This is a genomic window from Arthrobacter sp. alpha11c (assembly GCF_054149985.1).
This window is the reverse complement of record NZ_CP196747.1, coordinates 287259-402601: the sequence shown is the minus strand read 5'-3', so window position 1 is coordinate 402601 and position 115343 is coordinate 287259. Positions and strand designations below refer to the sequence as shown.

The window sequence follows — 115343 nt, the reverse complement described above, 5'->3', positions numbered from 1 at the left end:
CGCTGATAGTAGTCACTCATCACCCTCATATCGCCGACCTTGAGCATGACGGTGCCCATGGTGAGTTCGGCAGGAAGGAGATCCTGGTTGGATGTCGTCGTCATGTGAAGCTCCCGATTCATAGATGGCCGCCCTTCGGCACGTTCTACTTATGCAAATTACTTGAAGCTTCAATTTATTCCGAGTTAGAAATTTATTCCGAGTTAGACCAGTTTCCCGCGCAGGACTACATGGTTCAGGCTCGCCACAGTTGCGAGGTTCTTCCTCGGATCATCCCGGCAAAGCACGACGTCGGCGCTTGCCCCTTCGCTGATGCCCTCGGCTCCCAGCCACTTCCGTGCGCCCCACGTAGCGGCGCCCAGGACGGCAGTGGACGGCAGGCCGGCGTCGTGAAGCTCCTTCATTTCGTCAGCGATCCTGCCGTGCTTGATTACGCTTCCTGCATCCGTTCCTGTGTAGATGCCGACACCTGCTTCAAAGGCCTCGAGCACCCGTTCGCGGCGTCGCTCCCAAAGCCGGGTCATGTGGTCCGCGTACACCGGAAACTTAGGTGCGGCCTGGGCCGCGATATCCGGAAAAGTCGCGATGTTAACCAACGTAGGAACAATCGGGACAGACTGCTCCACGAGACGGGGAATGTGACGGGGCAAAAGGCCAGTGGCGTGCTCAATGCAGTCAATCCCGGCGTCGAGCATGTCATCAACGGTGTCTTCAGCGAAGCAGTGGGCAGTCACCCTGGCCCCTTCGTCGTGGGCGGCCGCAATGGCATCCCGCACGACGTCCCTAGGGAAGGAAACCGTCAGGTCACCGGCACCGCGATCGATCCAATCGCCTACGAGTTTGACCCAACCGTCCCCGTCCCGGGCTTCCTTACGGACTGTCTCCACGAGCTCGCCCGGCTCCACTTCGTGACCCAGGCCACGCAGGTAACGCCGGCTCCGGGCGATGTGGCGTCCGGCACGAAGCAGCCGTGGGAGATCCTCCCGCCGCTGAACCCAACGTGTATCGCTTGGCGAGCCGGCGTCACGGATCAACAACGTGCCGGCTTCTAGGTCGGCCTGCGCCTGGGCAAGAGTTGTCTGCTCATCAACTGCCCGCCGACGCCAAGGCCGATGTGGCAATGGGCGTCCACAAAACCAGGGAGGACCCATCCCTCCAGTATGGAATCGGGTGCGGCAACGGGACGTTCGAACGTCAGTTTGCCATCAACGGACCACAGCCCATGCCGTTGATCGTCTCCTGCCACAAGCACAGGACCAGTGAATTCGATGATGTTGGCCATGGCAAAAGCCTAATCCGCCGCCATGCCACAGACCTCCCATATGGGTACGGCTGCGGTACCGCTGCGGGGTATGACTGGGCCCCGGATCAGAGCTGTGGTAGCTTCGTCTACGACCACACGGGGGCCCCTGCAGGGGCTGAGATCGGACTGAAGCAGTCTGCGACCGTTGAACCTGTCCGGGTAATGCCGGCGAAGGAAGTGAGTAATCCTTTGAGCACCACCGAAACACAGCACAGCTCTGCCCAAGACCAGACCAATACCAGCGAAAAGGCGGCGGAAACCGTCACCCAGTCACTGAAGTCCCATTCGCTGGCCTGGCTGGAAGACCCGGCAAATGGTATCCGGGTCCCCGTTACGGAGATTGCTTTGGAGCCCTCCCCCAACGGTGAAGCCAATGAGCCACTGCAGGTATACCGAACTGCCGGACCGGGCAGTGACCCCGTGGTGGGCCTGGAGCCGTTCCGCACCGGATGGATCGAAGCCCGAGGAGATACCGAGGCATATTCCGGGCGGGAGAGGAACCTGCTCGACGACGGCAAATCAGCGGTACGCCGCGGCGCGGCGTCCCAGGAGTGGAAGGGGGCGCAACCGGTGCCCCGCCGCGCCGTCGAAGGCAAAACCGTCACCCAGATGCACTATGCCAGGCAAGGCATCGTCACGCCGGAAATGCAGTTTGTGGCGCTGCGGGAGAACTGCGACGTTGAGGTGGTTCGCAGCGAAGTGGCTGCCGGGCGCGCTATCATCCCCAACAACATCAACCACCCCGAGTCCGAGCCCATGATCATTGGCAAGGCCTTCCTGGTCAAAATCAACGCCAACATCGGAAACTCCGCCGTCACCAGTTCCATCGCCGAGGAAGTTGACAAGCTGCAATGGGCAACCCAGTGGGGTGCCGATACTGTCATGGACCTGTCCACGGGAGACGACATCCACACCACCCGCGAGTGGATCATCCGCAATTCCCCCGTTCCGATCGGCACAGTACCCATCTACCAGGCCCTGGAGAAGGTCAACGGCGAGGCCAACAAACTCACGTGGGAAATTTTCCGGGATACGGTCATCGAGCAATGCGAGCAGGGCGTTGACTACATGACAATCCACGCCGGAGTGCTCCTGAGGTACGTGCCCTTGACGGCAAACCGGGTGACAGGCATCGTCTCCCGCGGCGGCTCGATCATGGCCGGATGGTGCTTGGCGCACCACGAGGAAAACTTCCTCTACACGCATTTTGATGAGCTCTGCGAAATCTTCGCCAAGTACGACGTCGCATTCTCCCTGGGCGACGGATTGCGCCCCGGCGCCACAGCCGATGCCAACGACGCCGCGCAGTTCGCCGAGCTCGATACGCTTGCCGAGCTGACCCAGCGGGCTTGGGAATTTGATGTGCAGGTGATGGTTGAAGGACCCGGGCATATTCCCTTCCACTTGGTCCGCGAGAACGTGGAGCGCCAACAGGAACTCTGTAAAGGTGCCCCCTTCTACACCTTGGGACCGCTGGTCACGGACGTTGCTCCTGGCTATGACCACATCACCTCGGCAATCGGCGCAACGGAAATTGCGCGCTATGGCACGGCCATGCTGTGCTACGTGACGCCCAAAGAACACCTGGGACTGCCAAACAAGGACGATGTGAAGACCGGTGTGATCACGTACAAGATCGCCGCGCACGCGGCGGACCTCGCCAAGGGACACCCGGGCGCAAACGAACGCGACGACGCTTTGTCCAAGGCCAGGTTCGAGTTCCGTTGGCGGGACCAGTTCGCACTGTCCCTGGACCCGGTCACCGCCGAAGCCTTCCACGACGAAACGCTTCCACCGAACCTGCCAAGACCGCGCACTTCTGCTCGATGTGCGGGCCCAAATTCTGCTCGATGCGCATCAGCCAGGACATCAGGGACGAGTTCGGTTCGGCCGAGGCGCAGGCCGCCATTGCGGGGATATACGACGGCATGCGGGAAAAGAGCGAAGAATTCCTGGCGTCAGGTGGCAAGGTGTACCTGCCTGAGCTGCAGCTTCCCTCTACCCAGATGTCCTCCACCAACACGGCAGCGTCAGGAAACCTTAACTGACCTCGTCCGGACAACGTCGGCTACAAAAGAGCGAATAATCCGGTCTCCATCCACCGAGTCCTGGGGCCGGTGCCCTCCAGCTGCTACGCGGCGGAGGGCACCGGTGTCCTCCAGGTACGCGGCAATTTCTTCGTACAGTGGCTCCCACCCGCCCGTTAGGACAAGGGTAGGAACGCCAGGAACGATGTGCAGGGGCGCTTCCCAAGGAGGCGCCTGCAGCCGGAGGCGACGTGCCGAACGGCGCGCCTCGGGCGTGTCCAGCCCACTGGCTTCGGCTGAAAATGCACGCCTGAAGTACTCGCGTTCGTAGTCGGCGTCCTTAAGCTGCTTCCGCACGTCAAACAGCGGTTCCATGAGCGAACGATGGAATGTCGTGGCAGGAAGCTCGGCCGTCAAGGATAAACAAGCCGGTTCAACCAGTGTCAGTGAGTGCACCAGGTCCGGGCGTTCAATTGCTGCGAGCATGGCAGAGATTGCACCTTGCTCATGCGCCACCACATGGCCCCCACCAGAATCCACCAGCGAAGCAACCACGATGCCGATATCCGCAGCGACGTCGGATTCCACCGGTTCAGCCACGGGATCAAAGCCGTGCCGGCGGAGGAACAGTGCGTCATATGACAGGGCCATGCCGTGCTGCTTGGGCCATGCCGAGGCGCCAAAGCTCCCCAGTCCGTGGACGAAGACTACGCGCTGCTTGTGCATGGATTCACCCTAGTCCAGAGCCCTGACATCCCCGCCAAAAAGCAGTTGGCGCCGTTATGGGCATTCACAACGGCGCCAGCTGTCACAGTGTTGAGTCTGAGATTCCGGCTACTTACCCAGGAACTTCTCGAAGCCCTTGGGGAGGTTCAGCGTGGACGGATCGAAGTCCGCAGCGCCCTGGCCGAACGCCGCTCCCGTAGGAGCTGCCGAGGCCGCGTTGGCACGTTTGGCCTCGGCGTCGCGCAGTTCCTGGGCTGCCTTTGCCGGGTTGCCGGAGCGCGCCTTCTTCTTGGGAGCGTTCTTGCCACCCTTGCGGGCGCCGCCGGGGCCACCCATTCCAGGCATGCCCGGCATACCGGGCATGCCGCCCTGGGCCATCTTCTTCATCATTTTCTGGGCTTGGGCGAAGCGCTCCAGGAGGCCGTTGACCTCGGAGACGTGCACACCTGAACCCTTTGCAATGCGGGCCCTGCGGGAGCCGTTGATGATTTTGGGAGCTACGCGCTCGTGCGGCGTCATGGACCTGACGATCGCCTCAACGCGATCGATTTCGCGTTCGTCGAAGTTCTCCAGTTGCTGCCGGATGTTTTGGGCACCCGGCATCATCATGAGCATCTTCTTCATGGAACCCATGTTGCGGATCTGCTGCATCTGGGCAAGGAAGTCGTCCAGGGTGAAGTCTTCCTGGTCGGCGAACTTCTTCGCCATCCGGGCAGCTTCGTCCTTGTCCCAGGCCTTCTCAGCCTGTTCGATCAAGGTCAGGACGTCACCCATGTCCAGGATGCGCGACGCCATACGGTCCGGGTGGAAGAGCTCGAAGTCGTCCAGGCCTTCACCGGTGGACGCAAACATGACCGGCTTGCCTGTGACGGACGCAACCGAGAGCGCGGCACCACCGCGGGCATCGCCGTCGAGCTTGGACAGCACGATGCCGGTGAAGTTCACGCCTTCGTCAAACGCCATGGCCGTGTTGACGGCGTCCTGGCCGATCATGGAGTCAATGACGAAGAGGACTTCGTTCGGGATGATCGCCTGACGGATCCGGCGTGCCTGGTCCATCATCTCGGCATCCACGCCGAGGCGGCCGGCGGTGTCAACGATCACGACGTCGTGCAGCTTCTGGCGCGCTTCTTCCACACCGGCACTGGCGACAGCCACGGGGTCACCGGCCGGGTGATCCAGCTCCGAGGTGGCTCCCGGGTGCGGCGCGAAGACAGGAACGCCTGCGCGCTGGCCGACAACCTGAAGCTGCGTTACGGCGTTGGGCCGCTGGAGGTCGCAGGCAACCAGCATGGGGCTGTGGCCCTGCGCCTTCAGCCATTTTGACAGCTTGCCAGCGAGGGTGGTCTTGCCTGCACCCTGGAGGCCGGCCAGCATGATGATGGTGGGGCCGGTCTTGGCCAAGCGGATGCGCCGGGTTTCGCCGCCGAGGATCTCCACGAGTTCCTCGTTGACGATCTTGACGATCTGCTGGCTCGGATTCAACGCACCGGAAACCTCGGCACCAAGAGCCCGCTCACGAATGCGGGACGTGAATTCGCGGACCACCGAAACGGCAACATCCGCGTCCAAAAGGGCACGGCGGATCTCCCGGACGGTGGCATCGACATCAGCCTCGGTGAGGCGGCCCTTGCCACGGAGGTTCTTGAAGGTTGCTGTCAACCGGTCAGAGAGTGAATTGAACACGCGCCGTGCACTTCTTTCGATGGTCTGCGATTGGCGGCCAGTGCGGCACGCCAGAGTCTTGACTTGTTCTTGCCCCAAACAAATTTGTCTCAACCCCAACAAATCTGCGTCAACCAAGGGACTCGACTATCTAGGGTACCAAGTCGCACCTGCAAGATGGCATGCTGGCACAGTGACCAGCAAAACAACTGTGAAAACGTTGCTCATCCTCGGCGCGTCCGGGGACCTGACAGGCAGGCTGCTCCTGCCCGGACTTGCCGGACTCCTGGCTTCCGGCCGGGCACCGGGGCTTCGACTGGTGGGGGCAGGTTCTGACCCTTGGTCCCCTGAACAGTGGCAGGAACGCGTCCATGGCGCTTTTGCGGCGGCGTCGGATGCAGCCGATGCAGAAGGCCGCGCTGCTCTGGCTGCTGTAGCCGCAGTAACCGAATACCATCAGCTGGATGTCACGGCAGACGGGCCTTTGGCGGAGCTGCTGGCCAGGTTGGAAGGCCCGGTTGCCATCTACTTCGCCCTGCCGCCGCACATCAGCCAGAAGGCCTGTGAGGTTCTCCACAGGGATCAGCTGCCCGCGGGAACACGCTTGGTGATGGAGAAGCCATTCGGTTCAGGAACGGAATCTGCGCATGAGTTGAACAAGACGCTCGCCGCACTGGTGCCCGAGGACCACATCCACCGCGTGGACCACTTCCTGGGCAAAGCCACGGTGTTGAACATCCTGGGCCTTCGTTTCGCCAACCGGTTCCTGGAACCGGTATGGAACCGCGATCACATCGAAAAAGTAGAGGTCATCTTTGACGAGGATCTGGCACTTGAGGGCCGCGCCCGGTACTACGACACCGCCGGGGCGCTCCGCGACATGATCCAAAGCCACCTCCTGCACATCATGGCCTTCCTGGCCATCGACGCCCCGGCCACCATCGAGGAAAGGGACCTCCGCGACGCCGTGGCCACTGTCCTGCGGGCCAGCAGCGTCAAAGCCCCATACACCGATTCCACACGCCGCGCCCGCTACACCGCAGGCACCCTCGGAGAACGAGCAGTGCCGGATTACGCTGCCGAGGACGGCGTGGACCCGGCCCGCAATACTGAAACCCTTGCCGAGGTCCGGGTGGACATCGACAACTGGCGTTGGAAGGGCGTGCCGTTCATCCTCCGCTCAGGAAAGGCCATGGGACGCCGGCGCAAGGAGGCCGTGATCACCTTCCATCCGGTCCCCCACCTTCCCAAGGGATTTTCGGGCGTGGACTCCCCCAACCAGCTTCGGATCGGCTTCGGTCCGGACGTGCTCCAACTCGACGTCGACGTGAACGGCCCAGGCGATATCTTCACTCTTGACCGCGCTAGTTTGGTGACCCAGCTCAATGCGGCCGGAATGCTGCCCTATGGAGAAGTGCTGGAAGGCATCCTCAACGGCGACCCTTTGTTGTCCGTTCGAGGCGATACAGCCGAGGATTGCTGGCGGATCATCGAGCCTGTTCTTCGCGCCTGGGAGGGCGGCGACGTCCCGTTGGAGGAGTACGACGCCGGTGGCGCCGGGCCGGCGGACTGGCCCACCGCCGTCGTGAAACAAGACAGCTGAGTCAATTAGGCCGGACACGGGTCGGCAAGCCGACAACGCAGAAAGCGGGCCGGGTACCTTTGCTGGTACCCGGCCCGCTTTCGTGTCAGGAGTGTGATTTCAGGACCTAGATTGCGGCAGCGCCGCGCTCCCCGGTCCTCACTCGAACTGCTTCGTAGACATCCACGGTCCAGACTTTGCCGTCTCCGGCCCGGCCGGTATTCGAGCTTGCGATCAGGACATCCAGGATGTCATCTGCTTGCTCGTCCGTGGCAAGAACCTCAATGCGAATCTTTGGCAACAGGTCCACGTTGTATTCAGCTCCGCGGTACACCTCGGTGTAGCCACGCTGCCGGCCGTAGCCGCTTGCTGCGCTGACCGTCAAGCCTTGGACGCCGTACGCTTCCAAGCCTTCCCGGACTGCTTCAAGCTTTTCCGGGCGGACAATCGCTGTGATGAGCTTCATGCCTGGACACTCTCCTTGCCTTCTGCGGGCGTCTTGGCTGCTGCGGACTCGGACTTTCCGATCATGGCCTCGTGCAGGGGCTGGAAGCTGCCACCGTGGCCATTGACACCGAACTCGTAGGCCGTTTCGGCGTGGAGGCTGAGGTCAACACCCACGTTCTCCTGCTCGGTGGAGACCCGGAAGCCCATGGTCTTGTGAATGGCGAAGGCGATGATGGCCGTCATGATTGCCGAGAAGGCAATTGCGACTCCTGCAGCTGCGAGCTGGGCCCACATCTGGGTCATGCCGCCACCGTAGAAGAGGCCGCCGGCGGTGACGCCTTCGCTTGGGGTGGCGATGAAGCCCAGCGCCACGGTGCCGATGATGCCCGACACGAGGTGGACGCCGACAACATCCAGGGAGTCATCGAAGCCCCAGCGGAACTTCAGGCCGACTGCCAGGGCCGAAGCGACACCGGCTACAACACCGAGTCCAAGGGCGCCCACCGGGCTGACATTGGCGCAAGCGGGAGTGATGGCAACCAGGCCCGCAACTACACCGGAAGCTGCACCCAATGAAGTCGGGTGCCCATCGCGGATGCGTTCGGTGACGAGCCAGGCGATCATGGCTGCAGCGGGGGCCGCCAGCGTGTTGATCCAGATGAGGCCGGCCTGTTCAGCAGTGGCTGCTGCACCGCCGTTGAAGCCGAACCAACCGAACCAGAGGATGGCTGCACCGAGCATGACGAACGGAATGTTGTGCGGGCGGTGGTTCGGGTCCTTGCCGAAGCCGCGGCGGTTACCAATGATCAGAACGAGGACCAGTGCTGCAACACCTGCGTTGATGTGCACCACGGTGCCGCCTGCGAAGTCAATGGCCGGGCCGAGGGCTTTGCCGATGGCTCCTTCAGGGCCGAACAAGCCGCCACCCCACACCATGTACGCCAGCGGCGCGTAGACCAGGGTGACCCACACTGGAACGAAGAGGCTCCAGGCGCCAAACTTGGCACGGTCTGCGATGGCACCGCTGATAAGGGCTACCGTGATGATGGCGAAGGTGGCTGCATAGCCGACCTTGATCAAACCATCGGGAGTGCTGATGCCTTCAAGGCCGAAGGTGGCAAACGGATTGCCCACGATCTCCATGAAGCCTTCACCTGAGCTCATCGACGAACCCCACAGCACCCAGACAACACCCACGATACCGATGGAGATGAAGCTCATCATCATCATGTTCAGTGCTGCCTTGGCGCGGGTCATGCCGCCGTAGAAGAATGCCAAACCGGGAGTCATGAACAGCACGAGTGCCGCCGCCACCATGACCCATACGTGACCTGCGGTAAGTTCCATGGTGCACGTTCCTCTCTTGCTAGATCTGCGGTTCAACCGCGGTCTGACGCCGTTTTGCGTCCTGCTTAAGATTTTTGTGCCACCGTGTTTCGCCTGCGCGGGTTTTACATTGCAGGCTCGTTACAACAACCTCCCCAACGTAAATGGTGCATATCACCGTTGTTACGGATATGTTTCATCCGTCACACTTCACCGCAAATACACAGAATTGAAGGACCCGCACCGCATGAGTGAGTCGCCCAGATCCGTTGAAGATCCAAGGGTCCGGCGGGAAAAGGAACCGCTGCCCCGCGACATCAAGGTGATGTTGGCAGCGGCGTTCTTGATTGCGCTGGGCTTCGGGCTGGTAGCACCGGTGCTCCCCCAATTCGCCACCTCTTTCGACGTTGGCGCCACCGCTGCCGCCGTCATTGTCAGCATCTTCGCTTTCATGCGGTTGGTTTTCGCCCCGGCAGGGGGCTCGCTCATCGGTCGCTTCGGCGAGCGGAACGTGTATGTGTCCGGCCTATTGATCGTTGCCGTTTCCACTGCCGCCTGCGCTTTCGCCCAGAATTACTGGCAGCTGCTGATATTCCGGGGCCTCGGCGGAGCGGGTTCCGTCATGTTCACAGTCGCCGCCATGGGGCTGCTCATCCGTTTGGCACCGCCGGAGCGAAGGGGCCGTGTTTCGGGCGCGTATGCCTCGGCCTTTCTGATTGGCAGTGTCCTGGGCCCTGTTGTTGGTGGCCTGCTGGCCGGCTTCGGCCTCCGGGTACCGTTTCTTGCCTACGCGGCGGCCTTGCTTATTGCGGCGCTGGTGGTCCGCACAATGCTCAGCGGCGAGGGTACCCCCGGTCAGGATGCCAGCCCCGCTCCGCCCATGACGTTGAAGGAGGCGCTGGCCGATTCAGCGTACCGGGCGGCTGTGTTTTCCAGCTTCGGTAATGGCTGGGTGACTTTTGGTGTGCGGATGGCCACGATTCCGCTCTTTGCCGTCGCGGCACTTCAGTCGCGGCCGGAGACAGCTGCGTGGGCGTTGGCCGTTTTTGCCGTAGGCAATGCTGTCGCTTTGACATTCTCCGGGCGTCTCGCCGATGCCTGGGGAAGGAAGCCCCTGCTCATTCCGGGTCTTGTCATCACTGGCGTCGCCACCGGTGTCATCGGGTTAACCACGGACCTTCCGGCATTCTTCGCTGCTTCCGCTGTGGCAGGCTTCGGTTCCGGCTTGCTGGGGCCAGCGCAGCAGGCTGCTGTCGCCGATGTCATTGGCCGGGGTCGCTCCGGTGGCAAGGTGCTGGCGGTCTTCCAGATGGCCGCAGACACCGGGGCCATCATCGGCCCCGTCGTGGCTGGTATTCTCGCCGATCGCTTCGGCTACGGACTTGCATTTGCTGTCACCGGCGGAGTGCTGCTGCTCACCGCCGCCGGCTGGCTGTTGGCGCGCGAACCCCTTAAAACCAAAAACTGACTGGCAGTAGTGGTTGCTTTGAGTACTGAAAACAACCGCTATTGCCAGTCAGTTGGGCGACTGTGCTAACTAAGGAGACTGCGCTAGTTAAGCAGGGCGTCCACAAAGCCCTCGGCTTCGAACGGTGCGAGGTCGTCCGGACCTTCGCCGAGACCGATGAGCTTGACGGGCACACCCAGCGACTTCTGGATAGCGACCACAATGCCGCCCTTGGCTGTGCCATCCAATTTGGTCAGCACAATACCTGTGATGTTGACCACCTCGGCAAAGACGCGTGCTTGGTTCAGGCCGTTCTGACCCGTGGTGGCGTCAAGGACCAGCAGGACCTCGTCCACTTCAGCCAGTTTCTCGATGACACGCTTGACCTTGCCGAGTTCGTCCATCAGGCCGGTCTTGTTCTGCAGGCGCCCAGCGGTATCCACCATGACGACGTCGACCTCCTGGTCGATGCCCGCTTTGACGGCTTCGTAGGCAACGGAGGCGGGGTCGGCGCCGTCGATGTCGGACTTGACGGTGGCTACGCCAACACGCTGGCCCCATGTGGCCAACTGCTCAGCAGCTGCGGCGCGGAAAGTGTCCGCAGCACCGAGCAGCACGTCCTTGTCCTCGGCCACGAGCACGCGCGCCAGTTTGCCGACGGTTGTGGTCTTGCCCACGCCGTTGACACCAACAACAAGCACGACGGCGGGTCGGTCACCCTTGCGCTCGACGTTGAGGGAACGGTCCATGGTGGGATCCACGAGCTTGATGAGTTCTTCACGGAGCATGGCTTTGACGTGCTCGGGACTGCGGGTGCCCAGCACCTTGACGCGTTCCCGGAGGGCATCGACCAACTGCATGGTGGGCTCGGTGCCGAGATCGGCAAGAAGCAGTGTCTCCTCAACCTCGTCCCACACGTTCTCGTCGATTTTGTCCCCGGACAGCAGAGCCAGCAGACCCTTGCCCAGAATGTTGTTCGATTTCACCAAACGGGCGCGGAGGCGGGTCAGGCGGCCTTCGACAGGCGCCGGCGTCTCTACAGCGATGGTCTCCAACCCGGCGGCATCATCCGGAACATCAGCACCTTCGACTGTTCCGTCGAAGGTTGGGGCAGGAGCTGCTGTTACGGCATCCGGCCGGTCCTCCACAAGGGTTCCGCTGCCTGCAGCCGATGACTGAACGGGGTCATTGGCGTCCCGCGTTCCAGGGTATTTGGCGCCGGACTTCCGGGCCTTCATCAGTACCGGCACCAGCCCGCCGACCACGACGAGCGCGGCGAGAATGGACAGAATTATGGGTAGGAAATCGTTCACTCCCCTACCTTCTCATAAAGCTATGCCCCGGCACCGAGCCGTTGGCTGATGACGGTGGACACCCCGTCGCCACGCATCGTGACGCCGTAGAGGGCATCGGCGACTTCCATGGTGCGCTTCTGGTGCGTGATGACGATCAACTGGCTGGACTCCCGAAGCTCTTCGAAGATCGTGATGAGCCGGCCAAGGTTGGTGTCGTCCAAGGCCGCTTCCACTTCGTCCATGACGTAAAACGGCGACGGCCTGGCTTTGAAGATCGCCACCAGCAGTGCCACAGCGGTGAGTGACCGTTCGCCGCCGGAGAGCAGGGACAACCTCTTGATCTTCTTACCAGCCGGCCTGGCTTCCACCTCGATGCCAGTGGTCAACATGTCGTTTGGATCCGTCAGGACCAGCCTGCCCTCGCCTCCTGGGAAGAGCCGTGCGAAGACGCGGTCAAACTGCGCTGAAGTATCGGCGAAGGCTTCGGTGAAGACCTGCTGGACGCGGTTATCCACTTCTTTGATGATGTCCAGCAAGTCCTTCCGGCTGGACTTGAGGTCCTCCAGTTGCGAACTGAGGAACTGGTGGCGCTCCTCAAGGGCGGCGAACTCTTCCAGGGCCAGAGGGTTGACCTTTCCCAGTGCCGCCAGTTCCCGCTCAGCCTTTTTGAGCCTTTTCTCCTGCTCCGCCCGGTCGAAGGGAATTCCTTCAACGAGCGGTGCACCCGTTTCATCCACAGGCGCACGGAGTTCCGCCCATTTGTCCGTGGTTGCGCCAGCCGGTTGTGGGACAGGTTGATCGGGGCCGTAATCTGCAACGAGCTGTTCGGCCGATAGTCCGAGTTCCTCGATGGAACGGGCCTCCAACGCCTCGATTCGAAGACGCTGTTGGGTCCTGGCCATCTCGTCCTTGTGCACAGAGTCGGTAAGTTCGGCGAGTTCCTTTGCCAGCGAATCGTTTCCGGAACGCACGCCGGACAGTTCCTTCTCCAGTTGCTCACGCGCTTGCTCGGCAAGGTCGCGTTCATGTCCGGCGAGATCCACTGATATATCGATGAAGCGAAGCGCCTGCTCAACGGCCACCACCACTGCACCAGCGCGTTGGGCTTGGGCGCGCCGCCTCTGCGCCCGGCGGGCGGCCTCTTCACGGGCCCGCCGCTCCGTAGCTGCTGCGCGTTCCAGGGAGGACGCCCTGCCAGCGATGGCCCCCAATTGTTCTTCGGCCGTGCGCAGGGCAAGCCTGGCTTCCATTTCGTTGGAACGGGCCAACCGCGCCTGCGCCGCGAGTTCATCGCGCTGATCCGTGGATGGTTCCTCGTCCGGAGCTTCCTGGGCGGCGGCGAGCCGCTCAGCCGCGACTTCAAGGTCCAACCGGGCTTCTGCAATGTTCGCTTCCGCACGCGCCAGGGAAGCCTCCAGACGTTCGCTTTCACCCACCGCACTACGAAGAAGTGAGTTCAAGTGCCCCAGGCGCTCTGCCACGGCAGCAAGGCGGGCATCGGATTCATGCAGCCTTTCCAATGCCGCATCGGACCGGTCCTGGGCTTCGGCGCGACGAGCTTCGGCGCCGGCCAGGGCGAACCGTCCCCGCTCCAAGCGTGCCGTAACCTCCTGAAGCCCGGCCACGGCGTCGTCCACTGCTGCCTGGATCTCCAGCAGGGAGGGCGCCGTGGCTGAACCGCCCTGGGCGGTCAGCGACGTGAAGACGTCGCCTGCACGGGTAACCACCTTGAGTTCCGGGTGCCCATCAATCAGCGCTGCCGCCGCTGCCGGATCATCGACGACGGCGATCCCGGCCAGCAGGGCCAAGGCACCTTGGGCAGCTGGTTCCGTGACCTTGAGGACGTCCACGGCCCATCTGCTGCCAGCCGGCAGCTCCGAGGGGGATGCCGCTTCACCAGCCCCGTGGTGGACGTCAGCCAAGAGCAACGCGGCCCTGCCGGCGTCGTCCTCTTTCAACAGTTGGATCGCGGCGACGGCGACAGCGGAGTCCCCGACCACGAGCGCGTCCGAGGCAGAGCCGAGCGCCGCTGCTATCGCGGCCTCATAGCCGGGCTCAATGGCAAGCATCCCGGCAAGCGGGCCCAGAATGCCCTGGACATCGCCAGAGAGCAGACGCTCCGAGCCGTCCTTGCGGTTCAGCCCCAAAAGAAGTGCATCGCGGCGGGCGGTCAGGGCATCCCGCTGGCGAAGTGCTTCCCGTTCTGCGGATTTCAGCTCTTCGATTTCCGCCAGCACGGCGTCCAGGGCCTCAGTTGCATTCTCGTACTCGGCGTCAAGGCTCTCTTCGCCGTCTTCAACCCCTGCAACCTGGGATTCGAGTGCTGCGAATTCGCTCTGGGCGTGACGGCGTCGCTCGTTGCCCGCGGCCAATGATTCGCGAAGGCGACCACGCTCGGCCTCCGCCGCTTCTGCCCTGGAGCGTGCGGCCGCGACCTGGCCCGCGAGCCTGGCGAGTCCTTCGCGACGGTCGGCTGCTGCCCTTAACATGGCGGTCAGCCGTTTGTCCTCGGCGGCTGCGAGCGCCTCCGCAGAATCCTTCGCCACTGTTGCTTCCAGGAGGGCGGCCTGCTTGGCCAGGATGTCGTGTTCCAAGGCGGCCTGTTCCCCGCGGACCTTCGCCGCTTGGCGCTCCAGCTGTTCGGGGTCCCGACCGGAGTCCGGCACAGGTTCCGAGGAGCCCAGCAGCCGGCGACGCTCGGCTGCCAGGGAACCCAGCGAGCGGAGCCGCTCACGGCCTGCCGACAGCTGGTACCAGTTCTCCCGTGCTGCGTTGAGCCGGGGGGTTGCTTCCGCTGCCTGCTGTTCCAATGCGGCCTGGCGTCGCCGCCCGTTGCCCAGTTCTGTCTCGACCACCTGGCGGCGTTCCTTGAGGGCGGCTTCGTCTGCGACGTCCTGTTCAAGGCTCGATGTCAGTGCAACGAGGTCGTCGGCGAGGAGCCGGGCGCGGGCATCCCTGACATCGAACTGGACTGTTTGTGCACGCCTGGCGATTTCTGCCTGCTTGCCCAAGGGGGTGAGTTGGCGGCGGATCTCTGCGGTGAGGTCGCCAAGCCGGGCAAGGTTGGCCTGCATGGCTTCGAGCTTACGGACGGTTTTTTCCTTGCGGCGCCGGTGCTTGAGGATACCTGCGGCTTCCTCGATGAAACCGCGGCGGTCTTCAGGCGTCGCGTGCAGTACGCGGTCCAGCTGGCCTTGGCCCACTATCACGTGCATCTCGCGTCCCAGTCCGGAATCAGACAAAAGCTCCTGGATGTCCAGGAGCCGGCAAGGCGCACCGTTGATGGCGTATTCGGAGCCTCCCGTCCGGAACAGTGTCCGGGAAATCGTGACTTCGCTGTACTCAATGGGAAGAGCGTTGTCCGCGTTGTCGATGGTCAGGGAAACGTGGGCGCGTCCCAAAGGAGGCCTGCCGGACGTGCCGGCAAAGATGACATCTTCCATCTTTCCACCGCGCAGCGTCTTGGCGCCTTGCTCCCCCATGACCCACGCCAAGGCATCCACGACGTTGGACTTACCCGAGCCGTTCGGACCGACGACTGCGGTGACGCCGGGCTCGAAGTCGAACGTCGTGGCCGACGCAAACGACTTGAATCCGCGGACAGTCAGACTTTTCAAATGCAAGGCGGTTCGGTTCTCCTGGGTGGCCTGTTGTCAGCCCTTGGGGGCGGCTTTATCTCCCTAAATCTACTGCCGTTTGGCCGAAATCCATGGATCTGTAACGGGAAAGCCTTGCGGCAGGGATGCCGCGCCCCTACACTCCTGCCAAGGGTTACTTGGCGGATTCGCTCCGGTGATCCGGCTTTGACCTGAAGGTCCCTCGGGTAAAGGCTGGATACGGTCCAAATATTCGGAAACGATCATCCAAGTGCAGAACCCGTATTCCATAACTGAAGATCTTGGTTTGACCCTGGCTGGGGAGCGGCAAGCAGGGACCGTGCGCTAGACGCGGACCCATATTCGCAATTGGCGTACCACTCCAGGAGTTCTGATGACCGGTCCTTCAGCTACCCGACCACAGCAAGTCCTCAAAGGCTTTCTCCTGCCTTTGGTGATTGCCATGGTTGCAGCTTTGCTGCCTCTTACTGCCCCGGCAGCCGTCGCAGCGGGACCTTGCGATCCCGTGGTGAATCCTGTGGTGTGTGAAAACTCGAAACCCGGAAGTCCACCATCAGAGTGGGACATTGCCGGCGCCGGGGATGCCGGGATACAGGGATTTTCCACGGAGATCAGCGTTAACGCCGGGCAGCCAATCAAGTTTAAGATCGCTACGAACGCCTCCAACTACACCATTGCCATCTATCGCACAGGTTGGTACGGCGGTGACGGAGCCCGCAAGATAGCCAACGTGACGCCGTCGGTACTGCGGCAGAACCAGCCCCAATGCATCAACGATCTGACCACCGAACTCTATGACTGCGGTAACTGGGCCGTTTCCGCTACCTGGCAGGTTCCGTCGACAGCTGTCTCGGGAATTTACATAGCTCTCCTCACGCGGCCTGACAACGGAGACCAGAGCCACATCACGTTCATTGTGCGAAACGATGGCAACCATTCCGACGTCGTCTTCCAGACTGCCGACACCACATGGCAGGCGTACAACGGCTATGGCGGATCCAACTTCTACCAGGGCGCGGCCAACGGAAGGGCCTACAAACTCAGTTACAACCGTCCCATGGATACGCGCGGCGGGATCGGCGGACGCGACTTCTACTTCGCCAACGAATATCCGATGGTGCGCTTCCTGGAGCAAAACGGCTACGACGTCAGCTACATCAGTGGTCTGGATACAGACCGCAACGGAGCCCAGTTGCTGAACCACAAGGTCTTCCTGTCAGTGGGCCACGATGAATACTGGTCCGGTCCGCAACGGGCCGCCGTTACGGCAGCCAGGGACGCCGGGGTAAACCTGCAGTTCCTTTCCGGCAATGAGATGTACTGGCGCACGCGTTTCGAGCCCTCCACCGTTGATGGGGGCGCGGGCCGCACTTTGACCTGCTACAAGGAGACGTGGGCCAACACCAAGAGCGACCCAAGTACCCAATGGACTGGCACGTGGCGTGACCCGCGGTTTGCTTCGCAAAGCGCTGGCGCAGGCTTGCCGGAAAACGGGCTTACCGGGACTCTCTATATGTCCAACTACACCGATCTCCCCGTGACTGTCTCCTCGGAGGAAGGGAAGACAAGGCTGTGGCGTAATACTTCCCTGACTTCGCTGCCTGCAGGTTCCTCGGCGGCTTTGGCCCCCCACACCATTGGATATGAGTCGAATGAGGACCTGGACAATGGCTTCAGGCCAGCGGGCCTGATCCGGCTGTCCACTACAGTCGGGGACGTCGACCAGTACCTGCAGGACTTCGGCAACACGGTCAAGGCGGGCCGCACAACGCACCATCTGACCCTGTACCGCGCCCCCAGTGGTGCCTTGGTGTTCTCTGCCGGCAGCGTCCAATGGACCTGGGGATTGGACCAGGAACATGATGGCGGCGGTGCTGCAGCCGATCCCCGGATGCGGCAGGCCCAAGTCAACCTGCTTGCAGACATGGGCGCTCAACCCGCTACACGGGCAGCGGGCATCGTTGCTGCAACGGCCAGCACGGATCGAACCGGGCCAACAGTCTCCATTGCCGCACCAGCCAACGCTGCCACCATCGCCCACGGAACAAGCGTTACCGTGTCCGGCACTGCCTCAGACAGCGGCGGCGTCGTGGCCGGCGTCGAGGTGTCAACGGACGGCGGCACTACCTGGCACCCGGCCCAGGGCAAGCAGAACTGGACCTACAACTACATCCAGAAAGGCCTCTCAGCGGCCACAGTCCAGGTCCGGGCCATTGATGACAGCGCCAACATTGGTGCCACTTCCACCCGGAATCTCACAATCCCCGGCCCCTACAGCGTCTTTGGCCAGACTGTCCCCGCCATACAGGACTCCGGCGACGCCGGTGCCTATGAACTGGGACTGCGGTTCTCGCCAACTGTAGATGGTTTCGTCACGGGTGTGAGGTTCTTCAAGAGCCAGGCCAATACAGGAACTCACATCGGTTCACTCTGGAGCGGCTCCGGCGAGCGCCTGGCAACAGCCACCTTCACCAACGAAACAACCTCCGGTTGGCAGCAGGTCCTCTTCAGCCAGGCCGTCCCTGTGGCCGCGGGCCAAACTTACACGGTCTCCTACTGGGATCCGAACGGTCACTATGCCAGCAAGGAATACCAGTGGGCCTACAGCGGTTCGACGGAAGCACCGTTAACAGTTGCCGGCGGCTTCGGTGCCCAGCCTGCGGGTGTCTACAGCGGATCGGGATTCCCGATCGCCAGCCACAACGGCGGCCATTACTTCGTGGACGCCCTTTTCAGCACGGTTGACACCACGCCGATGACGGTTTCCGGACAAACGCCTTACCCGTCCTCTTCCAGCGTTTCCGTCAATACCAAGGTCAGTGCCGTGTTCTCCAAGCCGGTCACTGCATCCAGTGTCCAGCTGACGTTGAAGTCCTCCTCCGGGACCGTGGCGGGCACTACCGCGTACGACTCCGCCACGCGTCGGGCGACGTTCACGCCGTCATCTGCCCTGGCTTTCAGCACGACGTACACGGCGACCCTCTCAGGGACCGATTCGATCGGCGGATCAGTAACTGCGGGCGGAACCTGGTCCTTCACGACGGCGGCAACCTTGCCTGTCGCCGGGGATTGCCCGTGCAGTCTCTTCGATGACAGCGTTACGCCTGGAATCGCCGAAATCCGGGACGGAGTTCCACTGACTCTTGGTGTGCGATTCTCCAGCATCAGGGCCGGGGAAGTCACCGGCGTCCGGTTCTATAAGTCGGCCGGCAACACCGGCACCCACAACGGGGCACTGTACACCGCGTCCGGACAACAGTTGGCGACAGTAACCTTCGCCAATGAGAGTGCTTCCGGTTGGCAAACAGCGATCTTCGGCCAGCCTGTCCAGATCGCTGCCAACACGCAATACATCGTCTCCTACACATCACTGACCGGCACATACTCGGCCACTACAAATGGCTTCGGTTCAGGCATGAGTGTTGGACCCTTGCGGGCAGACTCGGACGCTGGTGCTTACACGTACAGCGGAGGCTTCCCGGCTTCCCGGTCAAACGCCAGCTACCTGGTTGACGTCGTCGCCATGATTCCACCGCCTGCCTTCACGGCAAGCGCACAGTCGCCTTTGCCCGGCGCGTCCAGTGTCCCGCTGGACACCAAGGTCAGCGCCGTCCTATCCGAAGCAGCGACACCGTCAAGCGTCACGCTTGGCGTGAAAACAGCCGGTGGCGCCGCCGTAGCCGGAACAACGAGCTATGACCAAACAACGCGCCAGGTGACGTTCACCCCCGCCTCGCCTCTCGCCGCTGGTACCTCATTCACGGCCACTCTGGCTGCGACATCCTCTGCCTCCGGGCAGCAGCTGACTGGAGGCACCTGGACCTTCACCACAGTTCCAGCCCCGCGCATACCGGGATCGTGCCCCTGCACCCTTTACCAGGACAGCGTCACGCCGACGACTGCCGAGGTTGATGACGGCACACCGCTGACGTTGGGCGTCCGCTTCTCCAGCGACACTGCTGGCCAGGTAACGGGCATCCGCTTCTACAAGTCCGCTGGAAACACCGGAACCCATACGGGTTCGCTGTACTCCGGCGCCGGGCAGCTCCTTGCATCGGTCACGTTTACCAATGAGTCGAGTATGGGTTGGCAGACAGCAACCTTCAGCCAACCAGTTAATATTGCTGCTGATACTGAATACGTTGTTGCGTACAAGTCTCCGACCGGCAAGTACTCCTACACGGCCAACGGCTTCGGTGAGGGTCTCACCAGCGGACCCCTGCGAACCGCATCAGACGCAGGAGCTTTCTCTTACAGCAGCGATTTCCCGAACGTGCCTTCCACAGCAAGTTATCTGGTGGACCTGGTGCTCACGGTGCCGGAACCTCCATTGACGGTCACGGCCCAGGTGCCCGCACCCGGCGCTACGGGCATCCCCACCGACGTCAAACCCTCGATAACGCTGTCCTCGGCTATCCGATCCGGAGCATCGATGACGTTGACTGCCAATGGCGCATCTGTAGCGGGCACCACCGCATTGTCAGCAGACAGCCGCACCGTGACGTTTTCGCCGACAACGGCCCTGCCCAGCAGTGCGTCAGTGTCTGTCAGCGTGACAAACGTGGTTTCGCAACAGGGGCAAACCCTTCCGCCGACCAGCTGGCAGTTCACTACAGCCAGCCCCACCGTGCAACAGTCCACCATCTTTGGGACGCTCCTTCCGCAAGTGGCCTCGGCTTCGGAAACGAAAGCGGTGGAACTTGGGACCGCATTCACCGTTTCCCAGGCAGGCAACGTGACAGGCATTCGTTTTTATAAAGGCACCGGGAACACCGGGACCCATGTTGGGTCATTGTGGAACGCGGCCGGCACCCGCCTGGCCCAAGTGACCTTCGTCAACGAGACAGCAACCGGCTGGCAAACAGCCACGCTGTCCACGCCGGTGGCACTGGCTACAGGCCAGAGATATGTTGTCTCCTACCGGGCGCCCAACGGCAGGTACTCGTACACCACTGGTTTCTTCAACCAGACCTGGACAAGTGGCGTCTTCACCGCTTCGGGACCGGACAACGGCCTGTACCGGTATGGTGCTTCTGGATCAATGCCGACCAATTCCTGGAACGCCACGAACTACTTTGTAGACGTGGTTTACTCCACCACTACCGCTCCAGCGCAAACCCAGGCGAGCGCCACCGCGACACCGACGCCGACCCCAACAGCGACCGCAACCGCGACCGCAACGGCTACTCCCACACCCACCCCGTCCCCTACCTCCACCCAATCAGGTGGCTTGGTCTGCGGCCTCCTGGGGATCTGCTGAGGATCTGCTGACGCGTTAACGCCTCCGAACTGCTGGCGTCCGGCCCCCTGAACTCCAGGGCCGGACGTCGGCATTTAATCATTCGCGGACTACGCTGGGCGACCACGCATGGGGGATAAACAGGCTCGGCTGTGATGCCGGATCCGTCGCCAGCTTCCAGACATTGCTGTCACCCGGGACATTTTGGTCGGCCAATCCGTAAAGCACGTTTTGGTTGTCCAACCACTCGATTTGGTCGTCCACGCTCCGCTTCTCCGCAAGGACAGTTTCCTGTCCCGTAGCCAAGTCAAGCAGTGCTACCTTCCAGTGCGCAGTCAACGGCCCGGCGTCGTTCTTTTTATAGGCGATCCGGGTGCCGTCCGGTGAGATGGACGGGCATTCGACGTTGTCGTGTACCGCCGTCAGGGTCTTGGCTGACAAACTGCCGCGAACAAGCCAGATACGCCCGGCGGAAGCCGCAGTGGCGTAGAAGACGTCACTCTGCCCGGGTGCAAAGGTCACCCCCCAGATGTTTCTGTCCGTAGCCTGCAGGCGCTCGCCGTTGACTATCAGGGCGAAATCCTCCAGATTCCCGGAACCCTCTGAACCAGCCGCAGTGAAGTTGATTTGAGTGGCGGTGGAGAACCCTGCAGTCGCGTATGAATGGCCCGTGACGAAGACAGTAGTGGCAATCATGGACCCGTCCGCACTGATCCGCGTCCGGCTCGGTATCCCCGGAACCGGCCATGCCCGCTGCTGTTGCCAGTCGCGGTTCAGGACGGCGGCTTCGAAGGCGGTCACGAGGCCGCGGTTCGTTTTGAGGCAAATTACCGTGGATCCAGTGCCGTAGACCCTGTCGCAGGGCTGCTCGCTCACTGCGCGTGTGCCGCCCGGCGCGGACAACGGCACGGTAGCGGCATTACCGTAGCCCTGTCCGCCTGCCGTGTTCCGAAAAAGGACGAACGGAACATCCGGCAACGGCTGGCCGGCAGTGACCCCTACGGACGGGGCGGCAGTGCGGCTCTCCTCAAATCGCTGATAGGCGCCAACTGCATAAATACCCGCCGCAGCAAGCACAACTGCCGTTACCGCAAGGAGAATGCCCCACCGAAGCCTCCCGCCCGTGAAGGTAGCGCTCATTCGTTGGCCAGCTTGGGCCTGGCTCCAGGAAGGATGAAGACGACCGCCACCACGGCACATGCCAACAACGCTCCGGCTGCAACCATGGCTGTGGGGGCACCTACTGCGTACCAGAGAACGCCAAAACCAGCCGAGGCCGTCATCCTGCTCAACGCAACCACAGTCTGTGCAGAGGCGATGCCTGTGGCCAGCTTCCCTGGGGGAGTCAGCTGGCTGGCCAGTGCCGCCAGCACGCCGTCAGTGGCTGCGTAGAACCCGCCAAGAAGGATCAGGCAGCCCACGGTGCTCCATAGGCCACCGAAAGGCGCCGCCGCGAGGAGGTAGCAGGCAAGCAGCGCGATGTGGCCGCCCACGAACACCGGCACCCTGCCCACCCGGTCGGCCAGCCGCCCCAGCGGAATCGCAAACGCGAGGAACACAATGTTGGTGCCGACGAAAAGCAACGGAAACCACTGCACGGCAAAGGAATCCCTGTCCTGCAGCACGAGGTAGATGAAACCGTCACCAATGGTGAGCAAGCCAAGGAGACCCGCAGAGATCAATAGCTTGCCCAGGCCCGGCTCCCGCAGGTGGCTCCACGAGAACGCGAAGAGCCGGCGTCGTTGCTTCGGGGAGCCGGCTGTTTGCCCGGCGCCGCTGTTGGCTTCGATCCCTCTGAGCCCATCCGCTCGCATGTCCGGCACCACCAGCCCGAGAACCGCAACGCCTATGACAGCAAAGGCCAGGGACACCACAAAAACAGTGCTGAAGCCATTGGGGATCATGAGCAGCACGAGGAAGGCGATCATTGGCCCCGCGGCCGCCCCGATGTTGTCCAACATCCTGTGCACGCCAAAGGACCGGGCAAGGTGTTCCGGTTGCGCTGAAACAGTGATGAGCGCATCACGTGGAGCTGTGCGAATGCCTTTACCGATCCTGTCACCGGTCACAATCGCAGCTACCGCCCAGAACCCTCCTGCGAACAGGAAACCTATCCTGGCGAGCATGGACAACCCGTAGCCGGCCAATGCGATGCGTTTCGGGTGTCCGCTGCGGTCTGCGGCCCAGCCGGCGGCGATCCTGACAATTGCACTCGCGCCTTGGTTAATGCCGTCGATGAATCCGAAGGCGATGGTCGAAAGGCCCAGGAACCCGGTCACATACAGCGGGAGGATTGCCGTGACGGACTCTGATGACACATCCGTCACCATGCTTACAAGGCCTAGCCACAGGATGACCGGAGACAAACGAAACGGCACCTCGCTGGATAGTGCCGTCGTGGCTCCCCGGGGTTTTTCCCCTTTGCCACCGCTGCGATCCGAAAGTGAGATGTACATACGTGCCCCTAGTCCGCCGTCGTGTGCAGGCTGCCCAAAAGCTGGAAGCGCGAAACGCCGGTTCCGGTCACTGAAACTGACACCGTCACTGTGTCCGTGCCGCGCACGAACCTCGCGGCTACAGCTCCGTCCGGCGCGGGCGCATCCTCGGACCAGAAGCCTTGTGACACCAAGGATTGGCGGAAAGCGCCCAGAACGTCCCCTTGCGACGTGCCCACGATCCCGTCCGCCGTTAATTGCAGGACGTTGCCTGCAGTTGAGATGCTGGTGGAGCCTACCGTGGTCCCGGCTGGCATGGTCACAACGCTGCTGGGCCAGCCCTCTACGAGTGAGCCCTTCGCTGTGGCGGATTTCGGCAGCGGACCAGTGATCAGTGGAGCCGGTGCAGACGGTTTCGGGAGCCCGGTGGGTGTGGCTGTCACAGGAGGCAGGACCTCCAGCGGCTTGGCGGTTGTTACGCCGTCGCCCGAACCGTTGCCCGAACCGTCCGGTGGGCTGCTCGTCGAACTGCCCGACGTCGGACTGCCGGAGGGAGGCGCACTCGCGCCGCCAGAAGAGTTACTGTTCGAGGGATCCCCGCCAGGAGTTGGCGATACCGAACTCTGGGCAGTAGCCGGTCCGGGTTTCGAAGCCATCTGGTCCAGGACGAGAGCCACGGCGGCGATCAGTACGGCGAGGCAGATGCCAGCTATCACCAGGCGCCGCGCCATCATGGCTTGCCCGGACTTGCCGCGCCACCGAGGAGCTCGTGCGCCTTCGCCTCAAGCCCGTCGTCGACGAAATCGAAGATGAAGGATGCCAACCAGATCACCACGGTCGCGGCTATCCAGCCGATAATGCCGTTGATCGTGAAACCGTTGGAAAAGATGCTTGTCACCACAAGGATTGCCAAGGTGGCCAGCAGCCCGGCAGCCGCCGTCAGGGCCTTGCTGAGGACCCCCGTACGCCTGTCCGCCCGCTGCGCGTGGCGGCGGTGGAAAAGGGTCAGAATCAAGGGCTTGACCAAAAGCGTGGCCGCCGTGAACACCACGACGGCCCAAAGAAACCCGGCTCCCAAACGGACCCCGGGAAGAACTGACGCCACCCACAACGTGATGGCGTTGAAAACCAATGCGATGGCGATCCGAATCGCCAAGCTTTTCATGGGGACAGTCTGCCATTGCGATCCGGATTCCGGAACAGTTTTGGCCCTACCAACGCCCGTTTCGGGGCCGTGGCTGACAAACCGGACACGTATAGGACGAGCGGTTCATGAATTGTTCACGTTTGATGATGCTGTGCAAGCCTGCTGCCTCGCAACGGCTGCACAGCTCACCGGCGCGTCCGTAGGCATTGAGCGAGCGGGCGAAGTATCCCGAATCGCCGTTGACGTTGACATATAAGGAGTCAAAGCTCGTCCCTCCGGCAGCCAACGCCGCATTCATGACCTCCTGTGCGGCCTGCACAAGCCGGGCGGCATCGCCACGTCGAAAGGTGTCGGTAGGCCTTGCGTAATGGAGGCGGGCACGCCAGAGGGCTTCGTCCGCATAGATGTTGCCGATCCCGGAAATAACCGACTGGTCCAACAACGCCCGCTTCAGGCCTGTTTTTCGGCTCTTGATCTTGCGGTAGAAAGTATCGAAGGAAAAACAAGGGTCCAGCGGGTCCCTCGCAATGTGGGAGGCTTCCTCGGCGATCTCTGGCAGGGGCGTTTCCCCCAAGCCTCCAGGGCCGCCGTCGGGAGTTGGCACCAGGGACGTCACGAACAAGCCGCCGAAAATGCGCTGGTCCACAAATCGCAGTTGCTCCGGCATGCCGTCCACCGGGCTCAGGCAGATTCTGACCTTGAGATGCTTCTCGTCAGGGACATGGGGGTCCTGCATCAGCAATTGTCCGCTCATCCCCAGATGAGCCATGAGCGCTACCTTGGGCAGCGTACCCTCAACGGACTCCAGGCTGTCCATGGCAAGCGGCATCCAGAGAAACTTACCGCGGCGGACCACGTCCATCACCGTGGCATGCTCAAGATTCCCGATGAAGTCCTCTGTGCCCAGGCCATGCCTGCGGATGGAGCGGGAGTCAAGGACGTCAACCTCGGTGATGGTACGGCCACGGACCCAGCGGGCAAGGCCACGGCGGACCACTTCTACTTCGGGAAGTTCAGGCATTGCGTCTGTGGACTCGGCTTCAGGCGGAAGCGGGTCCGGCAGGAGCTTGGTCCAGGGCAGTCAGGGCACGCCAGGCGTCGGCGGCAGCTTCCTGCTCGGCTTCCTTCTTCGAATGGCCAGCGCCGCGACCATAAGGAGTCCCACCAATGTTCAGGACGGCCTCGAACGTACGCGCATGATCCGGGCCCGAGCCTTCCACGGCATAGTGGATTGCTCCGAGCTGGCGGCTGGCGGTCAGTTCCTGGATGCTCGTCTTCCAATCGGTACCGGCTCCAAGGGCGCCGGCGTCCTTCAGGAGCGGGCCCACAAGGCGCATCACCAGCTGGCGTGCCGTTTCGATGTCGTTGGAGAGGTACGTCGCGCCAATGAGCGCTTCCATCGTGTCCGCGAGGATCGAGGCCTTGTTCTTGCCGTCAGTGAGCTTCTCGCCCTGCCCGAGGTAGATGAACTCCCCCACGCCGAGCTCGCGGCCAATGCCAGCGAGGGCACGCGTACTCACGACGGCGGATCGCCGCTTTGCGAGCTCACCCTCAGGCAGCGCGGGGTTCTCGCGGTAGAGCGAATCGGTCACAGAGAACCCCAGGATGGAGTCGCCGAGGAACTCGAGACGCTCGTTGGTGGGAATCCCACCGTTCTCATATGCGTATGAGCGATGTGTCAGAGCAAGACGAAGCGTCTCGGTGTCAATGGAGACACCGAGACGCTTCAGAAGCTCTTCAGTTGAAGACATCCTTTGTCAGCCTATTGGGCAGATTAGGCGTCTGCTACCTTGCGGCCCTTGTATTCAAGGAACAGCGCGGTGCCGGCAGAGTCAGTGACGACCTTTGCCTGGTGCGGCAGGCTGTAAGTAACCTGACCGTTTTCGATGGTCTTGACCAAGTTGGGGGCAGTTGCCTTCCACTGGGCACGGCGGGCGCGTGTGTTTGCGCGAGACATTTTCCGCTTGGGAACAGCCACGGCTATCTCATTTCTCTCTTAGTCCAACACTTACTAATCAGTTTGCCGGTCAGTCTTAGCCAGATCAGCTAGGGCAGCCCAGCGAGGGTCAATGACCTCGTGGTGGTGCCCCGGCTCGTCTTCCAGGCGTGCTCCACATTCGGAGCAAAGGCCCTGGCAGTCTTCCCGGCACACCGGCTGGAACGGCAGCATAGTGACAACTGCGTCCCGCAACACCGGCTCAAGATCGATTAGATCGTGCTCGACTCGACGTTGCTCTTCATCGTCTTCTTCGTCCGAAAGCTCGACGCCTTCATAGAAGAAAAGTTCTTGCACATTGACTTCAAGGTCATACGCAAGGGGATCCAGGCATCGACCGCATTCGCCGGTTACTTCGACGATTACGGATCCTGATACCAGAATTCCTTCGTGTACGGCCTCAAGGCGAAGATCCAACTCGACATCCGAGCCTTCCTTCACGCCAATGAGCGCCACACCAAGGTCACTTGGCGCAGGTACATGTTCGTTGAGTGTCCGCATGGTCCCTGGACTGCGTCCAAGGTCCTTGACTACCAGCGCCAAGGGCGAACTTGCATCTGCGCTTAATGAGAACTCCTGTAGAACATATGACCGACGTACCATCTTAGCCTGATCAAGCCTGAGGACTCAAACCGGCGCCGGGCGCGCGAAGAGCGCCACGGTTTCAGCTGGAATCCACCGCAAGAAGCTGCGAGGTACCTATCAAGACTACCCCCTTGCGGGAGGCTTACGTTCCAGACTCGCCAGCGAGGAGCCGCTTCAACACAGATTTCGGTACGAAATCGGAAATGTCGCCGCCCAATACATTGACCTCTTTGATCAAGGTGGAGGAAAGGTGGAGGTAGTGCGCTTCTGCCGGCAGGAAGACAGTCTCGACGCCGGTAAGCTGACGGTTCATTGTGGCCATCGGCAATTCGTAGTCAAAGTCCGAGGACGAGCGGAGGCCTTTGACAATTGCCGAAACACCCCGATGCCGGCAGTACTCGGCCAACAGTCCCTCCCCCATCGGCTCAACGATGATGCCACGCAAGGACGCCAGCGTCTCGCGGGCCATCTCCATCCGGTCTTCGAGGCTGAACCGGTACTTCTTGGCGTAATTGGTGGACACGGCCACGATGACTTCGTCAAACAGGCCAGCCGCCCGCGCGATGACTTCGAGATGTCCGTTGTGGATAGGGTCAAAGGATCCAGGGCATACCGCACGTCTCATGACACGAACCTACCCCATAGCTTCGCCGGGATACCATGGCTGACATGTCACCAGCAGGCAGCACTTTACCGCTCAACACAACGGCTCACGCCCCCGCGCCATGGCAGCGGGCCGCCACTGGCGCCAACCTGCTTTCCCCTGACGGAAACCTCGGAGTGACCATCTTCGAGGAGATGACCACGTTGGCAATCTCCTCCGGCGCCATCAACCTCGGACAGGGCTTCCCCGACGAGGACGGACCCGTGGAGATCAAAGCGGCAGCGCAGGCAGCCATCGCCGCAGGAGCCAACCAATACGCGCCTGGCAAGGGCATCACGGAGTTACGCGAAGCCGTCGCGGAGCACCAGCTCCGGTTCTATGGACTCACTCCGGACCCGCAGACGGAAATCATCATCACCACTGGCGCCACGGAAGCCATCGCGGCATCACTTCTGGCTTTCGTCCAACCCGGTGACGAAGTCCTGACCTTCGAACCGTTCTATGACTCCTACGGAGCCATCATCGGATTGGCAGGGGCACAACATGTCACTGCTCCCCTGACCGCTCCCGATTTCCTTCCGGACCTCTCCAGACTTGAAGAGGCCTTCAGCAGCCGCACCAAAGTGGTGCTCCTGAACAACCCACACAATCCCACCGGCGCCGTTTTTCCCCAAGAAGTCCTGGAAAAGGTGGTTGAGCTGGCCACAAAATACGACGCCATCATTGTCAGCGACGAAGTCTACGAGCACCTCACCTTCGGTGTAACGCATATTCCGGTCGCTTCCTTGCCTGGGGCCGCGGAACGGACCCTCACAATCTCTTCTGCAGGAAAGACGTTCTCCTTCACTGGTTGGAAGATCGGCTGGCTTAGCGGCCCCCAGGACCTCGTTGCCGCAGTCCGCACCGTCAAACAGTTCCTGACATACAGCTCAGGCACGCCGTTCCAAAGCGCCATCGCCGTGGGACTTGCCCTTCCTGACACCTTCTATACAGGCATAGCCGAAACGCTGCGACACAAACGCGACATCCTCTCCGAGGGCCTTCGCGCTGCAGGATTCAATGTCTTTACGCCACGCGGTACCTACTTCGTTAACGTCGACACAGAACCCTTGGGCATCAAGGACTCCGTGGACCTGGCACGCCGGTTGCCCGCCCTGGTGGGTGTCGCTGCGATACCGGTTCCTGTTTTTTGCCATCCTGAAGGAGCGCAACGGACCCGCAGCTTGTTGCGTTTTGCCTTCTGCAAAAAAACCAGCGTCCTGGAAGAAGCGGCCGAACGACTGGCCGCGCTTAAGGACCTGCTCTGAACCCCAACGACTCCGGCCGCCATCACGCCACGCGTTTCCTGCGGACCACAGGGCAGCACGCCACTGTTGATGCCGATACGCTCATTGAAGGCAGTTACATCCTCAGCATCGGTGGCGCTGAACAATCCCACGTGAACGTGGCCAACCCCGGGGAGATCTTCTACGAATATCTTCGCAGGATCGGTCATGTGGTGGATCTGGCTGCAGAGCCCGGTGAGCCACTCTCCGTGCTCCATCTCGGCGCCGGTGCCCTGACATTGGCCCGTTACATCCAGGCCACACGTCCAGGTTCGGACCAATATGCAGTTGAACTCGAACGCGAATTACTGGACTTCGTCCTGCAAAAGCTGCCCATGCCGGAGGGCACGCGGCTGCACACGCACATAGGCGACGCACGCGAGGCGTTGGCCGAACTTCCCGCGGACGTCAGGTTCGACGTCGTCATCCTTGACATCTTCTCCGGGCCGGAAGCACCAGCCCACATCGCGTGCAGGGAGTTCTACGAAGAGGCCGCTGCCCGCTTGGGACCAAACGGCCTACTGATTGTGAACGTCGGCGATGAACCGGCGCTGACGCTGGTGCGAAGCCAGGTAACAGCCCTCCGGCAGGCAATGGCCGACGTTATCGCATTTGCCGAGACGGGAATGTTCGCGGGGCGCTACCCCGGCAACATCATCCTGGTGGGCACCCGAACGCCATGGCCGGCAGCGTGGACCAGCGCACTACTCTCCCGGGGCCCACACCCGGCAACAGTCCTCCACGGCGTGGACCTGGACAGGATTTCGGACTAGGAGGGTTCAGCGAACCATAACTTGGTCTCGCCGTACTTCTTGTCGGCGAAACATTCCAGCGCTTCAGGCCAGGCCGGTTCGGGACTCCTGGAGGACCTCTCCACCACCACAACCGCCCCTTCATCCAAGTGGGGCGACAATTTGGCCAGCACGGCACTCAACGCTGGTTCGTCCAGCGGATATGGCGGATCCAGGAACACCAGGTCCCACACGTCGCGTGCTGTGGCGCGCTCCAGGAAAGACTCCACCTTGGATCGATGGACTGAGACTTTCTTGCCGCCCAGGATTTGGTTGACCAAGTCCGCATTGCGCTGGCAGGCATCGCTGGCCTTGGCATCGAATTCCACCAGATCCACGCTGCGGGCGCCCCGGCTGGCGCTCTCCACACCCAGGGCTCCGGAACCGGCATAGAGATCCAGCACCCGCGAATCGTCGATGACAGCCAGAGACTCGAGCCTGGAAAACAGTGCTTCCTTAACCCGGTCCGTAGTGGGCCGCGTTGCGGTCCCGGGCACGCTCGTGAGCGGATTGCCACCAGCAACGCCGGCAATAATCCGGCTCACAGCGCCTCTCCATTGCCGGTGCCCGACCGTTTACCGCTGCGCGTACCTGGGGATTCTCTAACCGCGTTCAAGGAACGCCTCCTTTTCAGGGTTCAAGTATTCATCAATGGTCGCGGCCAGGACCGGCTGGTGTTCCAGTGCCGGGTCCTGGGCCACCAGGGCCTGTGCATCCGCCCGGGCACGGGCAATCAGATCTTCATGCTCCAGGACACGCAGCAGCTTAAGCGTGGACCGCCCACCTGATTGTGAGGCGCCGAGGATATCGCCCTCACGGCGGAGTTTCAGGTCCTCCTGGGAGAGCTCGAACCCGTCGGTGGTGGACGCAACGGCGTCCAGTCTTCTGCGGCTCGGGTGCCCTGGCTCCAAAGTAGTGACGAGCAGGCAAGTCCCCGGCAGACCGCCACGGCCAACCCGGCCGCGAAGCTGGTGGAGTTGGGAAATACCAAAACGATCGGCGTCCAGGATGACCATGAGGGTGGCATTGTGAACATCGACACCCACCTCGATAACCGTGGTGGAGACCAGCACCTTGGTCTGGTTTGCCGCGAACGATGCCATGGTTTCGGTTTTCAGCAGCGGGTCCTGACGCCCATGGAGGGGCGCCACGGGCACCCCAGCCAAGGACGGCTCCTGCACCAGGCTTTCGACGACGGCCGTCACCGAAGCGAGCTCGCGGGCCGGACCTTCGTCCGGGAGTTCGGCATCGCTTGGCTCCGCCTCTCCTGGGCTGAAGTCGCCGTCGTCATCGGACCCGATTTTGGGACATACAACGTAAACCTGATGACCGGCGTCGACTTCTTCCCGCGATCGTTTCCAGATTCGATCCGCCCAGCCGGGGTTCTCCGCAAGCCCCACAACATGAGTGGAAATGGGCGCACGCCCAGCGGGGAGTTCATCGAGGATGGAGGTCTCAAGATCGCCGAACACGGTCATCGCCACTGTGCGGGGAATCGGCGTAGCAGTCATAACCAGCAGATGCGGCGGACGTTGGGCCTTGGCGCGCAGGGCGTCACGTTGCTCCACGCCGAAGCGATGCTGCTCGTCCACCACGATCAAGCCGAGATCCTGGAAACTGGTTTTGTCGCTCAACAAAGCGTGGGTGCCGATCACGATGCCGGCGTTTCCTGAAGCGGCGTCCAGCATGGCCTGCTTTCGCGCAGCAGTGGGCATGGAACCAGTCAGCAGGGTCACCTGGACGCCAGCCTTGCCGGCATCGGCACCAAGCATGCCAGCACCACCGAACATATGATCGCGGGCCAGCGGACCCAGGGTCCTGCGGATGGAATCGACATGCTGTGCAGCCAAAACCTCAGTAGGCGCGAGGAGTGCCGCCTGTCCCCCCGCGTCAACCACCTGCAGCATCGCCCGCAGTGCCACAATCGTTTTGCCCGAACCGACCTCACCTTGCAGGAGCCGATTCATGGGGGTGTCCTGGCCAAGCTCCTCGGAAAGTGTCTTTCCCACCGCTGTCTGGCCAGCAGTGAGCGTGAAGGGCAGGTTCCGATCAAACTCTTCCAGCAGGCCGCCGCTGACCGGACGCCGTGCAGTGGCTTCCTCTGCAGCAAGCTGGGCTCGTCGTCGCGCCAAAGCCGCCTGCAGCACCAGCGCCTCCTGGTAGCGGAACCGTTCCTGTGCCCGCTGCCAGTCCTTCGCGGTCTCCGGCGAATGGATCAGGCGGTACGCGTCAGCCACACTCAGCAGTCCGTCCCTGCTGACAATGGACTCCGGGAGGGGATCCGCCAGGGCATCGAGGTCCAGGGTTTGCAGCAACGCCGTAATCACCTTGTGGATGGACCAGCTTGTCAGCTTGGCCGTGGCGGGATAGACGGGGATAGGCATGGCTGCCAGCTTTTCGGGATCCATGGAGCCGTCAGCATCCGGATCCTCATCCAGCAAGAGAAAGTCCGGATTAGTCAGGCCCAAGGCTCCCCCATACCGGGTCACCTTGCCGGAAAACATTGCACGGCGTCCTGGGAGGAGCTCAGCCTTGGCCCGGAACCCATTGAAAAAACTGACTTTCAGGGTGCCAGGAACGTGGCTTCCACCAGCTTCATCGGTCACCACGACGTCCGTGATGGAACCCCGGCGGGCACGCATCTGACGGGTGCTGTTGGACAGGACCCGCGCAATGAGCGTGACTTCCTCATCCAAGGGAAGGTTGCTGATGGGAGTAAGTTCGCCCCTGCTCAAATACCTGCGCGGAAAGTAGTTCAGCAGCGCGCCGGTTGTCTTGAGGCCAAGGTGCTTGTCAATGACAGACGCCGAGCGCTTGCCGATCCTGCGTTCCAGGGGCAGTTCCAGCTCAGTATTCATGCCGTGACTGGCCCGGGATGCTGCTGGGTTCTGCAGTTTGTGTTGCTTCCTGGTCCCGGTGCTCCCCGGGAGAATCACTGGACCCGCCTTCAAATTCGCGGTGCCCGTCTTCAGAATCGCGGGGAAGGGCAAGCTGACTGACGGCAATATCCGTTGGCTCCCCCAGAGACCGGATCAGCGCTACTGCCGGCGTCGGATCAGCTACGTGGACATGCACGCGCCAACGATAGCTGGCCTCAGCAGTGGATTCGTCGTCGTCGTCTGGATGGTGGCCTGTATTTCCAACCTGGCTCATGATGACGGAATCACCCATCTCATCCAGGCGTTGGCGCAGCACAGCCGCATCCAAGGGCGAAAGGCTGATGGTACACATGACTTCAACGCCGTCGTCGGCCGGCATCTGCTGGTGGATGTGCGGATCCTGCAACTGGTAGCCGTGGAGGCCATCAAGGAGCTCATCCTGCAGTTCCTCGCCGAGCACTGCGGAGCGGAGACAGTCCAGCACCAGCAACATACCTACACCGCCGGCGTCCACCACATGCGCCGCCTGCAAGGGTGCGAGTTCGTCCTCGGTGCGTACGACAGCCTGGAAGGCAGCTTCCACCACTGCATCCAAGGCGAGGCCCAGTGCGTGGTTGCTGTCATCACCGTTCTGGGAAGAATCGGCCGCTTGGGCTGCATGGGCCGCTGCTTCGAGGACCGAAAGCATGGTTCCGGATACTGGTTCGCTCAAGGCCGACCAGGCCCGGATCTGGGCCCTGTTAAGGGCCGTAGCCAGCAGCGGGGCACTCAGGCGCGCTTTTCCGGCCAGCGGCTCCGCCGCAGCGCACAGGAAGACAGCAAAAAGGGTGCCGGAATTGCCCCTTGCCTGTTCCATGGCGGCCTGACCAGCGCGTGACAGCACAGCACCGACGTCGTTACCGGTTTCGGTAGCGTCAGGAGCGTTGCCAGCCAACGCGGACACAGCTGCGCGCGCGGTCAGATAAAGGTTGGTTCCAGTATCGCCGTCTGCGACGGGAAAGATGTTGATCGCGTTCAGGCGGTCGCTATGGTTGCCAAGGACCACCTCTGTCTTGCCGAGCCAACGTTTCATGGCGTGCGCATTCGCGGCGATCTTAGTCTGCAAAATGATCCCATCCCACGGTGTCAGCAGCTTGTCCGGCAATCCGGACGCCGCTGCCTTGAGACTGGACAACGGCCTGAACTGAGCCTATCGCAGTGAAGCCCTGCGGCAGCTGAATTCCCGCTGGGAACGTAGCCAGCAGTCCGTGGTCTTCTCCCCCGCCCAGAACCCACGGCATGGAATCCATGCGCAGCAAGGCAGCAGCTGGTTCCAGCGGAAGTGCGTGGGCCTTCAACGCAACAGCGTCAAAGTCCAGGATGACGTTGCTCGCCGCAGCGAGCCGGCCGCCGTCGCGCAGCAGCCCATCCGAAATGTCCATCATCGCTGTTACGCCCGAACGTGCGGCAAGCGGCCCGGCAGCCAACGGCGGCAAGGGCCGGCATTGGCTATCCATCAGGGCACGCTGCTCAGCCGAGAGGTCCGTTAAGGTGACATCACTTTCCAACAGCGCCAGACCGGCGGCAGCACGCCCCAGGGTGCCTGCCACTGCCACGACATCTCCCGGCCTCGCCCCGGAACGCAATACGGGCGCCTCTCCAGCCAAAGTACCGACGACGGCGACAGTCACCGCAATCTCCCGGCCACGGCCCAGGTCTCCCCCCGCGACAGAGCAATCCGGAACGCCCAAGCCGATAATTCCAGCGGTGAGGCCATCCGCAAAGTCCTCAACCCATTGAACCGGTGTTGCCGGCGGCATGGTCAGGCTCACCACCAGTGACGTGGCCGTTCCGCCCATGGCGTTGATATCGCTAAGGTTCTGGGCCGCGGACTTCCATCCGACGTCGTATCCTGTGGTTCGATAGCCGTTGTTCCACTCCAGCCGGAAGTCCTGGTCCTGGGTCTGGGTATCGATGGAAATCAGTGTGCGGCCGTCCGTGGCGGCAACCAGGGCGGCGTCGTCGCCGGGACCCAGCAGGACGCTGGGGCTGCTGTTCAGGCGGGGGAAGATCAGGGCAAGGAGCTCGGACTCCGAGAGATCTGCGACTGTTGGACATTCTTCGCATGGCTGTTTTGGGGGCACGGCTCTACGCTATCGCGCGACACCGACAAAACATCGCCGCAGCCTGTGCCGGGCATCCCCGCCGGCAATGTGACCCTCGCAACGGGTACACCAACCGCACGCCAGGCGGCCGTGTGGGCGGGATAGGCTGGAGAGATGCACCGAAAGACCCTTCCGGGGACTGCCGTGGCCTTCAGCTTGGCCGCAGCGTCCGTCCTCGCAGTTTCAGCCTGCGCCCCCACTGTGGACGTCACAGCGGCAACCGACGCCGCCAATCCGGCCTGCGCACCCATGATGGTGGCGCTCCCGGACAAGATCGGCGATGCCGCACTCCGCAAGACAAACAGCCAGGCCACTGCTGCGTGGGGCGATCCCTCGCAGATCATCCTGCGTTGCGGTGTCAACGTCCCTGGACCAACCACTGACCGCTGCGTCAGCGTGAATGACATTGACTGGGTGATCAAAGAAGGCGATGGTGTCTACACCCTGACCACCTTCGGACGCGAGCCGGCAACGGAAATCCTCGTGGATCCGGTCAAATTGGAAGCCGCCAACATCAGCTCCGCCACAGTCCTCACCGAACTTGCGGCCGCTGCGGGCAAGATCAAAGCAACGCGCCACTGCGTTGGCCAGGAAGACCTGCAGAACCTGCCGACCACCAAGTAACGGGTGCTCAATCGGATAAACAGCAGCTGGTGTCGGTTGATCCTTCCAACCGACACCAGCTGCTCTTGCTTGGGTTAGCGCAGGCCCGTTTTGCGGGTCAGGGCCAGATGGATGAGTTCGTCGATCAGCTCGGGATACGCCAAGCCGGAAGCCGCCCACATCTGCGGGTACATGCTCTTGGGAGTGAAGCCCGGCATGGTGTTGATTTCGTTAATAATCAGCTCACCAGCGGGCGTGTAGAAGAAGTCCACACGGCTCAGGCCTTCCGCACCCACGGCGTCGAAGGCGGCAGCGGCCAATTCCCGGACGCGGGCAATGGCTTCATCCGGCATGTCAGCCGGGCAACTCAGCGCGGCAGCACCATCTTCAACGTACTTGGCAGCAAAGTCATAGAATTGGTGTTCGCCGATAGCCACAGTGATTTCGCCGGGCATGGACGTGCGCGGCGCATCAGTGCCCCTGCCTTGCAGCACAGCGCACTCGATTTCGCGCCCGACAATGCCGGCTTCAATGACCACCTTCAAATCGTGGCGGCGGGCTTCCTCAATGGCCGCGTCCAGGCCCTCCAACGAATCCACCTTGGAAATTCCCATGGAGGAGCCGGCACGGGCAGGCTTGACGAACACCGGGAAACCGAGCTTGTCGACGCGCTTGCGGACAGCCTCGGCGTCCGTGAGCCATTCGCGGTCCGTGACGGCGATATAGGGCCCCACCGTCAGTCCAGCGGCTTCGAAAACCACCTTCATGAAGTGCTTGTCCATCCCCACTGCAGAGGCGAGCACGCCGGCACCAACATAGCGTGTGTCGGATAGCTCCAGGAGGCCCTGGACCGTTCCATCCTCGCCCCAAGGGCCATGGAGCAAAGGAAAGACGACGTCCACGGAACCGAGTTCCTCAGGGATGGCATTCGGTGCGGTCACGATGAGCTGGTGCTCGCCGCCCACCTCTGCCAAGGTGACAGTCCGGTCCGACGGCGACACCTCAGGAAGCGCCGACGAGCTCAAGGACCACTGGCTGGTGTCCCCCGATGCAAGGACCCATTGTCCGGACTTGGCAATACCAATGGGCACGACGTCGTACTTGCTCTTATCAATGGCACCCATGACGCCTGCTGCGGTCACGCAACTAACAGCGTGTTCGCTGGAACGTCCGCCGAAAAGGACCGCCACACGGGGTCGACGGCCGGTCACGGGGGTGGATTCTTCAGTCACAATCAGTAGTCGCCTTCGGACTTCAGGGCCCGGGCCAGCAATCGCGGCCCCAGGTCATCAACGGACATTTTGCCTTCAAGCACCGCCACAACGGCGGCCGTAATAGGCATTTCGACATTCAGTTTGCCCGCCAATTCATGCACGGCAGGGCCGGACTTAATGCCTTCAGCGGTTTGCGTCATCTGTTCAGTCACCTGCTCAAGGCTCAGCCCCTCGCCCAATAGCCTTCCGGCCGTGTGATTTCGGGAAAGGGCAGAGGAGCATGTCGCAACGAGGTCGCCCAGCCCGGCGAGACCCGCCATCGTGTGGGCCTCTCCACCCAGGGCAAGGGCAAGCCGGGACGTCTCGGCGAGGCCTCGCGTGATGACTGACGCTTTGGTGTTGTCACCCATCTGGCGCCCCTCGCAAATACCCACAGCCAAGGCAATGACATTCTTGACGATCCCGCCGATCTCCACGCCCACAACATCGGTGCTGGTGTAGGGACGGAAGTACGGTGCGGTGCAGCAGAGTGCAATTGCGGCGGCGGTATCGGCGTCACTGCAGGCAACTACAGACGCAGTGGGTTGTTCCCTGGCAATCTCCATGGCGAGGTTGGGTCCGGAGACCACCACCACACGTGATTCGGGGATGCCAAGCTCCTGGGCGATGACCTCGCTCATGCGTGCGTCCGTCCCCAGTTCAAGGCCCTTCATCAGCGACACGACAATTGCGTCCGGTGCGAGCAGTCGCTTCCATTCCCCCAACTGGGGCCGCAGCGATTGGGCCGGCACGGCCAGGACCACGAGGCCGGCATCCTGCAGGACCTCAGCAACATCCGTGGATGCGGTGACTGCGTGGGGAAGTTCGATGTCCTTCAAGTACTGCTCATTGCGGTGTTCCGCGTTGATCTGATCCACGACTCGGGCACGCCGCCCCCAAATCCGGATCCTCCGCTCCACTCCCGTAGTGGCGGCGGCATCGGCGAGGATCTTGGCGAACGTAGTTCCCCATGAACCTGCGCCGAGTACGGCCACGGTGTCCGGAGCAGGGACAGGGCTTTCAATAACCGTCATTTGCCGCCCTCCGATTCCGGATCCTCAAGAGATGCTTCCTTGCCAGCGGGTTCTGCAGCCTTTTCAGGCGCGGCGCCCCGTGCAGCGTTTGAACCGCGCTCCACGAACCGGCCATGTTTGGCCTGCTTATGAACGGCCGGATCCCAACGTTCGGCGGGCGGCTCCTCACCGCGGAGGGTTGCCAGGAGCGCGGTGACCGCCTCCATGATGACGTCGGTAGCTTCGGACAGCGTGGCCCGGTCCATGGGCCGGTCCGCGAAAGCGCTCAGATCCACGGGCTCACCTACCAGAACCCTGACGGTCTTTCGAGGAAAGACGTGGAAGCGCTTGGCGTACCGGGGGAAAACCTCATGGGCACCCCAGTGGGCCATCGGAACAACCGGTGCACCAGTCTGCAGTGCCAGGCGGGCAGCGCCAGTGTGTCCCTTCATCGGCCACAGGTCCGGATCCCGGGTCAAGGTTCCCTCGGGGTAGATAATGATGGCGCCCCCGGCGTCCACCACCTCTTTGGCGATTTGCAGCGAGCGGTTCGCTCCCGCCGTCGAGCGTTCAACCGGAATCTGGTTCGTCGCCCGCAGCAAGGGTCCCAACACAGGTGCTTTGAAGAGTCCTGCCTTCGCGAGGAAGTGCGGAGGACGCTTCAGGTTGTAGAGCATGTGCCCAATCACGACGGGATCAATCTCAGTGCAGTGGTTCGGTGCTGCGATGAAGCCGCCCGCGGGGAGCTTCCCGGTGCCCTCCCACTTCTTGTCCATCAGGAGGTTCATCAACGGACGCGCCATGCCCGCCAGGAGCATGAACGTGGCCCGGCTCTTGGCCGATTCCTTCAAAGGGTCCCCCGCTACTTGGTGGTGATGATGTCGAAATCGGCGCCCAGGCCAGCGAGCTTCTCCGTAAAGCGCTCATATCCGCGGTTGATGATATCGATGCCAGTGACCCTGGAGGTGCCGGTCGCGGCCAAAGCTGCGATGAGGTGGCTGAAGCCCCCACGAAGATCCGGGATGTCAATCTCGGTCCCCCGCAGCGGCGTCGGACCGGAGATCACGGCAGAATGCAGGAAGTTCCGCTGGCCGAAGCGGCAGGGGACGCTGCCAAGGCACTCACGGTGGACCTGGATGTTTGCACCCATCCGGGCCAGGGCATCGGTGAACCCGAAACGGTTCTCATAGACCGTCTCATGCACAATCGACACGCCCTCCGCCTGGGTCAAAGCGACCACCAGGGGCTGCTGCCAGTCAGTCATGAAGCCGGGGTGCACATCCGTCTCCAGGACCAGCGGGGAAAGCTTGCCTCCGGGGTGGTAAAAACGGATGCCGTCATCACCAATGTCCATGCCGCCACCCACCTTGCGGTAGGTGTTCAGGAAAGTCATCATGTCCCGCTGTGAGGCACCTTCAACAAAAATGTCGCCACGCGTGACCAACGCGGCCGAGGCCCAGGACGCAGTCTCGTTCCGGTCCGGAAGCGCCCGGTGGTTGTAGCCGCCCAGGTCCTTGACACCCTCGATACGGATGGTGCGGTCAGTCTGGACGCTGATGATCGCGCCCATCTTCTGCAGCACGGCGATGAGGTCGATGATCTCAGGTTCCGTTGCAGCGCCACTGAGTTCCGTGATGCCTTCCGCGCGCGTGGCACTCAGCAACACTTGCTCGGTGGCGCCGACGGACGGATAGGGAAGGGAGATCTTGGCGCCGTGCAGGCCGTTCGGGGCGGAGATGTGGATGCCACCAGGGCGCTTTTCCACGACGGCGCCAAACTGGCGCAGGACGTTCAGGTGGTAGTCGATGGGACGATCGCCAATTTTGCAGCCGCCGAGGTCCGGAATGAAAGCCTCTCCGATCGCGTGGATCAGGGGGCCGCACAGCAGGATCGGGATGCGTGAATCGCCGGCATGCGCGTCAATGGCGGTGCTGGATGCCGTTTTGGCATCCTTCGGATTCAGGGTCAGATCGCCCGTGTCGGGGTCCTTGACCACAGTCACCCCGTGGAGCTTCAGCAGGCTGGTGACAACCTCCACGTCCTTGATTTCCGGCACGTTCCGAAGCACTGATGGTTCGCTGCCCAGCAACGCCGCCACCATGGCCTTGGGCACAAGGTTCTTGGCACCGCGAACGGTCACCCGCCCTGTCAACGGGACGCCACCGCGGATTGTCAGAACACTACTCATCTATACCGGTTTCCTCACGACTACTCGCCCCCCATACTTACAAAGGCTCCAGCTAAGCATAGAAGCTCGGGTTACCTAACCGAAATGGAGCTGCCCCGTGCCGGGCAGATCCTGTATCCATCAGTCCTTTCGAAAAAGGACCGGTGAGCCCACCCTAAGGGGCCCACCGGTCCAGGTTCCGCAGCATCCAGCCGCGACGAATTCGTCAGCTTTTCGCCGGAAGCGTCTTCGGCTTAAAGGAAGGCCGTGTGGCCTCGTAGGCGGTGATGTCTTCCTCGTGCTGCAATGTCAGTCCGATGTCATCGAGGCCTTCCAGGAGGCGCCAGCGCGTGTAGTCGTCGATCTCGAACGGGGCCACGACATTGCCGCATTCCACGGTCTTGGAGACCAGGTCTACCTTGACCTCAGTGCCAGGGCTGTTTTCCAGGACCTTCCAGATGAGCTCGATGTCATCCTGTGCCACCTGGGCTGCCAGCAGTCCCTGTTTTCCGGAGTTACCGCGGAAAATATCGGCGAAACGCGAGGACAACACAGCTTTGAAGCCGTAGTCCTTCAACGCCCAGACAGCGTGCTCACGGGAGGAACCCGTGCCAAAGTCGGGCCCGGCCACGAGGACGGAGCCGGACTTAAAGGGGGCCTGGTTGAGGATGAAGGACTCGTCCTTGCGCCATGCAGCGAAGAGGGCGTCTTCGAAGCCTGTGCGCGTGATGCGCTTGAGGTAGACCGCGGGAATGATCTGGTCGGTATCCACATTGCTCTGGCGCAGCGGAACACCGATGCCGGTGTGGGTGGTGAATGCTTCCATGGGATCCTCCTAGACTGCGATTCCGGTCAATGTGCCTGCAGAAGCCGGCTCAAGGTCCGACGGCGAGCTCAACGTTCCGCGAACGGCTGTAGCGGCAGCCACCACGGGAGAGACAAGGTGCGTACGGCCACCTTTGCCCTGGCGGCCCTCAAAGTTGCGGTTGGACGTTGATGCGCAACGCTCCCCCGGCTCCAGCTGGTCCGGGTTCATGCCCAGGCACATCGAGCAACCGGCGAAGCGCCACTCGGCACCGAAATCCTTGAAGACTTTATCCAGGCCCTCGGCTTCGGCTTCGAGCCGGACACGGGCGGAGCCAGGCACCACGAGCATGCGGATATCCGGGTCCTTCTCGCGGCCGCGGATGATGTCAGCGGCAGCACGCAGGTCCTCGATGCGGGAGTTGGTGCAGGAGCCCAGGAAGACGGTATCCACGCGGATGTCTTTCATGGGGGTGCCTGCCTCAAGGCCCATGTACTGCAGCGCGCGCTCGGCGGCAGCCTTGGCGTTCTCGTCGCCAAAGTCCTCCGGGGAAGGAACCTTGGCTGAGAGGGAAACGCCCTGGCCGGGGTTGGTGCCCCAGGTGACGAACGGCTCGAGGGTGTTGGCATCGAGGTCGACTTCGACGTCGAACGTCGCGTCGGAGTCAGTGTGCAACGTGTTCCAGTACTCGACGGCGGCGTCCCAGTCAGCGCCCTCGGGCGCATGCGGACGGCCCTGCATGTAGTCGTAGGTGATCTGGTCCGGAGCCACCATTCCGGCACGCGCGCCGGCTTCAATGGACATGTTGCAGATGGTCATGCGGGCATCCATCGACAGGGCCCGGATCGCAGAGCCGCGGTATTCCAGGACGTAGCCCTGGCCTCCGCCGGTACCGATCTTGGCGATGACAGCCAGGATGATGTCCTTTGCGGTAACTCCTGGGCGCAGCGTCCCCTCAACGTTGATCGCCATGGTCTTGAACGGCTTCAGAGACAGCGTCTGGGTTGCCATGACGTGCTCGACTTCAGAGGTTCCGATGCCCATTGCCAGTGCACCGAAGGCGCCGTGCGTGGAGGTGTGCGAGTCGCCGCATACCACCGTCATGCCCGGCTGGGTCAGGCCCAACTGCGGACCCACGACGTGCACGATGCCCTGCTCCTTGTCGCCGAGCGAGTGCAGGCGGACGCCGAATTCCTTGCAGTTGGCCCGCAGCGTTTCAATCTGCGTGCGGCTGGTGAGGTCGGCGATGGGCTTGTCGATGTCCAGCGTGGGAGTGTTGTGGTCCTCCGTGGCAATGGTCAGGTCAGCGCGGCGTAGCTTGCGGCCAGCCAGGCGCAGCCCCTCGAAAGCCTGCGGTGACGTCACCTCGTGGACCAGGTGCAAGTCAATGAAAAGAAGGTCGGGCTGGGCATTGGCTCCTTCGCCTTCACCCTTGCGCACTACGTGCGCGTCCCAGACTTTCTCGGCCAGTGTCTTTCCCACGGCCTTGCTCCCTTCACTGAAGTTGGATGTTCTTCATCCACTGAACTGTTCCTCTAACCACTGAACTCTTCTAACCACTGAACCAGCAGGGTCGCAAAATAGGCCAGTGAAACAACTTGCATCTCAGATATTGAGACGGCAATATCATTACATGGACAATTCTAGTGGAGTCGGGGTCATTGATAAAGCGGCCCAAGTACTCGATGCCCTCGAGGCCGGGCCAACGACACTTGCACAACTTGTAGCGGCCACGGGCCTCGCCCGGCCCACAGTTCACCGGCTCGCGCTGGCCTTGGTCCACCACCGGCTGGTCAGCCGCGACATCCAGGGACGGTTCGTTCTGGGCAGCCGCCTGGTGGAACTCGCATCCGCCGCTGGTGAAGACCGGCTCATCGCATCTGCCGGGCCGGTACTCATCCAACTGCGGGACGCTACCGGCGAGAGCGCCCAGATCTTCCGCAGGCAGGGCGATTGGCGCGTGTGCGTTGCCTCAGCGGAACGGCCGATCGGGCTCCGGGATACTATTCCGGTGGGAACCCAGCTGTCCATGAAAGCCGGCTCGGCCGCACAGGTCCTCCTCGCCTGGGAAGACCATGACCGCCTGCTGGAAGGACTCCAGAACGCCCGCTTTACGCCCACCGTCCTGGCAGGAGTACGACGCCGGGGCTGGGGTCAGAGCCTGGGCGAACGCGAGCCGGGGGTCGCCTCGGTTTCCGCTCCCGTCCGTGGACCCTCCGGAAGGGTCATAGCCGCAGTTTCCATTTCAGGTCCGATTGAGCGCCTCACGCGTCAGCCAGGACGATTGCACGCCGAGGTCGTCTGCAATGCCGCCCGGGTACTGACCGAAGCCTTGCGCAAGAACAACGACTAGACCTGCTCTTTGAAGGGGGACGTCCATGACCACCTACGCAGTATTCCTCAGGGGCATCAACGTCAGCGGGATCAACATCAAGATGGCCGACCTGAAATCAGCACTTAAGGGCTACCCATTCTGTGACGTCAAGACGCTGCTGGCGAGTGGAAACGTTGTCCTGAAGAGTGATTTGAGCATCAAGGATGTAAAGGCCCAGTTCGAAAAGTGCCTGCGTGAATCCTTCGGCTACGACGCCTGGGTTGTTGTCCTCACTTCTTCGCGGGTGGCCGAGCTCGTGGATGCCTGCCCGTACCCTGCCGATGACAAGGCCACGCACAGCTACATCACGCTCACCTCCGACCAAGCCATGCTGGACGAACTCTTTGAGGCCGGAGAGGCCCTTGGTGGCGTGGAGCAAGTGCGGCTTGGACCGGAAGCTTCCGCTTGGCTGTCACCCGCTGGAGGCACCTTGGATAGTCCCTTCAGCAAACTCTCCGCCAAACCGCGTTACAAGGCCAGCACCACAACGCGGAACCTTCGGACCCTGATCAAAGTCAAGGACGCTGCGGCCGATCTCTAGGTGTATCCCCATCACCCGCGTGCGGTTTTTAATGCCGCGTTGAAGGCACCCAAACGGGCGATCTCCACGTCCACCGGTTCCACAATGCGCTGCTCAGCTACGCCTGCTATTGCGGCTTTCAGTCTTTTGGCCACGCCTTTGGCGCGCAGGCGCGCGGCCCAGCCGCCGATGATTCTGCCGAAGATGGCCAGAACAATCCCCAGAACCACTCCGCAGGCCACCATCAACGTAGGCCACGGCCAACCCTCAGTCCTGGGCACCTCCGGAACGGGCATTTGGAAATAGCCGAGCGCGGCCAGGACTCCAAGCCAACCAAGGCCACCGACTGCCAGGAGAAGTGCGATCCATTGAAGTGAGTTGAACATCAACCACCAGAACGGGCGTTTTGATGTTTTGAGATCGGTCCCGGCGATGGCTTGGTCCAGGGCATCCGGCAGTTGCTCGCGGCCTTCCCTGGCCACACTACGGATGGACGCCCGCCACGGGCCCGGAGCACCTTCCGAAGCCTCATCCACAAAATCACGCACGGCGGCATCTGTCCTCGCACGTTCGGGTGCGCCTGCTGCCGGCAAGGAAGTCCGGTTGAGCTCGGGCCTGGCGTCCTGCCTGCCCAGGTTCAGCCGCCGCAGGGGATCAGGCCGGAAGCGCAGCAACCAGCGCGTCACGGGCCATCCCGTCCTCCGTGCCGATTCCCGCTTGAAGGATCGCGCTACCGCATCAACCACCACAGGTACGTTGGCCGCCGTCGACAATTCATTGGCGAGTTTAGCCTTGGTGTTTGCCTTGATGCCGCGAGCCTCGCCTGCACCTGAAACCTGGGACAGTTCGGCGGCAGCCTTGGAGACATCGGCAGCCAGGCGTTTTGTGGTGGCCTCCCGCTGGATCACGACGTCCCGGATGGCACCACGGACGGCATCGATACCTTCGCCAGTCATTGCCGAGGCGCCCAGGACCAGAACGTCATCCAGGCCGTCGCGCCTCAGGATTCCTTTCAGGGAATGAAGCACATCAGCGGTGTCGGCGTCATTGAGCTTGTCTATTTGGTTCAAGACAACAAGCGTGACTGCTCCGTGGGAAGCCATCGGGCGCAGGAAGTCGTTGTGCACGGCGGCATCTGCATACTTCTGCGGGTCCAGCACCCAGACCAGGACGTCCACCATCCCGACCATGCGCTGGACTACCTCCCGGTTTTCCACTTTCGTTGAGTCAAAGTCGGGAAGGTCCAGCAGGATCAGGCCGCTGTCCGCAGTGGCCAGGCCCGGGAGCCCAGGCAGGCTGTGCCGCTCCTGCACTCCGAGCCAGTCCAGCAGAGGTCCACTTCCTTCCTCGCCCCAAATTCCTGCCAACGGGGCGGACGTCGTGGGTCGACGGGCTGCCGCGGTTGCGAGATTGCTGCTGGAAACGGCATTGAACAAGGATGACTTGCCACTTCCGGTGGCCCCGAAAAAGCCCACCACCGTGTGTCCTGCCGACAACGAGCGTCTGGACGTGGCCCGCTCAAGGACCTCATATACGGATTGCAGTTCCTGCTCGGGCAGCACTCCCTCGGCCAGCTCCCGTGCCGTGTTGAGCGCTTCGAGCCGCCGCTGGAGTTGGGACGATTCCCGGATTTGGTTGTGCCTGCTCATGCCGCCCCTGCCAGGCGACGGAGTGCATTGGCGTGGCGGGCGAGGTCCATATCGCCATGAACGGTGCCAGCGTCCAGACCCGTGGCCTCCAACCGGCCGAGGAACCTGTCCCGCTCTTCCTCGAGAAGGCGTTGGCAGGACGTCTGGAGATCGCTCCTGGCCTGTTGGGCCAGCCGACGGACGGCATCCTCACCGAAGACAGCTTCAAGCAGCTTCTGCCCCACCACAGCCGTTCCACCGGCAATACCTATCTCCAATCCGGTCAAGCCGGCAGTCATGGAGAAAACCACCACCATCAGCGCTGCGCCGAGCCCGTTCACTCCGAAGGAGAGCCAACGGGCCTGCGTGCGTTTTTCCTGACCTTGGGTGCGGATCAGCTCCATGAGTCCTTCCTGCCAGGAGCGGATGGCGGCAGCGGCCTTCGCATCAAAGCCGGTACTGGTCCCGGAAAGATCTGCGGCACCCAGCAGTTGGCGGCCTGCCGTATCCGACCGCCAGCGCCTGTCGACGTTTTCTGCGGCATTGGCGGCCTCGTCAAGAATCACGGCTTGCAAACCTGTCTCGATCGCGGTCTCGACTTTCACAGCCGGGGCGGGTTCACCTCTGAAGAATGCTCCCATCCGGTCCCGCATACGCCCTATGTTCTGCTCCAGTGCACGGAAGAATTCACCCGTGCCCACAAAATCCTGCCATCGTGCCAGCACTTCCCCGCGGAGCAGCGCACCATCTTTGGTTGCATCCAGAATGCGCAGCAGGGCGTTGTCGTATTCGTGAACGCAGACCGAGCGCAGCTCGCGGGCAGCAGCATCCTGGGCCGCAGCCGCAGCGGCAATTTCTTCAAACCGGGCGCCCACAGCTTTGATGGCACCATTGAGCGTACGCCTTGCAACGTCCGCTCGTCCGGCCGCATCAGCGGCAAGGCTGGCAAGCCAAAGCCTCAATCCGCTGACAGCTTCGGGCGGAAGCATTCCCAAATCGTCCAAACCACTTTCCTGCACCACGAAGAGTTCTGCAGCAGCCAGGCCCTGGCGATCCAACATCGCCTTGAGGTCCGTCTTGACTTCTTCCTCCGCTGCCGGTGGCACGCGGTCCAGCACCACGGCGACCGTGATGTCCCGCGAAGCCGCATCCAGGAGCAGACGCCAAGGGACGGCGTCGGCGTATCTGTTTGCCGTGGTGACGAACACCCAAAGGTCCGCCGCGGCGAGCAGCTGACCTGCCAGCCTCCGGTTGTTATCGGAAATGGAGTCGACATCCGGCGCATCCAGAATCGCCAGGCCTTGGGGCACATGATCGTGCCCTACGAGCACCAAGGACGTTATCGCCTGGGCTTCCGGTGAGAACCCGGCTCGATGTGCACGCAACGGGTCCGCAGAGACACTGCCCCTGATCCGCTCCAGGTTGGGAAGTATGCGCTGGCCCTCAAACCACTCCGCATCCTGCGGATTGTGAAGGAGGATAGGCTGGCGCGTTGTGGGTCTAATAGCTCCGGCACGTGTAACGGGGTAGCCTACCAGCGCATTAACCAGCGTCGACTTACCGGCACCGGTGGAACCTCCGACGACGGCCAGCAGCGGAGCGTCCAGGCTGCGGTATCGCGGAATCACATAGTCGTCGAGCTGGGCAAGGGTCTCCCGGATCAAGCGGCGCCCGAGTTCGGCGTCGGGCAGGGCGAGAGGCAAGGCGATGCCGGCTAGTTCGCTGCGGGCCGTTTCAAGGGTGTAGACAGCATCAGCCTGGGCTTTATTGGTGACAGGACTGATCCCTGCTCTTGGCGGCTCTTCATGTGCGGTCACAGCATCATCATGCCAGCCCAAAGACTGTCGGCGGGTCATCAGGAGCGTGGTTGGAGGGAATGTCGGGCCGCTACCCCACGTTTTGTCCTATAACCCCCGGAATGTCGGGTGGTGATGGGAAATGCGCTTAAACCAAGAATTCCCCCGGAACCGAAGTTCCGGGGGAATTGTTTGTGACCCCAGCGGGATTCGAACCCGCGTTACCGCCGTGAGAGGGCGGCGTACTAGGCCGCTATACGATGGGGCCTGGCACTTTTTCGTCACCGTTTCCGGCGAACAAGCTGAATGAGTATTTCACACTTTCAGCTCTCTTCCAAATCGTCCAGGCGATGTGGAATTCCGATTTTCCGCTGCAATCGAGCGGAATTTCAGAGCTGGGATACCAGGACTCGAACCTAGAATGACGGTACCAGAAACCGTAGTGTTGCCAATTACACCATATCCCAAAGTGACTTTCGGACCGGAGTTCGTCGCCGTGGTTTCCCTTGGCTTTTCCCTCCGTGCCCCTCAGCACGAGTAATGACTCTACCGGAGTCTTGCCACCTGCACAAATCGCGAGCCCGTTACCTGCATCACATGGACGTCAGGCTGCGGAGGGCGCCTTAATCAGCAGTCTCGACAACGAATCCACCTGACGCCCGGCGAACTCTTCCACCTCTTCCCCGGTCCTGTTGAGCCACACGCCAATCAGGCCGGCCGCCGTGGCGCCGTCGGCGTCAAGAAGCCGGTTGTCCCCGACATAGAGTGTTTCGCCGGGTTCTGTCCCCAGCAGCCGCACGCCCTCCAGGTAGATGGCAGGATCCGGCTTCGGCACGCCCACCGTATCCGTTCCTACGAGGATCTTGATCCTGGACAAGCCCGCCCCATCCAACTTGGCCCGTTGGTAGTCATGAACGTTATTGCTGACAGCGCCATACGGAATGTCGGCATCGTCGAGCGCATCGAGCACGCCAGCGACGTCGTCGAAAGCGCGCACGTAGGCAGTCTGCCGCTGATGGTACTCAGCAACCCACGACTGCGATTCCTCACCGTCTTCGAGCTCCACGCCAAAGTGGCCCAAGGCTGCCCGGCCCCTCAAAAGGCGCTGCTCATTGAAGGTCAGTTCGCCAGCAAGGTAGCGGTCATAGAAATGCGTTGTTTCGTGGGTGAAGATACGGCCGAACTTCACCCACCCGGCCTGGTCAAGGCCGGGCAGGAGATGTTCGCTGACATCACGCAGAGCCGTTGTCATGGCGTACTCAAGGTCCACCAAGGTGTCGTCGATGTCGAACAGAACACCGCGGATAGTTCCAAAGGAGCTTGCAATAGCCATGACCGTTGCCGACTAGCCTCGGAATGCGCGAACGCGGGCCAAAGAGGAATCCTTACCCAGGATCACCATTGACTCGAACAGCGGCGGAGAAATACGTCGGCCTGAAATGGCGGTGCGCACCGGCCCGAAGGCAGCGCGGGGCTTGATGCCAAGGTCCTCGACCAATGCCTGCTTGAGTGCCGTCTGAATGTTCTCAGCGGTCCAATCCTCTATGGGCTCCAACGCAGCAAGTGCCGCGTCAAGCACTTCCTGCAGGTTCTCCGGGAGTCCCTTACGGGCGTCGTCAGCAACATCGATCGAGTCGTCGGCCTTGAAGAGGAAGGCCAGCATCTCAGGAGCTTCGCCCAACAGGGTAATACGTTCCTGAACCAGCGGAGCCGCCTCCGCGAGGATCTCCTCCTGCCGGGCGGTCAGGATCTCCCCCACGAAGCCTGCCGCACGGAGGTACGGGACGAGCCGCTGCTTGAAATCCTCCGCCTCCAGCAGGCGCACATGGGTCCCGTTGATGGCCTCGGCTTTCTTGAGGTCGAAGCGCGCGGGGTTACCCAGGACATCGTGGATGTCGAAGTTGGCCACAAGCTGCTCCACGGTGAAGATGTCCTCGTCCGCGCTCAGTGACCAGCCCAGCAGGGAAAGGTAGTTCAGCAGGCCTTCAGGGATGAAGCCCCGCTCGCGGTGCAGGAAGAGGCTGGATTCCGGATCCCGCTTGGAAAGCTTCTTGTTTCCCTGGCCCATGACGTAGGGCAGGTGACCGAACTCCGGCATGTACTCCGCCACGCCGATGGCGTAGAGCGCCCGATACAGCGCAATCTGGCGGGGCGTGGAGCTCAGGAGGTCCTCCCCGCGAAGCACGTGCGTGATGCCCATGAGGGCATCGTCCACCGGGTTCACCAGCGTGTACAGCGGAGCACCATTGGCACGCACCACCGCGAAGTCAGGCACGGAACCGGCCTTGAACGTGATCTCGCCGCGGACGAGGTCCTTGAAGGTCAGGTCCTCATCCGGCATGCGAAGACGCAGCACGGCGTCGCGGCCTTCGGCCTTGAACTGGGCAAGCTGTTCCTCGGTCAGGTGGCGGTCGAAGCCGTCATAGCCAAGTTTGGGGTCGCGGCCAGCTGCCCGGTGGCGGGCTTCGATCTCGTCCGGCGTGGAGTAGGACTCGTAGACGTGTCCCCCGGCCTTGAGGTTGGCGATGACGTCCTGGTAGATATCCCCGCGCTGTGACTGGCGGTACGGCTCGTGCGGTCCGCCTACCTCGACGCCCTCATCCCAGTCGATGCCGAGCCACTTGAGGGCATCCAGCAGCTGGTGGTAGCTCTCCTCGCTGTCGCGGGCAGAGTCAGTGTCCTCAATGCGGAAGATAAGCTTGCCACCGGTATGGCGCGCATAGGCCCAGTTGAACAGGGCGGTGCGGATCAGGCCAACGTGCGGCGTTCCCGTAGGCGACGGGCAGAAGCGGACGCGGACTGGAGTCTCGGCGTTGACGGCAGGGATGGCGCTGGAGGCAGCGCTGGACGCAGAAGCAGTAGTCATAGTGCTTCAACTTTACCGCTTGATATCGCCCCGGTTCCCCGTCCGAAAGGCTCGACGACGGCCCGCGCCTTTCGTACGAAAGGCTCGTGCCGCCGTCGGGCCTTATGCTCTGGCCCGGCCGCTAGCGGCGAACCACCGGGTTGGACAAACGCCCGATGCCTTCGATCTCCACTTCGAAGCGGTCGCCCTCGCTGACCAGGCCGACACCGGCCGGGGTTCCCGTCATGATGACGTCGCCTGGAAGCAGGGTGAACGCATGCGAAACGATCGAGACGAGCTCGCGCACGCCCCGGATCATCTGGCTGGTGCTGCCGTCCTGACGGAGTTCACCGTTGAGCCGGCCCTGGATGGACAAGTCCTCGTGGTCGAGATCGGTTTCGATCCACGGGCCCAGCGGTGCGGAGGTGTCAAAGCCCTTGGCGCGGGCCCACTGAAGATCGGTTTTCTGGACGTCCCGGGCTGTGAGGTCGTTTCCACAGGTGTAACCAAAAATGACGTCGTCGGCACGTTCCTCGGGAACGTCCTTGCAGATACGGCCGATGATGACGCAAAGCTCCGCTTCGAAGGAGACCTCATCGGAGAACTCCGGGAGGACGATCGGATCGTTTGGCCCGATGACCGAGGTGTTCGGCTTGAGGAAGAGCAATGGATGCTCGCGGAACCTCATTGCCCAGCTCCGCAGCATGCTCGGCAAAGTTACGCCCAACGCCGATCACCTTACTACGCGGAATGATCGGGGCAAGAAGCCGCACATCTTCAAGCTTGTGCTTCACGTGGGTACGTTCGACGCCATTGAAGAAGGGATCGCCGTGGATGACAGTGATTTCCTCACTGCCAGGCTCGCCTTCAACAACGCCATAAAGGGGATCAGAATCAACTACAAACCGGGCGATACGCATGGGCTCAAGCCTACCGTCCAGTGCTTGGGCGTTTGCGCGCTAGCTTCGAAGGTAATCCAACTGCGCCGCAACCGACGTCTCAGCTGCCCACCTGACTGAAGGATCGACGTCGGGATACACCGCATCGGTGACTGCGGCAATCGGCGCATCCTGGCCGAGCCGTGCCAGCGCAGCCCTGATCTGGTCAAGCCGCTGCTGGCGATGTTCGCGGTACTCCCGGCATTTCGCGTCCAGGGCAGCGAGCACCGGGCCATGGGCGGGAAGGAGCGTAGCGGGGCCAACGGATTCGAGTCGGTCCAGACTGGCGAGGTAATCGCCCAAGCGGCCATCGGGGTAGTCCAGCACCGTGGTGCCGCGGCCCAGGATGGTGTCACCCGTCAGAACGGAGCCTGTGGGGCCGTCTGCGGGAAGATGGAAGCACAAGGAATCCGACGTGTGGCCAGGGGTTGCCAGGACACGGATCTCCACGCCGCCGGCATGCAGTACTTCGCCGTCCACGAGAGGCTCGCCGCCGTGGCAGTACTCCGCGGCAGCAGCCCTGACGGGAGCGCCTGTCAGTTCATGGAACCTGGCGGACGCTGCTGTGTGGTCAGCGTGCCGGTGCGTAATAAGCACGACGTCCACCACGCCGGACGCTGCCAGCTCAGCCAAGTGCCCTTCGTCTTCCGGGCCAGGATCAACGACGGCAACGTGGCCGGAACCCGCAGCGCCGATGACGTACGAGTTGGTGCCATCCAGGCTCATCGGGCCCGGGTTTGGTGCCAGCCTGAAGCGGGTGAGGGTGCTGCTTCGTTGCAGTGCAGAGGTGTGGTCGCCGGACGGAGAAGAGCTATGGTCGGCGGCAGGTGAGTCGTTGGAAGTCTCCATTGATTCTGAAGTCACCGTCCCATCTTGCACCACTTCCGATCCTCTCTCACATCCGAGGCACTTTTCACCCACGTTCTCTCACATCCGGGGCAATTCTCACCGATGCTCGCTCATTTGAACTTCGACGGCGGTCCGCGGCTTTGACCTCAAACGATCCTCATGTGAGAGAACGTTCCCGCCAGACGGTCAGGATGTGAGAGAACGTTCCCGCCAGACGGTCAGGATGTGAGAGCGATCGGGGATGGCAACGGCGGCCCTTCCGCTTGTCACCAAGCAGAAGGGCCGCCGTCGTTCGCTTCAGTTGTGCCGTACTAGACCAGGCGCGTCAGCCAGCCGTGGGTGTCCTCGACGGTACCGGTCTGGATTCCCAGGAGTTGCCGGCGGATGGCCATAGTGGTTTCGCCAGCCTTTGCGTCCTCGGATCCGATGAATTCCGTGGCGTCCTTGAGGACACCGATCGGGGTGATGACCGCTGCCGTACCGCAAGCGAAGACTTCAGCGATTTCGCCTGAAGCAACTCCCTCGCGCCACTCGTCGAGTGTGATCTTTCGCTCGGAAACCTCGCGGCCCATGTCTTTGGCAACCTGGATGACGGAAGAACGGGTCACGCCCTCCAGGATGGTACCGGTCAGTGCGGGCGTAACGAGCGAGCCGTCCTTCATGACGAAGAAGACGTTCATCCCACCGAGTTCTTCCACGGCGTCGTCATTGAAATGGTCCAGGAAAAGTACCTGCTTGCAGCCGTTCGCTTCGGCTTCCTGCTGCGCGATCAGGGAGGCGGCATAGTTGCCACCGCACTTGGCTGCACCTGTTCCACCGCGGCCCGCGCGTGCGTACTCACGGGAAATCCAGATGGAAACGGGCTTCAGTTCGCCGCCGAAGTAGTTGCCGGCGGGAGAGGCAATGACGCGGAAGGACACCTCCCGGGCAGCCCGCACACCGAGGAAGGCCTCCGTGGCGATCATGAACGGGCGCAGGTACAAGGCTTCACCGTCGCCGGAAGGAACCCATTCCTTGTCAGCCTGCACGAGCTCGCGGATAGCACCGAGGAAGTATTCCTCGGGCAGTTCCGGGAGGGCGAGTCGGCGGGCCGATTTGTTCAGGCGCGCGGCGTTCGCTTCGGGGCGGAAGGTCCATACGGAGCCGTCAGCGTGGCGGTATGCCTTCAGGCCCTCGAAGATCTCCTGGCCGTAGTGCAGGACTGCGGCCGAAGGATCCAGGGAGATGGGTCCATAGGGCTCGATCCGGGCGTTCTGCCAACCGCCATTGCCATCGGCGTCAACTTTGTAGTCAACGACGGCGGTGTGGTCGGTGAAGTAATCGCCAAAGCCCGGGTTCGCCAGGACGGCTGCACGCTCCTCAGCAGACTTCGGGGTTTCCGAAAGCTGCTGGCTGAATTCGACGCCGTGGGCAGTCTGAGTCATGTTTCCTCCACAGTCAGCTACCTGGTAGCGCGAAACGGGTCCCGGAGGAAGCGGTTCAGCGGTGGACCAGGGAAGCAGGTAAATAATTCAAGACAAGCTTACGCCTGAGAAATGGGCCTAAAGTGCCGCCGCAATGGCGTCGCCGGTCGCCGCAGTAGTGCGCGGCTCGCCGGTGCGGCTTTCGACGTCGGCGACCACTGCCGCCTCGATCTTACGGGCCGCCGTGGTGTAGCCAAGGTGGTCCAGGAGGAGCACTGCGGAGAGGATGGCCGCGGTGGGATCGGCTTTCTGCTGTCCGGCGATATCCGGTGCTGAGCCGTGGACGGGTTCGAACATGGACGGTGCTGTGCGGTCCATGTTGATGTTGCCCGATGCCGCCAGGCCGATGCCACCTGTAATGGCAGCTGCGAGGTCGGTCAGGATGTCGCCGAAAAGGTTGTCGGTGACAATGACATCGAAGCGGGAGGGATCGGTAACCATGAAGATGGTTGCAGCATCGATGTGGAGGTAGTCGTGCGTGACCTCTGGGAATTCCTGGGCCACGGCTTCAACGGTGCGCTTCCACAAGTGTCCGGCGAAGACCAGGACGTTGTGCTTGTGGACAAGAGTGACGTGCTTGCGGGGACGTTCGCTGGCGCGGCGGAATGCATCCCGCACCACGCGCTCCACGCCATGCGCAGTATTAAGGGAGACTTCGGTGGCAACCTCGTGTGGGGTGCCACCGCGCAGGGTGCCGCCGTTGCCCACGTAGGGACCCTCAGTGCCTTCGCGGACAACAATGAAATCGATGACGCCGGGGTTTGCCAACGGGCTCCCGACGGTTCCGTACAACCGTGAAGGCCGCAGGTTCACGTAGTGGTCCAGGCTGAAGCGGAGCTTGAGCAGCATCTCGCGCTCGATGATGCCGGAGGGAATCCTGGTGTCGCCCGGGGCGGCCCCGACGGCACCAAAGAGAATGGCATCGCGGGTGCGGAGGTCTGCAAGGACCTCGTCCGGCAGGGTCTCGCCTGTCTCAAGCCAGTGCTGGGCACCGAGCTTGTAGTGGGTCTGCTCAAGGGCTACACCTTCGGCGGCGACAGCCTTTTCGAGGACCTTGACGGCTTCGGCGATGACCTCGGGGCCAATGCCGTCGCCGGGGATGACAGCGAGATTGATGGACGATGCACTCATAGGTCTATCTAGCCAAGCAATCCACATGCTGGTCAAAATCGTCTCACTCTTCGAACATCCTACTGTGGCGAATCAGACCAGGGCATGACGCCGGCGCCCATAGCCACCACATAGAGTCGTACCGTGGATAGAAGGCACGCGATATACGAATGGTTCCGGATCAACCGCTTCAAGGTAGATATGGCGGCAACGTGCCTGCTGGTCCTGTTGTTCGGACCTGTCTATCTCGTGGCCGACCGCCTCTTGCTCTTTTTCATCTCCTGCGGCCTGCTGTTGCCTCTGGCGTGGCGCCGCACGCGTCCCGTGGTCGCGGCCGCCGTCGTGGTTTTGGTCTGCCTGATCCAGTGGGCCATCGGTGCCGAACCGGTGGCCGGTCAGATCGCGGTTCCGCTGGTCATCTACGCCACGGCGGCCTATGGACCTGCGTGGGCGAGTCGGACGGTCCTGTTGCTTGGTTTGGTGGGCGGCGTCATGCTCACCACGCGCGAATACTCGAGCCCCGCTGAATCCGGCATCATGGGCCTCACCATCGGGGCCCTCTACACAGTCCTTATCTGGATGCTGGTGCTGGTCAGTTGGACGCTCGGCGACCTTACCCGCGTACGGCGGCTCCAGCTTCAGGCCCTTGAGGACCGGACCCGACGCCTTGAAATTGAACATCAACAGGAGCGCCAACTGGCCGCCGCTGATGAACGCTCGCATATCGCGCGGGAAATGCACGACATCGTGGCGCATTCGCTGTCTGTCATCATCACCCAGGCCGATGGTGCCCGGTACGCCGCCGCCGCAAAGCCGGAACTGGCCACCGAAGCGCTGGCCACCATCGCAGCGACGGGCCGTGATTCCCTCGGTGAGATGCGAAGGCTGCTCGGCGTGCTGCGCTCGGATGAGGATGCGCCGACCAAGCCTCAACCGAGACTTTCCGATCTCGATGAACTGCTTCTGGGTTTCCGCGCTGCCAGGCTGCAGATCTCCTTCGAACAGCTTGGCATGGCTCGCCGGGCGCTTCCGGCCGGGGCCGAACTCACTGCCTACCGGATCATCCAGGAAGCGCTCACCAACGTCATGAAGCACGCGGGACCTCATGCCAGAGCGAGTGTGACGCTCACGTGGCAGAGTCGCGGTTTAGAGCTGAACGTCGTCGACGACGGGCGGGGTGCCGCAGCTGATCCACCCACCTCGGGTGGGGGAAACGGCCTCCGGGGCATGGCCGAGCGCATCTCGCTCTACGATGGTTCCTTGACCGCAGGCCCTTTGCAGGGCGGCGGTTTCCGTGTGTCCGCTTTCATTCCCTATTCGGAGGCCTAAGCCATGCCTGAACTCGCCGCACCCATCCGGGTGGCGCTCGTCGATGACCAGCAATTGGTCCGCTCCGGGTTCGGCATGCTGATCAATTCACAGCCCGATCTCCAGGTGGTGGCAGAGGCAGGCAACGGAATCGAGGCGGTCCAGGCCCTCAGCGCCACCACTGCGGATGTGGTCCTGATGGATGTCCGCATGCCGGGTATGGACGGCATCGAAGCCACGAGACGCATCCTGGAGCAGGCAGCAGCCCAGCCGTCAGGTTCCCAGCGGGCGGAGGTCAAAATCGTGGTCCTCACCACCTTCGATCTCGATGAATACGCCTTGGCCGCAATCCAGGCCGGTGCCAGCGGATTCCTGCTCAAAGACGCTCCTCCAGAGGAACTCCTGGAGGCCATCCGGACGGTCTACCGTGGCGACGCCGTCATTGCCCCATCCACCACGCGCCGGTTGTTGGATCATGTGGCTCCGCTGCTCAGAAAGCAGACGTCGGAACAAAGCGGGCACGCCGCCGCGGTCGAACGCCTCACCGCCCGTGAACGCGAGGTTTTCCAGCTGATCGCCCAAGGCCAGTCGAATCCGGAGATAGCCGCAGGGTTGTTTCTGTCAGAGGCCACAGTGAAGACCCACGTGGGCCACATTCTGGCCAAGCTAGGGGCCCGGGACCGCGTGCAGGTGGTGGTCATCGCCTATGAGACGGGCGTGGTCGCCCCAGGAAGCTAGCGCGTTACGTTAACCGCCGGTCTCAGACCACGGTATGAGCGTGCCTTGCCCGGAATGGGTCCCTGGCCGGATCCAGCGGCGCGTTCCTGGCCCATAGCGTGAAATCATGACAACTTTCACGCCTCTCCCCCATCCAACAGGTAACGGCCGACCCGCTGAATCCGATGCAGCCAGGCCACACACGGCGGTTGAAGCTTTCGCGCTGACAAAGGGCTATGGACGCGGCGATACACGTGTCATGGCCCTGAACGAGGTATCCGTGGGCTTCGACGCCGGCAAATTCACGGCGATCATGGGACCTTCCGGATCGGGCAAATCCACGCTCATGCATTGCCTCGCCGGCCTTGATACAGCAGACTCCGGACGGATCGTCCTGGGCGGCACCGAGCTCACCGGGCTCAACGACCGGCAACTCACCGCCCTTCGACGCGAGCGCATTGGCTTCGTGTTCCAGGCCTTCAACCTGGTGCCTACGCTGACAGCCGAGCAGAACATCACGCTGCCGCTCGCTTTGGCGGGAACAACCGCCGACGCCGGGTGGCTGGATACCGTAGTGAGCACCCTGGGGTTGAAGGACCGGTTGAAGCACCGACCACACGAGTTGTCCGGCGGACAGCAGCAGCGTGTCGCCGTAGCCCGAGCGCTACTGACGCGTCCCGACGTCGTGTTTGGCGACGAGCCGACCGGCAACCTGGACTCCAGAGCCGGCGGCGAAGTGCTTGCGCTCCTGCGTCGCAGCAGCCAGGAGATGGGCCAGACCATCATCATGGTGACCCATGACCCCGTCGCCGCAAGCTATGCCGACCGCGTGGTGCTGATGAGCGACGGTGGCCTGGTAGGCGAGATCCAGGAGCCCTCAGCGGAATCAGTTTTGACGGCTCTCGGAAAGCTCGGGGCTTAAGGCATGCTGCGCGTAGCTCTCTCCCAATTGACGACGCACTTCCGGCGATTCGTCGCAATCGGGCTCGCCGTGATGCTGTCCGTCATGTTCCTCTCCGCCACGCTCATGGTGGGCGCGAGCACCACTGCTTCCCTTGGCGCCAGTATCGGCGAGGCCTACCGGAACGCGGATCTTATTGCTGCATCCAAGAACGGTGAGGCTTTCAGCCAGGCCGCGGTGGATGCCGCGACGTCCGCGCCGGCGGTCAAGGACCACTACGCCGAGCGATCCACCTACGTGACGTTTGTGGCCGGTGGTGGTGAGCAGCAGGGCCGGCTTCGAAATGTGGCGCCGTCATCCCTGGAGGGCGCAGTCTTGTCCTCAGGTTCCATGCCGTCGCAGCCCTTCGAAGCCGTCGTCGACGTCAAGACCGCGGAGCATCTCGGACTCACCGTTGGAAGTTCGCTTGAGCTGCACGGTGCCGGACCCATCAAGAACGCCAAGGTGAAAGTTACCGGCCTGATTCAGGCCACAAATGATCCCTTCTCGTCCTCGGCGGCCCAGCTTGTCGCTTCAGAGTCCGTACTGAACGCGGTGCAGGATGCCGGAGCAGGATATTCGGGACTGCAATTCATCCTCCAACCCGGCGAAAACGTCTCCGCAGCGAAGGAGTACATCGCGCACCGCATGGAAGCGGCAGGCGCCGACGCCCCCATCCTGGAAACCGCGCAGGAGAAGGTCACATCCACGGTGGCCATGCTGAGCGCCGGTCAGGACCAACTCACAGTGGTACTGCTCGCCTTTGCCGGTGTCGCTATCCTCGTCTCCACTCTGGTGGTGGCCAATACGTTCTCCGTGCTGGTAGCCCAGCGAACAAGGGAACTGGCGCTTCTTCGGTGCCTCGGCGCAGGACGGTCCCAGATCCGCAGATCGGTCATGCTGGAGGCACTGGTGGTTGGATTCATTTCCTCCGTGCTTGGCGTGGTTGCCGCAACCGGCCTCATGTACGGGCTCATCGCCTGGGCGAAGACACAGCCTGAGCAGGCTTTTGCCACCCTGGCCGTACCGCCGTCGGCAATCATCGCCGGCCTTGTGGCCGGAACGTTGCTGACAGTCGTTGCAGCCCTCGTCCCCGCCAAAGCTGCTACCGCGGTCGCTCCTCTGGCTGCCCTAAGACCTGCCGATGACGCTGCTATTGGCAACCGGCGCGGCAAGGTCCGCCTGATTCTGGGCCTGTTAGCGCTCCTCGGCGGAGCTTCACTGTTAATATTCGGCAGCACCACCGTCTCGCTGCTGATTGCCTTGCTCGGAGGAGCCCTCTCCTTTGTGGGGATCCTGCTGTGCTCAACCCTGTTCATTCCCACGGTAGTGGCCTTGGCCGGACGTTTGGCCGCACCTGTGGGTGTTCCCGGGAAGCTGGCCGCAGTCAACGCCACGCGCAACCCCGCCCGTACGTCGGCTACCGCCGCGGCTTTGCTGATTGGCGTCACTCTGGTGTCCCTGATGATGACCGGCGCCGCAACCTCACGGCAAGCTTTCGACGATACCCTCGCAGAGAACTATCCGGTGGACCTTGCAGCGATGACCGCGGCTGGTGCCATTGGCTCCAGCAATACCGCTGTCTCCCGTATCAAGGCAATCGACGACGTGGATAGCGCAGTCCTGCTCCCAGCTGTCGGTACCCTTGCCGAGGCCACGCCTGATGGCGGAAATACCGTCTATTCACTTTCCGCAGCCGATGCCGCGTCCGTGCTGCGGGACAGCACATTGCAGCCAGGCCCCGGTGCCGTCTACCTGCCTGAGGACTCCACAGGCGGAGCCGCGAAAATCTCGACGGCGGCCGGTCCCGTATCGCTGGATGCCAAGGTCCTGCGGACGCGTCACATCCCACCCTTCGTTGAGACCTCCAGCATCCCTTCCAGTGCCTTGCCGGAAATGCCCGGCATGGTGTGGGTGAAACTGGACGACTCAGTATCGGCCGACCGTGTCCAGGCCATTCAAAAGGAAGTGGCCGCAGCTTTGGGCGTACAGGAGCGCACTGTCAGCGGCGCTGCCATCGAGCGCGTGACTTTAACAGCATTATCGACGTCCTGTTGCTGGTGGTCACAGGCTTGCTGGGCGTGGCCGTGGTGATTGCCCTGATCGGTGTGGCGAACACGTTGTCCCTCTCCGTCCTTGAACGAACGCGCGAGAACTCCTTGCTGAGGGCACTGGGCCTGACGAAGGGCCAACTCCGGGGAATGCTCGCGATCGAGGCCGTGCTCGTAGCCGGTGTGGCCGCAGTCCTGGGTGCAGGCATCGGCATCGTCTATGGTTGGCTCGGCGCCCAAGCCGCTCTTGGTGGTGTGGCTGATGTTGTTCCGGCGGTTCCGTGGCTGCAGCTCGCAACGGTATTCGGCGTGGCTGTGGTGGCGGGTTTGCTGGCCTCCGTGATTCCTGCCCATCGTGCAGCCCGGCTGTCTCCTGTGGAGGGTCTGGCCGCGGCCTGATCCCCCTCCCACATCGACCTGCCATATGAGAAATGCTCTCTCACTTCCTTCCCTTGAACGGGAGGATGTGAGAGAGCATTTCTGTTTTAGGGCAGTTATGTGCGAGAGGGAATGGTGCCTAGGCTTCCGCCGGTTCCTCGTAGCGCGGGAAGATCGGCGCCGGAGCCGGAAGTTCAGTTCCCGGAACGATCGGCGTGGCGATGGCAGCAAACTGCCTGGCATCGCCTTCGGGCTGTCCGAGCACCTCAAGGAGCTTGGCGGAAGAGGAAGGCATCACCGGCTGGGCGAGGATCGCCACGATACGGACAACTTCCAGGGTGACGTACAGCACGGTATTCATCCGCTCGACGTCGGTCTTCCGCAGCACCCACGGGGCCTGATCGGCGAAGTAGGCGTTGGTGTCGCCCAGCACTGTCCAGATAGCCTCCAGGGCGCGGCTGAACTCCTGCTTGTCAAAGGCGCCCCGGGCGGTAGCCAGCAGCCCTCCGGCCTTGGCGAGCAGCGCGTTGTCCTCGGCCGTGAACTCTCCGGGGACGGGAACCTTGCCTTCACAGTTCTTCGCGACCATGGACAAGGAACGCTGGGCAAGATTGCCGAAGTTGTTGGCCAGGTCCGAATTCATGCGGCCCACGATTGCCTCATGGTTGTAGCTGCCATCGGCGCCAAAGGGGACTTCCCGGAGGAAGAAGAACCGGCACTGGTCCAGCCCGTACTGCGCCACGAAGTCCTGTGGGGCGACAACATTGCCCAGGGACTTGGACATCTTCACGCCGTTGTTGGTCAGGAAGCCGTGGATCATGACGCGCTTGGGCAATGCGAGCCCTGCGCTCATGAGGAATGCCGGCCAGTAGATCGCATGGAAGCGGGAAATGTCCTTGCCGATAACGTGGACATCGGCTGGCCAGAATTTCCTGAAGGACTCGGACTCGACGTCCGGGTATCCGGCGCCGGTGAGGTAATTCGTCAAGGCATCCACCCAGACGTACATGACGTGCTTCTCATCGCCCGGAACAGGGACACCCCAGTCGAAGGTGGTACGGCTGATGGAGAGATCCTCAAGTCCGCGCTTCACAAAGCTGATGACCTCGTTGAACCGGGACTGCGGCGCACCAAACTCAGGCTGTGCCTCATAGAGGGCCAGGAGCTTCTCCTGGTAAGCGGACAAGCGGAAGAAGTAGCTCTCCTCAGCTGTCCACGTGACGAGGGTATCCGTCTCTTTCGAGTAGCGGAGGCCGTCTTCCTTGACGACGGTATCGTCCTCAACGTAATACGCTTCGTCGCGGACCGAGTACCAGCCCTCGTACTTGGACAGGTAAATGTCACCGTTCGCTTCCATCTTCTTCCAGATGGCTTGCGACGCCGTGTAGTGGTCCGTGTCCGTGGTGCGGATGAAACGGTCATGGGAGATTCCCAGGTCCTGGCTCATCTGCTTGAACGCCGCCGAGTTGCGATCCGCGAGCTGCTTGGCGGTAATGCCTTCCTTCTCGGCCGACTGCTGCATCTTGAGCCCGTGCTCGTCCGTGCCGGTCATGAAGAACACCTCATGGCCGTCGAGGCGCTTGAAGCGCGCCATGGCATCAGTCGCGATGACCTCGTAGGCGTGTCCGATGTGCGGCACGCCATTGGGGTAGCTGATAGCGGTGGTGATGTAGAACGGGGATTTCTCTGCAGACGTCACTCTAAGAAGTTACCTTTTTTTCGGATGGAATGACTGGACCGGCCGCAAATGACGGCCGGTCCGGTCTGTGCCGGATATTCCGGCGAAGGAGCAGTCTTGCGGACTAGTTCAGTTCGGTCAGCGTATCGCTGAGCCGGACCAGTTCGTGGTCGTGTGAAGCCACGAGCACGGCGATGCCATCACTCGTGGTGTCCTTCAGGATGCCGATGATGCGGTTGGCTGCAGCACGGTCCAGGCTGGCAGTGGGCTCATCCACCACCAGCACGCGGGTGCCCAGGATCAGGGCCCTCGCGATTGCCACACGCTGGCGCTCACCGCCGGAAAGCTGGGCGGGACGGTGCCGCATGCGGCGTCCGAGGCCCACCAGGTCCAGGAGGTCCTTGGCCATCTCCGTGCGCTGTTCCACTTCTCCATCCGGCACGGCGGGCAGCAGCACGTTCTCGAGGGCGCTCATGCCGTCGATCAAGGCGCCGCCCTGATCGACGTAGCCAATCAAGGCACGGCGCCTGTCAGCGATCTCGTCGTCGCCCATGGACGCCAGAGACTGGCCTTCCCAAAACACGGTGCCCGACGTCGGCAGGGTCAGCCCGGCGCTGACGGTCAGGATACTGGTCTTGCCCGAGCCGCTTCGGCCGGCGATGCAATGCATCTCGCCCGCGTGCAGGGTGAGGTTGAAGTCATCCACGACGTCGACTTCCTCGGCGCCGCCCTTGTCTCCGCCGTAGTGGATGGTGACGCGGCTGAGCTCCAAGGGTGTGGCGTGGTCGGATGCCCGGATGATGGTGTTGGCACGGGTCTGCAGCGACTCGTCCGTGGATTCCGGGGTCGCCGTCAGCTCGGGGTTGAGGTTGTCAGTCATTTGACTACTTTCGTTGCAATCGGAATCCAGCAAATTACGGCCAGCAGCCCGGCCAGTCCGGCCCAGAGTGCTGCGTACGGAGCAAGGAGCAGCCCCAGTCCAAGGGCACCAAGGACGCCCAAGGGAAGCGCCACGGTGCCGACAAGTGCATTTTCAAAGAAGCGGACCTGGCCCAGCATGTCCGGGTTCCAGCCCATGGCACGCAAAGTGCCCAGATACTCGCGCTTGGCGTGGAGCTCGAACCGCCCGGTCACGAGTGTGAGCAGCAGACCCACAACCACGCCGAACACAGCGAGGATCACGCTTGGCAAGGCGATGCTCGCCGCGGCCAGCCCACTCAAGGCACTGGCTCCTGCTGCCCGGGGAATGTCGATCAACAGTGCGATCAAGGCCCCCACTGCGGCACCGAAGACGCCTACCGCCACGGCCAGCGAGACTGAGTTGAAACGGTTGGTAGTGAGCTGCCTGTTGGCGAACGTCAAGGGCGAATCAACAGTGACGAGGCGTTCATCATGCTGGGGTTCCTGGTCTACCTCCACGCGGTGACGCAGCTGCTGGGCAGCCAGCAACGCAGCGCCCACGTAGATGATGAGCATGGTCACTGAGACGATCACAGTGGCAAGGTTCCAACTGAGCAGGCTCAAAATGATCCCTGCCGCGGCCAAGGCAGCCGCGCCCACAGCGAACTCTTCGAGCACCCAGGACCTGACGCGCTTCTGCGTCCAGCCCATTGCCCTCAGGATGCCTGCTTCGCTCCGGCGCTGCCGGATGTAGCTGACCGTCGAGGCACCAGTCAGGAGCGTGGCGCCAAGAAGCGTCAGGAAGAGCAGGGTGATGTTAGTCCCTGTCAGCGAACCCGAAACGGCGTCAGCCGCGTCCTGCCGAACCCAGGACTGCTGGACAGTGCCCAGCGGAGATTCCTTGCCGGCGTCGTCCTTGCTGTACCCGGGGACGAAGATATTGGCGTCTTCGCGGGCGGAACCCGCCACCACGGTCGCTTCAAGGCCGAGTTCACGGATCTGGGCAGCGAGCTTTTCAACGTCCGGCTGGGCCTGCTTCCACGTTCCAGTGGCAGTGGCGCGGACACGGATGGCGTCGATGACGTCGGCGTTGGTGTCATAGCCACGGGCTGCGGCCAGGCCGTAATAGTCAGTGATGGCGCCGGCCGACTGGCTGACCAGACCTGTGGCGCTCAGTGATGGCTTCAGGACAGTGCCATTGGCATCCTTGCCCTCAGCGTCCTTGCTCAGTGTCAAGGGAGCCGGGTCATAGCCGCCCAATGGGAGCTTGTTGACGTCACCGGCTGCGGCCTGAACGTCTGCCGGATTAAAGGTGCCGTACACCATCGGCATGGGAGTCGCGGGCTTTTTTCCGGTTTCCAGGTCTTCCCGGTAGGAGCGCTCATCCACAGGCTTGCGTTGGGTCTGGTCTACCGCTGCGCCGAAGGACGACTTTTCCGGAAGGCGGTTGACTGTCACCCAGTCCCCCGGCGTTGCAGTCTTGTCCGAAGCACCATTGGAGGCTTCGTCGCCCTCCTTGTAGTTCGGGGCTGCAGCAAAAGCAGTACTCCAGGTCGCCGGGTTGTAAAGTCCCTGGCTGAAGGAGGCAGTACTGCCCAGGAGTTGGCTGTGGTCAGTTGAACCCGGCCATTCAAGGGCAAACGGGGCCTTGGAAACGAACGGCAGGTAATCCTTGTCCAGGGACCGCGTTACAGTGCCGACATCCTTGACTACTTTGCCCGTGTTGTCGATTTCCTCGATCTTGACCGAGTACTTCAAATCCAGGGACGTTCCCGAGCGAACAATCAGCGGAATGGCCTGGGAGTCATCGGTCAGCAGTCCGTCACGCTTTGCCTGCTGGTACTGCGTCATCAAGGGGGCCCAGTATTTCAGCTTCACACCCAGGAAATCGGGTCCTTCTTCAAGCTGGTTCATGCTGAGGCCGCTGGTGAAGAGGCTTTCGAAGTGCCGTCCAATAGCGCCTGCATTGCGGGCGTCCGCTGGCGGAGCCTTCTCCAGGGGTGCAAGGAAATCACCTGCGGAGCCCAACAACGCCCGCTCGGAGGCAGGATCGACGGCGACGACGGACTCAGTCACCTCCGGCGCCAGTGGAAGCGCCACCGAAAGATTGAAGAGGTTGTGCTCCGAGCCCAGTGCTGGAGCGGGGAACTTAATCCCGGTCTCGCCGTCGGGACCTGCGATCCGGACATTCGAACCACCGGCAGCCTGTTCCTGGATCAGACGGCCCTTGCCCAGGGTGCCTTCGGCGCTCGTCTTGAAAAGGGTTTGCTGGTTGACGCCATCGGAGCTTGTGGCGGAGGCCGTCAGCCGATACTTCTTGGGCGTGTCGGACAAAACGGATTCAGCTGCGGGCCACTTGCTGGAGTCCATGGCCGAGGGGTCCCCTGCAGTTATGCCACCGGCAAGGCCGGCGTTGTACCCCAGATAGTCCATGGCATTGAGGCGCGGAGCCTCGAGGTTCTGCGAAACGCGCGAAACGAGGCTGATGGGAGCAGCGACTGCCGTCTGGCCCATGGTGCGGATTTTCTCCAGCTGCTCAAAGCTGATGCCGCCCTGCCCATTGGCGATTTCCGGCTGGATCAGTGCACCGCCGTCCCCGTCCTGTGAGGGGTCCGGCTTTGCCTGGACCAGGATGTCGTAGAGTCCCCGCGAGTTCTCATCCACAGTCCTGTTCAGAGCGGCCTGTGACTGGCTCTGGACTAGGACGGACAAGCACATCGCGACGATCAAAATGGCCGCGGTCAGCAGCAGCACACGGCTTCTGATGAACCTTTGGACGGCGTTCATTGGGCTCCCTGAGACCTTGATTGCGGGCGCGCACACATGCTCCGTGAATCCTTGAAAAACACAAAGGAATTCCGGGCTCTATGTGCAAAAAGTAGTGGCCGGCCTGCTGCCGGGTCCGAATCCCGGACCAAGCCATTGTAAGCAGACCGACCACCGTTGCGTGTCAGTGGTGTGTCCCCGGCACGCGAACTTGGCTGATGAGGAGCAGTCCTAGTCCTCCAGGTCCACCTCGCGGACCATGTCGGCGCCAATGCCCGCCTTGATGGCTTCCAGTACCTGCTGCGGAACAGAACTGTCGATGGTCAGGAGCGCAAGCACCTGGCCTCCCTCGGTCTGGCGTGCAACCTGCATGCCGCCGATATTGATGTTGTTCATGCCCAGGATGTGGCCGATGGTGCCAATGACACCGGGACGGTCCGCGTAGGCCACCACCACCAAGTGCTCACTGATGGGGATTTCCACGTCATAGCCGTTGACGCCAACGAGCTTCTCCACTTGCTTGGGTCCGGTCAGGGTACCGGCAACGGAGATCTGGGAACCGTCGCTGAGCGCACCACGGATCGTGAGGACGTTGCGGTAGTCCTCGGCGTCCGGGGTGGTGATCAGGCGGGTATTAATTCCGCGCTGCTCTGCGATGACAGGTGCGTTGACGTAGGAGACCTGCTCTGTGACGACATCGGCGAAGACGCCCTTCAAAGCAGCGAGCTCAAGCACCTTGACGTCCAGTGCGGCAATCTCGCCGGCAACCTCGACGTCGATCTGGGTCAGCGACGCATGGGTCAGCGCCGTGAAGATCCGGCCGAGCTTTTCGATCAGCGGGATGCCCGGGCGGATGTCCGGAGCGATCACACCGCCTGCGACGTTCACGGCATCCGGCACGAGCTCGCCGGCGAGGGCAAGGCGTACGGACTTGGCCACCGAGACACCGGCCTTTTCCTGGGCCTCGTCCGTGGAGGCGCCCAGGTGCGGGGTGACCACCACGTTGTCCAGTTCGAAGAAAGGCAGATCCGTGCTGGGTTCCTTGACGAAGACATCCACGCCGGCACCGGCAATCTGGCCTTCCTTCAGGGCGATGTAGAGGGCTTCCTCATCCACCAGGCCGCCACGGGCCACGTTGATGACGTAGGCTGTTTCCTTCATCTTGCGGAAGGCGTCGGCGCCAAGCATGCCCACCGTCTCGGGCGTCTTGGGCATGTGGATGGTGATGAAGTCGGAGTTTTCCAGAAGTTCATCCAGGGTGACCAGCTTGACCCCGAGCTGTGCGGCACGAGCGGCCGTGATGTAGGGGTCGTACGCCAGGATCTCGGTTTCGAACCCCTGAAGGCGGGCTGCCACGAGGGCGCCGATACGGCCCAGGCCGATGATGCCGATCTTCTTCTCGAAGAGTTCGATGCCGGTGTACTTGGAACGCTTCCACTCACCGTTCTTCAGCGCGGAGCTCGCCTGGGGAATGTGGCGGGCGAGGCTCAGGATGTGGCCGACCGTCAACTCGGCTGCTGAAACGATGTTGGACGTCGGTGCGTTGACGACCATGACACCGGCCTGCGTTGCGGACTTGATGTCCACGTTGTCCAGTCCCACGCTGGCCCGGGCGATGACCTTAAGGTTCTTCGCAGCGGCAATGGCTTCGGCATCAACCTGGGTTGCCGAGCGAACCAGGATTGCGTCGACGTCGGCGATGGCGGACAGCAGCTGGGAACGGTCGGCGCCGTCGGTTTGGCGGATTTCAAAGTCCGGGCCCAATGCCTCGACGGTGGCGGGTGAAAGTTCCTCAGCGAGGAGGACGACGGGTTTGGTGGCTGACACGGGGTGGCACCTTACTTTGGACAACTTTGGGACAGTACTGGACAAGGAGCGGATGCGGGGCCCGGACACGACGCCGGGACCAGCCCAGAATATCGAACCTGGACAGGGATTCCGGTGCCGGTGAACGATGTTACGGCCCGGTTGAGGTTGTTGTGAAGAATTTCACAGGACGCTGTGTTGGGAGGAGCGGCCGCGAAACAGCGACGCCCGCCCGGCTTTGTTCGCCGGACGGGCGTCGGTTTCAGTGCCTAAGGCACTGGGCAAAACGTCAGCGGGCTGCGGAGCCTTCAACGTAGTCCTGGTCCTGCTGCTGCCAGGAGAACAGGGAACGCAGCTCGCGGCCAACCTCTTCGATCGGGTGCTGCTCTGCCTTGGCACGCAGTTCCTTGAACTCGACGGCGCCGTTGTCCTGGTCCTCGATGAAGCGCTTGGCGAAGGCACCACTCTGGATGTCCGCGAGGACAGCCTTCATGTTTTCCTTCACCTCGGGAGTGATGACGCGGGGGCCGGAAACGTAGTCGCCGTACTCTGCGGTATCGGAGACGCTCCAGCGCTGCTTGGCGATGCCACCTTCCCACATGAGGTCAACGATGAGCTTGAGCTCGTGAAGGACCTCGAAGTAGGCGATCTGCGGCTGGTAGCCGGCTTCGGTGAGGGTTTCGAAGCCGTACTGGACCAGCTGGGAAACGCCGCCACAAAGGACGGACTGCTCGCCGAAGAGGTCCGTTTCGGTTTCTTCGGTGAAGGTGGTCTTGATGACGCCGGCGCGGGTGCCACCGATGGCCTTGGCGTAGGACTTGGCCAGCTCCCAGGCGGAACCGGATGCGTCCTGCTCAACAGCGATGATGTCCGGGATGCCGCGGCCGGCTTCGAACTCGCGGCGCACGGTGTGGCCCGGAGCTTTTGGAGCGATCAGGATGACGTCAACGCCTGCAGGGGGCTCGATGTAGCCGAAGCGGATGTTGAAGCCGTGGGCGAAGGCGAGTGCCTTGCCTTCAGTCAGCTTGTCCTTGATGGAGTCGTTGTAGATCGAGCGCTGGTGCTGGTCCGGCGCGAGGATCATGATGACGTCGGCCCATTCAGCGGCGTCGGCAACGTTCTTGACCGTGAAGCCGGCGTCCTCTGCCTTGGCGGTCGACTTCGACCCTTCCTTCAGCGCGATAACAACCTCGACGCCGGAATCGCGCAGGTTCAGTGCGTGCGCGTGGCCCTGGGAACCGTAGCCGACGATGGCAACCTTGCGGCCCTGGATGATCGACAGGTCTGCGTCGTCGTCGTAGAACATTTCAGTCACTTGCGTAACTCCTCTTGAGTGGTTTTTCGTAGATATTGATGTGGTGCTGCGGTTACTGGACGCAACGCTCACGCGGAGCGTAGCGCCCGGTCACTCATGGAGCGGGATCCCCGTCCAACGGCCAAGGTGCCGGACTGCACGATTTCACGGATGCCGAACGGCTCGAGCACTGAGAGCAGTGCGGCGAGCTTCTCGGGGGTACCGGTTGCCTCGATCACCAACGAGTCTGTAGACACGTCGACGACGGCGGCACGGAACAGGTCTGCAGCTTGGGTTACCTGCAGGCGTGTCGCGGCATCCGCACGTACCTTGACCAGGATGTGGTCGCGTTGTACGGAAGATTCGGAAGTCAGCTCAACGATCTTGATCACATTGATCAACTTGTTGAGCTGCTTGGTGACCTGCTCGATGAGGTCGCCGTCGGCATCGACGACGACCGTCATGCGGGACATGCCGGGAACCTCGGTGGGTCCCACAGCCAGTGAATTGATGTTGAACGCGCGCCGGGCGAAGAGGCTGGCTACGCGGGTCAGCACGCCGGGCTTGTCTTCGACCAGAACGGACAGTGTGTGGCGGCTCATGCCTAGTCCTCCTCTTCCCATTCCGGGGTCATATTGCGGGCAACCTGGATCTGGTCATTGCTGACACCTGCCGGCACCATTGGCCACACCATCGAGTTGGGGCTGACGACAAAGTCGATCACGACGGGGCGGTCGTTGATTTCGAGTGCCTTCTGGATGGTGGCATCGATGTCTTCGTCCCGTTCACAACGCAGTGCGGCACAACCATAGGCGTCCGCCAGCTTGACGAAGTCCGGAATGCGGACGGTGTCGTGGCCGGTGTTCAGATCCGTGTTCGAGTAACGGCCTTCGTAGAACAGTGTCTGCCATTGGCGGACCATGCCCAGCGAGGAGTTGTTGATAATGGCAACCTTGATCGGGATGTTGTTGATGGCGCAGGTGGCCAGCTCCTGATTGGTCATCTGGAAGCAGCCGTCGCCGTCAATGGCCCAGACCACGCGGTCCGGTTCGCCGACCTTGGCACCCATTGCTGCCGGAACCGAGTATCCCATGGTTCCGGCCCCACCGGAGTTCAGCCAGGCGTGGGGGCGCTCGTACTTGATGAACTGCGCAGCCCACATCTGATGCTGGCCAACGCCGGCCACATAGATACCTTCCGGACCTGTGAGTTCGCCGATGCGCTTGATCACGCGCTGCGGTGCCGTCAGTCCGTCCTCGGGCTCAGTCCAACCCAAGGGATAGGTGTCGCGCAGGTTGCCCAGGAACGCCCACCATGCGTCCAGGTCCGGTGCACCGCTCTGCTCGAACTGCGTCTTCACGGCTTCGGTCAGTTCCGGAATGATCTCCTTCACCGAACCGACGATCGGAACATCGGCCGTCCGGTTCTTGGAGATTTCCGCGGGATCGATGTCCGCGTGGATCACCTTGGCGAAGGGAGCAAATGTCTTCAACACTCCTGTAACGCGGTCATCGAACCGGGCACCGAGGGTGATGAGGAGGTCTGCCTGCTGCAAGGCGGTGACTGCAGATACGGAACCGTGCATGCCGGGCATTCCAACATGAAGCGGGTGTGAGTCCGGGAAAGCGCCGCGGGCCATCAGCGTAGTGACTACCGGCGCTCCGGTTGCCAACGCCAATTCCATGAGTTCCGCAGAGGCGTGTCCCTTGACCACACCGCCGCCCACATAGAGAACAGGCTTGCGGGAGGCTGCGATCAGCTTGGCAGCCTCGCGGACCTGCTTGCTGTGACCACGGACCACAGGACGGTAGCCCGGCAGGTCAACCTTCGGCGGCCACGAGAACGTCATCTGGCCTACCTGGGCGTCCTTGGCAATGTCAACCAGGACGGGTCCCGGGCGGCCGGTGGAAGCAAGATGGAAGGCTTCGGCCATGACATGCGGGATGTCGTTGGGGTCGGTTACCAGGAAGGAGTGTTTGGTGATGGGCATGGTGATGCCCACGATGTCCGCTTCCTGGAACGCGTCCGTCCCAATGACGCCACTGGCGACCTGACCGGTAATGGCTACCATCGGCACGGAGTCCATGTGGGCGTCCATGATAGCGGTAACGAGGTTGGTGGCACCGGGTCCCGAGGTGGCGATGCAAACGCCAACCCGTCCGGTAACCATGGCGTAGCCTTGCGCGGCGTGGCCGGCTCCCTGTTCGTGACGGACCAGGATGTGATTCATGCTGGAGGCCATCAAGGGGTCGTAGGTGGGCAGGATCGCGCCACCGGGCAAACCGAAAATATCGTCCACGCCGAGTTCTTCGAGCGAACGGACAATTGCTTGCGAGCCGGTCATCACCGTTGGGGGTACAACGTTGTTCGGCCCAAGTACAGGAGAGAGAGGTGCAGCAGTGTCGACGACGACGGCCTCAGCCGTACGGTCGACCTTATCCGGAGCCTTTGGGGCTCCAGCGGACTTTGCAGCCATCAGCGAGGGGCTGATCGGCGATCCTTTGCTCATCGGACTCTTCCTTTGTGGATCTTCAATTGATGGGTCTTGCTTCGGGGAATAAAAAAACCCCTCAGCCTTCCGGCTTTTCGAGGGGTTGCGCGTGACAGTTCGTTACCAGTCGGGCTAAGCCACGCGCTTGGTAAGTACGACGACGCCGACGGTAACGAATGAGATCATGCGTTCAGTGTTCCCTCTAAGTGAGATACGTGTCAATTGACCACTATCGTATCTCACCATATGGACAGTGGTGTCCGTCTGCCGGACTCCCCCACCCAAAGGTTGGGGAGTCCGGGTCAGGCATCAGCCGCAGTAAGCTCCGGTCGAGGCGCTGTGGACCAACTTTGCGTACTTGGCCAATACACCCTTCGTGAACTTCGCCGGCAGGGGCTCCCAGCCAACCTTGCGGGCTTCAAGCTCAGCTTCGTCCACCAGGAGGTCGAATGAACGCGCAGCGATGTCCACACGAATGCGGTCGCCGTCCTGGACGAAGGCGATGGGACCGCCGTCGACCGCTTCAGGCGCAACGTGCCCAATGCACAAACCGGTGGTACCGCCGGAGAAGCGGCCATCGGTCAGCAGCAGCACATCCTTGCCCAGTCCGGCGCCCTTGATGGCACCGGTGATCGCAAGCATTTCGCGCATGCCCGGACCACCCTTGGGTCCTTCATAGCGAATGACCACGACGTCGCCCTTGTGGATCTCACCATTGTCCAGTGCGTTAAGGGCCCCTTGCTCGCGCTCGAAGACGCGGGCCGTGCCCTCGAAGACGTCGGCGTCGAAGCCGGCGCTCTTCACCACAGCCCCTTCCGGAGCCATGGTGCCGTGCAGGATGGTGATGCCACCGGTCTTGTGGATGGGGTTGTCCAGCGCCCGAAGGATTTTGCCGTCAAGGTCCGGCGGGTTGATCGAGGCAAGGTTCTCGGCGAGCGTCTTGCCTGTGACGGTGAGGCAGTCACCGTGCAGCAGCCCGGCGTCGAGAAGCGCTTTCATGATGACCGGCACGCCGCCGATCTTGTCCACGTCAGTCATGACGTAGCGGCCGAAGGGCTTCAGGTCACCGAGGTGCGGGATTTTGTCGCCAATGCGGTTGAAGTCATCCAGGGTCAGTTCAACCTCGGCTTCGCGCGCAATGGCGAGCAAGTGCAGGACTGCGTTGGTGGATCCACCGAACGCCATGGTGACCGCGATGGCATTTTCGAATGCCTTCTTGGTCATGATGTCGCGGGCGGTGATTCCGAGGCGAAGCAGGTTCACCACGGCTTCGCCGGACTTGCGTGCAAAGTCATCGCGACGGCGGTCTGCCGAGGGCGGAGCGGCGGAACCCGGGAGGGACATGCCCAGCGCCTCGCCAATGCAGGCCATGGTGTTGGCCGTGTACATACCGCCACAGGCGCCTTCGCCGGGACAAATGGCTTTTTCGATGCGGGTGAGGTCCTCCATGCTCATCTTGCCTGCTGCGCAGGCGCCGACAGCCTCGAAGGCATCAATGAGCGTGACTTCCTTCTCCGAGCCGTCCTCGAGCTTGACCCATCCGGGCATGATCGATCCGGCGTAGAGGAAGACGGAGGCGAGGTCCAGCCGGGCAGCAGCCATGAGCATGCCGGGAAGGGACTTGTCGCAACCAGCCAGGAGAACCGAGCCATCGATGCGCTCGGCCTGCATTACGGTTTCGACAGAGTCCGCGATGACCTCGCGGGAAACGAGCGAGAAGTGCATGCCCTCGTGGCCCATGGAAATACCGTCCGAGACGGAGATGGTGCCGAACTGCATAGGGAATCCGCCACCGGCGTGGACGCCTTCCTTGGCGCCCTGCGCAAGACGATTGAGGGAAAGGTTGCAGGGGGTAATTTCATTCCACGAACTGGCGACACCAATTTGCGGTTTGGCGAAGTCGTCATCCCCCATCCCCACTGCACGGAACATGCCACGCGCGGGCGCGGCATGAATTCCGTCGGTCACGACCCTGCTGCGGGGCTTGATGTCCGGTTTGGTATCTGTCGCAATTTGGGTGGCGTCGCTCATGGTCCAAAGTCTATGTGTCAACGGCAGCGGCCCACGACGTAATCGAGCCGGGTTAAGCACGAAGAGAAGAATATTTCCTCGTCACCGACGGAAAATCCTGCCATTTCCACGACGTCACCAACTGCATCACAACCAGGGTTGGACGGCCCCGAAACGCTGGACACCCCATTTGCAGCCACGTAACGTCGGAAATACCACTAACTGCACCCTGTGAGCAGAAGGGCCTCACCATGGACTGGTTGATTTGGGTCATTGTTATTGTGCTGATCGTCGCGATTGTTTGGTGGCTCCTGAGCCGCAACAACGCCAGGAATTCCTCAACTGCACCATTGGGCACGGCCCCTGGCACCGGGGCTCCCGGGCGGCCGGGCACTGCCGCACCCGCTGCCATGGAACCCAGCGACACGATGTCGATGCCCGATACAGCCGCGGCGGTGGCTGGCGTAGCGGGCCTGGCTGGGGTTACGAATATGGGGAAGGCGGCCTCTGAGGGCAGCGGCCCCGTCGAATCCAGTATGGAATCGCGCGTCGAAACCGAAGCTGCCGGTGGACCGCCGGTGGACGAACCTGTCATTGAAACGCCCGAGGTCGACGAACCAGTGGTCGATGAACCAGTGGTGGACACGGATGCACAGGTCACTGCCGGGGATGTCGATGACTGGGAGGCTGCCGGAACGCCGGCATCTGCACCCACGGCGGCCGAGCCTCCAGTTTCCGAGCCTCCAGTGGCGGAGCCCGTAGTTTCCGAACCAGCGGTTTCTGAATCCGCTGAGGGAGTGACCGCGGATGACGTTACGCGCGCCGATGACTCGCCCAAAGTGGACGAGTCAGCAGCCAACGCCGCAGATAAGGCTGAGTGGGAATCCTCGTGGACGGATGCAAGCGGCACTGCCGTCCACCATCACGAATACACGGATCAACACTCGGCCACGCTGGCAGGGGCGGAAACCGCGGCAGCTGAAACGGACGATGACGATTCAACGACACCAACGGGCCATCTCGCCGCCGAGCATCCATACGGAGTTGGCTCAGCAGGAGCCGCGGCAGACGGCAGTGGCCCCGAGGGCTACCCGGTGAAGGCGGACGCTTCGACCATGACCTATCACGATGAAGATACCGCCGGCTACGCCGAAGCCACCGCGGATGTGTGGTTTGAATCGGCTGCGCACGCGGAAGCGGCCGGCTTCCGCCCTCCTCCACGGAACAGGCACTGAGCGGAACAGGCACTGAGCGGAACAGGCACTGAACAGAACAGGCTGGTTGATGCCCGCCCGGACCGCAGTCCTGCTTCCGGCCGCTTTTTTACTGGCGGCCCTGCTGTCAGCTTGCACGGGTAGTCCGTCGTCGCCAGGTTCGGCCGCCACGCCTGACGGCTCCATCATTTCCAGCGTCCCCGTCTCGCCAGGGAAGGGCACTGCAACTGAGTCAGCGCCACCTGCTGTTCCACAAAAACTGGAGGTACAGCAAAAGCTCGACGCCGGCCTGCAGCTGCCGTGGTCCGTCGTCTTCCTGCCGGACGGCACAGCCATCGTGTCCGAGCGCGATTCGGCCCAGGTCAAAAGCATTCGTGACGGCCGGACAACGACCATCGGCGAGGTTGACGGCGTCGAACCTGGTGGTGAAGGTGGGCTTCTGGGCCTTGCCCTGTCTCCTGCCTTCGCCAATGACCGTTGGCTTTACGCCTATTTCACGTCAGCAACCGACAACCGGATCGCCAGAATGCGCTTGTCGGAAGAGCCCGGAGGCACTTTGAGGCTTGGCGGCCCTGAGGTGGTCTTTTCCGGCATATCCAAGGCTTCAACCCATAACGGCGGCCGGATCCGTTTTGGCCCTGACGGATTCTTGTATGTGGGCACCGGCGATTCACAGCGCCGGGAACAGCCACAGGATACACACGCCTTGGGCGGAAAGATCCTGCGGCTGACTGCCGAAGGACGCCCCGCTCCGGGCAACCCGTTCGGTGAGAACCCCGTCTATAGCTATGGACACCGGAATGTTCAGGGTTTGGCGTGGGACAGCGAAGGAAGGTTGTGGGCCAGCGAGTTTGGTCCGGACGTGGACGACGAACTGAACCTGATTACCCCTGGTGGCAACTATGGCTGGCCAACAGTGACAGGAGCCCCGGGCCGCAGCGGGTTCGTTGATGCCAAGGTTGTTTGGCCTTCAACCTCTGAGGCATCGCCCAGCGGATTGGAAATTGCCGACGGCGTGGCCTACACCGGAGCCCTTCGTGGCCAGCGGCTTTGGGCCATCCCGCTGAACGGCGACAAGGCGGGTTCGCCTGTGGCTTACTTCACAGGCGAGTATGGTCGACTGAGGGACGTCGCCAAGGCTCCCGACGGGACGTTGTGGGTCCTCAGCAACAACAGAAACCCTGATTTTGCGCTGATTTTGAGGCCCTCTTCGTGAACCTACAACCCTTGGCGCCGCCGATTTCCCTCATCCGCCGAAGTCGTGTAGAGTTACATGTCGTTGCGGAGATCGCCGAGGGAACAAAAGCCCCGGGTTGGTCGAAATCGACAGCTGCACCTCTAGCTCAACTGGCAGAGCAATTGACTCTTAATCAATGGGTTCCGGGTTCGAGTCCCGGGGGGTGCACCAAGGAAAGGCCTTGGAGTGATATTCACTCCAAGGCCTTTTTTCGTTGCCTTCTTGCGGTCGAACACTACTCTTCGTGGAATGCATCACGTTGAGATAATTCTGGTTAGCGGCCGTCGAAAAGTGGTGTAGAGTTATCTGTCGTTGCGGGCGTCAATGGAGAATATGACTCCTTCGTATTGACCGAAACAATAGCTGCACCTCTAGCTCAACTGGCAGAGCAATTGACTCTTAATCAATGGGTTCCGGGTTCGAGTCCCGGGGGGTGCACAGAATAGGAAAGGCTCCGGATCGTTGCTACGATCCGGAGCCTTTCCTGCTTACTGAGGCCTTTCCTGCTTTCCCACGCCGGGAAATTCTTTCACCGGCGAGGGTAAGGGAATAAGTCAGCCCGTTCGGGCGGCTCGGCCTCAAACCTGCGGGTTGATGTCCCCCGCCGTGCGGTCAAGCGCGGGCATTCCGGCAAGTCCCCGGACCACGATCTTGAGTTCGTCGCGCAGCCGGGCGGTGTCGACCTCAACCAGGGCGAGCACGTCCTGCTCAAGCCGCACTGCTTCGGCCAAAGCAGAGGAGCCGGCGTCCGTGAGCGTCACAACGTGACTGCGGCGATCCGAGTCGCTGCGCTGACGACTGACATGCCCGTGCAGCTCAAGCCTTGCAAGAGTGGTGCCCATGGTCTGCGCCTTGACCCTGGCAACTTCAGCCAAAGCCGCCTGCGTAATGGGCCCTTTCGCAGCAAGGACTTCCATGGCGATCACGCCGGCATGCGTCAGTCCGATGTTCTTCAATTTTTCATTCCATGAGATTTCCACGAGTCGCGCAGCCGTTGAAAGCAATCGCGTGGTGGGCCATCTCTCCATATCTGGCATGCCGACAGTATATGCGTGTGGAAGCTGTTGCCGTTGCTTCTGGCCACTAAGCTGGGGAGTCGCGAACGTTAGCAAGGAGCAAATTATGGCGGAACGTCTTATTCCCGGTGATGTAGCCCCGGACTTCACACTTCAAGACCAAGATGGCAACGACGTCAGTCTTTCGGACTTCCGTGGACGGAAGGTCATTGTCTACTTTTATCCGGCAGCATCTACGCCCGGCTGCACCAAGGAGGCCTGTGATTTCCGGGACAACCTCGCGTCCCTCCAGACTTCGGGTTATGAAGTAGTGGGAGTCTCTCCAGATTCCGTGAAAGCACTGGCCAAGTTCGCAGGGGAAGAACAGCTGACGTTCCGTATACTCTCGGACGCAGAGCATTCGGTAGCCGAGGCCTATGGCGCCTGGGGCGAGAAAAAGAACTATGGCCGCACCTACATGGGCCTGATCCGTTCCACGATCGTGGTGGACCCGGACGGAAAGGTCAACCTGGCACAGTACAACGTTAGAGCCACGGGCCACGTCGCCAAGCTCCGCCGCGACCTCAAACTCGACAAGTAGCGGGTACACTGGAGGCCGGAAGAAGGCTCCGGTCAGCCCATAGGGCAGTCCAGCGGCCAGCCAGCGCGAGTGGTGAAATTGGCAGACACGCAGGATTTAGGTTCCTGTGCCTTCGGGCGTGGGGGTTCAAGTCCCCCCTTGCGCACAGCAGTTGGAACAACACGTCAGTTGGAGCAACACGAAGCAACACGGCAGCAACACAGTGGTGAAAAACCACGGATTCTTCAAACACCCCCGGTTCGTTGAGCACTTCATTCGGACCGGGGGTGTCCTTTCCTCAAGCAGACGGGGACCATGCCTCGCAACGCGCCTGAACCGGCAACCGGGGCGTTCAACTAGACTGGAATGCGGTCTGGCCGAAGCCGGCCACAGCACTTCCGACCGGCTTGAGGGGACAAGAGTGGCAAGCAGCAAGATAGGGCGGCTGGGAATACTGTGCACGGCAGTCCTCGTGATTTTGGGACTGGCATCATGTACCGGGACGCCGGGGCCCACAGCGTCGTCATCGGCAAGCAGCACAGCAGTTACGGAGCCGACGGCTACCTTCAATTTCGGTACAGCATCCATGCCGTTGGGCCTTGACCCGGCAATGACAGCAGATTCGGAGTCGTACCGCGTGACCCGCCAGGTCCTTGAGGGGCTTGTAGGCGTGGACGGCACCACCGGGCAGACTACCCCCCTGCTCGCCACGGAATGGAAAGACAGCAACAACGGGCTGAGCTACGACTTCAAGCTCCGTGAAAAAGTGACCTTCCATGATGGAACGCCGTTCGATGCCGCCGCAGTTTGTGCCAACTTCAACCGCTGGTTTACGTTTCCCGCCGACCTGAGGAAACAAGCGCCCGGGATCTCCTTCCAAAGTGTTTTCAAGGCCTATTCGGACGAGCCAGTGTTTTCGATCTTCAAGGACTGCAAGGTTGTTTCCGCCAGCAACGTCCAGATCAACCTCACCCGACCCTTCACAGGTTTCCTGCAGGCACTGACGCTGCCTGCCTTTGCGATATCCTCCCCCACCGCCCTGGAAGGGCAGAAGGCCAACGTCCTGGACAAGGTGCAAAATGGCCAGGCAGTGTCCGCCTACGCCAGCCATCCGGTGGGGACAGGTCCTTACGCATTCACTGCCTGGGACGAACACAAGATCACGTTGGCCAGCTATAAGGGCTACTGGGGCAACAGGGGCCAAATCGGCGTTATCAATTTCATTCCTTACGACCACGCCGAAACGCGCCAGCAAGCGCTCCTGGACGGCAAGATCGACGCCTACGATCTGGTGACGTCCGGCACCTTTGATCAACTGGTCAAAAAGGGCGTCCAGATCATCCAGCGTGACCCTTTCTCGGTGATGTACCTCGGCATGAACCAAGCGGTTGCACCCTTGGACAAGCTGGAGGTCCGCCAAGCCATCGAGATGGCTATTGACAAGGAATCGCTCATCCGCAGGTTCTTCATCGACAACACGGCGCAAGCTTCACAATTTGTTCCCCCGAAGCTCAGTGGTTTCAACAACAATGCCCCGTCGTTGGGATACAACCCGGAGAAGGCGAAGGATCTGCTGGAGAAGGCCGGCTACAAAGGCGAGGAACTGAAGTTCTATTACCCGCTGAACGCCACGCGGGCCTACATGCCCACGCCAGAGAAGATCTACGCCGAGATCAGCCGCCAGCTGGTTGCGGTAGGCATCAACATCAAACCGGTTCCCGTGGACTGGGAGGATGGCTACCTCCAAAAGGTGCAGTCCCCTGGCGATCACGCCCTGCACCTCCTGGGCTGGAATGGCTCCTATGCGGATGCTGACAACTTCCTGGGTCCGCTTTTCGGAGAAGCCAGGGGTGAGTTCGGATATGCGGATTCGGAAGTTTTCCACAAGATCGAGCGGGCCCGCGCCCTGCCCGACGGCGATGACCGCAACACCCTGTACCAGTCCATCAATGCCGAGATAGCGGCGTCGGTACCGGCCGTGCCCATAGCCTTCCCTATCTCTGCGCTGGCCCTGTCCGACAAGGTGGAAAGCTATCCCGCTTCACCTGTCCTCAACGAAGTTTTCACAAACGTCCGCTTAAAGCCTTGACGATTCCCTGTAATTTCAGTATTGCGTCTGCCCGGGGATATTCTGTGACAGCCAGTGCCGCCGCTAACGGAGATTGATCGTGACCTTCATTTCCAAGACTCAACATGCCGACGTCGTCCTTATTGGCGGCGGAATCATGAGTGCCACCCTTGGTGCGTTCATCAAGCAACTCGAACCCACCTGGACCATCTCCCTCTTTGAACGACTCGACGAAGCGGGACTCGAAAGCTCCGGACCATGGAACAACGCCGGCACCGGACATGCTGCGCTGTGTGAGCTTAACTACTCCCCCGCGGCCAAGGACGGCTCCGTGGATCCTTCCAAGGCCATCCACATCAATGAGCAGTTCCAACTTTCGCGCCAGTTCTGGTCCCATCTGGTGGACAGCAATGTCATTGGCTCCCCCAAGGGCTTCATCAACACTGTTCCGCACATGAGCTTCGTCATCGGGGACGATCACGCGAACTTCCTGAAGACCCGGTACGAGGCCCTCAAGCCCAACACGCTGTTCCGCAGCATGGAATACACCGAAGACCAGGACAAGATCGCCAAGTGGGCGCCCCTCATCGTCAAGGGCCGGGACCGCAAGCAGCGTGTTGCCGCCACCCGCGCGGCGGAAGGCACCGACGTCGATTTCGGCGCGCTGACCCGTGAGCTGACAGGCTACCTGCGGGACACCGGCGCCGAGGTCAACTTTGGTCACGATGTCACCAACATTCATCGTGCATCAGGCGGCGGATGGGACCTTTCCCTCAAGCACCCCAAATCAGGTGAGCACGGCCGCATCCACGCCAAGTTCGTCTTCGTGGGCGCCGGCGGTGGAGCACTCCACCTGCTGCAGGCCTCGGGCATTCCGGAAAGCAAGGGTTATGGCGGATTCCCCGTCTCCGGCCAGTTCTTCCGCTGCACAGACGAAGCCATCACCTCACAACACAGCGCCAAGGTCTACGGCCAGGCATCTGTTGGCGCTCCACCCATGTCCGTCCCCCATCTGGATACCCGGTTTGTTGAGGGCAAGCGTTCCCTCCTCTTTGGGCCGTACGCTGGTTTCTCCACGAACTTCCTGAAGACCTCCAGCTACCTTGACCTCCCGCTGTCCATCCGACCGGGGAACATTATTCCGATGCTTGCTGTGGCCAAGGACAATATGGACCTCACGGCGTACCTCATCAAGGAAGTGGCCAAGCGCCACGAGGCCAAGGTCGAATCCCTGCGTGAGTACTATCCCGAGGCCGTTGGCAATGATTGGGAACTGATCACTGCGGGCCAACGCGTCCAGATCATCAAGAAGCACCCGCAAAAGGGCGGCATCCTGCAGTTCGGCACTGAGGTCATCGCGTCCCGCGATGGTTCCATCGGCGCCCTTCTGGGTGCGTCTCCGGGAGCTTCCACTGCTGTTCCGATCATGATTGAACTGCTCCAGAAGACGTTCCCCAAGAACTTCAAGGGTTGGCAGTCCAGGCTCAAGGACATGATGCCGGGCTATGGCGTGAAGCTTAACGAGAACCCTGAGCTTGCCGCAGAGCTTGAGGCAAGCACTGCACAGTCATTGCAACTGGAAGTGGCCAACGCCCTCCAGGGCTAGGCCGGCCGGGGCTGCGGCCGGTTTCCCGTCAGCCGAATTGTTCCGTAGATCTCAGGAGACTATGTAATGTTCCGCCTGGCCACTTTGTCCCTGGGAAACCGTGCCCTGATCGCGCTGATCACCGTCTTTGCGGCGGTGTTCGGCGTGATCACCATGGGCTCGCTCAAGCAGGAACTTATTCCGTCGATCGAGTTCCCGCAGATCACAGTCATCACGTCCATGCCCGGCGCTTCTCCCGAAGTAGTGGACAAGCAGCTAAGCAGGCCCCTTGAGACGGCCCTGAACAGCGTCGAGGGACTGGAGTCCACCACCTCCACATCCCGTAATGGTGTTTCACAGATCACCATGGTGTTTACCTACGGCTCCAACCTCGACCGCGCACGCAACCAGATCGACCGCGCGATTTCCAACGCCAAACGCGTGCTTCCGGCCGACGTCGAACCGCAATCCATTGCCGGCAACATCAGCGACTTTCCCATCGTGTTCCTGGCTGTCTCCTCTGACAAACCGCTCAGCGAACTCAATGCCGACCTCCAGCGCTTGAGCGTTCCCCGACTACAAAAGATCGACGGCGTCCGCGGCGCCGATCTGACTGGCGGCTCCAAGCAGCACATCCTGATCCAGCCCCGCCCGGCCGATCTTGCGGCGAAGGGTGCGTCCGTCCAGTCGATCAGCAGCGCACTGAAGAACAACGGCACGCTGGTTCCGGTGGGCACCATAGAGGACCAGGGCAAAACCCTGTCCTTGCAACTGGGCAGCCCGGTTGATTCCCTGGACGTCATCAAGGGCTTGCCGATATCGGGTGCCAAGGATTCCGCCACCATCGGAACTGTGGCTGATGTCAGCATCGAGGACGACCGCGCCACGTCCATCACGCGCACAAATGGCAAGCCAACGCTGGCGCTGTCAGTCACCAAGAAGCCCGAAGGCGACACTGTGGCGATTTCGCACGCGGTGCGGGATGCACTTGCGCCGATGGCAGCAGAGCTGGGGAACAACGCTGCGTTCACACCCGTCTTCGACCAGGCTCCCTTCATAGAGAAGTCCATCAAGGACCTCACCACCGAAGGGCTCCTTGGCCTGGGATTTGCCGTCGCGGTCATCCTGGTCTTCCTGATGTCCGTGCGGTCCACGCTGGTTACCGCAGTGTCGATCCCCCTTTCCCTCCTGATCACGTTCATTGGCATTTCCGCCACGGGCTACTCGTTGAACATCCTCACTCTCGGTGCGCTCACCATCGCCATTGGCCGCGTCGTTGATGATTCGATCGTGGTGATTGAAAACATCAAGCGCCACTTGAGTTATGGCGAGCACAAGCTGGCCGCCATCCTGACCTCCATCCGGGAAGTGGCCGGCGCCATCACTGCGTCCACGTTGACCACAGTGGCCGTCTTCCTGCCCATCGCGTTCGTGGGCGACCTGGCAGGCGAGTTGTTCCGGCCCTTTGCGCTGACGGTAACCATCGCCCTGTTGTCATCCTTGCTGGTTTCCCTCACGATCGTTCCCGTCCTGGCTTACTGGTTCCTTCCCTCGCCCCGCCAAGATGCCGAAGCATCAATGACGCCCAACGAGGCTGCAGCGAAGGCCCGGGAGGCTGAACAGCGGAGCCGGCTCCAGCGAGGTTACTTGCCTATCCTCGCGAAGACGCAGAAGCACCCCATCCTCACTTTGTCTGCGGCGGCCTTGGTGCTCGTGGCAACGCTCGCGGTATCGCCGCTCCTTGCCACAGACCTGCTGGGGAGGTCCGGCGAGAACAGCATGACAGTGCGCCAGGTCCTTCCGGCAGGAACCAGCCTGGAGGCCACCAGCGCTGAAGCCACCAAGGTGGAGGACATGCTCCGAGGCATGGAGGGCATCAAAGACGTCCAGGTGACCTCCGGTAACGCCCAGTCTGGCTTCGCCGCGCTAACGTCAACTGGCTCCTCCAACTCGACCTTCACGATCGTTACGGACGAGAAAGCGAACCAGAAGAAGCTTCAGGATGATGTCCGCTCCAAGCTCCAGGGTGCCGCGGGCAAGATCAGCGTGGGTTCCCAGCAGGGCGGATTTGGCACATCATCCACAGTGGACATCACTATCAAGGCCGCAAATTCGGCTGATCTCCAGTCTGCAAGTGACGCCATGGTCAAGGCGATGCAGGACGTACCCGGCAGCACTGAGGTATCCACCAACCTCGCCGCGAACCAGTCCGTAGTCCAGGTGCGCGTGGATCGCGCGAAGGCAGTGGCCGCCGGACTGACGGAGGAGCAAGTGGGTGCCTTCCTGGCATCGACCGTCAGCCCGGTCCCCGCAGGGACGGTACGCATCGAGACCAACGACTACCCCGTCCAGATCGGAAAGGGAACACGCTTCACCAGCATCACCGCGGTCCGTTCACTGCCACTCCCGACGGCGCGTGGTCCTGTGACGCTGGAGAGTATCGCCACCGTCGAACAAGTCGACACGCCTGTGTCCATCACGAGCAGCAACGGCCAGCGGACCGCGAAGGTAACCGTGACGCCGTCGGGCTCCAACCTGGGCAGCGTCAGCACCGAGGTGCAGAAGCGGTTGGCGTCCGTTGAGTTGCCTGCCGGCGTAACGGCCGCCGTTGGTGGTGCCACGACGCAGCAAGCGGAGTCCTTCCGTCAACTTGGCTTGGCTCTTCTGGCTGCGATCGCGATCGTATACGTGATCATGGTGGCTGCCTTCAAATCGTTGGTGCAGCCGTTGATACTCCTGGTTTCTGTTCCCTTCGCCGCGACAGGCGCTGTGGGCTTGCTATTGGCCACGGGCGTTCCCCTGGGGTTGCCATCGCTGATTGGCATGCTGATGCTGGTTGGCATCGTGGTCACCAACGCAATCGTGCTGATCGACCTCATCAACCAGTACCGCAAACCCCACAACGGCACACCGGGCATGAGCGTAGCCGATGCCATTACCCACGGCGCCCGCCAACGCCTGCGACCCATCCTGATGACGGCATTGGCCACAGTGTTCGCGCTGACCCCCATGGCCCTGGGCCTCACTGGTGGCGGAGGGTTCATTTCGCAGCCGCTGGCAATCGTCGTGATCGGTGGCCTGGTGTCCTCAACGGCGCTGACGCTCATTCTGGTCCCCGTCCTTTACAAGCTGGTGGAAGGACGCCGGGAGAAAAAACAACTCCTGAAGCAGCTGCAGCACCGCCCCGAAGTCACGCCGGATAAGGGAAATGGCGGGAACGGCCAGGACGACTTCGTCGACTGGACCACCGGCATGGTGCCCCGGGTGACGGGACGCCGGGCGGCGAACAACCCCGCGGAGTAGACCCGCATAAACAGCCAACAGGGCCGGGAACAATTCCCGGCCCTGCCCTGTTACAGGCATTGATACATGCAAATGCATCTAGTTTGGGATACACTGTTTACAGAGCCCGGGACCACGGGCAGGGAGAAAGGCACATCATGCAGATCGGCGTATTCAGCGTCAGTGACATCACCACTGACCCCACCACGGGCCGCACGCCCACGGAGAACGAACGCATCAAGGCCTCCGTTGCCATTGCCAAAAAGGTCGAAGAAATCGGCATGGATGTCTACGCCATTGGCGAGCACCACAACCGCCCCTTCTTCTCATCCTCCCCCACCACCACACTGGCCTACATCGCAGCCCAGACCGATCGCATCACGCTGTCCACGGCCACAACCCTGATCACCACCAATGACCCGGTCAAGATCGCCGAGGACTTTGCGATGCTGCAGCATCTCTCCGATGGCAGGGTTGACTTGGTGCTTGGGCGCGGCAACACAGCGCCTGTATACCCCTGGTTCGGAAAGAACATCCAGGACGGGATCGAGCTGGCGATCGAAAACTACAGCCTGCTCCGCAAGCTGTGGGATGAAGATACGGTCAATTGGTCGGGCAAGTTCCGCACACCCCTGCAGAACTTCACATCTACACCGCGCCCCCTCGACGGCGTTGCCCCCTTCGTCTGGCACGGCTCCATCCGCACGCCGCAGATCGCCGAAGTAGCTGCCTACTACGGTGACGGCTTCTTCGCCAACAACATCTTCTGGCCCAAGGAGCACTACCAGCAGTTGATCGGCCTTTACCGTGAGCGCTACGAGCACTATGGCCACGGCACGGCAGACCAGGCAATCGTGGGCCTGGGTGGCCAGTTCTTCATGAGGAAGAACTCCCAGGACGCCGTCAAGGAGTTCCGCCCATACTTTGACAACGCACCGGTGTACGGTCACGGTCCTTCCTTGGAGGACTTCACCTCACAGACACCCCTGACCGTGGGCAGCCCGCAGGAAGTCATCGAGAAGACGCTCACCTTCCGTGAGTTCTTTGGCGACTACCAGCGGCAGTTGTTCCTGATCGATCACGCAGGTTTGCCCCTGAAGACCGTCCTGGAGCAGCTTGACCTCTTCGGCGAGGAAGTCCTTCCCGTGCTCCGTAAGGAATATGCTGCGTTGAAGCCGGCCAACGTGCCGGACGCGCCGACGCACGCTTCCCGCGTTGCTGCGGCCATGGAGGCCAGCGTCAACGAGTCCGCTCCAGCTGGAGCCCCGGGTCAGGAGGCCTGATGTCCAGCCCTTCGGCGTCCTCCGCCGTTCGCCTCGCCGCCGAGACCTGGGAGTCGCTGTTCCGCTCCCAGGTGGCGGTGATGCGGAAACTTCAATCAGGTCCGGCGTTCAAGTCCCTGCCCGTCAAGGAGTATGACGTCCTGTTCACGCTCTCGCGATGCCCTTCCGGTCAGCTGCGGTTGAACGAGATCAATGACAAAGTGCTGCTGAGCCAGTCCAGCCTGAGCCGTTTGGTGGACCGTCTGGAGAAGCGCGGTTTGGTGGAGCGGACAACAGCGCCCGACGACGGCCGTGGAGTGCTGCTGTCCCTCACCGAATCAGGCAGCGAGTTGCAGAAAACAATTGGTCGGGAACACGTGCGCGATATTGCCCAATTGGTCGGGCCGGCGCTAACTGTCCAGGAGCAGCGGGAGCTGTTGCGGCTGACGGAGAAGCTGCGGGCCTCGGTGGCAGGACACCAGCCAATGCACGGGTAGGGGTGCCGGTCTCCGTCATCTCAGCGCAGGTCATCTCAGCGCAGGCGGACGAGCTGCCGTGGATCCTCCCTTGGGAGCTCACCGTTGACTGATGCACTGACCTTGAGGGTCTTCAGCGACAAGCTTCCACCCACTGTGGACAAGAAGGCTGTATCTGAAGAATCCCGTCCTGCCGTAATGCGAAGCATGGACTCGCGGGGCGCCAGCCCTGTGGGGTCGATGATGTGCCATTCGTCGTCGATGTAGGCCTCCGCCACAGCGTGGAAGTCCATGGGGCTCAGACCGGGTGCATACACAGCCGCGAGGCGGGCGGGGACATCCTTGGACCTCAACAGGGCAATGGCCAAATGGGCGAAGTCACGGCATACACCCCGGCGGTGGAGAAGCGTCTCCACCGCCCCGTCGGTTCCTCGCGAGGATCCACTGACGTAGCGCAGCTCTCCATTGACCCAATCGCGGACAGCGTGGAGCAGTTCGGCCCCGCTGAGGCTGCCGAACTCGGCGTAAGAGGTGGGCAGCAACCGATCAGATTCGGCGTAGCGGCTCGGCCGGACGTACCGGATGAGTTCCATGGGAGAGGGTGTGTCGCGCCCTGCGAAGCCATGGACGGTTGCTTGGTAGTCAACCGTCACTTCGCTGGGCTCCGCGAATTCCATGTATTGGAAGCGGCCCCCGTGATCGTCGCAGAGTTCAGCGAAGGGAATCTCGTTCCCATCAAGAGTGATGGAGAGTGTTTCCGTCACTGACTCGTACCCCGGATTGTTGGCCACGGCGATGGCCATGGCCACTTTCGTGTTGGCTACAGTCTTGAAAACGAGCTTGGCAGCAACGTTGCGTTCCATTGATCTCCGGGGTGGGTTGCGGCGGGACAGCCCCCGATGCCGCCGTTGTGTGGATCAGCCAACCGCAGGACTACAGATTGACCTTCAGAGACAGTAGCATCCGTTGGACGTTGGCGAATTCAGAATCATGGGCGACGTACTTCGCGGCCAGGTCCAACGTGTCAAAAGTCTTTGCCGGGGCTACTTTTTCATCGGCGGCGAAGGCATGGACCGCTGTGACATCCCCGAAAGAGTAGTCGCCCTTGCCGGAAGGTCCCTGAACGCGGTTCCTCAGTTCGCAGGCCTGGCCATCGGCGCCAGCCACCATGTTGGTGATGCCGAAGGAACCGAAGAATTTGTACCCTTGGATCACGCGGAAAACGACGCGGGGATCGATGGTGTCCGGACCATCGGAGTGCGGAACATGAAGTGGCACACTGCTGATAACAACGTAGGGATGGCTTTGGCCGGCGGGGCAAGCGATCGGCCCTGCAGGACGCAGCCCTGTCTGCAGGGTTGCGATGTATCGGCCCCCGCCATCTTTGACTTCGACCTTCAGGGCGCCTGGCAGTGAACCAGCTTCGGCCGTGACAGACTGGGCAATCCAATCCTCAGGGAGTTCGAAGCTGACCTTTTTAGCGGGATCCGTGTAGGTCTTCCAGGTCAACGCCGTGGCTGCCGGGCTCGGGTCAGAGCTGGATGCAGCGCTTGAGCCGGGTGTCGCGGACGGTGGGCTGGAGACGGCGCCTCCTGACGGCGTCGTACTTTTCGACCCGGCGCCTTGGGACGGGAGCCCTGACTCTGAACTATTGGGATGGGAGTCGGAAGTCTGGGAAACCTGTGGCCCCTTGTTTTCAGTGGAACAGGCCGCGGTAGCCGTAAGCAGGACGGCGCCCAGTACCAATGCGCCGAGCCGAAGCTTCGACGTCATGCCGGTCGGGTGGATAGTGCCGTTCATGCGCACAGCTTATCGGCGGGGAAGGACCCGACACGGGATTTGACGGCGTACTAGGCTGAAGGCATGGCTCCCGATCAGCATGACGCATTCGAGGACAACATGCCCACCATGTCCGCCGTTGACGTTGCGGATTGGCGGCTGCGGACCTTCGCCCTCTATGACCATGTGCGGCAACTGGCAGCTACGGATCCGTTCGATGCACACAACTATTGGCGCCAGGAGCGGGACCGGATGTTTGCTACCCATCCCGCATCCGCCCTGACAGCAGAGATGAAAGCATCCTTCTCCGGTTTGCGCACGGCCGACTACGATCCCGCATTCCGGATGTACGTTCCGCTGTCACCGGAGGGTACGGGACAGGAAATGAATGTTGAAACAGGGACCGACGGCGTAGTTCCGTTTGTGAGGATCGGAACCTTTGAGTTGCCCGGACTCGGATCCCTGGCCGTTTGGCGGCTCCGAAGCTACGGCGGCGGCATCTTCGTGCCTTTTCGCGACGCTACCGCAGGCAAAGAGGGTGGAAGCTACGGCGCCGGAAGATACCTTTTGGACACAGTGAAGGGCGCCTACCACGGTGTTCGCCGCATCGATGAACGGCAGGAGTTCATTGTGGACTTCAACTTCGCCTACAACCCGTCTTGCGCCTACAACGAAGCCTGGGCATGCCCCCTTGCCGGACCGGCCAACCGGCTCGCAGCCGAGGTACCAGTGGGTGAGCTGTATTTGGGAGAAGGCTAACGCCCCCTGAAGCCAGCCGCCTTGAGCGGCCGACACTGCGTGTTGCTTGAGAGGGCCGGGCGCAGTGTCACGGAACCGTAAGTTCTGGAGCACCCTGGGCCAGACCGTAAAAGCCTAGCCTTGGAGCATGAACAGAATCCGGCGGATGATCCGTGCCCACAGGATCCTTGCCAGCATGGTGGGCGTGGCGATCGTGGTCCTGGTCATCGTTGGGGCCGCACTGTTCCAGCCCTGGCGGCTGTTTACGAGCAGCAGCGTGAACGAGGCCCTGCCGGCGGCTCCTCCCGCATCAACATTGGCGTCACCTTCCAATGCGCCGGCTTCCGATGCACCGGCTTCCGATGCACCGACTTCCGAGTCACAGGGCAACGGCTCGCCTGCCCCCAACACGTCTGCCTCAACGCCAGCAGTCACGACCGATCCTGTGGTGCTGGGCTTCGGCAATTTCAAATCCCAGGAGCATCAGACTTCTGGTACCGCACAGCTCCTGGAACTGCCCGATGGCTCCCGTGTGCTGAGGTTGGAAAACCTGGCCAGCAGCGATGGCCCGGACGTCAAGGTCTGGCTCAGCAGCCTTGAAGCAGGAGGCGATTGGTACAAGTACCGCTCGGGCCGGTATGTGGACCTCGGTGCCATCAAGGCCACGCACGGCAACCAGAACTATGTCATCCCCTCTGGCGTGGACCTCTCCGGCCTGTCATCGGTGGTGCTCTGGTGTGACCGTTTCAGCGTCGCCTTCGGATCGGCGCAGCTTGCCTGACTCGTTGCTGGGCCACGTCTGCGCCCTTACCTGGGGTCTTAGGGCGTAAAGCGGGCCCCACAACACGTCGCAGGACGTAGGATGTCATCATGACTTCCCGCCTTCCCCGTCGCATCGCCCGCGTCCGCCCCTTGGATTCACAGGATCCCAACGAGCAATTCTTCGTTGCCAACGACGCCCGGGACTTCGAATCCGAGGCGGGGACGCACTGGATGGTTATCGATTCGCCCTTCGGGGCGTCAAGGGCAAACGCGAGTGGCCCCTCGCGCCACGGTTGGGAACCAGGGACTGGGGTGAGGGAGGGTTCTTTCACTTTCCTCGCGCCTTCAGTGCCGGCCAACGTCTTTGGTATGGCCCACAACACCGGGCAAGCTGGCAGGGACCTTCAACCACAGGCATTTCACAAAGCCGCGTCCAGCGTCATCGGCCCCGGCGAAGCGATCCAGCTGAGTGCGAACGTTGGTCATGTTGACCCTGAAGCCGAGCTGACGGTCGTCGTCGGACGTACAGCGCGAGGCCTGACGCTGGAAACGGCGGGTTCGGCAATCCTGGGCTACACCATCGGGAACGATGTCTCTGCACGCGACCTCCAAAAGACCGACGAACTCTGGATCAGCGCGAAAAGCCAGGACACCTTTACGCCTGCAGGTCCGTGGATCGTCACGGACTTGGACGCCGCAGATCTTTCCATCGGGATCGTCCACAACGGCACCAAGCTCAAAACCGCCAGCACCGCGGACCTCGGTTGGAAAGTGGACGAGATCATGGTCTACCTGTCCTCGTTCATGACCCTCCAGCCCGGCGACCTGGTCCTGACTGGCTTCCCCGCCGAGTGCGCGCGCATTCAGCCAGGTGACACCGTGGTGTGCCGGGTGGAAGGAATTGGAGAGCTCTCCAACCCCGTCACCACCGCTTCCTGGGAGGACGTGCCCGCATAGTGTGTCAGGCTTAACTCATGGAGACAGCCGCAGACGCCACCGAACTGCGCCCGCCTCCCTTGCAAAAGCCTCCCAGGAAGCGGCCTCCCGGCCTCCTCAAATACCCCGTGGTGCGGCAACTGCTTCGCTTCACCGGCGTCGGAATTCTCTGCACGGCGAGTTCGCTTGCACTCTACGCGTTGCTGCGTCCCTGGATCGACCCGCAGCTTGCCAACGCCCTGGCATTGATCGTCACCTCGCTCATGAATACAGCCCTGAACCGCAGGCTGACATTCAAGATCAGCGGCAGCAGGAAACGCGGCCAGGACCACATGCATGGGCTGATTGTCATAGGCATTGCCCTGGTCATCACTGGAGGGAGTCTGGGCATCCTGCATCTCATCCACCCCGAGGCCACTGTCAGTGAAGAACTCTGGACCACGACTCTCTCCGGCTTCGTCGCCACAGGAGTCCGGTTCACCCTGTTGAGGCACTGGATTTTCCGCCGCGCCCGCCACGTGTGACTACGCGGCGGGGTGTGACTAGTTGGCTTGGGGAGACGCCAGGTTCCGGACACGCCCGACGGCGGTTTCCACGGCTCCGGCAGCTTGCTCGAGTTCGGCTTCGGTAACAGTTGAGGTGAAGCTGAAGCGGACGGCTGTCTGGGCTACCTCCGGGGCAATGCCCAACGCCACCAGCACCGGTGACGGCGCATCAGATCCGGCAGCACAGGCGGAGCCGCTGGAGCAGACCACGCCGAGGCGTTCCAGCTCAAGCAGGACTGATTCGCCGCTGGTTCCAGGGAAGCAGAACGATGCGATCGATGGCAGCCTCTGGCTTCGATGCCCTGTCAGCACGGCACCCTGGACGGTTTGGAGGATGTGCGAGACGAACCGCTCCCGCTGCTCAGAAACCCGCGAGGCCAGCTCCGGCTGCTCGTCCAGGCTCAAAGTCAGGGCGGTGGACAACGCCACGGCCCCGGCTACATTCTCTGTTCCGGATCTCTTTCCCCGCTCCTGGCCTCCCCCATGAACCAACGGCTCCACGCGCATCCGGCCCTTCGTGAACAGGACTCCGGATCCCTTGGGCGCGCCCAGCTTGTGGCCGGAAATGCTCAGCGCATCCACGCCCAGTGCCTTGACGTCCAAGCTCAGCCAGCCGGCGGCTTGGACAGCGTCAGTGTGGAAGGGGATGCCAAACCCGTGAGCTACGGCTGCAAGGTCCGCAACGGGCTGGACCGTACCAATCTCGTTGTTCGCATACATGATGCTCACCATGGCTGTGTCCGGCCGAAGGACGGCGCGGAGCGCCTCCACCGTGACCAGTCCGTCCCCGTCCACCGGCACAACGTCCACCGTGAAGCCATGCACGCGTTCTAGGTAGCGGGCTGATTCTTCCACCGCGGGATGCTCGATGGCGCTAATCACTACCCGCTTCAGCGAGGGATCGGCTGCCTGCCGGGCCAGTGCGATTCCCTTGACGGCCAGGTTGTCAGCCTCGGTGCCACCCGAGGTAAAGGTCACCTCGCCCGCGCGGCAATTAAGCACCTTCGCGACGGCGGATCTCGCCCCTGCGAGCGCCGTGGCCGCCGCTTCACCCAGGCTGTGGTGGCTGGATGGGTTGCCAAACTCGCCGCTGAGGTAGGGCCACATGGCTTCGAGTACCTCGCGCCGGACCGGCGTGGTGGCTGCAGCGTCCAGGAAGATCATGGAAGTCAGACTGCTTTCAGCCCTGCATCGGTTCGCAGCTCAATATCCAGTCCGAGGTCCAGTGCCGAGACACTGTGCGTCAGCCCGCCGATCGAGATGACGTCCACGCCGGTTGCCGCGATCTCTGCCACGGTGTTGAGGTTGACGTTGCCGCTGGCTTCCACGTTGGCCCGTCCATCTACCTGCTTGACGCCTGCCCGGAGTTCATCGATGGAAAAGTTGTCCAGCATAATGGTGTCCACTCCCGCGGCCAGCACGGGTTCGATCTGATCTGCGCGGTCAACCTCAACTTCAAAGTGTGTGGTGTGTCCCAGCTGGGCTTTGGCGGCCACGAGCAGTTCAGTCAGTTTTGCGGGGTCTCCGCCGGTCATGACAGCCAAATGGTTGTCCTTAGCCAGGACAGCATCCGAGAGGCTGTAACGGTGGTTCGCTCCCCCGCCGCAGCGCACGGCATAGCGCTCCAGGACACGCAAGCCGGGCGTTGTTTTGCGGGTGTCCGTGATCCGCGCGCGAGTTCCCTCAACGAGCCGGACGAATTCCGCAGTCTTGGTGGCTATGGCACTCATCCGCTGCACCAGGTTCAGTCCGACACGTTCTGCCAACAGTACCGAGCGCGCACTGCCGGTGACCCGGGCGAGGTGAGTGCCGGCGTCGAACGCTTCACCGTCCGCCAGCAGCAGCTGGACGTCCGTGTCCGGGTCGACGAGCTTCATGGCGTCGCGGAACACCGTTCCACCGCTGAACACGCCCGGGACGCGGGCGTTCAGGACAGCAGTGGCACGCGCGCCGGCGGGGATGAGCAGCTGTGAGGTGATGTCGCCGCTGGGCGCATCCTCCGCGAAGGCCCTTTCCAGGATGTCCCGGACGGGCGCTGTGGGAAGGGTCAGGTTGGTTGTGGAGGTCAGGTCAGTCATTGACGAGGCTCGCTTTCCGGCTCATGGTGTAACGCTTGTCAAAATCGTCGACGGTGGCTGGTTCGCTCACGCCGTCACTGCGGTAGTGGGCCCCAAGCGACTCCCGCCGCTCCCGCGCCGCATGAACGAGCAACTGCGCAGCCAACAGCAAGTTGGAATCCTCGTGCTCCCGAGGATCCAATGAGTCAGGCACCTCCAAGGGAACAACTTCTCCCTCCCAAGAACCAAGAGCTTCTGCGGCCCCTGCCAACAACTCACCGGTACGCAACACGCCAGCCTTCGCGGTCATCAAGCGACGAAGTGCCTGCCGGGAAAACCCGCCTGGAAGTGCTGTCGCTGGGGCGGTTTCGTTGAAAAGGCCGCTGCGATCGTCGTCTGGCGGGGTCCCGGCAGCGTGCGTAAAAGCGAGGCCGCCCGCGGCCGAGTTAGCACGCAGAGGGACTCCGTTAGGCGACCCACCGTGTTCACCGCTAAGGAAGGCAGAAACAGCCCGCCGCCCAAACACGAGCCCTTCGAGCAAGGAGTTGCTCGCCAACCGATTTGCCCCTTGAACCCCGGTACAGGCAACTTCACCGGCCGCCAACAGTCCAGGAACAGAGGTCCGGCCGTAAAGATCGGTCACCACCCCACCCATCCAGTAATGCGCCGCTGGAGCGACGGGTACAGGCTCGCGGCTCCAGTCCAAGCCGGCTTGGCGGGTGCGTTCGCTGATGGTGGGGAAGCGCTTCTCGAGGAAGCCCTTCCCACGCTGTTCCTCGATGACGGTTGCATCGAGGAAGACGTGACCGTTGGGGTCACCGAGTGCTGCAAGGTGCAGGGCTATGCTCCGGGAGACGACGTCCCTGGGGGCGAGCTCGCCGTCCGGGTGGTAATCGGCCATGAACCGGCGTCCGGTGGCGTCCACGAGAATGGCGCCTTCGCCGCGTACTGCCTCGGAAATGAGCAGGGGGTCAGTGTTGCCTTCGGCTTCAAGGGCATCCCCTGTACGGACCATGCACGTGGGATGGAACTGGAAGAATTCGAGGTCGGCCACCTCGGCGCCGGCCCGCCACGCCAGGGCGAGCCCGTCGGCTGTGGCTACGGATGGGTTGGTTGTTTGTGCGAACAGTTGACCGGCTCCACCTGTTGCGAGGAGCACTGCGTCAGCCTGAAGGGTCAGTTCCCGGCCATCGTGGATGTACTCGACACCGGTGACGCGCTCCCCGTCGTAGGACAGTGAAGTCACCTGCGCATGCCCGATTACCTGGATTCGTCCGGTCGCGTGGAAGTTCAGCACGGTCTTGATCAGGGCGGCTGCAACGCGGGCACCTGTGGCGTCGCCCCCGGCGTGGAGGATACGCGGGGCAGAGTGGGCGGCTTCGAGTCCCAGGGAGGGATCGCCGTCGTCGTCAAGGTCGAAACGGACGCCGAAGCGTCCAAGTCCGGCAATGTCCATCCGGGCCTCGGTGCACAACACCCGCACGGCTTCCTCGTCGCAGTGGCCCGCGCCGGCATTGAGCGTGTCGGCGATGTGGGCAGCAACGGTATCCCCCGGAGCCGGCTCCTCCAGAACAGCCGAGATGCCGCCCTGTGCCAAGTACGTATTGCTGTCCGCGAGCGCGCCCTTGGTGAGCAGCACCACTTCGGCTCCGGCTTCGGCGGCCAGCAGCGCTGAGTACAGCCCCGCAATGCCGCTTCCGACGACGATCAGCCGCTTGGGCTGGTGCCCTCCAGCGAGGCTTCCTGAGGTCATGTGAGGCTCGATTCGGATCGTCCGGAAGACCGGTGTTGGTAGCAGGTTAGGCAGGCTTGGCCGCCAGCATGCGCTCCAGCGCAATTTTGGCGTTGTCCTGTACGGCGTCATCCACGGTGATGCGGTTGACGATGCGTCCTTCGACGAGTTCCTCAAGCACCCAGGCGAGGTAACCCGGGTGGATGCGGTACATGGTGGAGCAGGGGCAGATCACCGGGTCCAGACAGAAGATCGTGTGCTGTGGGTTTTCTGCAGCCAGCCGGTTCACCATGTTGATTTCGGTACCAATGGCGAAGGTGGTGGGTTCGGTGGCCGCCGCGATGGCCTTCTTGATGAAGTCGGTGGACCCTGCAGAATCGGAAGCATCCACAACTTCCATGGGGCACTCGGGGTGCACGATCACGTTGACGCCGGGGTGGTCGAGCCGGGCTTTTTCAATCTGGCCCACGTTGAAGCGCTTGTGCACCGAGCAGAAGCCGTGCCAGAGGATCACCCGGGAGTCCAGCAGCGTTTGTTCGTCGTTCCCGCCCAGTTCCTTGCGGGGGTTCCACATAGGCATCTGCTCCAGGGGGACGCCCAGGGCCTTGGCAGTGTTGCGGCCCAGGTGTTGGTCGGGGAAGAACAAGACGCGCTGCCCACGCTCGAAAGCCCATTCCAGGACCACTTTGGCGTTGGAGGAGGTGCAGACAATTCCGCCGTTGCGGCCACAGAAGGCCTTCAGCGCAGCAGAGGAGTTCATGTAGGTGACGGGGATGACCGGAACGCGGCCCTGGGCGTCGGTGTCCGTGCCGAAGATTTCTTCGAGCTGTTCCCAGCATTCCTCCACGGAGTCCTCATCAGCCATGTCTGCCATGGAGCAGCCAGCCGCCAGGTTGGGCAGGATTACTGCCTGTTCGGGCGTGGAAAGGATGTCCGCAGTTTCAGCCATGAAGTGGACGCCGCAGAAGATGATGGCTTCAGCATCGGGCTTGGTCAGTGCAGCATTTGCGAGCTGGAAGGAGTCACCCACGAAGTCGGCGTACTGGATAACTTCGTCACGCTGGTAGAAGTGGCCCAGGATCACGGCGCGGTCCCCGAGCGTCTCTTTGGCAGCCCGGATACGGGCATCCAGTTCAGCATCCGTCGCCCGCTTGTACTCTTCCGGGAGCTGTCCCTGCCGCGGCGTCTCCTTGGGAGCGACGTCGCTGCTGGAGGCTCCCGGTCCGTAAGCGGGGGCACCGGCAAGAGCCTCGGCAAGGTCGTACTCCCAGGGCCCTTTGGCCAGGGCCGGGCTGCAGGTGGATCCTGCGCGGGAAAGGCCCTTCTCGGCTTCCTCCCGCGTGATCAGCTGGACGGCAGTGTTGACGCTGCTCATGGTGTACTCCTGTTATCTGGCCCGAGACCGGGCGTGCCGGTGAAGCGGTAGAGGCGTGGCGGACGGTGTTTTCCGCCCTGCAGGTATTCACCGGTTTCTTCAATGTCCGGTGTGGCTTTGATATGGCGGCGGAAGTTTGCCGGATCCAGTTGGCGGTCCAGCACTGCTTCGTAGACTTCACGGACCTGCGCGAGGGTGAAGAACTCTCCCAGCAGGTGGTAGGCGATGGAACCGTAGGCCATCTTGTTGCGCAGACGCCAGAGTGCGTAATCCACAATCGCGTTGTGGTCGAAGGCGAGTTCGCCGAGCCTGTCCGCCCGGAACCACCGCACATTTTCCGATTCGTCCGCGAGGGCGGCTTCGGTTGGCTGGACGAGTGCCCAGTAGACGATCGACACGACGCGCTGGCTGGGCGAGCGATGCAGACCGCCGAAGGCGTAGAGCTGCTCCAGGTACTGCGGTGCCAGCCCTGTGGTTTCGCGAAGATTGCGCGATGCGGCGTCCTGGAGGGATTCATCATGGGCCAAAGGCCCGCCGGGAAGGGCCCACAAATCCTTGTAGGGTTCCCGGATCCTTCGAACCAGTGGCAGCCAGAGCGTGGGGCGGCCCGATGTTTCGCTGGGACGGAGGGCGAAAATCACCGTTGAGATTGCCAACGACGGCGGCGCCAAGCGGCGTTCAGCAACGTTCGCCGAGATCGGATTCACGGCGTTCACCTCGCTTCGTCGCCGTCTGGAGACTTCCTCCACACACTGGAATCTTAGTTAAAGTCATCTTGACTAGAACTAATGGTACGACTCCGCAGCCTCTTGGCAAAATGCCCTGCGTCACACTGACTTGGCGGCAGCTTCCATCAGCGGCAGGGTGCGGCCCTGGATGTGGCTGTTCAGCACGATGACGGACGAGCAACGGACCACGGATTTGGTGGCGATCATCGCGTCCAGCACCCGCTGCATATCAGGATTTGAGCGCGCTGCGATGCGAACCATCAAATCGGAATTTCCCGTCACGGTGTGCACTTCAATGATCTCCGGGATGGCGCTAAGGCTCTGAATAATGGCGTCGTGACCGATCTCCTGGGTAATGGTGACCGAACAGAACGCCACCACAGGGAAGCCGAAGTTGGCCGGATCCGGCTGGGGAACCCAGGAGCCAATCACCCCGTTTTCGATCATCCGGTCGATCCGGGACTGCACCGTAGCCCTGGCAACCCTCAGCACCCGGGATGCCTCCAACACGGAGGACCTCGGCGAATCAGTGAAAAAACGTACAATTTTTGCATCAAGCGCATCGACCAGCATCAAAGTTCCTGTCCCCGGGGATTCTTACCCATCACATCGCCACAGCAAAAAGTGATGTATCTTACAAACTGCGAGAATTATTCCACGGCTCTTGCTGCGTCGTCGACGCCCAGCTTGCTCAGCCCAAGAGGCAAGCTCGCTACACCGAGTATGAAATCCATAGAAGGTAGACACGTATGACAACGAAGTCCATCGCGGCTCCTGCCCAAACATCCGGCCTTGGCCATTCACTTAAGCCACGCCAACTCACCATGATGGGGCTCGGGAGCGCCATCGGAGCAGGCCTCTTCCTCGGCTCCGGCGCGGGCATCCAGGCCGCCGGCCCGGCGGTCCTGATCTCCTACCTCGTGGCGGGAACCCTGATCATCCTGGTCATGTGGGCCCTGGGCGAGATGGCTGCCGCAAATCCCAACAGCGGAGCATTCTCCGTCTACGCCGAAAAAGCCATGGGCAAGACCGCTGGCGGCACCATTGGCTGGCTCTGGTGGCTTCAGCTGGTGGTGGTCATCGCAGCCGAAGCACTTGGCGCGGCAGGCCTGCTCTTCACCGTGTGGCCGGTCATTCCAGTGTGGGTGCTCGCCTTGGTGTTCATGGTGGCGTTCACGGGCATCAACCTCGTGGGCGTCCGCAATTTTGGAGAGTTCGAATTCTGGTTCGCGATTCTGAAAGTCGCGGCAATCGTCATCTTCCTCCTCATCGGCGCCGCCTTGTTGTTCGGCTGGTTGCCCAACGTTGCCTCGCCGGGCCTGTCAGCCTTCGGGGACTTCGCCCCCAACGGAATCGGCGGCATCGCGGCTGCTCTGTTCGTGGTGATCTTCGCTTTCGGCGGAACGGAAATCGTCAGCGTCGCCGCTGCCGAAACAGAGAACCCCGCGCACAGCGTCGGCAAGGCTATCCGGACTGTAGTTTGGCGCATCCTGGTCTTCTACATCGGCTCTGTTTTCGTCATCGCAGCGGCTCTTCCCGTTGGCTCGGAAGGACTGAAGTCCCCCTTCGCGGGCGTGCTGGACCTTGCGGGTATCCCTGGTGCCGGCGCTGCCATCACCCTGGTGGCCGTAGTTGCACTGCTTTCCGCCCTGAATGCCAACCTGTATGGCGCCTCAAGGATGATCTTCTCCCTGTCAGAGCGGGGCGAGGCTCCTGGCTTCCTGTCCAAGCTGAGCGCCTCCAAGGTGCCGGTGGCCGCCGTCGGGATTTCCGTTGCTTTCGGCTTCATCGCGACCGTCCTGGAGCTGCTCTTCCCCGAGCACGTACTGCCGGCGCTCCTGAACCTCGTGGGCTCCACGTGCCTGGTGGTGTGGGGCACTGCTTTGGTCTCGCAGTTCATCCTGCGCCGCAGGGCGGACCGCGAGGGAACCGAGCTGCCGCTGCGCATGAAGGGCTTCCCGGTCCTCACGGTCGTGGGGATCGTCCTGTTGGGAATCATCCTCGTGGTGGGCTTTGCCAACCCTGAGAGCGCCGGCCAGCTGATCGGCACCTTCATCCTGATCCTGGTTATCGCCGCAGGGTGCTTCCTCAACGCCAAGACGAAGGCCGGCAAGCAGCCACTGCATACGAAGTAGCCGCCTGTTCATTGAAACCAAGAGGTCCTGCGCAATTTGTTTTGCGCAGGACCTCTTTGCGTATCCAAATTGTACAAAGTGTTTCGTTGAAACTGAGCTGATTGCGCACGCCCATTGTTGGTGACTAGGGTCACAACCATGACTACCAACAACGTGCTCGCCGCCGTCGATGAGGATGCCGCGCCGCTCACGCACGAACAACTTCGTGAGCTCTATTCCCTGATGGCCTCCGTCCGCCACCTGGACACCGCAGCCGTCGCCTGGCAACGCCAGGGCATCATTCCCGGCTATGCGCCCCAGATTGGCCAGGAAGCTGCGCAGGTAGGCAGCGGATATGCAGTTGACCGGACGCGCGACTTCGTGTTCCCCACATATCGCGAGATGGGCGTGGCCCGGGCCATGGGGCTGGACATGGTGGGCTACATGTCCACGCACAAAGCCACGTGGCATGGCGGAATGTACAACCCGCTGGAATCCCGCTTCGCTCCCATCCAGGCTGTAGTGGCCGGATCGGTATTGCATGCTGTTGGTTGGGCACATGGCCAAACCCTCTCCGGAAAGCCCGACGGCGAACGCGGCGTTGCCATGACATACTTCGGCGACGGAGCATCCTCCCAGGGCGATGTCCACGAGGCCATGAACTTTGCTGCTGTGATGAAGGCGCCAGTGGTCTTCTTCATCCAGAACAACGGCTGGGCAATCTCCGTCCCCACCGAACGCCAGGTTGCCGGCGGCTCAGTCGCTGCCCGTGCGGCCGGATACGGGATTCCTTCCCTGCAGGTGGATGGCAACGACGTCGTCGCAGTCCATGAGGCCACTCGTTCGGCTTTTGCCCATTGCCGCGCCGGTAACGGTCCTGTCGTCATCGAAGCGATGACCTACCGCCGTGGGCCCCACTCCACGGCGGACGACCCCGGGCGTTACCGCACCCTGGAAGAGGAACGGCTCGGTGCCGGCGAAGATCCCCTTGAGCGCTTCAAGCAGCGCCTCCTCGACGACGGCATTGCGGATAACGCATTCTTCGCCGATGCACAGCAGCAGGCCCAGGAGGAAGAGGAAGCCATTCGCGCGGGCATCGAAGCCCTTGCGCCCCGTCCCGGGGCCGAGATGTTCAGCCTCGTCTTCCAGGAACCAACGCCCACCCTTCAATCCCAGGCCAGTGACTGGCGCAAGGAGTCCGAACATGTCTGAGACAGCCACGGCACTATCGTTCGCTCCCGGGTCGGTCACGATGGACACCGAACCCGTCCTGCACCTTTCCATGCAGCAGGCACTGAACCGAGCGCTTGACGAGATCCTGACCGACAATCCCAAAACGGTCATCTTCGGCGAGGACTGCGGCCGATTGGGCGGCGTTTTCCGGATTACCGACGGCCTGCAGGCCAAGCACGGCGAAGAACGGGTCTTCGATACCCCACTGGCCGAGTCCGCCATCCTGGGCATGTCGGTGGGACTGGCCATGGCAGGCTTCCACCCCATCCCCGAAGTACAGTTCGACGGCTTCGCCTACCCGGCCATCAACCAGATCGTGTGCCAAATCGCCCGGATGAACTACCGCAGCCGCGGCACGCTCCCGATGCCGATCACGCTCAGGGTTCCCAGCTTCGGCGGAATCCGCGCTCCGGAACACCACGGCGAAAGCCTTGAAGCCCTGTTTGCGCACGTTCCCGGACTGAAGGTGGTTTCGCCTTCCACCCCACATGACGCCTATCACCTCCTCAAGTACGCAGCCACGCGCCCGGATCCCGTCATCTTCATGGAGCCCAAGTCCCGCTACTGGCAGAAGGGTCCGGTAGACGTCAACAGTCCTGCTCCCGGTCAAGCACCTCCGGATCAAGCAGAGCCCGACGCCGGCATGGACGACGCCGGCAGCCTCACCGGCGCCCGGGTTGCGCGGGAAGGCCGTCACCTGACACTCGTCGCCTGGGGCGCCATGGTGGCACGGTGTCTCCAAGTTGCCGAACTCGCAGCTGAAGACGGCATCGACGTCGAAGTCCTGGACCTGCGTTGGCTGAAGCCAATCGACGCCGAAGCCATGGCGAGGTCCGTCGGAAAGACGCGCCGCGCCGTCGTCGTCCACGAAGCTCCCTTGACCTCAGGCCTCGGCGCCGAGGTCGCCCAACTGATCACGCAGCATTGCTTCCAAACGCTGAAGGCGCCCGTGGAGCGCGTGACCGGATTCGACGTACCCTATCCCTCCGGTGACCTGGAGGACGAATACATTCCCAACATCGACCGCATCCTCTTTGGGATCCAACGCGTACTGGAGTACCGCCGTGGCTGAACTTTCCTTCCCGCTCCCGGATCTGGGCGAAGGCCTCATCGAAGCGACCGTCCTGGATTGGCTCGTATCGCCGGGCCAGCAGGTGGAGCGCAACCAGCCCATTGTGGAGCTGGAAACCAGCAAGTCCGCGCTCGAATTGCCCAGCCCCCAGGCGGGTAAAGTGGTGCGTATTCACGGAGCGCCCGGTGACACCATCAACGTCGGCGAACCGCTGATTGTGTTCGAGGTTCCGGACGACACCGCCGGGATCGTGGGCACTGTTCCGAAGGACGAAGCACCCAAGCGCCGGGTCCGCCTGAGCGCCGTACTCGATGAGGACTGACATGATGACCGGCAGGCACACCGTGGAACAGCACAGGCACACAGTGGAGGGCACCGACCCCGAATTGTTCGTGGAAGTCCATGAACCAGCCACCGACGCCGGCCTCCGCCCCATCCTGCTGATCCACGGCTTTTCGTCCTCGAGCAAACTGAACTGGGCCGACAGCGGCTGGATCAACACCCTCCGGGAGGCTGGTCGCCGGGTCATTACGGTGGACCTTCCCGGCCACGGCAGGAGCCACTCCCCCGAGGACCTGGACTCGTACACCCCCAGCCGGATCCGAGCCGACCTCCTCCAGATCGCCACGGACGCCGGAGCGCGGCCATTGCGCGACGGCGATCCTTCCACGGGACTGGACATCGTGGGCTACTCCTTGGGGTCCCGGCTGGCCTGGGAGTTCGCCGCGACCCAGCCGGACCTGGTACACCGCATCGTCCTGGGCGGACCCAGCTCAGCGGATCCGTTGGCAGCTTTCGACCTCGCTGCCGCACAGCGGCACTTGGCTGATGGCACACCCGTTGAGGACCAGTCAACCGCCGGGCTGCTGAAAATGGCTCAATTGTTGCCCAGCAATGACCTGTTCGCGCTGCTTTCTCTCATCGAGGCCATCAAGGGTGAACCGTTCGATCCTGCCGAGGCTGCACCGCACGTGCCTATCCTCCTGGTTGCCGGCGAAAAAGATGATCGCGCGGCCACCATGCCCGAACTCGCGCACCTGGCCGGCAAGCGGGGGGCCTTGGTGGAGACCCTTGTGGTCCCGGGACGCACCCACACGAACGTGATCACAAGCAGGGCTTTCAAGGAAGCTGCCATCGAATTCCTTGGCGTGTAGCGATTGCGCCGGCGCTAACGGCTCAACCGCTCCGCGTTAAGGCTCATTCGCTCCAGGACGCTCAACGCCATGGCATATTCATCGATTCCGATGCCCATGGAAAGGTCCTGGCGGGCGGCTTCCACGTAGCGGAGGGCCTCGTGGTATTTCTCCCGGCCGAGCTCGCTGAGCGCCAAGCGGTCATCGATCATAGTGATCATGCCCCTGCCCACCAAGGAGGCAAGCTCCCGCTCCCGCAGGCGCGTGTCATTGCCCCAGAACGGGCGCAGGATCTCATCCAGCTCATCAGGACGGACCGTTCCCTCTGCCAAAGTGCCCAGGGTCTGCCACTGCCGCCGGCTCAGCTTGACCCGGGCCAGCGTGGCATCGAGTTGGAGTTCCAGCGCGGCGTCGAGCCTCTTGATCCAATATCCAATGGGCTTGTTCACAAGCCCATGCTTCCAGCGGATGCCTCACCCGGCAAGCTTTGAACGGTAGGCTGGAAGCAGCCAAATTACGTGGAAGTGGGGCAAATGGGCATGCGTTTCAAGGACCGTGCGGAAGCCGGCCGGCGCCTGGCCGAAGGACTCCCCCAGTTCAGGGAACGGCCAGACACGATCGTCCTTGGCCTGGCCCGCGGTGGTGTCCCCCTGGCCGTGGCGGCCGCCTCCGCGTTGTACCTGCCCTTCGGTACGATTTTGGTCCGCAAACTGGGGATACCTGGCCGCGAGGAGACTGCCTACGGCGCACTGGCGTGGTGCCAGGGCGACGTCGTCCGCATCGTCAACAAGCCGCTCAAGGAACATGTCCTTGCCCATGGCATCAGCCAAGCCGCGTTGGATGCAGTAGAGGCACATGAACGCGCCGAACTGCTTCGGCGCGCAAGGCAGTACCCGGGAATCGAGAACGACCTTTGGGGCAAGACCGTCATTCTGGTGGACGATGGCCTGGCCACCGGCGCCACCATGCGTGCTGCCGTGGAGGCCGCGCGGGCATCAGGTGCCCGCACAGTGGTCGCCGCGGTTCCCGTGGCATCGCTGGAAGCCGCAACATCCTTGGCACGGGTCTGTGACTTCATGATGGCACTGCACACGCCAGGCAAATTCCATGCTGTTGGCGCGTTTTATGAGCGTTTCGAACAGTTGACGGACGACGACGTCGTGGAGCAACTGGAAGGCGCTGAGGCCACGAGGGCGAAATAGCTGCTAACGCCCGAGGCGGGCCCGGTTTCACAACCGCGCCCGCCTGGAGAATCAATGTGTTGCTGACTGGATCTGTTGTTGGCCTAGTGATGAACACTGAAGCCGAGGGGACGGCCCTTGGTTTCCTTGGCAAGAATCACGCCCACCGCTGAGATGATGCACAGGCCCATGATGTACAGGCCGACTGATCCGGACCACTTAGTGGCGTCCAACAAAGCCTGGGCAATCAACGGGGCGAAGGCGCCACCGAGAATGGCACCCAAGGCGTAGCCGATGGAGATTCCCGAGTAGCGGACGTGTGCAGGGAACATCTCGGCGTACATGGCTGACATGGGCCCATAGGACAAGCCAAGCCCAATGGTGAGGACGAACAAAGCTGTTCCGTAGAGCACGATGTCCTTGGAATCGATCAAAGCAAACATGGGGATCATCCACGCGAACACCAGGCCGTAACCGAGCAGGAACGTCTTTACGCGGCCAATCTTGTCCGAAAGCCAGCCTCCCACCATGGTGAAGATGAGCCACCCGAAGGAGGCAACGGTGGTGGCGAGGAGGACCTGCGGCGCCGGCATCTTCAGCGCCTTGGTGGCGTAGGAGATAAAGAAGGCGATCAACAGGTAGCCTGCGGCGTTGTTGGCGATGAAGATGAGTGCCGCGAGGATTACCTCCTTCTTGTTATTCCGGAACAGCTCGCTCAGGGGCGCCTTGCTTTCCGCCTTGCGCTGCGCGATTTCCTTAAAGACGGGGCTTTCCCCGACTGCGCGGCGGATGAGGTAGCCCACCACGATCAGGACCACGGAGAGCAGGAACGGCACACGCCAACCCCAGGCGGCAAAGTCCTCCTTTGACATGCCAGACTGCAGGAAGAACAGGAGGCCGGTTGCCAGGATCATGCCGATGGGCACACCGATCTGCGGGTAAGCACCGAAGAGTCCGCGCTTGGAGATGGGAGCGTGTTCCACAGCCATCAGGGCGGCGCCACCCCACTCGCCACCGGCCGAGAAGCCCTGGACCACCCGCAGGGTGATCAGCAGAATCGGAGCCCAAAGCCCGATTGTCCCGTAGGTAGGCAGCACGCCGATCAGCGCCGTCGCCGCCCCCATCATGACAAGTGTCATGACCAGGACTGCCTTGCGTCCCAGCCTGTCGCCGAGGTGTCCGGCAACGAAGGCCCCGAGTGGCCGGAAGAGAAAGCTGATGCCGATGGTGGCGAAGGACAGAATTTGCGCCACTCCGGGGTTCGACTTTTCCAGCGGAGTCAGGAACAGCGGCGACAACAGCGTTGCCGTGAGCTGGGCAAAGATAAAGAAGTCGTACCACTCGATGGTGGTGCCGACCAAAGTGCCCGCCAGGACCCGGCGCTCTTCGCGCTTACTGCTTGGGCCCGATGCAGAGTCGACAGTGGAAGTTGCGGTCATTGGAACTCCAGGGGTGAGAGTGACTGGTCGGTGCGTGACTGGCATTAACCGACAGAACGGTCAGTTAGGAAAGACTACTACACGCCGTGACCCAGCGCACAGCATTTGTCTCGGCACAACGAGAAATATGAAGCCCAAGAACAACATTGTTCTATAGTTGAATCGCCGATTCGTATATGGAACGATATCCTGATGGGGCGTGCAACACAAGAGTTGTCCGCCGCCTGCCGTCACCCGCCAACATAGGATGGTTCGCATGAGTCCCCGCAGCGACGTCAAAAGTCCGCAGGATGCAGCAAGCCAGGCCCCGGCGTCGCAAACCCTCTCACGGGGAATCCGCGCACTGGAGATCCTCGCCGAAGCCGAACGCCCGCTCAGCATTGCCGAACTCGCCGAGGCCCTGGGGGTGCACCGCTCTGTTGCCTACCGCATCCTCCGGACGCTGGAAGACCACTCGCTGTTGATCAGGGACGATTCAGGCCGCGTCCAGCCGGGTCCCGGACTGGCCGTGCTGGCACGTGGCGTCTCGCGCAACCTGCAAACAGCTGCTTTGCCCGAGCTCACCCAGCTGGCGAATACCCTGCACATGACCGCTTTCCTGGCTGTTTGGGACCACCAGGAATGCGTCACCCTGGTCACCGTGGAACCCCGCCAGTCAGGCGCCGCACTCGCTCAGCATCCGGGGAGCCGCCATCCCATCGGTGTTGGCGCACCCGGTATCGCCATCCAGTCGACCATGACCGAGGACCGTTGGCGCCAAGTAGGTGCAGGTATCCCGTACCGCCCCGAAGCGCACGAGGCCCGACGCGCCGGCTTCGCCACCAGCCACGACGAAGTCATCGCCGGATTGTCATCGATCGCCGCTCCCATCCATGTCCCGGGCGGACGGCCGGCCGCAATCGCCGTCGTTTATATCCGCCTCGACCAGGACGCCGACGCCGTAGGTAAGGAGTTGGCTGCCAGCGCTATGCGGATCGAGAGCCAGTTGGCTTGAACTATTCCTTGCTGGCCAAGCATTCCTTCTGGGTCAGGCGCCCTGCCTCACAGCACAAGACCCGCAGGCGGGGCAACCCAATACTGAACACGAAAGAAAGCCCCGGCACCCGCCGGGGCTTTCTTTCGTGTTCAGTACTTCCGTGCTGGAAGCGGCTTCAGTCTTCCGAGCCGTGGCCGATCCGGGCATAAAGCCCGGGCTGCGAGCGCCGCAGGCGCAGCCCCCACACGATTCCCACCAGCCCCGGCAGCAGCACCACCAGCGGCAGGACGAACGTTGCCGCCGTCGATTCCGTCTGACCGAGCAGGACGTTGAAGTTGGCAAGGATGAGCACAAACACTATCGCCAGGAGAACAAAGCCAAGGCCAGGCGCAACAACCCGCACCCAGAGGCTGGCACCATGCCGCTTCCGGCGGAAGAAGCCAATGACGGCCACGGACACGACGGTCATGAGCAGGACCAGCCCCATGGCGCCGCTGTTGGTCAGCCAGGTAAACATGGTCAGCACTGGATACAGTTCACCTAGTTCAGAACCCGATCCCGTGATGGCGAAGGCCACAGTCACGACGACGGCGATGACCGTTTGCGCCAGCGACCCCCCGAAGGGTGCTCCGCTCCCTTCACGGGCAGCTGCGAAGAACGGCGGGATGACGCGCTCCCTGCCAAGTGAGAAGAAGTATCGTGCGACGGCGTTGTGGAAGCTGACCAGCGAAGCGAACAGGCTGGTCACGAACAGGATCTGCGCTATATCGCTCAAGAGCACGCCTCCGTTGGTACCCAGGAAGGCGAAGATCATGTCCGGGCCGCTGTTGGTGGCTGTTTCAATGACTGCGGATGGGCCTGCGCCTACGGTCATCGCCCAGGCTGACGCGGCATAGAAGAGAGCGATGATGGCAACGGCTGCGAAGGTAGCACGGGCAACAGTGCGCTTGGGATCTTTTGACTCTTCGCCATAGATAGCTGCGGATTCAAAGCCCATGAAGGCGGCGATTCCGAAGGAAAGGACTGCGCCGACGCCCGGGACGAAGAGGCTTTCGGGGCTGAATGAGGCTGCAGAGACTCCTTCGGGGGCCACGGCAAGGCTGATGAGGTCATAGGCGATGACCACCAGGAATTCCAGTGCCACCAGGACACCCAGCACCTTTGCCGAGAGATCCACCCGGTTAACGCCCAACCAGCCCACAATTGCGATGCAGACCAGCACAGGGATCCACCAAGGAACGCTGATGCCGAGCCTTGCAGAGAGCAGCGAGGAAACGGTAAAGCCGAAGAGCCCATAGATGCCTACCTGCATGAGGTTGTAGGCCATCAACGCGACCAGCGACGCTCCCACACCGGCCGGCCTGGAAATGCCTTGGGCAATGTAGGCGTAGAAGGCGCCGGCGTTGGTGACGTAACGGCTCATGGCCGCGTACCCGACCGCGAAGAGTGCCAGGATCCCGCCGAGAATCAAGAACGAAAGCGGGACACCTGTTACCCCGGTGACAGCGAAAGTGGTGGTCACGCCGCCCGCGAGGACGGTCAGCGGCGCGGAGGCCGCAATAATCATGAAGGTCACGGCCGGGACTCCCAGACGCCTCTTGGTGTCTGCGGGCCCAGCGATCCTGCCCTTGACGGGGTTATCCACGCTCATAGTGTGCTCCTGCCTCGGTGCCGGACGGAGATTGCGCGGCACGGTGTCGGTCATTCCGCAATCTTCCTCCGACAAGGCAGCGCGTGACTTGTCTCACACGGCAAGGTGCTTGTCGGTGCACGCAAGCACAGCCCGCGTAAAGTCCCCCGGTGTAGAATCGTGGGCAAGCTCACGTCCGCGCTGGTGGCATTCTGTACCCGCGCCATCAGGTACGGCGGGCATTGAAAGGGAATTTGATGACCGTCGCGGCTGATACCGGCCCCGCAACCGTGCACACAGTGGTGGCGGATTCCTTCCAGGAATGGAGCCGGGCCATCTCAGCATCCTTCGTGCCGTTGCTGGCCAAAGCCCCTAAAGACGCCAAAGACGCCAGCTTCCACGGGACCATGCGGGCCCGGGTCCTGGGTCAGATTTCCGTGGTCGAAATAACGGCTGGTCCCCATACGGTCCTGCGAACGCCTGAGCTGATCGCCAAGTCCACCGGACGCTTCTTCAAGCTCAGCATCCAGCTCTCCGGCTCTGGCCGCCTGGTTCAGGACGAACGCGAGGCGGTGCTCGGCCCCGGGGACCTCTCCATCTACGACACCTCCCGCCCTTACCAACTAACGTTCGACGACGACTTTCGCACGCTGGTGCTGATGTTCCCGCACGTCCTCCTGGACTTGCCAGCCGAAGCCATGGGCCACGTAACGGCCCTCCGGATTCCCGGGGACGAAGGCCTCGGCGAGCTCATCAGCCCCTTCCTGGTAAGGCTGGCCGATAACCTCGAAGCACTTTCAGGAGCGAATGGCCTCCGTCTGGTCCATAATGCACTGGACCTGGTCACTACCCTGTTCAACGGGGAACTGGACCAGCTCATCGAGACAGGCCGCGATCCCCACCTCCTTCTGCTGGGCCGTATCCATGACTACATCGAGGCCAATCTGGGTGACCCCGAGCTTTCCCCGGGAACCATAGCCGCCGCCCATTACATCTCCACCCGGCACTTGCACGATCTTTTCCAGGAGATCGGCACCACCGTGGCAGCCTCCATCCGGCAGCGCAGGCTCGAACGCTGCAGGCGCGACCTCCTGGACCCGGTCCAGGCAGACCGGCCCGTCACGACCATTGCGTCGCGGTGGGGATTCACTGACGCAGCCCACTTCAGCCGGATCTTCCGGGCTGCCTTCGGCAACTCCCCCACCGGCTACCGCAACAGCCACTGAGGTGACCGTTCGCCGGGAACCTGGAGGCCGACGTCCCGCCCCCTGGAGAACAGGCAGGCGGAACGCCAGGCAAATGACTAGGCTGCCGCCGTCGGGGCTGTCCCTTCATCCGCCACGGCAGCCATCTCGTTCAGCATCGCCCGCAGCAGGCGCCCTTCCAACTCAGCGAAGGCAGGATCACCCGCTCGGTTGAGCAGTTCGCCGGGGTCTGTGCGGTGATCGTACAGTTCGGCGACGTCGGTACCGAAGTACCGTGTCAGCCTGCCTTCTGCAGTGATGATCGTCCGCATCCTCACCGGCCCGGGAAGTCCGTCGAGCCCGAACGGCTGCTCTTCCTCCACCAGCAAAGCATCCCGGTGCCCCTCCGCAGACCCCTGCAGCAGAGGAACCAGAGAGCGGCCCTGGATGCCCCGGTACGGCATCGAACCAGTGAGCTCAAGCAAGGTTGGCGCCAAGTCGGCACTGGAAACCAGCGCCCGGGTGCGGCCCGCCGAGGTGCCGGGAACGTGCAAGAGCAAGGGAACATTCGTCACCGCCCGGTAGTGGACAAAGTGCTTGAGCATGAGCCCGTGGTCCCCAAACAAGTCTCCGTGGTCACTCGTGAAAACGATGATGGTGTCCTCGGCCAGGCCTTGGCGATCGAGTTCGTCCAGGATTCGGCCGATGTGCTCGTCCATCATGGTGATCAGCCCGTACTGTGCGGCCGCCGCATGCCGGTATTGTTCCTCCGTTGCTGCCCAGGTCATGGTGGGGTCCGGGTTCGGATGGCCCCGGTTTTCCATCATTGCCTGGATATGCGCCGGCGACGCCGAATGGTCCTGGTCGAAACCCAGCGGCAGGGGCAACGCCCCGGGATCGTAGAGGTCCGAGTAGCCTGCGGGAGGTGAAAAGGGGTGGTGGGGATCAGGGAATGAGACAAACATGAAGAAGGGCTGGTCCTGGCCCGCCGCATCCTTCAGATGCTCGATTGCCTTCTCGCTCACATAGCTGGTGGGATGCACTTCGGCGGGAATGGCTGTCTGGTACACCTGATCCCATCCGCCGTAGCGGCTGGCGGAGTTGCCTGCACCACCCAATGTTTCGGGGTCGACGCCACGTTCCCTGGCCCAATGCACATAATGGCCTCCGGGCCGATCCCCATGACCAATGACGAGGTCCACGTGTTGATAGCCGTAGTAGTCAGCAGGGAGCCCGATGAAGCGCTCATCATGCGCCTCGCGGTTCTCCCACTGATCCCAACCCGGAGCGTAGCCTTGCCGGTGGGCGTCGCCCACAGTTGGATCCAGGAGCATCGGATCGGTGCTGCGGATCTCCCTGACCTGGTGCGGCTCAAACTCCCATCCCATGTTTTGGTGGTGGAGTTTTCCTACTCCAACAGTGCGGTAACCGCCCGCTGCCAAGGATCCGGGCACGGTCTGCGTCAACGGATCCAGCGTGATTCCGTTGCAGCGCGTCCCGTGCGCCGAGGGCCACCTGCCAGTCATCAAGCTGGCCCTGTTGGGCATACAGGTAGGGTTCGCCACCGTCGCGTTCTCGAAAACCACGCTCCGGGCCGCGAGCGCATCAAGGTTGGGCGTCCGGACGACCTGATTGCCACCGAAGCCCATGTGGTCTGCCCGTAATTGGTCTGCGATGAAGAACAGGACATTGGGTCGGACCTTGGCGGTCGTGCGGCGCTCCCCCGTCATGCTGGCCTCTTGATGAGGGACAGCACTTCGGTCCTCTGGCGTGCGAACTCCGGAAGCGAGCGCGTGGTGATCTGGTCCCGCGGAGCCGGCAGGTCGACGTCGACGATCTTCAGGACGCGGGCCGGTTTGGAGCCCAGGACCACAACGCGGTCTGCCAGGTAGACGGCCTCGTCGATGTCATGGGTCACCACCAGAATGGTCATGTTGAAGTCGTTCCTGATCTTCAGGCACAGGTCTTCGAGGTCGAAGCGTGTCTGTGCGTCCACGGAAGCGAAGGGCTCGTCCATGATAAGGATCTCCGGTCGGTATGCGAGCGCACGGGCAATCGCCACACGCTGCTGCATACCGCCGGACAACTGCCAGGGGTATTGGTTATCGGCGTGGGAAAGCCCGACGGCGGCCAGTGCACTGTCGCAACGTTCCTTCAGTTCTGCAGCGGGCAACCTTAGGTGCCGTAAGGGAAGAACGAGATTCTTGCGCACCGTGAGCCATGGCATGAGCGAACGGTTATAGTCCTGGAACACCAGCGCCATTTCCGGCGGTGGGCCGCTGATGGTCCGGCCATCGATGGCTGCCCGTCCGCTGCTGGCCGGATGAAGCCCGGCCAGGCATTTCAGGAGGGTCGTCTTGCCGACGCCGGAGGGACCGACGATGCAGACAACCTCGCCGGCATCCACGGTAAAAGTGAGGTCTTCGATGACTGCATGGGATTTTTCCCCACTCCCGTAGCTTTTGGCCAGGTGAGCCACGTCCAAACGTGGGGTGGTCGCGTTTATGCGGGTTTCTGGTTGCTGTGCCATGGCGGACTTTCTGTTTCGGGTGGAAACGCTTGGGGCCTGTCGGAGGCTCATGCTGCACGCGCCATGCGCCGGGAGCCGATGTACCAGGACAGGACCTTGCGCTTGAGCAGGCTGAAGAGGACATTGACCAGGAATCCGATCACGCCCAGGAGCAGGATCCCGGCCCACATGTCCGCTGTCATGAAGCTCTGCTGCGCGAGCAGCGTCATGGCTCCAATGCCCTGGGAACTGCCCAGCATCTCGCTGGCGATCATCACGATGAAGGCAACTTGCAGGCTCACCTGCAAGCCGGAGAAGATCTGCGGCGCGGCCGCGGGAAGGAGAACGTTCAGGACCCGTTCCTTCCTGGTCAGCCTATAGACCCTGGCCACATCCATGAGGTCGTTGCCCACCCCACGGATACCGTCCACGGTCGCGATCATCGTGGGGAACAGCGCCGCCAGCGCGATGCTGGTCACACGCATCTGGGTGCCGAATCCAATGAGGGAGATGAAGATTGGCACCAGAGCGACCGGTGGGATTCCCCGAAGGAAGTGGATCAAGGGATCCACCATCCAGCGAACCAGGGGAACAAGGGCGGTCACAAACCCGATGGCAATCCCCGCAAAGGCTGCGATGGCAAATCCCAGGAACAGGTTTCCCAGGCTCAGCAACACATCTGACTGGAAATGCTCAAAGAGCCAGAGCTCCTGGAACCGGCCAAGGATGGTGCGCAACGGCGGGAAGAAGGGGTCAAGGGAGCTCTCGGACAGGAGCCACCATGCAACCAACAACAGCACGGGCGCGCCTGCGCCGATCAACCAATTTCTCATTGTGGGGTTTCTCATCACGGCACCACTTCACGGTAGGACTCATGCCAGTGCAGGATCCGGCGCTCGGCCAGCCGCGTGGCACCTTGGAACAACAGGCCCAGAACGCCCAGTACGATTACCAAGCCGTAGAGACTGGCGTAATCACCGGCAGCCTGGGCTTGGTAAATGCTTAGGCCCAGGCCCGGGCCACCGCCGAGCAGACCCGCCACAACAGTGACCACCAAGGCTGCCGGGGCAGCAACCCGCATGGCGGTTCCGATGTACGGCATGGCGCTGGGCAGGACCACACGGGCCAGGATTTCGGGCTCGCCCATGCCGTAGGACCGGGCAGTGTCCCTCGCAACGGGATCGGTGCTCTGGACTCCGTCGACAGTCTGCATGACTATCGGGAGCAGGCAGCCAAACACCACCAGGAATAAGGACATCTCCCCGGTTGGGCCGAGTACCAGCACCGCCAAGGGAAGGATGACGATGGGCGGAACGGGCTTCAGGAATTCCAGCACCGCCAAGGTAGCGAACCTTACCGTCTCAAAAGTTCCGACAAGCAGGCCCAGGATGACGCCCGCAACCGCTGACAAAGCCAGCGCCAGCAGTGCGATCCCGATCGTGGCTCCCAACGAGGACCAGAACGTGTCCGTCCCCAGAATGGTTGCCAGGGTGCTGAATACTGTCGTGGCTGGTGGCAGGGCATTTCCTGCCACCTTTGCCTCGGCAAGGACCTGCCAGATGATGAGTGCTGCCGCAATGCCCAGCGCACTGAAGGCTATTGGGCGGAGGGACCCTTTCATGATGAATCTCCCATGCTCGGTTTAGCGCTTACTTTCCGAAGACGAGATCGCCCGGCAGCTTCACAGGTGCACTGAGGAAACCGAGATCGGCAAGATTCTTATTGGCCCTTTCGATGTCCTCCATACGGACGTCCTCAGGCCAGTAATTGACCGCGCCTGATTTGACGACGTCCAGCGGGGTCTTGGTGATCTCGGCGCTGACTTGCTGCGCCTCATCGATGTGCCCGTTGGCATAGGCGTTGGCCTTATATATGGCCGTCCTGAAACCCGCCAGCGCCTTCTCCTTGGATTTCACCGTGTTGGCACCCGATACCCAGAGTCCGATTGCGCCCTGTTCAAAAAATTCGACGCCGGGCGAAGCCAGCAGCCTGTTGCCCTCGGACATTGCCTTGGACGTAAACGGTGCAACGAGCGACGCTGCATCGACGCGTCCCGAGTTCAGGGATTGAAGGGCCGATGAAGGATCCAGAACCATCCAGTTCACCTTCGCGGGATCGCCGCCGTCGTCCTTGACGAGTTTGCTGACTGTGACTTCCAACTGTGCTTTGCGAGCCGGCACGCTGACGTTCTTGCCTTCCAGGTCCTTCGGCCGGGAGATCGATGATGCCTTCTGGACCAGGAGCCCTGTGTCATCGACGCGGTTGAGGTCGCTGGATTCTCCTGCGCCGTCTTTATAGCCGTCCGCGGCAGCGATGATCTTGAGTGGCACATTCTGGCTCAGCGCATTCAGCAGTGGGATAGAGGGTGTGTAGGTCAGATCGATCTGGCCGCTCTGGGCAGCTGCAATACCGGCGGGCGGGTTGGCAATAACAGCAGTCTCGACGTTGAGACCCTGTTCCTTGAAGTAGCCCTTGTCGATGGCGAGCCGGATCGCGGCGTCGGAACCGATGCCGATGGTACCTACCTTTAGTGTTGTGGTCCCGTCAGCGGCAGGAGTAGAAGCCGGGCCTGACCCGCCGCCGCAGGCTGCAAGTGTCATGGACAGGATTGCGGCCAGTGCCAAAGGAATACTGCGTCGCATGTGGTGCTCCTTGAATTTGCGAATGGTTTGGTACGGATGGGGGTTGTTCTAGCTGTTGGACTGATGGACTAGGCGGCCGCCACTGAGCGTGAGCCTGACCTCGGCGTCGAGGAGCTTCTCGATCTCCGGATCGTCCGGCCAAGGGTTTGAGAGCAGGCAAATGTCTGCTGCCATTCCCGGTATCAGTGCTCCTTTGAAATGTTCTGCGTGGTCTTGCCAAGCTGCGCCAATGGTCATGGCAGCGAGCGCTTGGAGTCCGGTAATCCGTTCAGGATCGCCGGAGTTGCCGGGCGTGGAGCGGGTGGAACGACGAACAGCTGCCGCTACAGTGCGCCGCCAGTCGGGACTGGTCACGGGAGCATCAGAGGCCAGGTTGAAGTGCACGCCGGCCTCCAGCGCAGAATGCAGTGGCTGGTGGCGGGAGAACCGGTCCTCGCCCAGTACCTGACGCATCATGTCTCCGGCTTCCTCGCGGATCAGCGGGTTGGTGCTGTAGCCAATGTGGTGGGAAGCCATGGTTGCCAGGGTTTCAGTGTCAGTGAAGGCGCCATGGATGATGTAATGGCGATTTCCTGCCACCTTGGAGCCAGCTTCAGCGGTTCCATCAGCCGCTGCCACGATCGCTTCCACGGCAGCGGATGTGGCGGCGTCTCCCGTTGCGTGGACTCCTGCCTGCAGTCCCGCGTCGTTGATGAGCCCAAGGATCTGGTGGAGTTCGGCAACCCTTTGGGCGTCATCGGCACCTTGGATCACCAAGCTGCCGTGAGTGCAGGATTTTCCATACGGTTCGCTCATCCATGCGGTACCGCTGCGCGGAATGCCGTCGGCGAAGACTTTAACGCCGGCAATCCGCAACTGCTCCGGATCGATTCCCCTGTTCAGGAAGGTCTCGGCCAGTCCGCTTTGCAAGCCGTCGTCGATGGCCTTCGCATCGGCTCCCCCGGTTCCCGCGAACAGCATGAGAACATTGATCCTCAGTGTCAGTTCACCAGCTTCGGCGAGGTCGCCGAGTAACTCAAGTGCCGCCGTCGATCCCGCACCGTCCATGAGTCCGGCACTTGCAGGGCCCAGACCCGGATCCGTCAGCGAAGTAATGCCCAGCGAGTGCAGCTGTTCTTGGAACTGCAGCAGCGCGGGACGAAGCGTTATCTCCGGCACCGGTGGCAACATCTTTGAGACGAGTTGCATAGCGCCGTCCTGAAGAAGGCCTGTTGGGCTGCCTTCGGCGGCCCGTACCAGCGTGCCACCGTCGATGTCTGCCGTAGCGGCAGTGACGCCGGCCCGACGCAGCGCTTCACGGTTGGCGAGAAGTTGATGGCCTGTGCTGTCGAACGCAACCACAGGGGCATCCGGGCGGCAATCCAGCAAATATCCGCTTGCTGGCCCAAGCAGGGCCTCGTCCCAACCATGCGCCCGAACCCAGCCGTCCTCGCCGGTTGGCGCGCTGTTGACGAGGTCAACCACGGTCGTCCAGTCAGGAGCCACTGATGGATCCAGCCGTACATAGCCACACGCGGCCATTGCCGCCGATACGAAATGCAGGTGGGCATCGTTGATCCCGGGAATGACAGCGCCTCCGGCGGCATCCACAACCACGGTGTCGGGCCCGATGGCTCTTTCAGTTTCTTCTTTTCCCAGCGCCATAATGCGTCCATCCCTGACAGCTACGGCGTCAGACATCCGGGCAGGTTCTGCCGGGTCCATCGTGTGGACCGAGGCATTGACGATCACCAGATCGGCAAATTCTTGCATCGGTTCTCCTCAGATCACTGCATCCTCTGTGATGCAGACAACGTTCTAGAAAGAAGTATGTCGTCTGACTGGGTCACTTGACTAGGTTTTCCGGTAAAATTCTTTTCAAGGGTCTTTCCAAGGCTCTACGGCATTGCCAAAAGCAAGCTTGGGCGCAGAACGCCTAGGATCGATGAGACCGATGATCAGCTTGCCTGGTCACGGAAATGACTGAGGACAGGAAGGGGCGCGGATGGCCAGGGTTCCCGCCGAAGCAAGGCGGCTGCAATTCGTTGAGGCTGCGGCGCGGGTCATTGCCCAGGATGGGCTCGCCTCGGCCACAACGCGTCGAATCGCCAGTGAAGCCGACGCGCCGCTTGCGGCACTCCACTACTGCTTCCGAAGCAAGGACGAGCTTCTGGAAGAGGTCTACAACTTCCTCAGCCGGGATTACGCGAAGGCATTGGAACCAGTCGCTGATCCCGGATTGGGCCTGCACCATATGATCGGCGCCCACGCGCGGCGCATTTGGACGCGCATGCTGGAGAGCCCGCATGAGCAGGTGACCACGTTCGAACTGTTGCTCCGGCGATTCCGCGTCGAGGCCGATGACCAACCCCAGGCCCTGCTGATGAACCGCTCCATGTACGACGGCTGGGTCAGTTCAACCCTGGAGCTATTCCGTGGCGCGGCAGATGCCGCCGGTGAGTCAATCCCCCACAATCTGGAGGACGTCACCCGCCTGTTCATCTCCGGCATAGACGGCATCAGCATGCAGCATCTGGCTGACCCTGACGAAGAACGGTCAATGCGTCTGGTGGAGTTAATGGCCCGCTCCCTCGCCGGAGCACTGGACTACGCCTGA

The 115343-nt window shown here is 62.0% G+C and carries 94 protein-coding genes, 5 tRNA genes, 3 pseudogenes and 1 riboswitch (2 of these 103 cut by a window edge); of the genes and pseudogenes, 38 read left to right on the top strand and 64 right to left on the bottom strand.

The genetic code is table 11. The features are described from left to right. Window positions 1–104, bottom strand: partial view of a VOC family protein gene (locus ACTAQJ_RS01805; protein ID WP_498700316.1) — the 5' portion only. It extends 769 nt beyond the left edge of the window; only the first 104 of its 873 coding nucleotides appear in the window; it begins with the start codon at window positions 102–104; the stop codon falls past the left edge of the window. A gap of 99 nt (window positions 105–203) precedes the next feature. Further along, window positions 204–1282: pseudogene (locus ACTAQJ_RS01800) on the bottom strand (amidohydrolase family protein). A gap of 107 nt (window positions 1283–1389) precedes the next feature. Next, window positions 1390–1497, top strand: a riboswitch (TPP riboswitch). Between ACTAQJ_RS01800 and thiC the strand changes: the two are divergent. Next, window positions 1493–3351, top strand: a pseudogene (thiC, locus tag ACTAQJ_RS01795) (phosphomethylpyrimidine synthase ThiC). It overlaps the preceding riboswitch by 5 nt. Here thiC and ACTAQJ_RS01790 read toward each other — a convergent pair. Both ACTAQJ_RS01790 and ffh read right to left on the bottom strand, forming a co-directional pair. Next, window positions 3334–4056, bottom strand: coding sequence for an alpha/beta fold hydrolase (locus tag ACTAQJ_RS01790; protein ID WP_498700314.1), 723 nt, complete (start codon window positions 4054–4056; stop codon window positions 3334–3336). The pseudogene thiC and the gene ACTAQJ_RS01790 overlap by 18 nt on opposite strands. Window positions 4057–4164: 108 nt before the next feature. Next, complete coding sequence (gene ffh, locus ACTAQJ_RS01785; RefSeq protein ID WP_431115532.1) at window positions 4165–5742, bottom strand: signal recognition particle protein; 1578 nt, start codon at window positions 5740–5742, stop codon at window positions 4165–4167. 172 nt (window positions 5743–5914) lie between these two features. Here ffh and ACTAQJ_RS01780 point away from each other — a divergent pair, with 172 nt between their 5' ends. Continuing rightward, on the top strand, window positions 5915–7324 hold the full coding sequence (locus tag ACTAQJ_RS01780; RefSeq protein WP_498700311.1) for a glucose-6-phosphate dehydrogenase: 1410 nt from the start codon (window positions 5915–5917) through the stop codon (window positions 7322–7324). A 106-nt stretch (window positions 7325–7430) separates the two neighbouring features. Here the strand turns inward: ACTAQJ_RS01780 and ACTAQJ_RS01775 are convergent, their stop codons facing one another. Together ACTAQJ_RS01775 and ACTAQJ_RS01770 are read right to left on the bottom strand one after the other, a co-directional pair. After that, entirely contained in the window at window positions 7431–7769 is a 339-nt protein-coding gene (locus ACTAQJ_RS01775) for a P-II family nitrogen regulator (protein WP_017199639.1), read from the bottom strand. Further along, window positions 7766–9097: an ammonium transporter gene (locus tag ACTAQJ_RS01770; RefSeq protein ID WP_431115534.1), complete on the bottom strand. Its 1332-nt coding sequence runs from the start codon at window positions 9095–9097 to the stop codon at window positions 7766–7768. Before ACTAQJ_RS01770 ends, ACTAQJ_RS01775 begins: the two co-directional genes overlap by 4 nt. 226 nt (window positions 9098–9323) lie before the next feature. Here ACTAQJ_RS01770 and ACTAQJ_RS01765 point away from each other — a divergent pair, with 226 nt between their 5' ends. Further along, on the top strand, window positions 9324–10544 hold the full coding sequence (locus ACTAQJ_RS01765) for an MFS transporter (RefSeq protein ID WP_498700308.1): 1221 nt from the start codon (window positions 9324–9326) through the stop codon (window positions 10542–10544). Window positions 10545–10627: 83 nt separating this feature from the next. On the opposite strand, the gene ftsY is transcribed toward ACTAQJ_RS01765, so the two are convergent. Continuing rightward, window positions 10628–11836, bottom strand: coding sequence for a signal recognition particle-docking protein FtsY (ftsY, locus tag ACTAQJ_RS01760; RefSeq protein ID WP_498700306.1), 1209 nt, complete (start codon window positions 11834–11836; stop codon window positions 10628–10630). A 20-nt stretch (window positions 11837–11856) separates the two neighbouring features. Next, on the bottom strand, window positions 11857–15441 hold the full coding sequence (gene smc, locus ACTAQJ_RS01755; RefSeq protein ID WP_498700303.1) for a chromosome segregation protein SMC: 3585 nt from the start codon (window positions 15439–15441) through the stop codon (window positions 11857–11859). A 367-nt stretch (window positions 15442–15808) separates the two neighbouring features. On the opposite strand from smc, the gene ACTAQJ_RS01750 reads away from it, so the two are divergent. Next, a complete protein-coding gene (locus ACTAQJ_RS01750; RefSeq protein ID WP_498700302.1) occupies window positions 15809–20695 on the top strand; it encodes a DUF4082 domain-containing protein in 4887 nt (1628 codons plus the stop codon). A 78-nt stretch (window positions 20696–20773) separates the two neighbouring features. Here ACTAQJ_RS01750 and ACTAQJ_RS01745 read toward each other — a convergent pair whose 3' ends face one another. From ACTAQJ_RS01745 to coaD, 9 genes are all read right to left on the bottom strand, one after another. After that, complete coding sequence (locus ACTAQJ_RS01745) at window positions 20774–21814, bottom strand: TolB family protein (protein WP_498700299.1); 1041 nt, start codon at window positions 21812–21814, stop codon at window positions 20774–20776. After that, a complete protein-coding gene (locus ACTAQJ_RS01740) occupies window positions 21811–23052 on the bottom strand; it encodes an MFS transporter (protein ID WP_498702137.1) in 1242 nt (413 codons plus the stop codon). Before ACTAQJ_RS01740 ends, ACTAQJ_RS01745 begins: the two co-directional genes overlap by 4 nt. Window positions 23053–23138: 86 nt before the next feature. Beyond that, window positions 23139–23843 carry a hypothetical protein gene (locus ACTAQJ_RS01735; protein ID WP_498700297.1) on the bottom strand — a complete coding sequence of 235 codons (705 nt, stop codon included), beginning with the start codon at window positions 23841–23843 and terminating at the stop codon, window positions 23139–23141. Next, the gene (locus ACTAQJ_RS01730) at window positions 23840–24274 is read right to left on the bottom strand and encodes a hypothetical protein (RefSeq protein WP_498700295.1); all 435 of its coding nucleotides are present in this window, start codon (window positions 24272–24274) and stop codon (window positions 23840–23842) included. Before ACTAQJ_RS01730 ends, ACTAQJ_RS01735 begins: the two co-directional genes overlap by 4 nt. A gap of 46 nt (window positions 24275–24320) precedes the next feature. Next, a complete protein-coding gene (gene mutM / locus ACTAQJ_RS01725; protein WP_498700293.1) occupies window positions 24321–25277 on the bottom strand; it encodes a bifunctional DNA-formamidopyrimidine glycosylase/DNA-(apurinic or apyrimidinic site) lyase in 957 nt (318 codons plus the stop codon). Window positions 25278–25296: 19 nt separating this feature from the next. Beyond that, the gene (gene rnc, locus ACTAQJ_RS01720; protein ID WP_216923862.1) at window positions 25297–26007 is read right to left on the bottom strand and encodes a ribonuclease III; all 711 of its coding nucleotides are present in this window, start codon (window positions 26005–26007) and stop codon (window positions 25297–25299) included. 23 nt (window positions 26008–26030) lie between these two features. After that, on the bottom strand, window positions 26031–26234 hold the full coding sequence (rpmF, locus tag ACTAQJ_RS01715) for a 50S ribosomal protein L32 (protein WP_011775139.1): 204 nt from the start codon (window positions 26232–26234) through the stop codon (window positions 26031–26033). A gap of 33 nt (window positions 26235–26267) precedes the next feature. Further along, entirely contained in the window at window positions 26268–26795 is a 528-nt protein-coding gene (locus tag ACTAQJ_RS01710; protein ID WP_224090813.1) for a YceD family protein, read from the bottom strand. 184 nt (window positions 26796–26979) lie between these two features. Then, complete coding sequence (coaD, locus tag ACTAQJ_RS01705; RefSeq protein WP_431115543.1) at window positions 26980–27462, bottom strand: pantetheine-phosphate adenylyltransferase; 483 nt, start codon at window positions 27460–27462, stop codon at window positions 26980–26982. A gap of 35 nt (window positions 27463–27497) precedes the next feature. On the opposite strand from coaD, the gene ACTAQJ_RS01700 reads away from it, so the two are divergent. Then, window positions 27498–28748 carry an aminotransferase class I/II-fold pyridoxal phosphate-dependent enzyme gene (locus tag ACTAQJ_RS01700; RefSeq protein WP_498700287.1) on the top strand — a complete coding sequence of 417 codons (1251 nt, stop codon included), beginning with the start codon at window positions 27498–27500 and terminating at the stop codon, window positions 28746–28748. Continuing rightward, a complete protein-coding gene (locus ACTAQJ_RS01695) occupies window positions 28745–29539 on the top strand; it encodes a spermidine synthase (RefSeq protein WP_498702136.1) in 795 nt (264 codons plus the stop codon). Before ACTAQJ_RS01700 ends, ACTAQJ_RS01695 begins: the two co-directional genes overlap by 4 nt. Here ACTAQJ_RS01695 and rsmD read toward each other — a convergent pair. Genes rsmD through thiL form a run of 4 tightly spaced genes read right to left on the bottom strand, consistent with a single transcriptional unit; the run spans window position 29536 to window position 34559 of the window. Further along, window positions 29536–30102: a 16S rRNA (guanine(966)-N(2))-methyltransferase RsmD gene (rsmD, locus tag ACTAQJ_RS01690; RefSeq protein ID WP_498700286.1), complete on the bottom strand. Its 567-nt coding sequence runs from the start codon at window positions 30100–30102 to the stop codon at window positions 29536–29538. The two genes, ACTAQJ_RS01695 and rsmD, sit on opposite strands and share 4 nt — an antisense overlap. Window positions 30103–30159: 57 nt before the next feature. Further along, the gene (locus ACTAQJ_RS01685) at window positions 30160–32415 is read right to left on the bottom strand and encodes an ATP-dependent DNA helicase RecG (RefSeq protein ID WP_498700284.1); all 2256 of its coding nucleotides are present in this window, start codon (window positions 32413–32415) and stop codon (window positions 30160–30162) included. Beyond that, window positions 32405–33508: a DAK2 domain-containing protein gene (locus ACTAQJ_RS01680; protein ID WP_498700281.1), complete on the bottom strand. Its 1104-nt coding sequence runs from the start codon at window positions 33506–33508 to the stop codon at window positions 32405–32407. The genes ACTAQJ_RS01685 and ACTAQJ_RS01680 overlap by 11 nt, the downstream gene beginning before the upstream one ends. Before the next feature lie 22 nt (window positions 33509–33530). Further along, window positions 33531–34559 carry a thiamine-phosphate kinase gene (gene thiL, locus ACTAQJ_RS01675; protein WP_498700279.1) on the bottom strand — a complete coding sequence of 343 codons (1029 nt, stop codon included), beginning with the start codon at window positions 34557–34559 and terminating at the stop codon, window positions 33531–33533. A gap of 135 nt (window positions 34560–34694) precedes the next feature. Here thiL and ACTAQJ_RS01670 point away from each other — a divergent pair, with 135 nt between their 5' ends. Beyond that, window positions 34695–35204, top strand: a complete 510-nt coding sequence (locus ACTAQJ_RS01670; RefSeq protein ID WP_498700275.1) for a DUF3515 domain-containing protein — start codon at window positions 34695–34697, stop codon at window positions 35202–35204. A 74-nt stretch (window positions 35205–35278) separates the two neighbouring features. On the opposite strand, the gene ACTAQJ_RS01665 is transcribed toward ACTAQJ_RS01670, so the two are convergent. The 6 genes from ACTAQJ_RS01665 to leuC all read right to left on the bottom strand — a co-directional run bounded on the left by ACTAQJ_RS01665 (window position 35279) and on the right by leuC (window position 41903). Continuing rightward, a complete protein-coding gene (locus ACTAQJ_RS01665) occupies window positions 35279–36418 on the bottom strand; it encodes a D-alanine--D-alanine ligase family protein (RefSeq protein ID WP_431120254.1) in 1140 nt (379 codons plus the stop codon). Beyond that, the gene (locus ACTAQJ_RS01660) at window positions 36418–37470 is read right to left on the bottom strand and encodes an NAD(P)H-dependent glycerol-3-phosphate dehydrogenase (protein WP_498700273.1); all 1053 of its coding nucleotides are present in this window, start codon (window positions 37468–37470) and stop codon (window positions 36418–36420) included. Before ACTAQJ_RS01660 ends, ACTAQJ_RS01665 begins: the two co-directional genes overlap by 1 nt. Next, window positions 37467–38300, bottom strand: a complete 834-nt coding sequence (locus ACTAQJ_RS01655; protein WP_431115551.1) for a lysophospholipid acyltransferase family protein — start codon at window positions 38298–38300, stop codon at window positions 37467–37469. The genes ACTAQJ_RS01660 and ACTAQJ_RS01655 overlap by 4 nt, the downstream gene beginning before the upstream one ends. Window positions 38301–38311: 11 nt before the next feature. After that, a complete protein-coding gene (gene murA, locus ACTAQJ_RS01650) occupies window positions 38312–39637 on the bottom strand; it encodes a UDP-N-acetylglucosamine 1-carboxyvinyltransferase (RefSeq protein WP_224090824.1) in 1326 nt (441 codons plus the stop codon). A 205-nt stretch (window positions 39638–39842) separates the two neighbouring features. Then, a complete protein-coding gene (leuD, locus tag ACTAQJ_RS01645; RefSeq protein ID WP_431115552.1) occupies window positions 39843–40442 on the bottom strand; it encodes a 3-isopropylmalate dehydratase small subunit in 600 nt (199 codons plus the stop codon). Between the two features lie 9 nt (window positions 40443–40451). Then, entirely contained in the window at window positions 40452–41903 is a 1452-nt protein-coding gene (leuC, locus tag ACTAQJ_RS01640; protein WP_477515140.1) for a 3-isopropylmalate dehydratase large subunit, read from the bottom strand. 151 nt (window positions 41904–42054) lie between these two features. Here leuC and ACTAQJ_RS01635 point away from each other — a divergent pair, with 151 nt between their 5' ends. Then, entirely contained in the window at window positions 42055–42774 is a 720-nt protein-coding gene (locus ACTAQJ_RS01635; protein WP_014922101.1) for an IclR family transcriptional regulator, read from the top strand. A 25-nt stretch (window positions 42775–42799) separates the two neighbouring features. Next, the gene (locus tag ACTAQJ_RS01630) at window positions 42800–43336 is read left to right on the top strand and encodes a DUF1697 domain-containing protein (protein WP_431115554.1); all 537 of its coding nucleotides are present in this window, start codon (window positions 42800–42802) and stop codon (window positions 43334–43336) included. A gap of 11 nt (window positions 43337–43347) precedes the next feature. Here ACTAQJ_RS01630 and ACTAQJ_RS01625 read toward each other — a convergent pair whose 3' ends face one another. The 10 genes and pseudogenes from ACTAQJ_RS01625 to ACTAQJ_RS01580 form a co-directional block, all read right to left on the bottom strand. Further along, the gene (locus ACTAQJ_RS01625) at window positions 43348–44964 is read right to left on the bottom strand and encodes a GTPase (protein WP_498700266.1); all 1617 of its coding nucleotides are present in this window, start codon (window positions 44962–44964) and stop codon (window positions 43348–43350) included. Next, entirely contained in the window at window positions 44961–46760 is a 1800-nt protein-coding gene (locus tag ACTAQJ_RS01620) for a dynamin family protein (RefSeq protein WP_498700263.1), read from the bottom strand. The genes ACTAQJ_RS01625 and ACTAQJ_RS01620 overlap by 4 nt, the downstream gene beginning before the upstream one ends. A 174-nt stretch (window positions 46761–46934) precedes the next feature. Then, window positions 46935–47007 (bottom strand) — tRNA-Glu (locus tag ACTAQJ_RS01615). Window positions 47008–47134: 127 nt separating this feature from the next. Then, window positions 47135–47206: transfer RNA gene (locus ACTAQJ_RS01610), tRNA-Gln, on the bottom strand. Between the two features lie 137 nt (window positions 47207–47343). Continuing rightward, window positions 47344–48072 carry an HAD family hydrolase gene (locus tag ACTAQJ_RS01605; protein ID WP_498700260.1) on the bottom strand — a complete coding sequence of 243 codons (729 nt, stop codon included), beginning with the start codon at window positions 48070–48072 and terminating at the stop codon, window positions 47344–47346. A 12-nt stretch (window positions 48073–48084) separates the two neighbouring features. Next, window positions 48085–49605, bottom strand: a complete 1521-nt coding sequence (gltX, locus tag ACTAQJ_RS01600; RefSeq protein WP_498700257.1) for a glutamate--tRNA ligase — start codon at window positions 49603–49605, stop codon at window positions 48085–48087. Window positions 49606–49726: 121 nt separating this feature from the next. Beyond that, a pseudogene (locus tag ACTAQJ_RS01595) lies at window positions 49727–50504 on the bottom strand (fumarylacetoacetate hydrolase family protein). A 39-nt stretch (window positions 50505–50543) separates the two neighbouring features. Next, on the bottom strand, window positions 50544–51386 hold the full coding sequence (locus ACTAQJ_RS01590; RefSeq protein WP_498700255.1) for an MBL fold metallo-hydrolase: 843 nt from the start codon (window positions 51384–51386) through the stop codon (window positions 50544–50546). A 296-nt stretch (window positions 51387–51682) separates the two neighbouring features. Further along, window positions 51683–52795: a branched-chain amino acid aminotransferase gene (locus ACTAQJ_RS01585; RefSeq protein WP_477515139.1), complete on the bottom strand. Its 1113-nt coding sequence runs from the start codon at window positions 52793–52795 to the stop codon at window positions 51683–51685. Between the two features lie 117 nt (window positions 52796–52912). After that, entirely contained in the window at window positions 52913–53965 is a 1053-nt protein-coding gene (locus ACTAQJ_RS01580; protein ID WP_498700253.1) for a 3-isopropylmalate dehydrogenase, read from the bottom strand. 123 nt (window positions 53966–54088) lie between these two features. On the opposite strand from ACTAQJ_RS01580, the gene ACTAQJ_RS01575 reads away from it, so the two are divergent. The 5 genes from ACTAQJ_RS01575 (at window position 54089) to ACTAQJ_RS01555 (ending at window position 59359) form a co-directional block, all read left to right on the top strand. Next, window positions 54089–55273 carry a sensor histidine kinase gene (locus ACTAQJ_RS01575; protein ID WP_498700252.1) on the top strand — a complete coding sequence of 395 codons (1185 nt, stop codon included), beginning with the start codon at window positions 54089–54091 and terminating at the stop codon, window positions 55271–55273. Between the two features lie 3 nt (window positions 55274–55276). Next, a complete protein-coding gene (locus tag ACTAQJ_RS01570) occupies window positions 55277–55990 on the top strand; it encodes a response regulator (RefSeq protein ID WP_498700250.1) in 714 nt (237 codons plus the stop codon). Between the two features lie 106 nt (window positions 55991–56096). Further along, entirely contained in the window at window positions 56097–56891 is a 795-nt protein-coding gene (locus tag ACTAQJ_RS01565; RefSeq protein ID WP_477520105.1) for an ABC transporter ATP-binding protein, read from the top strand. Window positions 56892–56894: 3 nt separating this feature from the next. Then, on the top strand, window positions 56895–59003 hold the full coding sequence (locus ACTAQJ_RS01560; RefSeq protein ID WP_498700248.1) for an FtsX-like permease family protein: 2109 nt from the start codon (window positions 56895–56897) through the stop codon (window positions 59001–59003). Beyond that, entirely contained in the window at window positions 58970–59359 is a 390-nt protein-coding gene (locus ACTAQJ_RS01555; protein WP_498702135.1) for an ABC transporter permease, read from the top strand. Before ACTAQJ_RS01560 ends, ACTAQJ_RS01555 begins: the two co-directional genes overlap by 34 nt. A 118-nt stretch (window positions 59360–59477) precedes the next feature. Here the strand turns inward: ACTAQJ_RS01555 and metG are convergent, their stop codons facing one another. The 8 genes from metG to ilvD all read right to left on the bottom strand — a co-directional run bounded on the left by metG (window position 59478) and on the right by ilvD (window position 72304). Next, a complete protein-coding gene (gene metG / locus ACTAQJ_RS01550) occupies window positions 59478–61037 on the bottom strand; it encodes a methionine--tRNA ligase (RefSeq protein ID WP_498700247.1) in 1560 nt (519 codons plus the stop codon). Between the two features lie 103 nt (window positions 61038–61140). Further along, a complete protein-coding gene (locus ACTAQJ_RS01545; RefSeq protein ID WP_431115569.1) occupies window positions 61141–61896 on the bottom strand; it encodes an ABC transporter ATP-binding protein in 756 nt (251 codons plus the stop codon). Beyond that, on the bottom strand, window positions 61893–64703 hold the full coding sequence (locus ACTAQJ_RS01540; protein ID WP_498700244.1) for an FtsX-like permease family protein: 2811 nt from the start codon (window positions 64701–64703) through the stop codon (window positions 61893–61895). Before ACTAQJ_RS01540 ends, ACTAQJ_RS01545 begins: the two co-directional genes overlap by 4 nt. A 210-nt stretch (window positions 64704–64913) precedes the next feature. Beyond that, complete coding sequence (gene serA / locus ACTAQJ_RS01535; RefSeq protein ID WP_498700242.1) at window positions 64914–66509, bottom strand: phosphoglycerate dehydrogenase; 1596 nt, start codon at window positions 66507–66509, stop codon at window positions 64914–64916. Window positions 66510–66777: 268 nt separating this feature from the next. After that, entirely contained in the window at window positions 66778–67803 is a 1026-nt protein-coding gene (ilvC, locus tag ACTAQJ_RS01530) for a ketol-acid reductoisomerase (protein ID WP_263422329.1), read from the bottom strand. Between the two features lie 68 nt (window positions 67804–67871). Continuing rightward, window positions 67872–68384, bottom strand: coding sequence for an acetolactate synthase small subunit (gene ilvN, locus ACTAQJ_RS01525; RefSeq protein ID WP_216923893.1), 513 nt, complete (start codon window positions 68382–68384; stop codon window positions 67872–67874). 2 nt (window positions 68385–68386) lie between these two features. Further along, window positions 68387–70291: an acetolactate synthase large subunit gene (locus ACTAQJ_RS01520; RefSeq protein WP_477515133.1), complete on the bottom strand. Its 1905-nt coding sequence runs from the start codon at window positions 70289–70291 to the stop codon at window positions 68387–68389. Window positions 70292–70582: 291 nt separating this feature from the next. Further along, window positions 70583–72304 carry a dihydroxy-acid dehydratase gene (ilvD, locus tag ACTAQJ_RS01515; RefSeq protein WP_477520101.1) on the bottom strand — a complete coding sequence of 574 codons (1722 nt, stop codon included), beginning with the start codon at window positions 72302–72304 and terminating at the stop codon, window positions 70583–70585. Window positions 72305–72534: 230 nt separating this feature from the next. Between ilvD and ACTAQJ_RS01510 the strand changes: the two genes are divergently transcribed. The 4 genes from ACTAQJ_RS01510 (at window position 72535) to ACTAQJ_RS01495 (ending at window position 75172) form a co-directional block, all read left to right on the top strand. Beyond that, window positions 72535–73518, top strand: coding sequence for a sunset domain-containing protein (locus tag ACTAQJ_RS01510; protein WP_498700239.1), 984 nt, complete (start codon window positions 72535–72537; stop codon window positions 73516–73518). Between the two features lie 49 nt (window positions 73519–73567). Then, window positions 73568–74713 carry a PQQ-dependent sugar dehydrogenase gene (locus ACTAQJ_RS01505; protein WP_477515131.1) on the top strand — a complete coding sequence of 382 codons (1146 nt, stop codon included), beginning with the start codon at window positions 73568–73570 and terminating at the stop codon, window positions 74711–74713. 116 nt (window positions 74714–74829) lie between these two features. Then, window positions 74830–74905: transfer RNA gene (locus ACTAQJ_RS01500), tRNA-Lys, on the top strand. 194 nt (window positions 74906–75099) lie between these two features. Continuing rightward, window positions 75100–75172, top strand: a tRNA-Lys gene (locus ACTAQJ_RS01495). Window positions 75173–75312: 140 nt separating this feature from the next. Here ACTAQJ_RS01495 and ACTAQJ_RS01490 read toward each other — a convergent pair. Next, window positions 75313–75771 carry a MarR family winged helix-turn-helix transcriptional regulator gene (locus ACTAQJ_RS01490; RefSeq protein ID WP_477515130.1) on the bottom strand — a complete coding sequence of 153 codons (459 nt, stop codon included), beginning with the start codon at window positions 75769–75771 and terminating at the stop codon, window positions 75313–75315. An 85-nt stretch (window positions 75772–75856) separates the two neighbouring features. Between ACTAQJ_RS01490 and bcp the strand changes: the two genes are divergently transcribed. The 7 genes from bcp (at window position 75857) to ACTAQJ_RS01455 (ending at window position 85003) form a co-directional block, all read left to right on the top strand. Continuing rightward, window positions 75857–76330, top strand: coding sequence for a thioredoxin-dependent thiol peroxidase (gene bcp / locus ACTAQJ_RS01485; protein WP_477515129.1), 474 nt, complete (start codon window positions 75857–75859; stop codon window positions 76328–76330). A 63-nt stretch (window positions 76331–76393) separates the two neighbouring features. Next, window positions 76394–76475 (top strand) — tRNA-Leu (locus ACTAQJ_RS01480). Window positions 76476–76730: 255 nt separating this feature from the next. Then, window positions 76731–78398: an ABC transporter substrate-binding protein gene (locus tag ACTAQJ_RS01475; protein WP_498700234.1), complete on the top strand. Its 1668-nt coding sequence runs from the start codon at window positions 76731–76733 to the stop codon at window positions 78396–78398. 79 nt (window positions 78399–78477) lie between these two features. After that, window positions 78478–79983, top strand: a complete 1506-nt coding sequence (locus tag ACTAQJ_RS01470; protein WP_498700232.1) for a malate:quinone oxidoreductase — start codon at window positions 78478–78480, stop codon at window positions 79981–79983. Between the two features lie 66 nt (window positions 79984–80049). After that, a complete protein-coding gene (locus tag ACTAQJ_RS01465) occupies window positions 80050–83265 on the top strand; it encodes an efflux RND transporter permease subunit (protein ID WP_498700229.1) in 3216 nt (1071 codons plus the stop codon). A gap of 137 nt (window positions 83266–83402) precedes the next feature. Beyond that, complete coding sequence (locus ACTAQJ_RS01460) at window positions 83403–84527, top strand: LLM class flavin-dependent oxidoreductase (protein WP_498700227.1); 1125 nt, start codon at window positions 83403–83405, stop codon at window positions 84525–84527. Further along, the gene (locus ACTAQJ_RS01455) at window positions 84527–85003 is read left to right on the top strand and encodes a MarR family winged helix-turn-helix transcriptional regulator (RefSeq protein WP_477515125.1); all 477 of its coding nucleotides are present in this window, start codon (window positions 84527–84529) and stop codon (window positions 85001–85003) included. The genes ACTAQJ_RS01460 and ACTAQJ_RS01455 overlap by 1 nt, the downstream gene beginning before the upstream one ends. Window positions 85004–85038: 35 nt before the next feature. Here ACTAQJ_RS01455 and ACTAQJ_RS01450 read toward each other — a convergent pair whose 3' ends face one another. Together ACTAQJ_RS01450 and ACTAQJ_RS01445 are read right to left on the bottom strand one after the other, a co-directional pair. Then, window positions 85039–85845 carry a transglutaminase-like domain-containing protein gene (locus ACTAQJ_RS01450; RefSeq protein WP_498700225.1) on the bottom strand — a complete coding sequence of 269 codons (807 nt, stop codon included), beginning with the start codon at window positions 85843–85845 and terminating at the stop codon, window positions 85039–85041. 70 nt (window positions 85846–85915) lie between these two features. Continuing rightward, on the bottom strand, window positions 85916–86782 hold the full coding sequence (locus tag ACTAQJ_RS01445; RefSeq protein ID WP_498700223.1) for a hypothetical protein: 867 nt from the start codon (window positions 86780–86782) through the stop codon (window positions 85916–85918). A gap of 63 nt (window positions 86783–86845) precedes the next feature. Between ACTAQJ_RS01445 and ACTAQJ_RS01440 the strand changes: the two genes are divergently transcribed. From ACTAQJ_RS01440 to ACTAQJ_RS01425, 4 genes are all read left to right on the top strand, one after another. Beyond that, entirely contained in the window at window positions 86846–87520 is a 675-nt protein-coding gene (locus ACTAQJ_RS01440) for a DUF1684 domain-containing protein (protein ID WP_477515122.1), read from the top strand. Between the two features lie 127 nt (window positions 87521–87647). Further along, on the top strand, window positions 87648–88280 hold the full coding sequence (locus ACTAQJ_RS01435) for a DM13 domain-containing protein (protein ID WP_498700220.1): 633 nt from the start codon (window positions 87648–87650) through the stop codon (window positions 88278–88280). Between the two features lie 89 nt (window positions 88281–88369). Further along, window positions 88370–89218, top strand: coding sequence for a fumarylacetoacetate hydrolase family protein (locus ACTAQJ_RS01430; protein WP_498700218.1), 849 nt, complete (start codon window positions 88370–88372; stop codon window positions 89216–89218). A 17-nt stretch (window positions 89219–89235) separates the two neighbouring features. Beyond that, window positions 89236–89721: a GtrA family protein gene (locus ACTAQJ_RS01425; RefSeq protein ID WP_498700216.1), complete on the top strand. Its 486-nt coding sequence runs from the start codon at window positions 89236–89238 to the stop codon at window positions 89719–89721. Window positions 89722–89739: 18 nt separating this feature from the next. Here the strand turns inward: ACTAQJ_RS01425 and ACTAQJ_RS01420 are convergent, their stop codons facing one another. From ACTAQJ_RS01420 to ACTAQJ_RS01395, 6 genes are all read right to left on the bottom strand, one after another. Then, window positions 89740–90906 carry a cysteine desulfurase family protein gene (locus tag ACTAQJ_RS01420; protein WP_498700214.1) on the bottom strand — a complete coding sequence of 389 codons (1167 nt, stop codon included), beginning with the start codon at window positions 90904–90906 and terminating at the stop codon, window positions 89740–89742. Window positions 90907–90911: 5 nt separating this feature from the next. Continuing rightward, window positions 90912–91820 (bottom strand): carboxylating nicotinate-nucleotide diphosphorylase, encoded by a 909-nt coding sequence (nadC, locus tag ACTAQJ_RS01415; RefSeq protein ID WP_498700211.1) that lies wholly within the window; start codon window positions 91818–91820, stop codon window positions 90912–90914. After that, window positions 91813–93552, bottom strand: coding sequence for an L-aspartate oxidase (nadB, locus tag ACTAQJ_RS01410; protein WP_498700209.1), 1740 nt, complete (start codon window positions 93550–93552; stop codon window positions 91813–91815). Before nadB ends, nadC begins: the two co-directional genes overlap by 8 nt. A 46-nt stretch (window positions 93553–93598) precedes the next feature. Next, window positions 93599–94906 carry a quinolinate synthase NadA gene (gene nadA, locus ACTAQJ_RS01405; protein ID WP_498700207.1) on the bottom strand — a complete coding sequence of 436 codons (1308 nt, stop codon included), beginning with the start codon at window positions 94904–94906 and terminating at the stop codon, window positions 93599–93601. Continuing rightward, a complete protein-coding gene (locus ACTAQJ_RS01400) occupies window positions 94903–95622 on the bottom strand; it encodes an NUDIX hydrolase (RefSeq protein ID WP_431115590.1) in 720 nt (239 codons plus the stop codon). Before ACTAQJ_RS01400 ends, nadA begins: the two co-directional genes overlap by 4 nt. Window positions 95623–95733: 111 nt before the next feature. Next, window positions 95734–96207: an Lrp/AsnC family transcriptional regulator gene (locus ACTAQJ_RS01395; RefSeq protein ID WP_216923913.1), complete on the bottom strand. Its 474-nt coding sequence runs from the start codon at window positions 96205–96207 to the stop codon at window positions 95734–95736. A gap of 176 nt (window positions 96208–96383) precedes the next feature. On the opposite strand from ACTAQJ_RS01395, the gene ACTAQJ_RS01390 reads away from it, so the two are divergent. From ACTAQJ_RS01390 to ACTAQJ_RS01370, 5 genes are all read left to right on the top strand, one after another. Beyond that, window positions 96384–97769, top strand: a complete 1386-nt coding sequence (locus tag ACTAQJ_RS01390) for an amino acid permease (protein ID WP_431115591.1) — start codon at window positions 96384–96386, stop codon at window positions 97767–97769. Window positions 97770–97907: 138 nt separating this feature from the next. Next, entirely contained in the window at window positions 97908–98960 is a 1053-nt protein-coding gene (locus ACTAQJ_RS01385) for a thiamine pyrophosphate-dependent enzyme (protein WP_498700200.1), read from the top strand. Next, window positions 98953–100053 (top strand): alpha-ketoacid dehydrogenase subunit beta, encoded by a 1101-nt coding sequence (locus tag ACTAQJ_RS01380; protein ID WP_498700198.1) that lies wholly within the window; start codon window positions 98953–98955, stop codon window positions 100051–100053. Before ACTAQJ_RS01385 ends, ACTAQJ_RS01380 begins: the two co-directional genes overlap by 8 nt. Continuing rightward, complete coding sequence (locus ACTAQJ_RS01375; protein ID WP_498700196.1) at window positions 100046–100375, top strand: biotin/lipoyl-containing protein; 330 nt, start codon at window positions 100046–100048, stop codon at window positions 100373–100375. The genes ACTAQJ_RS01380 and ACTAQJ_RS01375 overlap by 8 nt, the downstream gene beginning before the upstream one ends. 1 nt (window position 100376) lies before the next feature. Then, a complete protein-coding gene (locus ACTAQJ_RS01370; protein ID WP_498700193.1) occupies window positions 100377–101207 on the top strand; it encodes an alpha/beta fold hydrolase in 831 nt (276 codons plus the stop codon). Between the two features lie 14 nt (window positions 101208–101221). On the opposite strand, the gene ACTAQJ_RS01365 is transcribed toward ACTAQJ_RS01370, so the two are convergent. Then, entirely contained in the window at window positions 101222–101635 is a 414-nt protein-coding gene (locus tag ACTAQJ_RS01365) for a winged helix DNA-binding protein (RefSeq protein ID WP_431115597.1), read from the bottom strand. Window positions 101636–101704: 69 nt separating this feature from the next. On the opposite strand from ACTAQJ_RS01365, the gene ACTAQJ_RS01360 reads away from it, so the two are divergent. Further along, a complete protein-coding gene (locus ACTAQJ_RS01360) occupies window positions 101705–102388 on the top strand; it encodes a phosphoribosyltransferase (RefSeq protein WP_498700190.1) in 684 nt (227 codons plus the stop codon). A gap of 83 nt (window positions 102389–102471) precedes the next feature. On the opposite strand, the gene ACTAQJ_RS01355 is transcribed toward ACTAQJ_RS01360, so the two are convergent. Then, complete coding sequence (locus ACTAQJ_RS01355; protein ID WP_431115599.1) at window positions 102472–103806, bottom strand: MFS transporter; 1335 nt, start codon at window positions 103804–103806, stop codon at window positions 102472–102474. Window positions 103807–104053: 247 nt separating this feature from the next. Between ACTAQJ_RS01355 and ACTAQJ_RS01350 the strand changes: the two genes are divergently transcribed. Further along, the gene (locus ACTAQJ_RS01350; protein ID WP_498700189.1) at window positions 104054–104800 is read left to right on the top strand and encodes an IclR family transcriptional regulator; all 747 of its coding nucleotides are present in this window, start codon (window positions 104054–104056) and stop codon (window positions 104798–104800) included. 157 nt (window positions 104801–104957) lie between these two features. Here ACTAQJ_RS01350 and ACTAQJ_RS01345 read toward each other — a convergent pair whose 3' ends face one another. Next, a complete protein-coding gene (locus ACTAQJ_RS01345) occupies window positions 104958–106433 on the bottom strand; it encodes an APC family permease (RefSeq protein WP_498700187.1) in 1476 nt (491 codons plus the stop codon). Window positions 106434–106669: 236 nt separating this feature from the next. Between ACTAQJ_RS01345 and ACTAQJ_RS01340 the strand changes: the two genes are divergently transcribed. Continuing rightward, on the top strand, window positions 106670–107638 hold the full coding sequence (locus ACTAQJ_RS01340; RefSeq protein WP_498700184.1) for an AraC-like ligand-binding domain-containing protein: 969 nt from the start codon (window positions 106670–106672) through the stop codon (window positions 107636–107638). 77 nt (window positions 107639–107715) lie between these two features. On the opposite strand, the gene ACTAQJ_RS01335 is transcribed toward ACTAQJ_RS01340, so the two are convergent. From ACTAQJ_RS01335 to ACTAQJ_RS01310, 6 genes are read right to left on the bottom strand one after another with little or no spacing between them, the layout of a single operon-like run. After that, complete coding sequence (locus tag ACTAQJ_RS01335; protein ID WP_498700182.1) at window positions 107716–109326, bottom strand: sulfatase-like hydrolase/transferase; 1611 nt, start codon at window positions 109324–109326, stop codon at window positions 107716–107718. After that, window positions 109323–110177, bottom strand: coding sequence for an ABC transporter ATP-binding protein (locus ACTAQJ_RS01330; RefSeq protein ID WP_498700179.1), 855 nt, complete (start codon window positions 110175–110177; stop codon window positions 109323–109325). The genes ACTAQJ_RS01335 and ACTAQJ_RS01330 overlap by 4 nt, the downstream gene beginning before the upstream one ends. Further along, complete coding sequence (locus ACTAQJ_RS01325; protein WP_498700177.1) at window positions 110174–110953, bottom strand: ABC transporter permease; 780 nt, start codon at window positions 110951–110953, stop codon at window positions 110174–110176. The genes ACTAQJ_RS01330 and ACTAQJ_RS01325 overlap by 4 nt, the downstream gene beginning before the upstream one ends. Continuing rightward, the gene (locus ACTAQJ_RS01320) at window positions 110953–111726 is read right to left on the bottom strand and encodes an ABC transporter permease (protein WP_498700175.1); all 774 of its coding nucleotides are present in this window, start codon (window positions 111724–111726) and stop codon (window positions 110953–110955) included. Before ACTAQJ_RS01320 ends, ACTAQJ_RS01325 begins: the two co-directional genes overlap by 1 nt. Before the next feature lie 28 nt (window positions 111727–111754). Then, on the bottom strand, window positions 111755–112747 hold the full coding sequence (locus ACTAQJ_RS01315) for an ABC transporter substrate-binding protein (RefSeq protein ID WP_498700173.1): 993 nt from the start codon (window positions 112745–112747) through the stop codon (window positions 111755–111757). Window positions 112748–112795: 48 nt separating this feature from the next. Beyond that, window positions 112796–114499, bottom strand: a complete 1704-nt coding sequence (locus tag ACTAQJ_RS01310) for an amidohydrolase (RefSeq protein ID WP_498700171.1) — start codon at window positions 114497–114499, stop codon at window positions 112796–112798. A 232-nt stretch (window positions 114500–114731) separates the two neighbouring features. Here ACTAQJ_RS01310 and ACTAQJ_RS01305 point away from each other — a divergent pair, with 232 nt between their 5' ends. Continuing rightward, entirely contained in the window at window positions 114732–115343 is a 612-nt protein-coding gene (locus ACTAQJ_RS01305; RefSeq protein WP_498700168.1) for a TetR/AcrR family transcriptional regulator, read from the top strand. Beyond that, window positions 115334–115343, bottom strand: the 3' end of a protein-coding gene (locus ACTAQJ_RS01300; RefSeq protein ID WP_498700166.1) for an MFS transporter. 1409 nt of this gene lie beyond the right edge of the window; 10 of the gene's 1419 nt are visible here — the last part of the coding sequence; its start codon lies beyond the right edge, outside the window; it ends in the stop codon at window positions 115334–115336. The genes ACTAQJ_RS01305 and ACTAQJ_RS01300 overlap by 10 nt on opposite strands.

Excerpts from the sequence above, each read along its gene's own strand:
- rnc (WP_216923862.1), bottom strand. The coding sequence starts at position 26,007 with ATGTCTTCAACTGAAGAGCTTCTGAAGCGTCTCGGTGTCTCCATTGAC.
- ACTAQJ_RS01765 (WP_498700308.1), top strand. The coding sequence starts at position 9,324 with ATGAGTGAGTCGCCCAGATCCGTTGAAGATCCAAGGGTCCGGCGGGAA.
- gltX (WP_498700257.1), bottom strand. The coding sequence starts at position 49,605 with ATGACTACTGCTTCTGCGTCCAGCGCTGCCTCCAGCGCCATCCCTGCC.
- ACTAQJ_RS01635 (WP_014922101.1), top strand. The coding sequence starts at position 42,055 with ATGGACAATTCTAGTGGAGTCGGGGTCATTGATAAAGCGGCCCAAGTA.
- ACTAQJ_RS01735 (WP_498700297.1), bottom strand. The coding sequence starts at position 23,843 with ATGATGGCGCGGCGCCTGGTGATAGCTGGCATCTGCCTCGCCGTACTG.
- ACTAQJ_RS01325 (WP_498700177.1), bottom strand. The coding sequence starts at position 110,953 with ATGAGAAACCCCACAATGAGAAATTGGTTGATCGGCGCAGGCGCGCCC.
- ACTAQJ_RS01330 (WP_498700179.1), bottom strand. The coding sequence starts at position 110,177 with ATGAGCCTCCGACAGGCCCCAAGCGTTTCCACCCGAAACAGAAAGTCC.
- ACTAQJ_RS01340 (WP_498700184.1), top strand. The coding sequence starts at position 106,670 with ATGACCGTCGCGGCTGATACCGGCCCCGCAACCGTGCACACAGTGGTG.
- ACTAQJ_RS01420 (WP_498700214.1), bottom strand. The coding sequence starts at position 90,906 with ATGATCTTCCTGGACGCTGCAGCCACCACGCCGGTCCGGCGCGAGGTA.
- ACTAQJ_RS01310 (WP_498700171.1), bottom strand. The coding sequence starts at position 114,499 with ATGCAAGAATTTGCCGATCTGGTGATCGTCAATGCCTCGGTCCACACG.
- ACTAQJ_RS01565 (WP_477520105.1), top strand. The coding sequence starts at position 56,097 with ATGACAACTTTCACGCCTCTCCCCCATCCAACAGGTAACGGCCGACCC.
- ACTAQJ_RS01700 (WP_498700287.1), top strand. The coding sequence starts at position 27,498 with ATGGCTGACATGTCACCAGCAGGCAGCACTTTACCGCTCAACACAACG.
- ilvD (WP_477520101.1), bottom strand. The coding sequence starts at position 72,304 with ATGAGCGACGCCACCCAAATTGCGACAGATACCAAACCGGACATCAAG.
- ACTAQJ_RS01570 (WP_498700250.1), top strand. The coding sequence starts at position 55,277 with ATGCCTGAACTCGCCGCACCCATCCGGGTGGCGCTCGTCGATGACCAG.
- ACTAQJ_RS01750 (WP_498700302.1), top strand. The coding sequence starts at position 15,809 with ATGACCGGTCCTTCAGCTACCCGACCACAGCAAGTCCTCAAAGGCTTT.
- ACTAQJ_RS01730 (WP_498700295.1), bottom strand. The coding sequence starts at position 24,274 with ATGAAAAGCTTGGCGATTCGGATCGCCATCGCATTGGTTTTCAACGCC.
- ACTAQJ_RS01315 (WP_498700173.1), bottom strand. The coding sequence starts at position 112,747 with ATGCGACGCAGTATTCCTTTGGCACTGGCCGCAATCCTGTCCATGACA.
- ACTAQJ_RS01685 (WP_498700284.1), bottom strand. The coding sequence starts at position 32,415 with ATGAATACTGAGCTGGAACTGCCCCTGGAACGCAGGATCGGCAAGCGC.
- ACTAQJ_RS01425 (WP_498700216.1), top strand. The coding sequence starts at position 89,236 with ATGGAGACAGCCGCAGACGCCACCGAACTGCGCCCGCCTCCCTTGCAA.
- ACTAQJ_RS01305 (WP_498700168.1), top strand. The coding sequence starts at position 114,732 with ATGGCCAGGGTTCCCGCCGAAGCAAGGCGGCTGCAATTCGTTGAGGCT.
- ACTAQJ_RS01605 (WP_498700260.1), bottom strand. The coding sequence starts at position 48,072 with ATGGCTATTGCAAGCTCCTTTGGAACTATCCGCGGTGTTCTGTTCGAC.
- ACTAQJ_RS01395 (WP_216923913.1), bottom strand. The coding sequence starts at position 96,207 with ATGCTGGTCGATGCGCTTGATGCAAAAATTGTACGTTTTTTCACTGAT.
- ilvN (WP_216923893.1), bottom strand. The coding sequence starts at position 68,384 with ATGAGCCGCCACACACTGTCCGTTCTGGTCGAAGACAAGCCCGGCGTG.
- nadA (WP_498700207.1), bottom strand. The coding sequence starts at position 94,906 with ATGAGCAGCGTCAACACTGCCGTCCAGCTGATCACGCGGGAGGAAGCC.
- ACTAQJ_RS01680 (WP_498700281.1), bottom strand. The coding sequence starts at position 33,508 with ATGAAACGTTGGCTCGGCAAGACAGAGGTGGTCCTTGGCAACCATAGC.
- ACTAQJ_RS01510 (WP_498700239.1), top strand. The coding sequence starts at position 72,535 with ATGGACTGGTTGATTTGGGTCATTGTTATTGTGCTGATCGTCGCGATT.
- ACTAQJ_RS01460 (WP_498700227.1), top strand. The coding sequence starts at position 83,403 with ATGCAGATCGGCGTATTCAGCGTCAGTGACATCACCACTGACCCCACC.
- ACTAQJ_RS01670 (WP_498700275.1), top strand. The coding sequence starts at position 34,695 with ATGCACCGAAAGACCCTTCCGGGGACTGCCGTGGCCTTCAGCTTGGCC.
- ACTAQJ_RS01580 (WP_498700253.1), bottom strand. The coding sequence starts at position 53,965 with ATGAGTGCATCGTCCATCAATCTCGCTGTCATCCCCGGCGACGGCATT.
- ACTAQJ_RS01585 (WP_477515139.1), bottom strand. The coding sequence starts at position 52,795 with ATGACTCAGACTGCCCACGGCGTCGAATTCAGCCAGCAGCTTTCGGAA.
- ACTAQJ_RS01355 (WP_431115599.1), bottom strand. The coding sequence starts at position 103,806 with ATGACCGCAACTTCCACTGTCGACTCTGCATCGGGCCCAAGCAGTAAG.
- ACTAQJ_RS01505 (WP_477515131.1), top strand. The coding sequence starts at position 73,568 with ATGCCCGCCCGGACCGCAGTCCTGCTTCCGGCCGCTTTTTTACTGGCG.
- ACTAQJ_RS01335 (WP_498700182.1), bottom strand. The coding sequence starts at position 109,326 with ATGACGGGGGAGCGCCGCACGACCGCCAAGGTCCGACCCAATGTCCTG.
- ACTAQJ_RS01345 (WP_498700187.1), bottom strand. The coding sequence starts at position 106,433 with ATGAGCGTGGATAACCCCGTCAAGGGCAGGATCGCTGGGCCCGCAGAC.
- ACTAQJ_RS01430 (WP_498700218.1), top strand. The coding sequence starts at position 88,370 with ATGACTTCCCGCCTTCCCCGTCGCATCGCCCGCGTCCGCCCCTTGGAT.
- ACTAQJ_RS01770 (WP_431115534.1), bottom strand. The coding sequence starts at position 9,097 with ATGGAACTTACCGCAGGTCACGTATGGGTCATGGTGGCGGCGGCACTC.
- ACTAQJ_RS01490 (WP_477515130.1), bottom strand. The coding sequence starts at position 75,771 with ATGCCAGATATGGAGAGATGGCCCACCACGCGATTGCTTTCAACGGCT.
- coaD (WP_431115543.1), bottom strand. The coding sequence starts at position 27,462 with ATGAGACGTGCGGTATGCCCTGGATCCTTTGACCCTATCCACAACGGA.
- ACTAQJ_RS01630 (WP_431115554.1), top strand. The coding sequence starts at position 42,800 with ATGACCACCTACGCAGTATTCCTCAGGGGCATCAACGTCAGCGGGATC.
- ACTAQJ_RS01560 (WP_498700248.1), top strand. The coding sequence starts at position 56,895 with ATGCTGCGCGTAGCTCTCTCCCAATTGACGACGCACTTCCGGCGATTC.
- mutM (WP_498700293.1), bottom strand. The coding sequence starts at position 25,277 with ATGCCTGAACTTCCCGAAGTAGAAGTGGTCCGCCGTGGCCTTGCCCGC.
- ACTAQJ_RS01440 (WP_477515122.1), top strand. The coding sequence starts at position 86,846 with ATGGCTCCCGATCAGCATGACGCATTCGAGGACAACATGCCCACCATG.
- ACTAQJ_RS01520 (WP_477515133.1), bottom strand. The coding sequence starts at position 70,291 with ATGAGCAAAGGATCGCCGATCAGCCCCTCGCTGATGGCTGCAAAGTCC.
- bcp (WP_477515129.1), top strand. The coding sequence starts at position 75,857 with ATGGCGGAACGTCTTATTCCCGGTGATGTAGCCCCGGACTTCACACTT.
- ACTAQJ_RS01625 (WP_498700266.1), bottom strand. The coding sequence starts at position 44,964 with ATGAGCAGGCACAACCAAATCCGGGAATCGTCCCAACTCCAGCGGCGG.
- ACTAQJ_RS01385 (WP_498700200.1), top strand. The coding sequence starts at position 97,908 with ATGACTACCAACAACGTGCTCGCCGCCGTCGATGAGGATGCCGCGCCG.
- ACTAQJ_RS01540 (WP_498700244.1), bottom strand. The coding sequence starts at position 64,703 with ATGAACGCCGTCCAAAGGTTCATCAGAAGCCGTGTGCTGCTGCTGACC.
- ACTAQJ_RS01370 (WP_498700193.1), top strand. The coding sequence starts at position 100,377 with ATGATGACCGGCAGGCACACCGTGGAACAGCACAGGCACACAGTGGAG.
- nadB (WP_498700209.1), bottom strand. The coding sequence starts at position 93,552 with ATGACCTCAGGAAGCCTCGCTGGAGGGCACCAGCCCAAGCGGCTGATC.
- ACTAQJ_RS01320 (WP_498700175.1), bottom strand. The coding sequence starts at position 111,726 with ATGAAAGGGTCCCTCCGCCCAATAGCCTTCAGTGCGCTGGGCATTGCG.
- nadC (WP_498700211.1), bottom strand. The coding sequence starts at position 91,820 with ATGACTGACCTGACCTCCACAACCAACCTGACCCTTCCCACAGCGCCC.
- murA (WP_224090824.1), bottom strand. The coding sequence starts at position 39,637 with ATGAGTAGTGTTCTGACAATCCGCGGTGGCGTCCCGTTGACAGGGCGG.
- ACTAQJ_RS01790 (WP_498700314.1), bottom strand. The coding sequence starts at position 4,056 with ATGCACAAGCAGCGCGTAGTCTTCGTCCACGGACTGGGGAGCTTTGGC.
- leuD (WP_431115552.1), bottom strand. The coding sequence starts at position 40,442 with ATGGAAGCATTCACCACCCACACCGGCATCGGTGTTCCGCTGCGCCAG.
- ACTAQJ_RS01660 (WP_498700273.1), bottom strand. The coding sequence starts at position 37,470 with ATGACGGTTATTGAAAGCCCTGTCCCTGCTCCGGACACCGTGGCCGTA.
- ACTAQJ_RS01745 (WP_498700299.1), bottom strand. The coding sequence starts at position 21,814 with ATGAGCGCTACCTTCACGGGCGGGAGGCTTCGGTGGGGCATTCTCCTT.
- ACTAQJ_RS01450 (WP_498700225.1), bottom strand. The coding sequence starts at position 85,845 with ATGGAACGCAACGTTGCTGCCAAGCTCGTTTTCAAGACTGTAGCCAAC.
- ACTAQJ_RS01390 (WP_431115591.1), top strand. The coding sequence starts at position 96,384 with ATGACAACGAAGTCCATCGCGGCTCCTGCCCAAACATCCGGCCTTGGC.
- ACTAQJ_RS01455 (WP_477515125.1), top strand. The coding sequence starts at position 84,527 with ATGTCCAGCCCTTCGGCGTCCTCCGCCGTTCGCCTCGCCGCCGAGACC.
- ACTAQJ_RS01435 (WP_498700220.1), top strand. The coding sequence starts at position 87,648 with ATGAACAGAATCCGGCGGATGATCCGTGCCCACAGGATCCTTGCCAGC.
- ACTAQJ_RS01445 (WP_498700223.1), bottom strand. The coding sequence starts at position 86,782 with ATGAACGGCACTATCCACCCGACCGGCATGACGTCGAAGCTTCGGCTC.
- ACTAQJ_RS01465 (WP_498700229.1), top strand. The coding sequence starts at position 80,050 with ATGTTCCGCCTGGCCACTTTGTCCCTGGGAAACCGTGCCCTGATCGCG.
- ACTAQJ_RS01775 (WP_017199639.1), bottom strand. The coding sequence starts at position 7,769 with ATGAAGCTCATCACAGCGATTGTCCGCCCGGAAAAGCTTGAAGCAGTC.
- ACTAQJ_RS01380 (WP_498700198.1), top strand. The coding sequence starts at position 98,953 with ATGTCTGAGACAGCCACGGCACTATCGTTCGCTCCCGGGTCGGTCACG.
- ACTAQJ_RS01350 (WP_498700189.1), top strand. The coding sequence starts at position 104,054 with ATGGTTCGCATGAGTCCCCGCAGCGACGTCAAAAGTCCGCAGGATGCA.
- ACTAQJ_RS01545 (WP_431115569.1), bottom strand. The coding sequence starts at position 61,896 with ATGACTGACAACCTCAACCCCGAGCTGACGGCGACCCCGGAATCCACG.